Source organism: Amycolatopsis jejuensis (assembly GCF_000717335.1).
In the GTDB taxonomy this organism is placed as follows: Bacteria; Actinomycetota; Actinomycetes; order Mycobacteriales; family Pseudonocardiaceae; genus Amycolatopsis; species Amycolatopsis jejuensis.
Map to the genome: position 1 here is coordinate 1 of NZ_JNYZ01000030.1, position 110514 is coordinate 110514.

The following is a 110514-nucleotide window of genomic DNA, read 5'->3' on the forward strand; positions in this document are numbered from 1 at the left end:
GAGATCCGCGATGACATCCACGAAGCCTTCCTCAGCATCGCCTGCAGCATCATCTGCTGGCGCAGACTCAAGAAATACTCAATCTGTTAGGACCTCTAAGCCCCGACCATGATCAACCGAGCTGTGGTCAGGCATCGCGAGTCGCATCGAGAACCTCATCGCGAGAAGGTCCCGGCTCCACCCCAGACAGCGACCCCTCCACCAGCCGCCAGGCTTCCGCACTGCTCATCCGGGACGTGAGAGCAAGGGCCTGATCACGCAGGTACTCCTGCCCGGCTACCCGAGCCCGCCGCCGAATCGTCGCCATGGCGCCATCCTCCCACCCGCGGGCCAAACGGCGGCACCCCTGGTCAGAGATCAGAAAAACCCGTCCCGAACAGCGCGCGGTGAAGCATCCCGGTACCCCAGCTCCCCCGAAATCGCCGCTGCCGTTTCCAGTACCAGCGGTACCGTCTCCGTCCGCAGGCGTTCCGGTGCCAGCCGCCCGGCCGACGTCGACGACGCCAGCGCCGCCACTACCGCACCCGACCGATCGCGTACCGGGGCCGCGACCGACAGCAGGCCTTCCTCCAGTTCACCGTCCACCATGGACCAACCCTGCTCGCGCACGACCGCCAGCGCCTCGCGCAGCTCGACCGGATCCGTGACCGTGCGTGCGGTGTGCGGCCGCAGCGGCCCTTCCTCCAGGAACCGCGAGACCCGCTCCGGCCCGGCCCACGCCAGCAGCACGCGCCCCATCGACGTCGCGTGTGCGGACACCCGGGTACCCACCGCGACGTTGATGCTCATGATCCGGCGCACCGGCACGCGCGCCACGTACACCACGTCGTGCCCGTCCAGTTCGGCCAGTGACGCCGACTCGCCCGTCTGCTCGGCAAGCCGCAGCAAATGCGGTTGCGCGAGTTCGATCATCGCCTTCGTCGCCGTGTAGTGCTGGCCGATGGTGAGCACCCGCGGGGTGAGCGACCAGCGCGTGCCCTCGTTCGCGACGTACCCCATCCGCTGCAGCGTGAGCAGCAGGCGGCGCACGGCGGGCCGCGACAAACCGGTGGCCGTGGCGAGTTCCGCGAGCGTGGGATTGGTGCGCTCCTCGTCGAACGCGAGCAGCACGGCGAACCCGCGCTCCAGGCTCTGCACGTAATCCCGTTCGTTCCCCGCCGCAGTCACGGACGTCATTCTCCCATTCACCCGCGAGTTCACCCGCGAGCGGGACTTGACCCACGGCCGGGCGTGAGGCACCCTCGTCACCAATGAACGCTAAGCGTGCAAGTTGTACGCATAGCGTACGCCACCCGCACGAGGAGGTGCGAGATGACGGTTCCGGCCAGGGAACTCCGGGACGCATTCGGCCGGTTCGCCACCGGCGTCACCGTGGTGACCTGCAGAAACCACGACGACACCCCGCACGGCGCGACGGTCAACGCGTTCACGGCCGTCTCGCTCGACCCGGCGCTGTGCCAGGTCACGCTCACCCGCAAGTCGAAGGCGTGCGCGTACCTCGACGGGCAGCCGTTCGCGGTCAACGTGCTGAGTGCGGGTCAGCTCGACACCGCGTGGCACTTCGCCGGCCGGCCGGCCGATCCCGGCCCGGTCTGGGCGGAGGGCCCCACCGCGCCGGTCCTCGTCGGCTCGGCCGCGGTGTACTCCTGCCGTCCGTGGCGGACCTACGACGGCGGCGACCACCTGATCGTCGTCGGCGAGGTCGAGCACGTCGACGTCACCGACGAAGCGCCACTGCTCTTCTACGCCGGCGCGTTCCGCGAGATCGGGCCGCGCGAAACCGGTATCCACTGGGGCGGCTCCCTCGACTGCCCGGAGGCGGGCTGGTTCGACGCCTCCACCGTGTTCACCCCCCTGCGCCGTCCCGCGGCCTGACCGTTTTCCCTCAAGCACGAAGGATTTCCGATGACCATCCAGCAAGAGCGCACCGAAGCGGCCACCGCGACCGCGCCGATGACCGGCGACGAGTACATCTCCTCGATCCAGGACGGCCGGGAGGTGTGGGTGTACGGCGAGCGGGTCAAGGACGTCACCACGCATCCGGCGTTCCGCAACCCGGTGCGGATGACCGCGCGGCTGTACGACGCCCTGCACGACCCGGCCACCCGCGACGCGCTCACCGTGCCCACTGACACCGGCAACGGCGGCGTCACGCACCCGTTCTTCCGCAGCCCGCACACGGTCGACGACCTGCTCGCCGACCGCCGCGCGATCGAAACCTGGTCGCGGATGACGTACGGCTGGATGGGCCGCAGCCCGGACTACAAGGCCAGCTTCCTCGGCACCCTCGGCGCGAATGCCGATTTCTACGCGCCTTTCGAGAACAACGCCCGCCGCTGGTACCGCGAATCGCAGGAAAAGGTCCTGTACTGGAACCACGCGATCATCAACCCGCCGGTGGACCGCAACCTGCCGCCGGACGAGGTCGGCGACGTGTTCATGAAGGTGGAGAAGGAAACCGACGCGGGATTGATCGTGTCCGGCGCAAAGGTCGTGGCCACCGGGTCGGCGATCACGAACTACAACTTCATCGCGCACTACGGGTTGCCGATCAAGAAGAAGGAATTCGCGCTCATCTGCACGGTCCCGATGGACGCGCCGGGCGTGAAGCTGATCTGCCGTACTTCATACACGCAGCAGGCCGCCGTGATGGGCAGCCCGTTCGACTACCCGCTTTCGTCGCGAATGGACGAGAACGACACCATTTTTGTTTTCGACAAGGTCCTCGTGCCGTGGGAGAACGTGTTCCTCTACGGCGACATCGAAAAGATCAACGGCTTCTTCCCGGTGTCCGGCTTCATTCCGCGGTTCACCTTCCACGGCTGCATCCGGCTCGCGACGAAGATCGACTTCATTGCCGGATTGTTGCTGAAGGCGCTGGAAATCACCGGCAGCAAGGACTTCCGCGGGGTGCAGACGCGCGTCGGCGAAGTGGTCGGCTGGCGCAACACGTTCTACGCGCTCGCCGACGCAATGGCGCGTAACCCCGACGAATGGGAAGGCGGCGCGCTGCTGCCGAAACTGGACTACGGCCTCACCTACCGGATGCTGATGATCCAGGCGTACCCGCGGATCAAGGAAATCATCGAGTCCGATGTGGCCAGTGGGCTGATCTACCTGAACTCGCATTCGATCGACTTCAAGACCCCGGAAGTGCGCCCGTATCTGGACAAGTACGTCCGCGGCTCGAACGGGTACGAGGCCGTCGACCGGGTGAAGGTGATGAAGGCGCTGTGGGACGCCGTCGGGTCCGAATTCGGCGGACGGCACGAACTGTACGAGCGCAATTACTCGGGCAACCACGAAAACGTGAAGGCCGAATTGCTGTTCGCCGCCGAAGCGCAGGGCACCACGGAAGCCATGAAGGGGCTCGCCGAACAGTGCCTTTCCGAATACGACCTCGACGGCTGGACCGTGCCCGACCTGATCGGCAACGACGACGTCTCCTTCTTCAAGAACCGGAGCTGACATGACCGCCACGCAACCGTCCCCCACCGCCGCGGGTTCGGGCGCGAACGCGTCCGCCGCTTTCCGCGCCAGCACTGCCCGCCGCGGCGCCGCGAGCACCGGCCAGGAACGCGCCGACCGGCTCATCCGGCGCACGCTCGAAGCCGTCCACGAGGTGATCCGCGAGGAGGAGCTGACCTACCCGGAGTTCCAGGCCGTCAAGCGCTGGCTGATGGAGGTCGGCGAGTCCGGCGAGTGGCCGCTGTTCCTCGACGTGTTCGTGGAGCACGAGGTCGAGGCCGTCGCGGCGAAGGCACAGCACGGCACGCTCGGCACCATCGAGGGTCCGTACTACCTGCCGGACCAGCAGCGGCTGCCCGCCGTGGCGACGTTGCCGATGCGCGCCGACGAGAAGGGCGACCGGCTGGTGTTCTCCGGCCAGGTCCGCGATCTCGACGGGAATCCCTTGCCCGGCGCGGAGATCGACTTCTGGCAAGCCGACGCCGACGGCTACTACTCGGGATTCGCGCCGCACCTGCCCGAGGGCAACCTGCGCGGCGTGATCGTGTCCGGCGACGAGGGCCGTTTCGCGATCACCACGATCAAGCCGGCGCCGTACCAGATCCCGACCGACGGGCCCACCGGCAAGATGATCACCGCCGCCGGCTGGCACCCGTGGCGGCCTGCGCATCTGCACCTGATGGTGCGGGCAGGCGGACATCGCCAGGTCACCACGCAGCTGTACTTCGCGGGCGGGGAATGGCTCGACTCCGACGTCGCCTCGGCGACCAAGGACGAGCTCGTCCTCACCCCCGACCGTCAGGACGACGGCAGCTACGCCGCGAAATACGACTTCGTCCTCGAATCCGCCTGACCCGAAGGGCCCCGGCCGCCGCGCCGGGGCCCCTGTGGCCACTCAGAAAGGACCACCGTGAACGACCTGCGGATCGACCGGGTCGAGACGGTCGTGGCGGACATCCCGCTGCGCCGTCCGCACCGGTTCGCGCGTGCAGCCATGGCCGCACAGCCGGTGCTGTACGTCTTCGTCCGCACCGCGGGCGGGGTCACCGGGACCGGCGAGGGCGTGGTACCGGCCGGACCGTGGTGGGGCGGCGAGTCGGTCGAGACCATGCAGGTGATCATCGACCGTTACGTGGCCCCGATTCTGCTCGGCCGCCGGGTCGACGACCTGCACGCGATCCGGCGGGACATCGACGACGTCGTGGCGGCGAACCTGTTCGCCAAGGCGGCCGTGGAGGTCGCCCTGCACGACGCGTGGGCCCGCGCGCTCGGCGTGCCCGTACACACGCTGCTGGGCGGGCTCGCGCGGACATCGGTGCCGGTCACCTGGGCGCTCGGCACCGAACCCGCGCCGGTCGTCGTCGAGGAAGCGCTCGGCAAGCTCGACGCCGGGCTGCACCATTCGTTCAAGCTGAAGATGGGTGCACACGATCCATCCGCCGATGTCGCACGGGTATGCGCGATCGCCGAGAAGCTGTCCGGAGTGGCTGGGGTGCGCGTCGATCTGAACGCGCGCTGGGACCGGCTGACCGCGCTCACCCACCTGCCGAAACTCGCCGACGCCGGGGTCGAGCTGGTCGAGCAGCCGGTGCCGGGCGACGACGTCGAGACGCTGGCCGAGCTCAACGCACGGCTGCCGATCCCGGTGATGGCCGACGAATCCCTGCGCACTCCCGCCGACGCGTTGCGGCTGGCTTCGCGGCGCGCAGCCGACGTTTTCGCGGTGAAGACCACGAAGTGCGGCGGTCTCCAGGCGAGTATGGAGATCGCCGCAATCGGTGCTGCCGCAGGGATTCCGTCACATGGGGCGACGTCGATCGAGTCGCCGATCGGCACCGCCGCGTCACTGCAGTTCGCGTGCGCGGCGCCGGGGGTCACCTGGGGCAGTGAGCTTTTCGGGCCGTTGCTGATGGCCGAGGAAATGCTCGTCGAGCCACTGCATTACGCCGACGGCCACCTGCACGTACCGTCCGGGCCCGGGCTCGGCGTCGAGCTGGATCCGGCGCAGCTGCGTGCGTTCCGGAGGGACTGACATGCCGCGATATTGGCGTGGTACCGGCGAAATCCCGTGGCACTGGGGTCGATCCGTGGTTACCCTGGGCGTATTCGACGGCCTCCACCGCGGGCACCTGCGCGTGTTGCGGCACGCCGTCGCGCTCGGCCGGGAACGCGACCTGCCGGTCGTGCTCACCACCTTCGACCCGCATCCGGCCACGATCGCCGGCCGCCCGCGCGACACCACGCCGGTCGCGACCCTCGACCAGCGCGCCGAACTCGCGCGCGACCACGGCGCGGATGCCGTGCTGGTGCTGCCGTTCTGCCCGGAGCTGGCCCGGACCCCGGCCGTCGACTTCGTCCAGGACGTCCTGGTCCGCGGCCTGCGCGCGACGGAAGTGGTGGTAGGCGGGAACTTCCGCTTCGGCCACCGCGGCGCGGGCGACGTCGAGCTGTTGCGAAAACTGGGTCCACGACACGGTTTTCGCGCGCACGGGGTGCCGTTGCTGCCGGGTTGCTCGTCAACGCGGGTACGGGAGCTGGTCGCCGCCGGTGACCTGCGCGGCGCCGCTGCCGTGCTGGGCCGGCCGCATCGGGTACACGGGTTCGCGTCCGCCGGCGTCGTCGACTCCGGTCCGGCTTTGCTCCCGCCGCCAGGCCGTTACCCGGTGCTGGCGGCCGGTCGCCGGACGGTCGCCGAAATGACCGACCGGCTGCGAGTCCGGGATCTGCCGGAGGGCCCGGTGGAGCTGGACTTCGTCTGATCCGGGACCCCTCCCTGGCGAGAGCGCGGACACTGTCCGCCGACCTCGCGAAGGGACCCCTCATGCGCAACCCGGCCGATCCGCTCGCCGCCGCCATCGGCAACGCGTCACTCCTCGGCGTCGGCTACTTCCTGATCGGACGCCGGGTGCTCGCCGCGGTGAACCTGGTGGTCACCGTGGCATTGGTGGTAGTGCTGACGACGGTCGCGCCGTATCGCTGGTTCGAGCTCGTGGTGCTGGGCTGGTGGGCAGTGGTCGTGATGCACGGCTGGTTCGCCGCCCGCGACCGGGTCGCCAATCGCACCCACCGCATCATCGCGCTCGTGGTAACCGTGCTCGTCTTCGCCGCCGTCGGCGTCCTGCGGTTCGATGCAGCCCGAATCGACAACGCCATCGCCGAGGCCCGGCGCGCCGGCGACTGCCCGGCAGCAACCCGAGCCGTCGACCGATTCTGGCTCGGAGACCGCACCGCGAACGCGCCGTTGGTCGCCAGCGAGAGGCCGACCGTCGAAGCCTGTCGCCGCCTGGAAACCGCGGCCGCCGAGCTCACCGCCGCACTGGACGGCCAGCCCGCGGTACCGGCGGCTTTCGCGCAGCTGCGGTCAGTCCTCCACGACCTCCCCGGTCACGAAACCATGGCCACCACCACTTTGGACGCATTCCTCCGCCGCTTGCCCACCAAGAACGCCTGCACCACCGCGTCCATCACCGACCTGCTCCCGACCAGCCCGCTCCCGGCCCGCCCCACGATCGACCGCATCGGCCCACCCGCCTACCTGGCTTGCGGCGACCGTCACCTGTCCGACCAGGACTGGCCCGGCGCGCGCACGTGGTACCAACGACTGGTCGACCGTTACCCCGCCAATCCCCTTACGCCCAAAGCAAAAGACGGCATCACGCGCGCAACCCAGGCCCAGGAACTGGCGACCGTCCGCGACCTGATCCAGCGAGGCACCTACTGCACCACACCCGCGAAATACAGCGCCGCCCCGCCGTACGGCCCCGGCACGAACCGCGCGCTGTTCCACGGCGAAGACGAGTACACCGCGAAGTTCCCCCCGGAATGGCGCGCGCCGGACGCGGCCCAGGCAGTGCTGGTGGTATGCCTGGGCGCAGCGGAGGACGGCACGCCGGTGCGTACGTGCCCGTACGAGAACAAGACCTTCCCGGAGTTTCCTACCAACGTCACCTTCCACAAGATCGCGATCCCGCTGAAGGCGTACGAACTCCGCACCGGTGCCGCGGTGGTGGACACGAAGGTGGAGATCGGCGGGGCGAGCTGCCCGAAGGTGCTGGAGTACGAGAGTTATATCCGGGACTTCGGCCCACCGGGAGACGTCCGGGTCGCCCCGTCGGACGACGACATCCGGGCCGCGTTCACCGGGGTGGTCCAGAAGTGACCCACCCACGAGAGCGACCTCACACCACCCCCGGGGATGCACGTTCATACATCCTCGTGCATAATTATGCCCATGTCCAAGGTGCTCACTTCCCTTCCCGTCGGCGAGCGGGTCGGCATCGCGTTCTCCGGTGGCCTCGACACGTCCGTGGCGGTCGCGTGGATGCGTGACAAGGGTGCGGTTCCGTGCACCTACACCGCCGACATCGGCCAGTACGACGAACCCGACATCGCGTCCGTCCCCGGCCGCGCGCACGCCTACGGGGCGGAGCTCGCGCGGCTGGTCGACTGCAAGGAAGCACTCGTCGAGGAGGGGCTCGCCGCGCTGACCTGCGGTGCGTTCCACATCCGCAACGGCGGCCGCAGCTACTTCAACACCACCCCGCTCGGCCGCGCGGTCACCGGCACGCTGCTGGTGCGCGCGATGCTCGAGGACGACGTCCAGATCTGGGGCGACGGCTCCACGTACAAGGGCAACGACATCGAGCGGTTCTACCGCTACGGCCTGCTGGCCAACCCGTCGCTGCGCGTCTACAAGCCGTGGCTCGACGCGGCGTTCGTCGGCGAGCTCGGCGGGCGCAAGGAAATGTCCGAATGGCTGCAGGCGCACGACCTGCCCTACCGTGACAGCACCGAAAAGGCGTACTCCACCGACGCCAACATCTGGGGCGCCACGCACGAGGCGAAGTCGCTGGAGCACCTCGACACGAGCATCGAGATCGTCGACCCGATCATGGGCGTCCGATTCTGGGACCCGGCGGTCGAAATCGCGCCCGAGGACGTCACCGTCGGCTTCGAGCAGGGCCGTCCGGTCACGATCAACGGCAAGGAGTTCGCCACCGCGGTCGACCTGGTCCTCGAGGCCAACGCGATCGGCGGACGGCACGGCCTCGGCATGTCCGACCAGATCGAGAACCGGATCATCGAGGCCAAGAGCCGCGGGATCTACGAGGCGCCGGGCATGGCGCTGCTGCACGCGGCGTACGAGCGGCTGGTCAACGCGATCCACAACGAGGACACCCTCGCCAGCTACCACAACGAGGGCCGCCGCCTCGGCCGGCTCATGTACGAAGGCCGGTGGCTCGACCCGCAGGCGATGATGCTGCGCGAGTCATTGCAGCGCTGGGTCGGCACCGCGATCACCGGCGAGGTCACGCTGCGGCTGCGCCGGGGCGAGGACTACTCGATCCTCGACACGACCGGCCCGGCGTTCAGCTACCACCCGGACAAGCTGTCGATGGAACGCACCGAGGACTCGGCGTTCGGCCCGGTCGACCGGATCGGCCAGCTGACCATGCGCAACCTCGACATCGCCGACTCGCGCGCGAAGCTCGAGCAGTACGCGAGCCTCGGCATGGTCGGCGGCACGTCGCACCCGAAGCTGATCGGCGCCGCCCAAGCCGCCGCGACCGGCCTGATCGGCGCAATGCCCGAGGGCGGCGCGCAGGCGATCGCGTCCCGCGGCACCACCGACGACGTCGAACTCCTCGACCGCGCCGCCATGGAGTCCGGCACCGACTGAGGCGGGTCCGTGAAGGGAACCATCACGGAATCTAATTCCGTGATGGTTCCCTTCACGGCCCTCAAGCGCGCGAAAAACTGCCGCGGTAGGCGTGCGGACTCGTGCCGACCACGCGCTTGAACCGCTCCCGGAACGACGTCGGCGACCCGAACCCGACCTCGCCCGCGATCCGGTCCACCGGATGGTCCGTGGCTTCCAGCAAATGTTGCGCCCGCCGGATCCGGGCGCGCAGCAGCCATTGCAACGGCGTCGTCCCGGTCTGCTCGCGGAAGCGGCGGTTGAGCGTGCGGGTGCTCATCCCGGCATACGCGGCGACGTCGTCCAGCGTCAGTTCCTTCACGCAGTTCTCCTCCAGCCACTCCAGCAGCGGCTCCATCTGCGACCCGCGCGGCACCGGCGGCAGGTCGTGCACGATGAACTGCGCCTGTCCGCCCTCCCGTTCCAGCGGCATCACCGACAGCCGCGCGGCGTCCGCGGCGACGGCGGAACCGTAGTCGCGGCGGATGAGGTACAGGCAAAGGTCGAGACCCGCGGCTGCCCCGGCGGACGTGAGAAGCGCGCCGTTGTCCACGTAAAGCACCTCCGGATCGACGTCGACCTGCGGATACCGCGCGGCCAGCTGCGGAGCGGCTGCCCAATGCGTGGTCGCGCGAAGACCGTCGAGCAACCCGGTGGCGGCCAGCACGAACGCGCCGGAGCAGATCGACGCCAGCCGCGCACCCCTCGCCGCAGCGGCGCGGAGGGCGTCGAGGACCTCGTCCGGGATGTCGTCGGCCACCGCCCGGCCGGGGATGATCACGGTGTCCGCTTCGGCCAGCGCCGCGAGCCCGTACGGCGGCTGCAAGATGAACGCTCCAGCGTCGATTTCCCTTGCCGGGCCACAGATCTGCACGCGGTACCCGGCGCTCCCGTCAGGCAGCCGCGTACGGCTGAAGACCTCGATCGGAGTCGCCAGATCGAACGGCACGACCTGGGGCAACGCGAGAACGGCCACCGTGTGCATGGCGGAATCTTAACGTCGGCGGGTGTTCTGGCCACGCACTGGTCAGCCGCGTTCGCACTCCTCGCACATGCCCCACCACGTGACCTCCGCCTGGTCCACCCGGAATCCGGGCACCGGGCCGGTCTCGAGGCACGGGGCCGTGCCGACCGCGCACGGCACGTCCTGGATCCGCCCGCAGCCGCGGCAGACCAGGTGGTGGTGGTTGTCGTGCTTTTCGAGCTCGAACCGCGCGGGCGAACCGGCCGGCTCGAGCGGGCGGAGCAGGTGCGCGCCGACGAGATCGTCGAGGACGTTGTACAGCCCCTGCCGCGACAACGCCCCGACCGCACCCTCGGCGTCGAGCGCCGTCGCGATCTCCGCGGCCGTGACGTGCGGGGTGCGCGCGACCGCGGCCAGCACCGCACGCCGCTGCGGCGTGTTGCGCAACCCCTTGTCACGCAAGCGCGCCCCGAACTCGTCCATGGCCGTGAGGGTACCCGTAGAATTGACCGAGTCAATTCTGACGTGCAGTGGCTCACACTCCCAGACTTGACCCGATCTTACATTTGACTGAATCAACTGTGCCGGTTACAAAGGACAGGTGCTCACGACCTCCGCACCACCCCCGCCCGCCGGCGCCCCGCTCGACGCGGGAGCCCGGCTCCGCCGTGCCGGTCTGCGTGTGACGACCGCCCGGCAGGTCGTCCTGGAGGTACTGGCCGACCATCCGCACGTCACGGTCGCCGAACTCCTGCCGCCGGTCCGCGCCCGGCTGCGGATGGCGTCCACGCGGGCGATCCACGACGTGCTCACCACCGGCGTCACGGCCGGTCTCGTCCACCGCTTCGACCACGTCGGCGTCGCCCAGCGCTACGAACTCGCCGGTTTCGACCACCGCCACCTGCTGTGCCGCCAATGCGGACGGCTGGAGGCGATCCCGGGCACGCCGACGTCGCCCGACGAGGCCGTGGCAGGCCTGTGCTCGCAGTGCTCCCCGGCCTAGCTTGACCCGTTCCACCAGGGCATTACCTCAGAGGTAATTTACATACAGACTGCATGTATGTATCTTCGGCTCATGCACCCACTCGGCACCGCCCACCACGTCAACCTCCCGCAAGGCGAGGTCCGGTACTTCGAGCGCGGACGCGGCCGTCCGGTCGTCTTCGTCCACGGCGTGCTCACCAACGCACACCTGTGGCGGAAGGTCGTGCCGGCCGTCGCCGACGCCGGATTCCGTTGTCTCGCCCCGGATCTGCCGCTCGGCAGCCATTCGGTCCCGATGCGCTCGGACGCCGACCTCAGCGCCCCCGGCCTCGCCACCCTCCTCGGCGACTTCCTCACCGCACTCGACCTCGAGGACGTCATCCTCGTCGCCAACGACACCGGCGGCGCCATCACGCAACTGCTGCTCGCGCGGTATCCGGAGCGCGTCGGACGCGTGGTACTGACGCCGTCGGACAGCTTCGAGTACTTCTTCCCACCCATTTTCAAACCGCTGCCGCAGCTCGCGCGCGTACCGGGGTCGATGGCCGTACTCGGACAGCTGCTGCGGATCAAGGCGCTTTACCCGCTGCCGATGCTGTTCGGCTGGGTCGTGAAGCGTCCACTGCCGGACGACATCGCACAGGAGTACCTGGCAAAACTGCGGAAATCCCCTGGCGTACAACGGGATCTGCGGAAGTTCCTGCGTACCGTGCACCCGCGGCACACCCTCGCCGCAGCGGAGAAGCTACGACAGTTCAAGCGTCCGGTACTGCTGGTCTGGGCAGCGGAGGACAAGCTGTTCCCGATCGACCTCGCGCACCGCCTGGCGGCCTTGCTGCCCGACGCGGAGGTCGTCGAGTTCCCGGATTCGTACACCTTCGTCTCGGAGGATCAACCGGCCGCGCTGGCCGGGCACATCACGCGCTTCGCCGCCGCCATGGCAGATTAGGTGCGTGCGACGTACCCAGCAGGAACGCTCCGACTCGACGCGAGCCGCACTGATCACAGCCGCGCGAGCCCTCTTCGGCGCGCGGGGCTACCACGACGTGCCGGCCGAAGAAATCACCCGCACCGCCGGCGTCACGAGGGGCGCGCTGTACCACCATTTCGGCGACAAAAAGGCTTTGTTCCGCGCGGTGGTGGAAGAAGTGGAACGTGAGCTGACCACCGAGGTGGACGGCGTGATCACCACCGCCCCCGATCCGCTCACCGGTCTTTCGGCCGCGCTCGGAGTGTTCCTGGACGCCTGCCTCCGCGACGACGTCCGCCGCATTTCCCTGACCGACGCCCCGGTAGTCCTCGGCTGGGACGCCTGGCGGGAAATGGAAGGCGAGTACGGCCTCGGCCTGGTCGCGGAAAACCTCCGGAAAGCCCGGGACGCGGGCCTGCTGGTGGACACCCCGGTGGACGTCCTGGCGCAATTGGTACTGAGCGCGGTCATGGAAGCCGCCCGGATGATCGCAAACGCCCCCGACCCGGACCGCATCCGAGCCGACGTACTCGAGGTATTCGGTGGATGGCTGGGCGCTTTGATCCGCCCTTCGTAGCCCAGCGTCTCCGGCGGGCACCCGGTCGGGCACCGTCGGGCGCTTTGGTTCACCCCTCGCCGCTCGGCGTCTCCGGCGGGCGCCCGGTCCGACGCTTGACCCACCCCCCGTAGCCCCGCGTTCCGACCAGCACCCAGCCGCGCACGGTCAAGCGCCTGAGCCCGCCCTCGCAGGGTTCAAGGCTTACCCGGTCAGCCTACGGTCCGCCCGTAGTCAAGATCCGCCAAACAGGTCACGGTGAGTGGTCAACCCTTGACCGAAAGGGACAAATCGAAGTATGGTCTAGACCACAATCTCCCCCTCCCCGCCCGCGTACCTCCCCGTCGCGGGCCGGTCGGCCGTACCCCGGTGCGGCCTTCGCCCCGCCGGCGCGGGAGCGGGCCCAGCTGTCGAAGGAGCCAGCTATGTCCCGCAATCGCACGCTTCTCGCCGCCTTCTCCGGCGCGATACTCGCCCCCGTGCTCGTGCTCGTCGGGCCCGCCGGAACGGCAAGCGCGCACGGCTACGTCAATTCCCCGGCAAGCAGGCAATCGCAGTGCGCGCAGAGAACCGTTCCGTGCGGCGACGTCAAATACGAACCGCAAAGCGTCGAAGGCCCGAAAGGGCTGCGCAGCTGCAACGGCGGCGTCGCCCGGTTCGCCGAACTGAACAACGACAACAAAGGCTGGCGGGCCACGTCGACCGGCCGCACCGCCAGCTTCACTTGGACGTTCACCGTCCGCCACCGCACCAGCAGCTACGAGTACTACATCGGCAACACGCGCATCGCGAGCTTCAGCGGGAACAACCAGGTCCCGCCGGAGACCGTCAAGCATTCCGTCAACCTCGGCAACCACACCGGACGCCAGAAAGTGCTCGCGGTATGGAACATCGCGGACACCGGCAACGCGTTCTACGCCTGCGTCGACCTGCAGGTGAGCTGATCCGGGCGGCCCGTCCGTCCACTGTGGAGGGACGGGCCCCCGTCACGCACCGAACAGCTCGAGAAGACCCCGCGGCGCGTCGGGGCTGAAGCACGTGTCGAGGCTGAGCGCGGAATCGGCGGCAGCTTTGGCGCTGCGCGGGAACATTGCCGCCTCGTACTCCGCCAGCGCCTTCTCGACGTCACCCGGATTCCGCACCAGCGCGAGACCCAGCTCGGCCCCGTCGATCATGGCCAGGTTCGCCCCCTCCCCCGCAAACGGCGACATGACATGCGCAGCGTCGCCGACGAGCGTGACCCCGGGCACCCGCGGCCACGAATGCCCGACCGGCAGCGCATGGATCAGCCGCGGCACCATCTCGCCGTCGGCGTCCTCGATCAGCGCGCGCAACCGGTCGGACCACCCCTCGAAATGGCTCAGCACAGCGGCTTTCGCGGCCTTGTGGTCGGTGAAGTCGATCGTGCCGACCCAGGTTTCGGGCACCCGCAAGGCGACGTAGAGGTGCAAGCTGCCGTCCGACTCGCGGTGGGTCAGAAAGCCCTTGTCCTCCCCGAGCGCGAACGCCATGCCGCCACCGAGCAGCGCCAGCGCATCCGGATGCCGGTTCTCCGGGTCGAGGAGATCGAGCTCGACGAACGAAATCCCGGTATAGGCCGGTTTTTCGGCCGAGACGAGCTCACGGACCCGCGACCAGGCCCCATCCGCGCCGACGAGCAGGTCCGTCGCAATGGACGTGCCATCGGCAAGCGTGACCCGGTGCTTGCCCCCGGCCTGCGGGTGTACGGCGGTGACCTTGGCACCCCAGCGAATGGTGCCTTCGGGAAGGGAACCGAGCAGAAGGTTGCGCAGGTCCCCCCGCTCGACCTCCGGCCGGTCCCCGGCGCCGTCGTCCTCGTCGGAATGGAGGAGAACGGCGTCCCGGCCGTAGACGCGGCCTTCCTGCCCGCCGGGATGGACCAGGGCGCGAAACTCGGAATACAGCCCGGCGGCGGTAAGCGCGACCTGACCGGAATCCTCGTGGATGTCGAGCATCCCGCCCTGCGCCCGAGCAGCGGGCGAGGCATCGAGATCGAGGACAGTGGCCTCGATCCCGTTCACCTGAAGGACGCGAGCAAGGCTGAGCCCGCCAAGCCCGGCGCCGACGATGGTGATGTTCATGATCTTTCTCCTTCTTCTCGGGTGGGTACGGGAGGAGTGTAACGAACATGTTCGTTACGAACAAGTTCGCCACCGTTGTGTCACGGCGCCACCCACGTCTTCGCCGACCCGCTCGGCTGACCTCCTCGCGGACCTCTCGGCTGACCTCTCGTCCGACATTGACCACGCCGAGCAGCCCGGCAACCGTTCGGCACCCACCAGCGACCCTTTCACCCGCCCGCCATGACCGGTCCGGGATTCACTCGAACGGTCGCGATCCAGATCACCGCGGGGACGCGGAACATCGCGGCGGTTCGTGCGTTGTACAGGGTGTCGGTACGGAGGAGCCCCCGGGCCTCACCCACTGCCTTCCAGGACCACCGGCCCCGTCCGGAGCCTGGTAGCGCCCCCCGCCGCGAGGCGGCCCCCGTACCGGCACCGAAACCACCCGTCCCGCACCACGACTCCCCCCTCAGGTGCGGTACGGGATCCGGTGCTCCTGCTCGCACCGGCCGGCAACCCCCAGCCGGCCAGGCAAGCGAGCGGGAGCACACCCCCTCTTGCATTTACTTGGGGGAAAGGCGTCCCGGGTGAGGTACGTGCGCCCACGGAGACAGTCCGCGCGGCTCGCTGCGTCCCTGCCGAGGGCTATCCGACAGGTCGCAACTCCCGCCCCACCGCGCGGAAATCCCGGTTGCACGCAACGGAACGGGGTCATCCCGGCCCACCTCCCACGGACCCCACGGACGGGATCGTCCTGACCCGCGCCCCACTAGCCCCACAGCACGGGCTGATCCCGGCCCACCACCCACTAGCTCCACAGCACGGACTGATCCCGACCCGCCACCCCGCCAGCTCCACAACACGGGCTGATCCCGGCCCACCACCCACTAGCTCCACAGCACTGAAACATCCCGACCCACCGACCAGACCCCCGCAACAGGCCGATCCCGGCCCCGGCCATCAGCCCCGGCCACGGGAACATCCCGTCCGACACCGACCAGCCCCCAGGCACGAGAACACCCCGCCCCACACCAAGCATCCCCCAGCCGCGGGAACACCCCGCCCCACCCCGACCAACCCCGCAGCCCCGGACCATTCCGCCCCACACCGACCACCCCGGTCACGGGAATTTTCCCGCCCCCCACACGTTGTACACAGTGCCGGTGCGGTGATGTCCCCGGGCCTCACCCACTGCCTTCCAGGAATACCGGCCCGCCCGGAGCCTGGTAGCGCCACCCGCCGCGAGGCGACCACCGCACCGGCCCCCAACCACCCCGTCCGCAGCGGCAACCTCCCCCAGTGCCCCGCGCGGACGGGGACATGTGCCCCCGCTCCGGCCACCGGACCCGCACCCGGCCGGACGCGGGGTGCACCCCTGCCATCCCGCCCGCAGCGCCACCCTCCCCCACGGCCGCGCGGACGGGGACATGTGTCACGCCCGGCCCCCGGATCCCGACCGGACCGGCCGGGCGCGGCACCCCGGCAAATCCGCACAACCGACCGCGGAATCACCACCGGCCCACGCCGAAACCGGTCACCCCGTCCACTCGCGGGCATCTCCGAGCAGCCCCAGCATTCCCGACACCAGGCGCATCTGCTCGACAGTCCTGATGTCCGCCTCCAGCAGCCTCGGCGAGCACACCAGCACCGCCACCGACTGCGCCCTCGACAACGCCACGTTCAACCGGTTGCGGGACAACAGAAAATCCAGCCCGCGAGGCAGATCCGTCGCCGACGACGACGTCATCGTCGTGATCACCACCGGCGCTTCCTGCCCCTGGAACCGGTCCACCGTGCCCACGCGCACGTCCGCGAAACCGGCGTCGGACAGCGCTCGCGTCACCACCCGGGCCTGCAGGTTGTACGGCGCCACCACCAGGAAGTCGGCATCCGTGAGGGGACGCCCCTCCCACGTCCGCCCGTGCAGCGTCTTGATCACCTCGACCACCTGCGCCGCTTCCTCGACCGACCGCGTCGTGTTCCCGCGATGGTCCACAGCGGACACATACAACCCGGACGGGAAGCCCTCGACCGACCGTTCGGCGCTCGGGTGGGAATGCAGAAGTCCGGCATACGACAGCCGCGAGACCGGGGCGCACACTGCCGGATGCATGCGCCGCGTGAGGTCGAGGAAGTACCCCAGGTCCGGCGGGATGATGTCGGCCGCGCCGATCAGGTGCCCGAGCGCCGACGCCTCCGCGCCCGCCGGATGCGTGCCCTGCACCACCTGCGGCAACTGCTGCGGATCTCCCAGCAATACCAGGTTTTTCGCGCACATCGACACCGCCAGCGCGTCCGCGAGAGCGAACTGACCGGCCTCGTCGATCACCAGGACGTCAAAGGGTTCCTCGCGCACCGCAGCATTCGCAAAGGTCCAGGCTGTGCCACCGACGAGATGTCCCGCATTGTTCTCTTCCCGCCATCGTACCAGAGCGGTGTTGCTTTTCGGTTGCTCCCAAGGCAATTCCGGGTCCGGCGTACGCTTCGCGCGTTTGGCGCAAGCCAGCGTCGGAGCATTCTCCAAGGCCGCCGCGAGCACGTTCTCGACCGCCTTGTGACTGTTCGACGTCACCCCGACCGTCCGGCCCGACCGCACCAGATGCGCGATCAATTTCCCGGCCAGGTAAGTCTTTCCGGCGCCCGGCGGGCCTTGCACGGCCAGCACCGAGCCGTCCAGATCGTCGACGGCGGAGATGACCGTCGCGACCAGATCCTCGCCCGCCGCAGGCAACCCGGCGCGCAGCCGGGGAGAACGACGCAGCAGGTCGACCCCCGGGTGGGACGGCAGCGCGGGCAGCGTTTCCCCCACCAGACGGGCAAGATCGGCGACCGCTTCGTCTTTCGGCGACGGGCGCACGGGGCTGCCGGGCAGGACAGCGGCCGGACGGTCGTCCGACGTCCGGTCCGGAGCGCTGCTTTCCTCCAACGTTACCTCGACGGCCGTCGTGGACACCACTTTCGCGTCACGAGCCTCTGCGCCGTAACGCAATCGCACATTGTCGCCCGACGCGAACGGATGCGGCCGGTCCGGATCACACGCGACGACGAGCGTGCGCTTGGCCGTGCGCAACCGTCCCGACGGCGGCACCCATTCGCCCGCCTTCACCGAAACCGGTACCGCACACGTCGTATCGACCTCGAGGTCGCCGAGCGGGGCGGCCAGCTGCCGGAAGAACTCCCACCACGCCGGATTCGTCTCCCGGCGGTGATACCCGACGGACGCGGCAAGCAGCGCGCGAGCGTGGTCGTCGGAGGTGAAGTCGGCCGGATCGTCGGGCAGGCCGTCGAGCAGCGGGTCGACGAGCGCCGCCATCGCCTCGGCCCGCTCGGCCCGCCGCAGCGCGGCTTCCTCCTCCTCGGTGCGCCGCAACAAAGCGTCCACTTCGGACTCCGGCGCCGGCTCCGCGAGGGCGATCCCGGCATCGGTGCGCACGCGGTGGAGGAATTCGTGCAGCCGCAAAGTGGATACGCAGTCGTACTCATTGTAGTCCGCAATCCCTTGCAGCACCTCGTCCGCGCGATCGGAGTCGCCTGCCGACGAAAGCGTCAAGTAATCCTCGTACGCCTCGATGCTCGAAGCCGCCGTTTTCACCTCGCCGTCGCGGGCCTCCGGCATGTACAGTGGTTCCAGATACTTGATCGAATATGACCTCTGGCCTACCCGTAATGCCTTTCGTACCACCGCATACAGGTCAACCATCGCGCCGCTGCGCACCAGGTCGTCCACGGCTTCCTCGCGCGTACCGTGCACCGCGGCGAGCCGCTTGATCGCGGTGACCTCGTACGGCGCGTAGTGATACACGTGCGCGCCCGGATGTTCCGCGAGCCGTGCGGTCGCGAAGTCGATGAACTCTTCGAACGCCAGCTTTTCCTGCGCACGCGAGTGCGCCCAGAAAGGAGTGAACTGAGAATCCGGTGTCACCGCGCCGAAAAGGTACTCCAGGCCGGTTCCGGCGAGCGCGTACGGATCGCCCTCCATGTCGAAGAAGACGTCCCCCGGGTCGGCTTCGGGTAGCTCGGCGAGGGCGTCCGGATCGATGATCTCGTAAGCGAGCTCTCCGGTTTCGTCCTGGCGTACCTGGATCGCCGCCTGCGCGCGCAAGGAGGCGAACGTGCCTTCCGACATGTCGCGAGGCCGGTCATGCGGTTCGGCGGCGGCGAGCGCGTCGATCGTGCCGAGCCCGGCGACCGACAGCTTGCGCCGCTGCTCGCTGCGCATCCCGGCAACCAGTGACAGGTCCCGGTCGTCCTCACGCGCGGACGAGCAGTGGTCGGCGAACGCGCACCCGGTGCACGCCGGACGCTCGTCGGCCCACAGCCGGTCGGGCAGCTGCGGCGGACGGTCCAGCAGCCGGTCGCGAAGCCGGTCCACGAGGGGCAGGAAATCGTCCACGCGGAGGCTGTGCGTGCTGCCGTCGCCGAGCAGCAGGTGCATCTCCGGCCCGCTCGGCCAGCCGGCGCGACGGAGAGCGTCGGCGTACGCGGTGAGCTGCACAACCGCCGACGGCTTGGCATGCCGGGCGAGCTTGGTGTCGTACACCTCGTAGCGGCCGTCGTCGCGAAGAAGGAAGTCGGCGCGGCCGGAGAAGTCGCCGTCGTGGAACACCGCCTGGTACACCACCGGGGCGCCCGCACGCAGCGCCTCCTCGGTGGCCTTCGCAGCAGCGACCGGGTCATGCTCGTCGATCTGCACGACGTGGCGGCGCTCACTGCGCAACCGTCCGAGCGTGGCAACCTCATGCGCGCGCCCGTGCTTCACGGCCAGCTTGTCCGGCCCGGACCCGGGCCGCGGCGCGCCGGGCACACCCGCCGCCAACGCTTGCTTCAGGACGCTCCGGTGCTCGCATTCGAGCAGGTCGGCAAGATCGGACGGCGTGTACATCGCCCGGCAGTCTGTCACGCCCAGGCCCACCTCCCGGCAACACCACGTCCGACACGCCGCCCGGAAACTGTCGGTGGTGGGTGCGATGCTGCGGGGAGCGAAGAACGGAGGGAATCCGATGGCCACCCAGCACGCCGCCGAACCGGAGGAGTTGAGCAGACTCATCGTGGAACGCCTCAACGCAGGCGACGCCGACGGGCTGGCAGCACTGTACGAACCGGACGCAGTCCTGGCCCTGCCGAACGGCGGGCTGGCCACCGGCACCGCCGAAATCCGGGAGACCTACCGGCAGTTGGTCGCCGACCACCCAGTCTTCACCCGAGGCCACCAACTGCCGACGATCCGCAACGGCAACCTGGCTTTGATGTCGACCCGACTGACCGACGGGACGGTGACAGCGGAAGTAGCACGCCAACAACCGGACGGGACGTGGTTGTGGGTGATAGATCAGCCCAGCCTGCTCGGCTGAGTCGGCCCCCAGGGAGCGGGATGGACCGCTGGAGCCTCAGCACCAGCCGCACGACAGACACTCCCCGACCGGGCCGTCGTGGCCGAACGAGGCTACTCGGCACACCGACGACCGCCCACTGCGCGCAACAATCTCCCAGCCGATCGCACCAACCCCGGAGACCCACCCGCTGGTCCCTTAGCCGACCGTGCCAACCCACCAATCTCCGTCCAGCCACACCGGATCCGTAGCCACCCACAGATCCCCCATGCGACCACGCCAGGTCGGCAAGGCAACCCACCAAACCCCGGGACGACGACACGAGCCCCCCGCGCCGACCCACCACTCCCACGGGCAACGGCACCAGCCCCGCACGCCAATCCGCCGATCCCTCAGCCCACCACGCCAGGCTTACAGAGCAAACCCACCAAGCCCCGGAACGACGGCACCAGCCCCACAGGCCAACCCACCGACCTCCTGCCCCCTCACGCCAGGCCACCGATCCCCCGGGCAACCACACCCCCAGGGCAAGCCCACCGACCCCTTAAGCGACCACACCAGCCTCGCGCCAACCCACCGGCTTCCCGGCCTATCACGCCACCCCACCGACCCCCCGGGGCAACCAGCCCAGCCCACCGGCCAACCACCCCAGCCCCGCCGACCCCGCCGCAAGCCACCCCACCGACCCCCGGGCAACCAGACCAGACCAGCCCACCGGCCTCCCGGCCAACCACACCAGCCCCGGGGCGACGGCACCAGCTCGTCAGACCAACCCACCGACCTCGCGGCCCATCACGACAGCCCCACCGACCCCCACCACCCAAACCACAAGCCACCCCACCGATCCCCCGGGCAGGTACACCGCCCCGCCCGGGAGACCGATGGATCACCTGCAGTTATGCGAAGCGCTGCCAACCGCCCCCACCGTGACGTCCACCAGATTCCCCGTCAACCCCGGCACCACGACATGCAGGGCCCGTTCCGTCACCCCGAAATCGGCGCCGGACACAGGTGTCTGTTCGTTCACCACGATCCGGCCCCCGCCCGGCAGCGGGATGACGCTGTTCGGCGCGGTAGGGACCTCGATCGGAGTGCCCGCGACGGTCAGCTTCATCGTCGCGGACGCGCTCGCCGACGTGCAGCTGCTGGTCGACGTCGCGGTCAGCGCCGAAACATCGATCACCGGCACGCCCGGCAGGCCGATGTGGACGTCCCCGACCCGCACGGTCGACGTCATCTCGCCCGGGTTCAGCTTCGTGCTCACCGACGGGCAAAGCGCGTCGGCATGCAGTACCAACAGCCCGGTCGAAGCGGTACACGGCGTATCCGTCCGGGTGGCGGTCGCGGTGCGGATCGGGCCGGTGTCCGGCGACGGCTCCAGCTCGATCGGCAGCAACGGCAGGTTCACCTTCGCCGCCAGTCCGCTCGCCTGTCCGGTGTAGTACTGCAACCGGGCCTGCGCACGGTCCGCCGACGGCAGGTAGAACGCGTCACCGTCGAATGTGGCCGTCACCGGAACCGTCGCCGTGTCGTTCAACGGCTGGTCTGCCGACGGAATCGTGCACTTCGCCGCCCCGGAAGCGTCGGTTTTCGCGTCGCACGCCTGCCGCGTACCGCCTTCCCCGAGAGCAAGATGCACCACCCGGTCCGCGATCGGGCCACTGGTCTGCCCGTTCTCGGTCAGCACAGCCGACAGCTGCGCCGGTTCACCATTGGCAATGTGCGAGGTACCGGTGTACGCGAGTTTCGTCGCTTCCCGCGTGATCGTGAACGCCGCGCTCGTCGAACTCGGCAGGAAATCGCCCGCACCGCCGTAGCGGACCTGCACCTGCGTCGCGCCCGGCGAATCCGTGATCGTGAGCCGGCACGATGCACCGCCATCCGGTCCGACGCCCGACACACAGCTGCTCCGGCCGAGATCGAACGTGACCAGACCATCCCCGACCGGTTTGCCACCGCTGCCGACTTTCGCTGACACCACAACAGAATCGTGATACGCCGCCGTCCTCGGACCAGTGTACGCGACACTCGTCTCCTTCTTCACCGGCGGATCCGGCGGAGTCGGCCCCGTACCCGGCTTGAGCAACGCGTAGAACGGATAGAAGTCCTCGGCGAGCACCCGCGCGGTGACGCTGCTGTTCGCTGCGCGGATCGCCTGCTCGCAGTTCGCGTCCAGCCGGGTGTCGCAGTTCCAGTAAAACCCTTGCGCAAAAGGAACTTCCAGCGAATACTGGCCACTATTCAGGTCAGTACAGTCCTTCGCCAAACGATGCCAGTGGAAGATCACGTTGTGATGATGCGCGCCGTAATTCGCGTACATCACCTCACCCTTGGGCACATTGGCGTGAAACGGCGTCGTGACGCTGTACGTCATATCCGCGGTGACACCCTTGGTCATCGTCTCGGACGCGGACGCCTTGAACCCCTCCACCGTGAACTCCGCACCCAGCGTCGAACTCGTCTGCGCCGTCACGTGGGTACCGTTTCCCTGGGTCACCGACCATTCCCACTTCCCGGCGATCCCCTCGGTGCTCTGCTGCGTGGGACCGATCGGCTTCCACGTGTCCGGCAGCACCTGGTCGATCACCATCGACAACGGCTCCGGATCGCATACGCCGTCCTGCAGCTGCTGATCCCAATGCTGCGCGTCGAAATCAAGGTACGCGCCGGTGCGTACGCTATGCGGATCCATTGCCGTGACGACCATCTTGGTCTGCACGTTCCCGATCACGTCGAGGCCGCCGCCGCCCCAGTTCTGGTACGGGCTCCCGTCGCAGATTCGCGTGTAGATGTCACCCTTGTCGTTGCTGTCCAAGCACAGTCCCGTGTGGACGTTCACCAACGTGCGCGCAACCGCTTGCCATTGCTGGAAATAGTTGTCCTTGCCGCACGGGTTCAGGTATACGTGCCCATTGTAGTCACTGTCCAGGCAATTGTGGTACTCCCGATCGGCCAGCGTGGCCACGGTCGCGCCACCCAGCGCCGCACCGGCACTCGGGTCCGCCGTAGCCGCGGCCGCACCAGGCAGCAACCCCGCCAGCATCGCAGGTACCGCCAGCAGGGCCAGCAGCCTGCGGCGATGATTCCCCCATCTCATTGCATGTGCCCCCTCAGGACGTGGTGCGGAGGCCTCCGCACCACCAACGCAGGAGCGGCCCGTCCGCCACCGGATACGTCCGGTCCGGCGAACGCCCCCGAACGGAGTAGCATGATCGGGCCAGCACCTGCCGGGAGGAATCGATGGCGCGCACCCGCCTCGGGCTCGCCGTGCTCGCTGCAGTCGTGTTGCTCGGCGCAGCTTGTGCTGCCGGGTACCGATTGTGGGGCGACGACGAGCCGGAAGCCGTTGCCCTGCCCGGTTCCTGTCCCGCGCTACCCGGTCTGCCACCTGCCCGGTCCTCCGCTCCGACGCCGTTCACCGCCCCGTCCGCCACGGGCGCCACCGTCCACGGCAGCCTCTGCGAATGGGGCCGGCAGGACCACGGATTCCCTCCCCTGCAAGCAAAATACCAGCTCTACGGCAAGGGCCGCACCCAGGAAGCCCACGAGAGCGCGGCCGCACAGGTCACCAGACAGCAGGGCGGCGGCAGCTCGCTGGGCGCGGACACGCCGCTGCCCGGACTCGGCGACGAGGCCCGGATTTCCGCGCACGACATCCTGGTCATCCTCGTCACCCGCAAGGCAAACGTGGTGCTCACGCTGCAGTACCGCGCTCCGGACGACGAGCCGCGCACCCTCTCCGAAACCACCGTCGAGCAGTCCGCGCAGACCCTGCTCGACTTGGTCCAGACCGCCTGAAGTTCACCGGCGAGACGGCAACGGCACCACATCCAGGTCACGTGCCACATGGATCTCGCCGTCGAACACCTTCGCCGCCTCGTCGCGGAAACGGTCGGCTTCCTCGAAGGGGTAGCGTTGCGAGAAGTGCGTCAGCAACAGTTCGCGCGCACCCGATTCGGCGGCGAGGCGACCGGCGTCGGCGCTGGTCAGATGCCCGTAGCGGAACGCGAGATCGGCGTCTTCCGCGCGAAATGTCGATTCGGCGACCACCAGATCCGCCTCACGCGCACAGGCGAAGGCACCCGCGCACAACCGCGTGTCCATCACGAACGCGACCACCTGACCCCGCCGCGGCACGCTCACGTCGGCCAGCCGGACGGTGCCCAGCACACCGTCGGCCTGCAGTTTCCGCACGTCCGGACCGCGGATACCGGCCGCTTCGAGCGCGTCCGGAAGCATCCGCACGCCGTCGGGCTCGGCATAGCGGTACCCGAAACAGTCGATGCGATGGTCGAGCGGGAACGCCGACAGCGCACCTCCGAGCGGACCCGCCGCCGACACCGGCAGTTCGACCAGCTCGGCGCGCTCGTGGAAGGACGTCGAGTGCCGCAGCCGGTCGAAATACTCCTGACCGGACGCCGGATAATGGCAGCGCACAGGATGGGTGACGCCATCGAGCGACAGCCGCTGGATCACCCCGGCGAGACCGAGGCTGTGGTCACCATGAAAGTGCGTGACACACAAATGGGTGAGTTCGCCCGCCGACGCGCCCGCGTGGATCATCTGCCGCTGTGTGCCTTCGCCCGGGTCGAAGAGCACGCCGTCGGCGTCGAAGCGCAGGAGGTAGCCGTTGTGGTTGCGGTGCCGGGTCGGCGTCTGGCTGGCCGAGCCGAGCACCACCAGCTCGCGTCGGGACATGCCGATCATCTTCAGGCCTGCGGTGCCTTGTGCGCTACCGAAAATAGCGTCAGCCGGCGTCGACGCCGGTATAGAAAGTGCGGAGCGCGGCAGCTAACCGGTCGGGGGCTTCCATCGCCACGTAGTGGCCGATCCCGTCGATGTGCACCGCGGTCACGTCAGTGGCGACCTGCCGTAGTGTCGCTGGGGTGAAGTCGGCGGAGAAGCCGCCGACGGCCAGTACGGGCAGGTCCAGCTTCCGCTCCGCGAGCTTCCGGAGCTCGTCGCCCTCGGAAAGCAGGGAGCGGTACAACCCGGTGGCGCCGCGGAACGCATCGGGCCGCGAGTAGGTACGGACGAGTTCGTCGATGTCGGCGTCGGCGAATGCGTCGGAGCTCCCGGCGAGGGACGGGATCGCGTAGTCGGTGAGGAATGCGCGTTCGCGTCCGGCCAGGAGCATTTCCGGGATTCCGGGGGCGGCGAGGACGCCGATGTGCCATGCGCCGCCGTTGGTGACGTCGGCGAGCGCCTCGGCGCCGAATCCCGGCAGCCCGGTCTCGATCCCGGTGTAGCTGCGGACGAGTTCCGAGCGGGTGGCGGCGACCCGGAAAGTCGTGGCGCCACTGATGTCCTGGCCGGCGAGGTGAACAGGTCCGACGTCCAGCCGGGTGATCAGCTCGCCGAGGTCTCCGGCCGCGGTCGCGCTGTCGTGTTCCGGGGCGGCGGTGGCGGAATCGCCGAATCCGCGCAGGTCGACCGCGAACACCCGATGGTGTTCGCTCAGCAGCGGAATCAGCTTGCGGAACACCCACCAGGTCTCCGGGAAGCCGTGCACCAGCAGCACGGGAGACCCGCTGGTCCCGGCGGCGACGTAGTGCAGCTCGGTGCCGTTGAGGCGGACCCGGTGGTGGTCGACCCGGTTCATGACATTACCTCCGAACAGTTAGACAAGCGGCTTGTCTAACTGTAGCCAGTAGACAAGCTGATTGTCTATCTCGTCTCGTATGATCGGCACATGGCGGAGTCCAGCGGCGCCGAGCTCGCACGTCTGCTGCTCGGCGGGTTTCACACCATGGTCGACGAGGTGACCGCTGAGCTCACCAAACGCGGCCACCACGGCGTCCGCCCAGTGCACGAGTTCGCCTTGCGCGCAGTGGACGCGGGCGCGGACACCGCCTCCGAACTCGGCAGGCGGCTGTCGGTCACCAAGCAGGCGGCCGCGCAAACCATTGCCGCACTGGAGGAATTCGGCTACGTCAACCGGGAGCCCGACCCCGGCGATGCCCGCCGCAAACGGGTGCGAGTCACCCCACGCGGCCACGAGCTGATGAGGGTCGGCGGCGCGCTTTTTGACGACGTGCGCCGCCGATGGGAGGTCCGAATCGGACCCGAGCAGCTCGAAATCCTGGAAACCTGCCTGGCCCAGCTTGCTGAGCATCAGTCGTTCAGCGCCGAGGACCTACAGGGCTGATCCCATCCTTGCTTCACTCGATCGATACCGTGCAGATGTTCGAAGTCCGCGGGTAGATTCGAGGTATGGATCTTGCCCCCGCACCCGTGTCGTCCATTGTGGACGATGTCTTGTTTCTCTTGTGGCGTAACAGCTCTCGCCACCGATCGCGTCTGGTTGCGCTCTCGTGCTGGTTGTCGGTGATGATGGCTTCGGTACGCCGAAGATCACGGTTCCGAAGACCCTGGTCGATGCGCCGTCGCGGATCCGCACCTCTCCGGGACATCCGGCTGCGCAACGCACATCGTGCTGTGCCCGATGAGTGGCGGGTACCCCACAGCCTTGCTCTCGCATCGGGCGAGCGGCACGGATTCGCGGTGTCGTTGCCCTTCGGTCGCCGGGTAACTCCTTCTCCCCAAGGCCGAGCAACGGCGCCAGCGCACGGTGAGCACCCCCGGGTTCATTGCCGGTCCGCGATGGAGAATCACCTCATGCACCCCACGTTCGTCCTCGTGCCCGGTTCCAACGCCACCAGCCGCTGCTTCAGCGGACTGCAACGCGAACTCGCGTTGCGGGGACACCGCTCGCTGGCCATCGATCTGCCCGGACACGGCACCGCCGGGTTCTCCACCGCCTACCACACCCAAGACCTGGCAACGTTCGCCGAAGAACCGTCGCCGATGGCCGGTATCACGCATGCCGACACCGTCGCGCACGTCACCGGCGTCGTCCGCCGCGCGCGCGAGCACGGGCCAGTAGTGCTGGTCGGGCACAGCCGAGGCGGATTCACGGTCACGAGCGTCGCGAACGCAGTCCCCGACTTGCTGGCGCGCACCGTGTACGTATCAGCGTGGTGCTGCGTCACCGGCACCGCCGCCGACTACCTCGCCGAGCCTGCTTTCGCCTCGCCGGCACTGACGGAAGCGGCTGCTGTCCAAGTCGGCGATCCGGAACGTCTGGGTGCAATGCGGATGAACTGGCGCACCACCGATCCGGCGCAACTCGCCGCGCTGAAACGAGCCTTGCTCGCCGAGGGCTCCGACGCAGACCTGCTGGCCTTCCTGTCCGCCATGGACCTCGACGAGTCCCTCGATGCCGGAACCGACCGCGCCGACGCTGCCGCCTGGGGCCGGGTCCCGCACACGTACGTGCGGCTCACGGCAGACGCGAGTCTTCCGGTCGCGCTCCAGGACCGCTTCATCGAGGAGGCCGACGCACTGACGCCGGACAACCCCTTCGACGTGCACTCCCTGCCCACCGGCCACATCGACCCGCTGATCCGCCCGGCGCGACTGGCCGAAATCCTCGCGGGCACCGTCATACCCCGGTCGTCGACCCTGGACGCACGATCATGATCACCGTCACCGCCACCCAGAGCAGGTTGAACATCCCGGTCGTCATCCCGAGGCGCGACACCGGCCGCCGATCAGCGACCACGCCGACCGATTCGCCTCCTTCGGACGGAGCTGCGCCGGATACGGGTTGTGCCGTCACGGCTTCCGCATCCAGGAAGCCGCGCTGTCCCGGCAAGACGAACACCACGAGTACCACGGCGGCAAGCGCAGTTAACGCAATCGACACGAGTACCCAAGCCTGAGAGGTCACCCCCATGCTGCCTGCAACGGCGAACCCGAACACCGGCACCGCAATCGACACCAGCGCGTACACCCGGCAAATCCGGTACAGCAACCGCAATACGACCGGATCGCCCCACCGCACCGCGGGCGGGAACATGCTCGCCGCCACTGCCACCGGCCCCACCGCAAGGATTGCCGCCACCACATGAATCACCAGAAACACTGCACTCACCCGGCGAAGCTAACGCGTCCCGGCCACGAGCCGGAACCGGCCGGACGGCCAACATCCGCAAGATTCCTGCCATCCGGGGCCGGGAAGCCGGTCCGGCTGGGAGTCAGCGGCCGGGAGTCCGGTAGATCCCGAACGTCATCGCCCGGCTCAAGCGGAATCCGAGCTTTTCGTACAACCGGATCGCGCCGGTGTTGGTCGCCGCCGCGTGCAGGAACGGGCGATCCCCTCGTTCGAGGATCCCGGCCGCCACCGCGAGGACGAGACGGGCGGCGAGGCCGTGTCCGCGGAATGCCGGATCCGTGCACACGGCGCTGATCTCCGTCCAGCCCGGCGGCCGGATCCGCTCGCCTGCCATCGCCACCAGCGCGCCGTTGCGGCGGATGCCCAGGTAGGTGCCCAGCGTCACCGTCTTCTGCAGAAAGGGGCCAGGTTCGGTGCGGGCGACGAGGTCGAGCATCTCGGGGACGTCTGCTGCGGTCAGGCGCACGGCCTCGGGGTCGGGCACGGCCGCGATGCCGGTGCCGTCCATCTGGACGCCCGCGATTTCGCCGGTCACCGTCCAGCCGTCCGGCGGCGGCGTTCCGACGCTGCCCACCACCACCGCAGTCGCGCCAGGACCGACGAGGTCGGCGATGTCGTGCCACACGTGCTCGTCCGGGTGGTCCGGCACGGCGAGGAACGGCGACACGTCCACCGGATACCGGAGTACCTGGCCCTTCTGCTCCGCGAACGACGCTTGGGGCCCGCTCAATGCGGCCCACACGGGATTGCCGAGCGGGGACGTGCTCATGGGGCCTGCCCTTCCGATCCGGGGTCGACGATCAAGCATGCGTGCGCCGAGCCAAGCCGGGCCACCGGCTCCCACATCATGAACTTCGGAATGCGGACCGGATCTGTCCGCAATGCGGTTTAACGTTCCCGGCAACGACAACGAAAGGACCCCTCTCATGAGCGCCGTCGACAGCAACCAGCCCCTCGGTACGCCGACCTGGATCAACCTCACCGTGCCCGACCTCGACCGGGCACAAGCCTTCTACCGCGCCGTACTCGGCTGGGACTTCGACGGCGACCATTGCAGATATCACGACGTCCCGGTCGCCGGGCTGCGCCAGTCAGCCGATCCGCGGCCCGGCTGGACCGTCCACCTGGCCACCGACGACTGCGACGCCACCGCCAAGGCCATCGTCGCCACCGGCGGCAAGCTGCTCGACCAGCCGCACGACGACGGCGACCGAGCCCGCATCGCCGTCGCCGAAGACCCCACCGGCGCGCGGTTCGGGCTCTGGCAGGGTCGTTCGCTCCCCGGCTGCCGCCTGGTCAACGAGCCGAACACGCTCATGCGCAACGACCTGGTCACCCCAGTCCCGGCACCCGCACGAGAGTTCTACTGCGCAGTCTTCGGCTTCAGCCTCGACGGCAACGACAACCTGCCAGGCGTCGACTTCACCTTCCTGCGCCGCCCCGACGGCCACGAAATCGGCGGCATCCTCGGCAACCCGTCCGCCACCGCCCCGACCTGGGGAACCCTGTTCCTCTCCGACGACGCCGACGCAGCAGCCGAACGAGCCACCACCAAGGGCGGCGAAGTGATCTCAGCCGAAGACAGCCCGTACGGACGCATGGTGACCATCCGAGACCCATTCGGCACGGAGCTGGTCCTGGGCTCCTAGGCCCCGGAATCAGCCGCTAGCCGCCGATGTCTGCACTCCGCCCGAGACCCGCCCGCGCACCCCGTCTCAGGCTGGCCGCACCCCTCCGAAACAAGCAGCCGCACACCCGCCCGAAGCAGGCGGCGCCCCCGACAACAGGCCGCGCACACCCGTCCCAGGCAGGCGATGCCCCTCCGAAACAAGCAGCGCACGCCCACCCCGGGCAGGCGACACCCGTCCGAGGTCAAGCAGCGCACGCCCACCCAGGCAGGCGACACCCTGTCCAAAAAAAGCAGCGCCCGCCCGAGACAGGTGACGCGCCCTCCGATTCGGGCCGCGCACGCCCGCCCGAGACGAGCGGCGCGCCCCCTTCGAGAGGGCCGCTTACCCCAGCCGAGACGTGCGGCGCTCCCTCCGAGACAGACAACGCACCCGTCCGCGACGGATGGCGCGCGGCCGTCCGCACCCCTGTCGGAGACGGATGGGCGCGGCCATCCGGCCAGGTCCACCCGTACAACCCCGCCACATCCATCCGACGCCGGCCCCGTCACCATCCCATGCTGGAGGTCTCCTGCCCCTCGACATCGGCTTCTGCCCGGGCCAGTACCGTCCATTTCGGAACCGGGTACGAATCCCATTGCCTGGGTACGCGATCCTGGATAGACAGGAAGCGTGGAACTCGAGATCCTCCCCGGCGCCCGCCTGCACCCAGCAACACCCGACGACGCCGCCGAGCTCATGGTGCTCCAACGGTGTTGCTGGGTGCAGGAAGCACTGCTCAACAACACCCTGGAGCACCCGGCGCTGCGGGAAGATCTCGCCGAGGTCCGCGAGTCGATCGCGACCTGGCACAGCTGGGTGGTGCGGCTGGGGCACCGTCTGGTCGCCGCAGTACGCGCCCGCGCCGACGGGCGTGCCTGGGAAATCGGCCGCCTGATGGTCGCGCCGGATCTCGCAGGCCGCGGCCTCGGACGGTTCCTCCTGGCACACGCCGAGCGTGAAGCGCCACCGGAGACGAAGGAGTACGTCCTGTTCACCGGCGCGGCAAGCACCCGCAACATCGCCCTCTACGAAGGCGCCGGATACCGCCGATCCCCACTCCCATTCCCGGCCACCGACCACTTCCGGCGTGCGGTCTACCTGGTCAAACCCCGCAACCCCGACCCCGAACCAGCCTGAGCACTCCGGACGCCGCCATCGACGAGCCGCCACCGGCACTGCTCACTCCGAGCTCACCCGCCTCTGGCACGCCGGTGGCAGCACCCACGCAGAAAACCGCCACCACCGCCCACATAGACATGCTTCCGGCAGGGCCCGCAGAGGCACGCGACCAGCAAAGGCCACACCGACACGCCACAACAGGGTCGCGCAAGCCCGCCACCAGCGGGTTCACGCAAGCAGGTCACCAGCCGAACCAACTGAAACCCCACCAGCAAGGCCGCGCAGGCAACCCACCAGCCGCGCCCACCGGAACCCCACCAGCAAGGCCACGCAAACAGGTCACCAACAGCGCCGACACATGCCCGCCACCACTCAATGCCCACACCGCCAACCGCCCCGTCAGCCCGCGACATCGCGGCCGAGCCACCCCCGCGTCACCACGCCCCGCAGCCCTCACCGCAGCCAGAACACCCCCGCCCCACATCACACCAGCACCCCTCATCGCAGCTCGTCGAACACCAGTACCGTGTGGGTCGACAGGACGTCCGGCATTGCCTGCAGGCGTTCGAACACCAAGTCGCGCAAACTGTCCGCATCCCGGGTGCGCACGAAAAGAATCAGGTCGTTGTCCCCGGATACCAGGCCGCCGTGTTCGATTTCCGGGATGTGTTTCAGGTCTGCGCTCACCGTGCGCCACGTGTTCTGCGTGACCTTCAGGTAGACGTACGCCGCCAGGCCCTGGCCCAGCCGTCGAGGGTCGGTGACTGCTGCATAACCCGTGATCACTCCCTCCCGATGCAAGCGCTCCACGCGGGTGTAGCAACCGGCCCGCGAGATGTGCGCTCGTTCGGCCAGGGCGCGCATCGACGCGCGGCCGTCCTTCTTCAGCTCTGCAATCAGCTTCAGGTCGACCTCGTCGAGGGCCGCTGCCATTTGTCCACCTGACTGGGGCATCCGAGCTTCCCTCCGCGCCAATCGTCCATCACCAACTGAAAACTACAGCCATCATTCCACACTTCACCCACAAGTCTGGATACCTGATCGCCGGAGAGCGAGGATCTGGGTCTACTCGTCTTCGTCGAGGGGAGCTGTCGGTGACCACTACGGAACGCACTGCTGCGTCGTACTTCCTGCCCAGCGACGAGCCGCTCGGCCTCGTCGCGCCCGACGGCACGCCGGTCCCGGACCCGGCGCTCTCGATGCCCGCGGACGACGTCCTGCTGCGCCTCTACCGTGGCATGGTCTCCGGCCGTCGCTTCGACACCCAGGCCACCGCGCTCACGAAACAGGGGCGCCTCGCGGTCTACCCGTCCGCGCGCGGGCAGGAGGCCGGCGAGATCGGCGCAATCCTGGCGCTGCGCCCGCAAGACTGGCTGTTCCCCACCTACCGCGACTCGATGGCTGTGGTCGCGCGCGGCGTCGACCCGGTTGAAGTGCTGACGCTGCTTCGCGGTGACTGGCACTGTGGCTACGACCCGTACCGCGCCAATGTTGCACCGCAGTGCACGCCGCTCGCGACGAACACGCTGCACGCTGTCGGCTTCGCGCACGCCGCGCGCACGAAGGGCGAAGACACTGTCGCGCTCGTGCTTCTCGGCGACGGTGCCACCAGCGAAGGCGACACGCACGAAGCGTTGAACTTCGCGGCTGTCTGGAAAGCACCGGTGGTGTTCCTGGTACAGAACAACGGCTATGCGATCAGCGTCCCGCTCGAGAAGCAGACAGCTGCGCCTTCGCTGGCGCACAAGGGTGTCGGGTACGGCATGCCGTCCGTACTGGTCGACGGCAACGACGCGGCCGCCGTACACGCTGTCGTCGAGCAGGCTGTCGCGCGCGCGACTGCAGGCGAAGGTCCAACGCTCATTGAAGCGCTCACCTACCGCATCGAGTCGCACACCAACGCCGACGACGCGACGCGCTACCGCGATCGGGACGAAGTAGAGCAGTGGCTCACGCGCGACCCGGTAAGTCGGCTGAAGCAGTATCTGACCGACCGCGGGCTCCTCGACGATCAGGTGCAGCAGGAGATCGACGCGCGCGCCGAAGAGGAAGCAGCGTCACTTCGCGAGCGCATGAACGTCGACACCGAACTCGACCCGGCAGACCTCTTCAAGCACGTGTACGCCGAACCCACCGCCGCCCTAAAGCAACAGGCCGCCGAACTGGCCGCAGAAACCACCCAGGACCAGGCATGACCGCGACGCTCGACACCGACACGACGCTGCCCCTCGCCGGAGCGCTCAACCGCGCGCTCGCCGACGCGCTGGAGGAGGACGAGCGCGTACTCATCTTCGGCGAGGACGTCGGCACCCTCGGCGGCGTCTTCCGCGTCACCGACGGGCTGGCCGCGCGCTTCGGCGACGCCCGCGTATTCGACACGCCGCTCGCGGAGTCGGGCATCGTCGGCACTGCGATCGGCATGGCGATGAACGGCCTGCGCCCGGTGGTCGAGATGCAGTTCGACGCCTTCGCCTACCCGGCGTTCGAGCAGATCACCAGCCACCTCGCGAAACTGCGCAACCGCACCAAGGGCAATGTCGAGCTGCCCGTGGTGATCCGGGTGCCGTACGGCGGCGGCATCGGCGGCGTCGAGCACCACTGCGACTCGTCCGAGGTCTACTACACGCACACCGCCGGCCTGCGCGTGGTCACGCCCGCCACGCCAGACGACGCCTACGCGCTCCTGCGCGACGCGATCGACAGCCCCGACCCGGTCATCTTCCTGGAGCCCAAACGTCGCTACTGGGAAAAGGGAACCGTTGACCTGCAACGACGTTCACCCGGCCTGGACAAGGCCGTCGTCCGCCGCGAAGGCAGCGACGTCACCCTCATCTCCTACGGCGGCGCGCTCGGCACCACGCTCGAAGCGGCCGAAGCCGCTGAGGAAGATGGCTACCACGCCGAAGTGATCGACCTGCGCAGCCTCGCCCCGTTCGACCTGGAGACGGTCTCGGCGTCGGTGCGACGTACCGGCCGTGCGGTCGTAGTGCACGAGGCGAGCCGGTTCTGCGGCTACGGCGCGGAGGTCGCCGCGCAGCTGTCCGAAAGCTGCTTCCACTACCTCGAAGCGCCGGTACTGCGCGTCGGCGGGCTCGACATCCCTTACCCCGCACCGAATCTGGAACAGCACCACCTGCCGAGCGTCGACCGGATCCTGGACGCCATCGAGCGCCTCCAGTGGGACGACGCGGCACCGCTCGACGGGGAGAAGTGATGGCCGTCTTCAAACTTCCCGACCTCGGCGAAGGTCTCACCGAGGCGGAGATCGTCGCGTGGCACGTCGCGGTCGGCGACACCGTGACGGTGGACCAGACGGTGGTGGAGGTCGAGACCGCGAAAGCCAGCGTCGAGGTCCCGGTGCCGTTCGCCGGCCGGGTCGCGACGTTGCACGGCGCGGCGGGCGAGGTACTCACCGTCGGCAGCCCACTGATCACAGTGGACAGTGCCGCCGAGTTCACCGAACCCGGCGTCGTGACACCGGAAGGCAGCGGGAACGTCCTCATCGGATACGGGACCAGCAACACCAGCACCCGGCGGAACCGACGGCCGCGAGGGACCAAAGCCCCGAGCAAGGCCGTAGCCCCGGCACCGGCAGTCCCCGCGCCGAGGTCCACTTCGGACCGCATCCGCGTGGTCTCCCCGCTGGTCCGACGGCTCGCCCGCGAGTCCGGAGTGGACCTGCACGCCCTCGACGGAACCGGCACCGACGGCATCGTCAGCCGAGCCGACGTGGAACGCGCAATCGCCGCCGTGCCGGAAACGACCGTACCGGCAACAACCGATGAACGCCGAATCCCCTTGCGCGGACTGAGAAAAACCGTCGCCGACAAACTCACCCGCTCCCGCCGGGAAATTCCCGAAGCGACGGTGTGGGTGGACGTCGATGCCACCGAACTGCTGCAGCTGCGGACCGCGCTCAACGCCGACCCCGCCGCCCCGAAGATCAGCCTGCTCGCGCTGATCGCCCGGTTCGCCGTGGCGGGCCTGCGCCGGTTCCCCGAGCTCAACGCGCACCTCGACGGCGACGAGATCGTGATCCCGTCCACCGTCCACTTGGGATTCGCCGCACAGACCGACCGCGGGCTGGTCGTGCCGGTCGTCCGGAACGCGCACGAGCGCACGGTGGAAGAGCTGTCGGCCGCGCTGGGCGAACGCACCGAGCAGGCCCGCGCCGGAAAACTCGCCCCGGCCGACCTGACCGGCGGCACGTTCACGGTGAACAACTACGGCGTGTTCGGAGTGGACGGTTCGGCGGCCATCATCAACCACCCGGAGGTGGCGATCCTCGGCGTCGGCCGGATCATCGACCGGCCCTGGATCGTCGACGGCCAGGTCACCGCACGCAAGATCACCGAGCTGACGCTGGCGTTCGACCACCGCGTGTGCGACGGCGGCACCGCAGGCGGGTTCCTCCGCTTCGTCGCCGATTGCGTGGAGAACCCGGTGCGGCTGCTGCGAAGTCTCTGACGGTCAGCCGGGCTGGTACTCGCCCGCCACCATCCGGGTGGTCACGCCGAAGCGGTTCCATGCGTTGATCACGGTGATGGCGGCGATGAGGTGGGCCAGCTCGGTGTCGTCGAACTCCTTGGCGGCGCGCGCGTAGACCTCGTCCGGCACGAAACCGTCGGTGAGCACGGTCACTGCCTCGGTGAGTTCCAGCGCGGCGGCTTCCTTGGCCGTGTAGAAGTGCTTCGACTCCTCCCACGCCGAGAGCTGCACGACGCGTTCGGTCGTTTCGCCTGCCGCAAGCGCATCTTTCGTGTGCATGTCAAGGCAGAACGCGCAGTGGTTGATCTGCGACGCGCGGATCTTCACCAGGTGCAAGATGGTCGGGTCGATGCCGTGGCGGACCGACGCGTCGAGCCGGATCATCGCCTTATACACCTCGGGCGCCAGCGCGGCCATGTTGAGCCGGGGCGAATGGACGGGGAGACGGTCTGCTGTCATGGCATCGAGCTTACAGACAATTGGCTCCCTGCTATGGTCCATTTCCGTGCACGAAGAGTGGGCCAGTTCGCCGAGCGAGGACCTCCACCTCGACCTCCGCGGACCACGGCTGCGGGACGGCCTGATGGAGGCCCTGCGGGACGCGATCCGCAGCGGCCGCCTTGCCCCGGGCGCGAAACTGCCCTCCAGCCGAACGCTCGGCGCGGATCTCGGAATCGCACGGAACACCGTGGCGCAAGCGTATGCGGAGCTCGTCGCCGAGGGCTGGCTCACCGCGCGGCAGGGCGCGGCGACCCGCGTGGCGTCGCGAGCCGAATCCGTACCCGCCACGGCGGTGCCGAAACCGGCGCAAAACCGTCGGCAGGTCCACGATTTGCGACCTGGTCAGCCGGATCTGTCTTCGTTTCCACGCGCTGACTGGCTGAAGGCGGCCCGGCGCGCCTTGACCGACGCGCCCGGCGACGCGTTCGGCTACGGCGGCCCGTTCGGACGTCCCGAATTGCGCACCGCGCTGGCCGCGTACCTCGCGCGCACGAGAGGCGTCCGCGCACATCCCGACCAGATCATGGTCTGCGCGGGCACCTCACACAGCCTCGAAATCCTCGCCGAAGTGCTGAAGCAGCGGGGAATGCCGGAAGTCGCCGTGGAGTCCTACGGCCTCTATGTCCACCGCGAATACCTTGCCGGCGCAGGCCTCCGTACCCCGCGGCTGCCCGTGGACGCCGACGGCGCAGTAGTCGACCACCTCGACGACCTGCCTGGCGCCGGGGCGGCTTTGCTTACCCCGTCGCATCAATTCCCCACCGGCGTCGCACTGCATCCGGACCGCCGCGCGGCCGTCGTCGACTGGGCTCGCCGAACCGGCGGCCTGGTGCTGGAGGACGACTACGACGGCGAATTCCGCTACGACCGCAGCCCGGTCGGCGCGGTACAGGGTCTCGATCCGGAGCACGTCGCGTACCTCGGGACCACCAGCAAAGCGCTCGCGCCGGGGTTGCGGCTCGGCTGGCTCGTGCTGCCGCCGCGAATCGCCCGCGCCGCAGCGGAAGTCAAAGGCGAGCACGACTCGTACACCGGCGTCCTCGACCAGCTCACCATGGCCACGTTCATCACGTCCGGCGCCTACGACCGGCACATCCGCGCGATGCGGTTGCACTACCGGCGCCGGCGCGACCAGCTGGTCGCAGCACTCGCCGAACACGCCCCGAACACGCGGGTGACCGGGTTGTCCGCGGGCCTGCAGGTACTCGTCGACGTTCCGCCGGGCGAGGAAAGCGCGGTGGTACAAGGGTCGGCGTGGCAAGGACTCGCGGTGCACGGGCTCGGGATGTTCCGCCATCCGGACGCACCGGCCGACCGCGACGCGCTGGTGATCGGCTACGGCACTCCGTCGGCGAGCGCATGGTCCGGCGCGCTGGAAGCCCTCTGCCGCGTGTTGCCCTGATGTTTGCCGCGCGATCTCCCGGGTAGCCGGAACGGAGAAAGGGAGGAGCACATCGTGAACGACAAGTTCCAGAACAAGGCCGACGAACTCAAGGGCCGCGCCAAGGAAGCCGTCGGGAACGCCACTGACAACGAGCAGTGGCAGGCCGAGGGCAAGGCCGAGCAGGGCAAGAGCAACCTCAAGCAGGCTGCCGAGAAGGTGAAAGACGCGTTCAAGAAGGACTGACAGTCACTTCAAGCGCGTGACCGCCACGTTGACCCTGACCCCCGCCGGAAGGATACCGTCGGGGGCCAGCAACGGGCGGGTGGCCACCTTGAACGCCGTCTGCAGGCCCGCGAGCTGGGTCTCGTCGAGGGCGTCCATCTGGTAGTACGTGTCCTGGCAGGTCTGCCACACGCGGTCCAGCGGACCGGACAGGTCCACCACCGCTTCGTGCCATTCGACCGGGGCGAATCCGGCCGGGGCGAGCAGTTCGTCGAGGCCTTCGCGGGTGCGCGTGCGCGGGTCGCCGGACGTCGGCACGCGACGTTCCGGCGGTACCACAGCGAAAAGCGGCCGCGCAACCTTCAAGAACACTTCGAGGGCATCGATTCCGCCGCCCCCGACGGCGATCGCGAAGGTCCCGCCCGGGCCGAGCACGCGGGCCGTCTCCGCGACGACCTGTTTGACGTCCGCCATCAGCATCAACGCCATGTGCGACACGACCGCGTCGAACGCGCCGTCCGCGAACGGCAGCTCCTGGGCGCGGCCGGGCCGCAGGTCGGCTTTCTTCAGCCCGGGACGACGGCGCGCGACGTCGAGCTGCCGCGCCGACAAGTCGATCCCGGCCAGCTTCTCGGCCCCGCGAGCAGCAAGAACGGCGAGCAGCGCACCGTCACCGCAACCGAGGTCGAGCAGGCGGCGCACCGGTCCGACCCGATCGGCGAATGCCTCGTACACCGTCCGCCCGCCGACCCGGCCCCGCTCGGCAAGCTCGGACGCCGCCGCCGGATTCCGGTCGTGATAGTCGCGCAGGAACACTTCGGCGGGCGTCGTCATGCCCGCGACGGTAGCGCGAACGGGCACCGGAGCAGACCGGTTTTCCCCGAGCGCAGGAAGGGCACGCAAGTGTGCCCGAATGGCTGACGCGTCGATGATCTAATGGCAGGTATGGAAACCCTCCGCTACGGCGCCGAGCCCAGCCAGTTCGTCGAGCTCCACGGAACCCCCGGCGGACGCGGTACCGCGATCCTCCTGCACGGCGGCTGGTGGCGTGCCCGGCACGACCTGCACCAGCTCGACCCGATGGCGGCCGACCTCGTCGCCGCGGGCTGGTTCGTCGCGAACCTCGAGTACCGGCGCATCGACGGCGACGGCGGCGGCTGGCCGCAGACCCTCGACGACGTCCTCGCCGCGATTGCCGCCGTGGATCGCCCGGACTCGCTGCCGACTGTCGCGATCGGACACTCCGCAGGCGGGCATCTGGCTCTGCTGGCCGGAAAACCGGCAAGCCTGTCCGGTGTCGTGGCGCTGGCGCCGATCACCGACGTCCCGCGCGCGGCGGCCGAGGAGCTCGGCGAGGGCGCGGCCCGGCAGTTCCTGACCGGCGACGACCCGGCGGCGTCCCCCATCCGGCAGCTGCCCATCGGCTGCCCGCAGGTGGTGGTGCAAGGCGAGGCCGACGTGCGCGTCCCGGTGGCGCACAGCCGCGACTACGTGACCGCAGCGCAGGCAGCCGGCGACGACGTCGAGTACGTCGAACTGCCCGGCGTGGACCACTTCCGCCTCATCGACCCGGCCGACGAACCGTGGCAGCCCGCGCGCGAATGGCTCGACCGCCGGTTCGGCTGACCGGAGGCGCGGCTGCCGATGGTGCTCGGCCACGAGGGCGCGGGCATCATCGAGGAGGTCACACGGCGGCCTCGACGAACCGGTGCCCGTCGGTGTTCTCGATGACCACCGCCGCCACCTGAGCCGGGTCGACGACTGCCGTGCCGTAAAGGTTCGCGCCTTCCCGCGCGGCCTTCTCCGACACCAGCCACCCGCCCGCGACCTGGCGTTCGCCGTTCTTGCCGACCACCACGAGCAGGCATTTCTGCCCGGCCGGAATGCCCGTCACGGCTGCTTCCACGCGCACCCAGCCGTTGGCGGGCAGGATGCTCGCGGTCAGCTGGGCCCCACCGGAACTGCCGCGTACGACCTTCGTGCCGGGAACCGCGCTGGACGTCGTCGGCGGCGGCGCTGCGACTTCGGATCCGGACCCGCTGCGCCCCACGACCACCCCGACGCCCAGCGCGGCCGCGACGACCACCACCGCCGCGGCAGCCACCATCGAACGGCCCCGCCCGGTCCGCGTACGCGATTCCGTACGCACCCGGTCGACGGTCCGCTGCAGCATGAGGTCCGCACCCACCGGCGGACCGTCCAGCAACGCCTCCGGCGGCAGCTCGCCCAGGAAGCTCTGCACCTCACGCAGCGACGCGGCTTCGGCGCGGCACTGCTCGCACTCCGCGAGATGCGCCTCGACCGCACGCTGGTCACCCGGCTCGAGCAGGCCGGAGAGATAACCCGCCAGGTCGACGTGTTCGTCGGCTGTGTTCATCCGGCCACTCCCTCCGCTCGCCGGAACTGTTCCCGCAACGCACGCAAGCCGTAATACGAGCGTGACTTGACGGTCCCCGGGGGAATCCCCAGATGCTCCGCAGCCTCGGCGACGCTGCGGCCGTGCAGGTACATCTGCTCCAGCACCGCCCGATGCTCAGGCGAAAGCCCATCGAGCGCAGCGAGCACGACCATCGAGTCGACGACCTGGTCCGCATGATCCCGCTCGACCGGCCCGGAAGCAGGCGATTCGGCCACCTCCAGCGGCCGCGCATCCCTCGCCCGGACGCGGTCGATCACCAGGTTGCGCACCACCGTGAGCAGCCATCCCCGCACCGACCCGCGACCGTTGACCAGGCTGTCCGGATTCCGCCACGCCCGGACGAGCGCCTCCTGCACGACGTCCTCCGCCGCAGCGCGGTCCCCCAGCAGCCGGGTCGCATACGCGAGCATCGCGCGCCCGTGCTCCTGGAAGAGCGCGCGGACGAGCGCCTCGTCCGCAACCTCCCGCCGATGACGGGCCCTGAACCCGGCCATGCCCCGGATGATCCTCCCGCCCGGATGTGAGGTGTGGCAGTGCCCCCACTAAACCCGACGACTCCGTTTCCCGGCACCCCCATCTGCCGTCCTGGCCGCTGTTTTGCGGGACTCCCCGAGCCGGGGTCGCCGGTGTTCGCGATACCCGCGCCCCCCAGTTCGGCCCGTTCCCGACGCCCTCGCCGCCCGCTTTCCTCGACGCGCCTGGTCCGACGCCACCTCCATTCCCGGCGCTCGCGGCACGCCCAGTCGGGCCCGCCATGCGCAATGCCCGCACCGCCCGCGACACGTCCGGCCGACGCCGCTGTTCGAGACGCCCCGGTCCGCCCTATCGCGATTCCGGTACCACCACCTGCCACTCGCACCCTTTGTCCACAGCGTCCCCAGCGCCGCTCGCACTGCCCGCCCAGCCGCGTGGTTCCGCGACACGATCGGGGAACACCCCTGCCTGCGGGCCCCAGACCTGGGCTAAGTTCGGAACCGATCCAGCCGGAAGGCTTGTTCACCAGGTCGGCGCACGCCGGTGCCGTGCACTGGGATCACCGCCCCGGCCGCCCGACCGCCCTGAAGCCGCCGGGAGCGCAGCGCACAACGCCCTCCCGGCGGCTTCGGGGCACCTGGGCCCGCCCTCAGGTAACCGTGGCACCCCGATGCCATACTTCGCGCGACTGAGCTGTTTCCAATGCCACGCGTCACGGCACGAAGCGACCAGCTGTCCGTAGCCGGGCGACAGAGCCGGACTCCGCTATCGCACGCGGCGTCGACGATTGCCGCATCGCGAAACGACCCACCGCCAACGGGAATCCCGGCCCGGTTCCCCGCGCCCAATCGGAACATCTGGCCGGTTCCCCTCGCGCAGCAGGGAAATCCCAGCCCACCTCTACGGGCCCAGCCGGAGAATCCGGCCCATTCCCCGCACCCAACCGGGACATCCCGGCCCACTTCCACGCACCCCAAACAGGAAATCCCGACCCATGCGCCCAACCGGAATCCCGCCCGCCTCCCTGCAACCAACCGGCAACCCCCGCCACGCCTCCCCTGACCCGCCGTTCCACGGCGTCACTCCCCGCGCGCACCAGCACACCACCCGACCTGCCGGACCCCACCGACAACGCACCGCCACCCCGCCGCACCCCGAAGTGTCCACAAAGGACTCCCTCAAGCCGCACCCAGGTCCGTCAGCACCACCGGGCTCGCCGCCGCACCCCTCCGGCGCGCCACCCGCACCAATCCCCGGTGGCGCAAGCGGTCCACCGCCTCCGTTTCCCACCGTGGTACCCGCCCGCCTGCCGACCACAGGTAGCACTCCGCCGCTCCGACGAATCCGTTGTGGACCACCACCAGCCCGCGCCGGACGTCGTCCAGTGCGTGCGCGTCCTCCTCGACGAACATGCCGGCTCCCTTCGTCCCCCACATGGTGAGCTTGCCGGGGCTTCGGGCACATCCGGGAAAACACCTCAGGGTGTCCCCGAAATGCGGTCGCCCCGGCCGTGCGGTTCTGGCAGGATCGGACACCGTGGCGCCGTCGACGATCTCGTGCGACGAATCCGGCGCGGAGGGCGTCAACCTGGTCGGCGCGAACACTGCGGTGTTCGCGCATGCGGCCGTACGGCTGGAGCCCGCGGCGGCCGCGGAAATCGTCGCGCGGCTTCGGGAACTCATCGCTTCGCCCGCCCTCGAGTACAAGGCCAACCACCTGCTCCGCCCCAAGAACCGCGCCGCCCTCGAATGGCTCCTCACCGGGCCGCTCACCGGCGCCGCGAGCGTGCTGCTCGTCGACAAATCGCTGTTCCTCGCCGGAAAAATCGTCGACCTGCTCGTGGACCAGACCCCTTATCCCGAGTGCCTGCATCGCCGCCCCGACGCGCGCGCCATAGCCCTGCACCACAACGGCCCGCTCCGGCACGGCACTCCCCGGTGGGCAGAATTCCTGCGCTCGTTCACCGGGCTGCTACGCACGTCGCACCGCCGTGGCCCGGCCATCACTCCAGCCGAATTCTTCGCCCAGACCGACCTTCTCGGCGACCTCGCCGAGGCCCGCCCGCACCTGATCACGCTGCGCGACCAGCTACTCGCCGACCCGGGCCTGATCCCGCCACTCGACCCGCTGATGCCCGCTCTCGCCGACACGATTGCCTTCTGGCGCCCCGAAAATGTCGTACACGACGAGCAACCGTCGCTCACCCCGCCACGGCTCGCGCAGCTGCTCGGCCCAGCCCCACGGCTGCGTTTCGTGGACTCCAAGTCCGAACCACGTGTGCAAGTGGCCGACTTCCTGGCCGGCGTCGCGCGGCGGCTCGCCGAAGATGCCCTTCACGGCCAAGGCGACGCCGAGCTGGTCACGTTGCTGGCGCCGTACGTGCTGCCGGCGTCGGTGCGGGTCAGAGATCCCGCGGGCTGATGACGTGTACGGCGGCTTCCTCCGCGGACGCCGCGCCGCCGTCGATGCCGACGTCGGACGCGTGCAGCTCTTCGTCGGTGTCGGGGCCGAAGCCCGCGTTGGTGGCCACCAGACGGCCCGCGCGAGCGTCGCCGACCTCGTCGTCGACCAGCTCGCCATCAGTGTCGTCAGCGTCGCCCAGACCGTCGCCGTCTTCCGCCCGGACATCCGGGAGTTCCCGCGCCAGCCGCCCGGCCCAGCTTTCCCCGGCGGCTTCCTCGGCCGCTGTGGTACCCCAATCCCGAGTCGCAAGTGGACGTTCCGGCGGCGAGTAGCCCTCGTCGTAGGGGTCGACGTCCTCGAGCGTGTCCTCGGGGTCCAGTACGCCGGTGTCGGCGTTGTCCTCGATGTCGTCGTCCACCACGCCTCCTTTCCACCTGCCAGGTTACCGCCGGTCGCCGGCTTCGACGCAAGCTGCCGAGCGGCACGCGCTGTTGCATCCGCCGCACCTCTCCGGCAGCAGATGGCCGTCCGCTCGCCACATTTCCATCCAGGCAAAGAAACGGGGAGCACAGCCAGGAACCTTGTCCGCAAGGCAGCCCACGGTTACCACTGCGAACAAAGACCTCCGCAGGTGGCTCTGGTACGACTGCAGCGGGAGTCCCAGGACCCGATGGACGGCTTACCTGGATCGGGCCACCAGGAAGCCGCCGAGCCCGGCCTGATCCGCACTCGTCAGGGTGATGTCGTTTTTTCGCGAGGTTTGACCGCGGCGGCACGGCAGACTGGTCGGCGTGTACGAGGAAACCGAACGCTGCGTGCGCGCTGTGCAGTCGAAAGACGACCGGTTCGACGGCTGGTTTTTCACCGCGGTGGTGACCACGCGGATCTACTGCCGGCCGAGTTGTCCGGTGGTGCCGCCGAAAGTCGAGAACATGCGCTTCTACCCGAGTGCGGCCGCCGCGCAGGCGGCCGGCTTCCGCGCATGCAAAAGGTGCCGGCCTGACGCTTCTCCCGGTTCGCCGCTCTGGAACGAACGGGCGGACGTCGTCGCCCGCGCGATGCGGTTGATCGGTGACGGCGTGGTGGATCGGGAAGGCGTGCAGGGGCTGGCCGCGCGGCTCGGGTACAGCGTGCGGCAGGTTGAGCGTCAGGTGCAGGCCGAACTGGGCGCCGGTCCGCTCGCGCTCGCCCGTGCCCAGCGTGCCGAAACGGCCCGGCTGCTGATCGAGACGACCACGATGCCGATGAGCGACGTCGCGCATGCCGCAGGCTTTTCGAGCATCCGGACGTTCAACGAGACCGTCCGTGCCGTCTTCGCCCTGACGCCGAGTGAGCTGCGCTCCCACGTGCGCGGCGGGAAGCGGACGAAGTCGCCGGGCGTGCTGTCCCTGCGCCTCCCGTTCCGTCGCCCGCTGTGCCCGGACAACCTGTTCGGGCACCTCATCGCCACCGCGGTACCGGGCGTGGAGGAATGGCACGACGGCGCGTACCGCCGCACCCTCCGTCTCCCGCACGGCCACGGCGTGGTGGCGCTCCGCCCGGAAGCCGACCACGTCGCGTGCCGCCTCAGCCTCACCGACCTGCGCGACCTGGCAGCCGCGATCAGCCGGTGCCGATGGCTCCTCGACCTCGACGCCGACCCAGTCGCCGTCGACGAGCAACTCGCCGCAGACCCCACCCTCACGCCCCTCGTGGCGGCGGCTCCGGGCAGGCGCGTACCGCGAACCACGGACGCGGACGAGTTCGCCGTGCGAGCCGTCCTCGGCCAGCAGGTGTCGACCGCCGCCGCGCGCACCCACGCAGCACGCCTCGTCCTCGCACACGGCACCCCGATCGACGACCGAGAGGGCGGCTTGACCCACCTCTTCCCCCGCCCCGAGGACCTCGCCGGCCTCGACCCGGAAACGCTCGCGATGCCGAAGTCCCGCCGCGCGACCCTGCTCGGCCTCGTGACCGCACTCGGGTCAGGCGAAGTGGACCTGACCGTCGGCGGCGACTGGGTCCACGCACGGGCGCAGCTCGCCGCGTTACCGGGCTTCGGACCGTGGACGGTCGAGAGCGTCGCCATGCGCGCCCTGGGCGACCCGGACGCCTTCGTCGCGACCGACCTGGGCGTGAAGCTCGCCGCCGAAGCACTCGGCCTGCCCACCAGCCCGGCCGCGCTGGTCGCGCATGCCACCCGCTGGCAACCGTGGCGCGCCTACGCCGTCCAGCACCTGTGGGCGACCGGCGACCATCCGATCAACCGAATCCCCGCCGTGGAGGAACCGGCATGACCACCGTGCACACCGTCGTCGACAGCCCCGAAGGCGAACTCACCCTCGTCTCCCGCGACGGCGGCCTGGCCGGCCTGTACCTCGCGAACGAGCAGTACCGCCCGGCCCAGCCAACGTTCGGCCACCGCGACGACCGCCCCTTCACCGAAGCGAAACGCCAGCTGGACGAGTACTTCACCGGCACCCGGACAGCGTTCGACCTCCCTCTTGCGTTACGCGGCACCCCCTTCCAAGTGACCGTGTGGCGAGCGTTGCTGGAAATCCCCTACGGCGAAACGACGACCTACCGCGAACTGGCCGAGTCCATCGGCCGCCCGACGGCCTTCCGCGCAGTCGGCCTGGCGAACGGCAAGAACCCGATCAGCATCGTGGTGCCCTGCCACCGAGTCCTGGGCAGCGACGGCACCCTGACGGGCTACGCCGCCGGTCTCGACTGCAAGCGCCGCCTGCTGGACCTGGAGCAGTCCGGCCGCCCGGCGAAGCTTTGACCTCGGCTCCGCCCGGTGGCGGGCGCTATTGAGTCGCGACCGGACGACCAGGCCGAGCGGAAAGCGGACGGTTCAATTGGCGTTGATGACGGACGGGTCGGGCCACGTAGCGACAAGACGACCGGCCGAACGGACAAGTTGGCCGGTGCGCGGACAGGCCGGGCCAAGTCGCGACGCCACAACTCGGCCTGGCCAGACCGAATAGAGCTGCAACTCAGTGGCACCGCCAGTGGGCAAGCCAGTCCGGCCGAAGGTATGCCTCGCACCCGCAGCGGCTTGAACTGCCCGAAACGGCACCGCCGAAACCGAAACCAACCCCGGCCGGTCCAGGCGCGGCGCAGCCCGTCCAGGCCCTGCCCTGCCCGGCCCGGCCCTGCACGACCCTGCCCTGCCCTGCGCGACCCGGCCCGGCGCGGCCCTGCCCGGCCGACCTACGCCCAGCCTCAGCCGAACCAGCCGTTCACCGAGCCGAAGTCCAGCGCACCACTCACCTCCCCATACGTCCCCTGGTTCAATACCTCCGCTGCTGCGTGGTGGGCCAGTGAATATGCCGCCTGGGCGATCGACGTTCCCACGCTCACGCGGCGTACTCCGGCTGCTGCCAGGTCCGCTATCGGGGGTGCGCCTGGGCCCGCCATGGCGCTGACTGGGATCGGTGACGCCTTCGCCAGCTCCGCGAGCACTGTCACGTCCACCAAACCCGGGACGAAGATGCTGTCCGCTCCGGCGGCGGCGTATTCGCGGGCACGGGCAATGACCTCGGCCTGCCGTCCGCCGGGGTCACCGATGCCGAACAGGTACACGTCTGTGCGTGCGTTCACCCATAGGTCCGGCAGTTCTGCCGAGTCCGCGGCCGTGCGTGCCGCGCGGAGGCGTTCTGCCTGTTCAGAACGGGTAAACAGGCTGAGCGTGCCCGCTCGGGAGTCCTCCAGGTTCACGCCGACTGCGCCTGCCGCCACCACTCCGGACACGGTCTCCGCGACGGCGGCGGGCTCCGGACCGTAGCCGCCTTCGACGTCTGCGCTCACCGGGACTGCGACCGCTGCCGCGATCCGCTCGACAGCGGTGAGCATCTCCTCGCGCGTGAGCCGTTGGCCGTCACCGCGGCCCAATGCCCACGAGACCCCGCCGCTGGTGGTCGCGACCGCGGGTGCGCCCGCGCGTTCGATGGCCACCGCACTGCCCGCGTCCCACGCGTTCGGCAGCACCAGTACGCCGCTCGCGTGCTGTTCGCGGAAGAGCTTTGCCTTGTCTCGCAACGATTCCATGAGGTTCCTCCCCGGACGTCACCCCGGGTGGGGCGACTGCGGAGCAACGTATCAGCGACCACCGACAAAAACCGGCGGCCGAGAATTCGATCAGGGCAGAACTCGTCAGAAAAGTTCGAACCCCAGCGCTCGCGCGGCTTCCGCCGGGGTCGGTTGCGACCATCGGCGCGCGACGGCCTCGTGCGTGGACAGCGAGCGCAACTCGGCCCGGTCGAGGTACAGGATTCCGTGCAGATGGTCCGTCTCGTGCTGGACGATTCGCGCCGGCCATCCCGACAGCTCCTCGTCCACCTCCGCACCCGTTTCGTCGTGCGCGCGCAGCCGGACCCGCAGCGCTCGCGACACCACTGCCTGCCAGCCCTGCACGCTGAGGCAACCCTCGAAGAACGCAGCGCGCTCCTCGCCAACCCGCGTGTACGACGGGTTCACGAGCACGCGAAACGGCAACGGCGCGATCCCTCGAGTGGCGAGCGTGGCTTCCGGGACACCGGGCCGCTCACGCGCGCCGTCCTCGACCACCGCGATCCGCACCGGCAGGCCGATCTGCGGCGCGGCGAGCCCGACGCCCGACGCGGCTCGCATGGTCGCCTTCATACCCTCGACCAGCCCGCTCAGCGCCGTGTCGCTCAGCTCGCTGTCGTATGGTCGCGCGGCGGTACGCAGTACCGGATCCCCGGCTTGCACGATCGGCCACGGCAATGGCGTGGCGAGCAGTTCGTCGACCTGTTCGGCGAGCACCGGCAGTCCCCTCTCCAACCCGGGGCCACCCAGCCGATGCCCCGCCCGCATGATCGCACCCGCGCAGACCACGACACCCGGCCGGGGATCAGGCAAGCTGGCAGCCGTGGCCTACGACGTGAACGCAATCCGCAAGCATTTTCCCGCTCTCGAGGGCGGCGCCGCCCACTTCGACGGACCCGGTGGTACCCAGGTACCGGACGCGGTCGCCGAAGCAGTGTCCTCGACACTGTGCGCCGCAATCGCCAACCGCGGCACCGTCACAGCGGCCGAACGCCGCGCGGACGGCGTAGTGCGCGAAGCGCGGCAAGCCGCCGCCGACCTGCTCGGTGCTCGTCCTGAGGGCGTCGTATTCGGGCGCAGCATGACGCAGCTGACGTACGACTTTTCGCGCGCGCTCGCGAAGGACTGGCGCGAGGGTGACGAGGTCGTGGTCACTCGTCTCGACCATGACGCCAACATCCGTCCCTGGATGCAGGCTGCCGAGTCCAGGGGCGTGACCGTGCGCTGGGCGGACTTCGACCCAGCGACAGGCGAACTGTCGACGTCCTCGATCTCTTCGCTGCTCACTGACCGGACGCGGCTGGTGGCAGTCACGGCTGCCGCGAACCTGCTCGGTACGCGTCCCGACATCCCCGCGATCACCGCAGCGGTCCGCGAAGCAGGTGCGCTCAGCTACGTCGACGGCGTGCACCTCACGCCGCACACGCCGGTCGACGTCGTGGCTCTCGGTGCCGATTTCTACGCCTGCTCGCCGTACAAGTTCCTCGGTCCGCACCACGGTCTCCTGGTAGCAGCGCCTGAGCTCCTGGAGACACTGCGTCCGGACAAGCTGTTGCCGTCGAGCAACGCCGTACCTGAGCGCTTCGAACTGGGCACGCTGCCGTACGAGCTCCTCGCCGGGACTACCGCTGCTGTTGACTTCCTCGCCGACCTCGTGCCAGGTGAAGGCGACCGTCGCGAACGCCTGCGTACGTCGCTCGAAGCGCTGGAGGCGCACGAAGACGCGCTGCTGCAGCGTATGGACAACGGGCTCGCCCAGCTGTCGCGCGTAGTGCGTTACGGCTCGCCGACGCGCCGTCGTACACCGACTGTGCTCTTTTCTGTCACCGACAGCACGCCGCAAGCCGTGTACGAGCACCTCGCGACGCGTGGGGTCAACGCCCCCGCGTCGACGTTCTACGCCATCGAATGCTCACGGCATCTCGGCCTGGGCGACACAGGTGCCGTACGCGCAGGCATTGCGCCGTACACGACCGCAGCGGAGGTCGACTTACTGCTGAACGCCGTCGCGGAGCTGTGATGAGCATCGAGACGACGGTCGACGGGCAAGTCACCACCATCACGATCAACCGGCCCGAGAAGCGGAACGCCCTCACGAAGGCGATGTACACGGCCCTGGCAAAGGGCTTCGATGCCGTACGAACACCTGTCGTCGTGCTGACCGGCGCTGGCGGCACATTCACCGCAGGCAACGACCTCGGCGACTTCCTTGCGCACGAAGCCGGTGACCCGACGAAGACCCCCGTACGCGCCTTTCAGGAAGCACTGCTCGCGACGGAGGCCGTAGTCGTCGCGTCGGTCGACGGTCCGGCTGTCGGCATCGGCGCGACGTTGCTGTTGCACTGCGACCTCGTCTACGTCACAGAGCGCAGCTACCTCCAGTACCCGTTCGCGCGGCTGGGACTGGTGCCGGAATTCGGCAGCAGCTACGCCCTGCCACGCCGTGTGGGACCACAGCGTGCGGCAGAGCTACTCCTGTTCGGCGAGCGGCTACCTGCGCGCGAAGCAGCGCAGCTCGGGTTGGTCAACGAAGTGCTGTCAGACACCGCAGCGCTCAGCAAGCGGGTGTCGGAACGCACAGCGACGCTCGCCGAACGGTCAGTGCGCGCCCTAAAGTCAACACGCGCACTGCTGCGCGACCGCACGGATACGAGCGTCGAAGCGCGAATGGACACGGAAACGGCGTACTTCGCCGAACTGCTGCACGACCCCGACACTGTCGCATCCTTACGCGCGAAGCTCGGCTAGCGACGACGCCGCTTCTCGACTGCAGCATCGAGAAGCGGACCTAGCTCGACCACCACCGTGTCGAGTGGTGAGATGTCCCGCTGCGCACGCGCCAGCACAACAGCGCCTTCCAGAGTGCTGATCATCAACACTGCCAGCGAAGCAGCGCGCGGCGCCGAGACGCCCATCTGCTCGAGCGCGGACACGATGGGCCTCCGCCATTGCGCGAAGGCGTCGTTCGCGCGTTCCCGCAACGGTTCGCTCGCCGCAGCCGTGTCGGTGACCGTCGCAACTAGCGGACAGCCACCGTCGTAGCCGATCTCGAGGAACTCTCGCCGCCACTGTTCGATAATTGCCGCGAAGAGCGCCGACGGCCTCGGGTCAGCGAGGGAATCGAGCGCACGTGTTACGCGGCGCGCGGCGTAACGGCCCGCCCAGTCGACCGCTTCGGAGAACAGCTGCTCCTTACCCCCGGGGAAGTAGTGCTGAAGCGAACCCCGCGGGGCCTCGGCATGCGCCACCACTTCGCGCAGTCCGGTGCCGCTCAAGCCTTGCGTACGCAGCAGTTGCGCAGCGCTGTACACCATCCGGTCGCGCGCCGGCCGTTGCGTCATGGAGCACCTCCTCCGTCACCGTGAGTTCGAACTCGTTCTCGCCGGCGAAGGCCGGTGCGAAGCCGAACCCACACGCACGCAGCAATCCTTCCGCAGCGACGTTGCCCTGCTGCACGGTGGCGTGCAGCGTCCAGCCGCGCCACTGTGCACCCTCGGTGACCAGCGCGACCAGACCGCGGCCGATCCCGCGCCGCTGCCACCCATCGGCGACGAGCAGGCCAAGCTCGGCACGGCGCTCGCCGTCCGGGACCGCGTTCAGCAGGCCCGCCGGGGTGCCCGCCACCTCGGCGACAAGCGCGGTGCCGGCAAGGAGGAACCGCTCGTACCGGGCCAGGACCGACCCGGGTTCGAGCGTGCGGGGCAGGGTGAACCGGCGGCGCAGCGACTCCGGGGAACACGCGTGCACGAGGTCGGCGACGGAACCGGCGGTGGCCGGACGAACGCTCGTCATGACAGTCGTCATAACGTCAGAGTGACACGTGACAGCCGCTATGACAAGCGTCATGGAAAATGTCACGCTGCCGACACGGCTCGTGCCGCCCGCAACCCCCGGACCCGGCGACCAGCCACCGGTTTCGGGTAAGGCAAATTCACGTTTCGTATCCGCAGTACCCCATCGGCGGTAATTCCACCGATTAATCGGGCGATGACCACGATGCGTGTCCGGCGAGCCTCTTCGGGTGAAAACGGTTCCCGATACCTTCCGCGGACGTGATTTTTCCCTATCTTTGTCTTCGACGTTCCGGTAGGCGAAAGGGACACGGTCATGACCCAGTCACTCGAGGTCCCGACCAAGGAATTCTGTCTCGACTGGACGATGGACGGCACCGAAGGCGGCCGGGTCCACTTCACGCTGTCCGGTCAGGTGAGCCTGCTCGACGACAAGCGGTTCTACAAGGTCGACGGCGTCTTGTACATCGCCGACGGCAGCGCGTACTGCCGGGAGATCGGGAACCCGCGGCTGCACGTCCGGCGCAACGGTGTCGAGGTGACCGGGCGGCAATGGGGCTGGGAACCGGTCAGCTCCCGCAAGAGCGCGAACCGGCTGTGCACCATGGACGGCTATTTCGTGCGCACCGGTTACTGGGCGCCCGCCGATCGCTCCATCCAGCTCGGAATCGTCGCCGAACAGGGGATCACGCGGCGCCGTTCACACAGTGCGACCGCGACCATCCGATTGGTCGAATGACCATTTCCCGAACGACGGGAAAATCCGGTTATTTGTTCGGAAATACGCGCTGGAAACGCCTGCCGTAAAAGGTTCCAGGACCAGGGCGCGGGGAAACACTGGATCAACATTCCGTGTCCGGCCGGGGAATCGCATTTCACCCAGTGAAACACACAGGCGGAGACGGTCCATGCATTGTTGGTACCGCCCCGCAATCACGGCTGCGCCGTATTGCCCGGATTGGCCTGGACCACCTCCGGTCGATGTCACCCACACGTGTGGTCGACCGGGCGGGAAGTAAGGAGAAACACACCGAATCCCCAGGAAAAACGTGAAAAACGTTGTCCGGGACACAGCGCTCGCGCGCGCAGCGGAGGACCATGGAGGTATGCGGAACAACTCTCGGGCAGGCAGACCACCACATCTCTGTAAACGATTGCTCCGGCGGCTCGGGGCAGCGCGCAATCCGCTCGTCCGCCGGTCGGACCGGGTCGAGGGCTTGCTCGCCGGAATTGCCGTGCTGATTGCTTTGCTGGCGGTTCCGTTCGCGATGGCGATCGGCAGCGCGGACATCGCGGCCGAAACCGCCGCATCGGACGCGCAGCTGCAGTCGCGGCACCAGGTCACCGCCACCGTGCTCACCACGGCCGCGCAACCGGTGGCCTCGGTCGGCGACACCGCGCCGATCGCCAACAACGCACGCGTGAACGCAGTCTGGCAGCCGATGAACGGCGCGACGCGCACCGGGATGATCACGGTCCCGAACGGCTCGGCGACCGAAGGCACCACCACGCCGATCTGGCTCGACCAGGCAGGCAAGCAGACCACCGCCCCGCTGACCCACGCGGACGCGGTCACGAACGGAATCCTGGTCGGCGCGTTCACGTGGCTGTGCGTGGTCGCCGTGCTGGCAGGCGCGTTCTGGGTGGCGCGCCGGGTGCTGGACCATCGGCGGGCAGCCCGCTGGGCGGACGAATGGGCGCAGTTCGCCGGTCCGGAAGCCGTTCGCTGAGGTAGGCGGGCTTTTCAGGGGGACGTTCGCGCGGTTGCCCGCGCTCGGGGCCTCGGCTTCTCGCGGAGGGTTGAGTTGCCGGGGGTTAGGCGGGGTGGGGTCGTTCGCCGGGGGCGGGCTGGGGTTTCCGTGCCGTGCATCGGCGCACGGGCGGTCGGCAGAACGCATCCGGTGTCCGGGACGCTCGTCGGCGGACAAGCCATTCGTGGGGTGCACGGGCAGTCGGTGCAGTTCGCGGGCGCGCGGACGGTTAAAGCAGCTCGCTAGGGCACGGGCAGCGGATGCAGCCCGCCGACGCCCGAACGGACGGGGTCGGCCGGAGCAGCGCGGGTGGTCTGCGCAGCTCACCGACGGGCTCGGAGTGGCTCCCGACCGGCGACCGCGAGGGCAGTCCGTGCCACTCACCAACGCGCTGGCAACTGCACACAACCCGCTGCCGCGCGGGCGGTCTGCGCAGCTCACCCACAGGCTCGAAGTTGGTCCCGGCCCGCGACCGCGAGGGCAGTCCGTGCCACTCACCAACGCGCTGGCACTGCACACAACCCGCAGCCAAGCGGATGGTCCACGGCTCACCAACGCCCTGGCAACTGCGCACAACCCGCAACGGCGCGAATGTGTCCGCACAGCTCACCGACACGCACGCACGCCGCACAAAGCGCCAACTCGACCCCGCCCCACCCAGCCGCGACGAACCACCACCGGTGACCCATCAGCAACCCCCATTGACCCAGAGAAACCGCTATTCGCCGGCCCGGAGGCAGCCGTCGTCCCCCTGCTGCCTCCGGGCCCGGCTGCGGCGGACCGGCGGGGCGACACCCCCAGCGTCGCCCCGGGCGGTGCTACGCCTGCTGCATTGTCCGGGTCGGGCGAGTTAGCCACCAGCTAACCGGCCCGGGCACAGTCTTGTGGAGCGGCCGGGCGATTGTCAACTCTCCGCTAATCTGAGATAGTTGCGTTAGCTGAGAGCAATTAGTGAACAGGGGAGGGGCGGAGCAGCATGTCCGAAGACACCGAGGCCGCAGATGCCCGGCCCACCCTGGCCGCCAGACTCGACGACCTCTTCCGCACCGTGCGTCCGCAGGGGCGGCATTGGACGAACGCCGAGGTTGCGGCCGAGTTGAAGCGGGTGTCTCCGGAGCTGAAGGTCGGCGGGGTGTACCTCTCGCAGCTGCGCACCGGCAAGCGCACCAACCCGTCGCAGGAACTCCTCGCCGCGCTGGCGAAGTTCTTCGGGGTCTCGGTCGCCTACTTCTTCGACGACGAGGTCGCCGGGTCCGTGTTGTCCGAGCTGGCCGCCGTGGAGGCGATGCGGCAGGCCGGGGTGCGCGCGGTCGCGATGCGTGCCGCCGGGATGCGCGAGGAGAACCTGCAGGCCATCACCACGATCATGGACCAGTACCGCAAGATGCAGGGCCTTCCGCCGGTCACCGACGAAGCGGCCCAGTGAGCGGCACCCCGCCCGAAGCCCCGCAGCGGCGCGAGCAGCTGCGGCGGATGCGCGACGAGGGGGCCCGCCGGATCGCCGACCTCGGCCTCCCCGCGAAGTACGACCTGGCCACACTGTGCGAGCGCCTCGGCGAGATCCGCGAACGGCCGATCACCCTCGTCCCGCTGCCCATGCCGGCGTCGCACCCGTGCGGCATGTGGGTGGCCGCACGGGGCGAAGACCTGATCTTCTTCGACGCCAACACCACCGGGGCGCACCAGGAGCACATCATCTTGCACGAGCTCGGTCACATCATCTGCTGTCATCGCGGCTCGGGCGTCCTGGACGACGAGAGCGCCCGCTCGCTCTTCCCCAACCTCGACCCGGACATCGTCCGCGACATGCTGATGCGTGCCACCTACGACGACGTCCAGGAACAGGAAGCGGAAATCATCGCCTTCCTGCTGTCGGAACGCATGGGCACCCCGGCCGAGCCGATCGCCGACAAGCCCGCCGCCGGGGAGAAGCCCCTCGACCGGATCGAGCGCACCCTCCTCTGACCGAGCCGGTTGAGGCCTGGCGTACTTGCAGCCGCTCCCGCGCCGGGCACGTCGAGCTGAGGACTCGGTGACGATCCCCGCCGTCCGCTACCGCAGCGCCGCCAGTTCGGCCGCCAGCGTTGACACCGCGTACTGCAGCTGGTCCTCGCGGTGTTCGCTGGTCAGGAAGAACCGCAAGCGGGTCTGCTCCTCGTCCACCGCCGGGTAAAGGATGGGGTCGACCACGATGCCGCGTTCGTACAGCGCCGTCGCCAGCCGCAGCGTCGTGGTGGAGTCGCCGACCACGCACGGGACGATCGGGGTGCCGCCGGACGAGCCCGTGGGGAGCTCGGCTTCGCGAGCCAGCTTCAAGAACAGGTCCGAGTTTTCCCGCAGCCGGACCAACCGCTGTGGCTCCGCACGCAAAATTTCCAATGCAGAAAGAGAAGCAGCCGCGTTTGCCGGGGTGATTCCCACACTGTACACGAAACCTGGCAGCGAGTACCGAAGCCAGCGCACAGTCCGCGCCGACCCCGCGAGGTAGCCACCGCATCCGGCGAGCGACTTCGACAACGTACCCATCCACAGGTCGACCCCCGAGCGGTCGACGCCGAAGTGGTCCCCGATTCCGGCGCCACGCGGGCCGATCGTGCCGATGCTGTGTGCCTCGTCGACCATCAGCAGCGCGCCGTACCGCCGTTTGAGCTCGATCAGCTGCGGCAGGTCGGCGAGGTCACCGTCCATGCTGTACACGCCTTCGACCACGATCAGCACCCGGCGGAACCGCGACCGCGTGCGGCGAAGCACGTCCTCCAGCCGCGTCATGTCGTTGTGCGGGAACGGTTGCCGCGTCGCGCCGGACAGCGCGCAGCCTTGCAGGATACTGTCGTGCGCCAGTGAGTCGTGCAGGATGAGGTCGTCCGGACCGACCAGGTGGCCGATCGCCCCGACGTTCGTCGCGTGCCCGCTCACCAGCACCAAACTGTCTTCGGTACCCAGGAATCCGGCGATCTCCGTCTCCAGCTCGCGGGAAAGATCGCGGTCGCCGGCGAGCAGGCGGCTGCCGGAAACCGAAGTGCCGTAACGGTCGACAGCCTCGTGCACCGCCGCCGTCACCGCCGGATGCCCGGCCAGGCCGAGGTAGTTATAGCTGGAGAAGGAAAGGTACTGCCGTCCGGCGACCGACGTGGTGGCGTCGAGCCGTCCCTGGTGCTTGCGGAAGTACGGGTTCGGCACGCCGAGCCGGTCGAACTCGCTCAGCCGGGATTCGATCGCGGCTGCCTCCGGGAACTCCTCGATCGCGACCGTTGCAGAGTCCCAGGTCGGCGCAGCGGCAAGCGCTTGCGCCGGCACCGGTACCGGGCCGAGCAGCCCGGCCACCGCGCCGACGGTGAGCGCGTCCTCCTGCTCGATCGTCAGCGGCAAGCCCGGAAGACGTTTGCGCAGACGGGCTTCCAGTTCGGTGAGCATCAGCGAATCGAAACCGAGGTCGTCCACGAGCAGGTGCCCGGGCTGTAGCTCGTCGACCGGGAACGCCGTGGTGCGGGCGATCTCCTCCAGGACGACGGCCAGCGCGTCACCAGCAGGCGTCGGCTCGGCGGCCGGAGCAAGCTTCGCGTCGTCGACCACCCAGTGGCGGCGCGGGCTGAGCGGGCTCGGCGGCAGCGTGCAGCGGGGCAGCCCGTCCGCAACCGGCCGCAGCCCGGCACCGGTCACCGCACGCGGGGCCAGCTCGGCCGGGACCCCGTCCGCGACCTGCTCTTCCCCAGGCGCGACAACCCCCGCGTACGCACCAGGTACCAGCTCACCGATCTGCCCGGACTCCAGCGCGACCGAAGCGGCGACGAGCTTGCTCACGGCGTCGGCAATGTCGTCCGCGGCCACCGCGAGCCGCTCCGGGAACAGCGTGCGCCGGGCGAGAGTGCCGGCAACGGCGGCGAGCGGTGGATTCTCCCGGACGAGCGTCTCGGCGACCTCGCGAGCGTGCCGCGCCAGCCCGGCTCGATCCCGCGCGGTGAGCACGAGCAGCCGCGGCTCTTCCCCGCCAGCCAGCTCGCTCGCTGCCTCTTCCAGGACCACATGGACATTCGAGCCACCGAATCCGAACGCGCTCACCCCGGCGCGGCGCGGACCTTCGCTCTCCCACGGCGTGACCGTACCCGCCACCCGCAGCCCCGCGTCGCCGAGCGCAAGGTGTGCTGCCTGCTCGAAATCCGGCTGCGGCAGGATCTGTCCCTTGTGGACGGCCAAAATGGACTTGATCAGCCCGGCCATTCCCGCGGTACCCAGCGAATGCCCGACCACCGCCTTGGCCGCCCCCAGGTACGCGGGCTCGGCGGCGTCGCGGCGCAGCTCGCCAAGCGCGTTGATCTCGACGTCGTCGCCGACCGACGTGGCCGTGCCGTGTGCCTCCAGGTAACCGACCGATCCTGGCTCCACCCCGGCATCCGCGTACGCGCGGCGCAGCGCCATCAGCTGTCCGGCTTCCTGCGGCATCATGCCGCCTTTCACCGTGCCGTCATTGGACAATCCGACGCCGCGGATCACCGCATACACCCGATCGCCCGCGGCCACGGCGTCCGCAAGCGGGCGCAGCACCAGTACGCCGGCGCCCTCGCCGAGCACGAAACCGTCGGCGCGGCGGTCGAACGGGCGGCATTCTCCGGCCCGGGAAATCGCGCCGATCCGGCACAATCCCACGAAAAGATCGGGTGTGAGAATCAGTTGCGCACCACCGGCAACCGCGATTTTGCACCGCCCCGCGCGCAACGCGAAGACTGCATTGGCCACCGCGGTGAGACCGCCGGAGCACGCCGAATCCAGCGCGTAACTCTCGCCGTGCAAATCGAAAACATTGCTGATCGAACTCGGTCCCATGTTGAGCAGCAACCCGGCCATTGCGGTCGCGTGCAACCCGCTGACCGCCGACGCCGTTTCGGCGAGCGCCGGGTCACCCGAGCGCCCGAACTCGCCGCCGGCCAGCTGCCGCAGCCGGATGTGCAGGGTGCTCATCTCGCGGTAGCCGCTGTCGCTGAGCGACATGATCACCGACGTGTCGTCGCGGTCGAATCCGGTGGATTCCCAGCCTGCGTCCTGCAAGGCCTCCCGGGTGAGGTCGACCAACAGGCGATGCTGCGGGTCGAGCGATTTCGCCCGCCGCGGCGGGATCCCGTAGTGCGTCGCGTCGAAGTCGCCGACGTCGTCCAGCAACGCCATCCGGTCGGAGTACGCCGCCGAACCGTCCCGGAAGTCCTCGCTGAAGAACGCGTCCCGGCGCCACCGGGAGTCAGGGACGCGGCGAAACTGCGGTTTCGGTTCGCTCAGCAGATCCCAGTACTCGTTGACGTTGCGGGCGCCCGGAAAACGGCACCCCATTCCGACGACCGCGATGTCCTGGCCATTTCCGGATTTCCCCCACGCAGATCCTGCAGACGCCATCGCATGACTTCCTCGCGCCGATCCCCACTTCGGTCGGCACCGAGATTGCCGGGTCGCGCCGGGATTTTCAAGCGGATTCGGAAAATTGCCGGAAAATGGGACCGGAAATCAACGCTCGGTAGCCGCACGCTCACGCCACCACGTCACCGTTTCGGCGGCCTGGTCCTTCTCCGGTGTCGGCCGCAAGCCCAGAAGATGTTGTGCGGCTTGGGAATCGACCACGAACGGGCGGTCGAACTGGTACCGGACCTCGGCCAGCTCCCGCAGCAACGGCGAAACGACTGCACCCACGCGCAGTAACACCGGAGAAAGGCGTTGCACACCCACTGGTGCCACTCCAGCCGCTTCACACAACAACGCCACCATCACGCGCGCGGACCGCGGTTCCCCGGTCGGCACATGCCACGCTTTGCCCCACGCCTTTTCTTCTTTCGCGACCGCGACGAGCGTGCGCGCGACATCCGGCAGGTACGTCCAGCTGTGCGGCGCATCCGGATCACCCATCACCTGGACCTTGCGTCCCTTCAGCACCAGCGGCACCACGCGGGAAGCGAGGTGCCCGCCATCGGTCACCCCGGGTCCGAAGAAGTCGGACGCCCGCACTTCCACCGCGCGGATCCGGCCCTCGGCGTGCAGCGTGTGCAGCTGATCCCACAGCCGCGCGCGCATCCGGCCCTTCGGACCGGTGGCTGCCAGCGGCAGGTTCTCGGTGAGCGGACCGTCGACCGGACCGTAGCCGTACAGGTTCCCGAGCGACACGAGCAGCGCGCCGGTGGCCTCGGCGGTGGTACAGATCGAGTCCGCGAGCGGGGGCCAGTCGTCGGCCCATTGGTGGTACGGCGGGCTCGCGCAGCTGTAGATCGCCGTCGCGCCCTTGGCCGCCGAGGTGAGCGCAGCATGGTCGGCGGCGTCGAGCACCACGTGCTCCAGGCCCGGCTCGCTCTCGCGCGGCGAGCGGCCGATCACCCGCACCCGCTCCCCTTGCCGGGCGAGCAGCCGCGCGGTCGCCGCCCCCGCCGGTCCGAACCCGATGACCACGTGAAGACTCATGGCCGACACCCTAGCGAGCATCCGGATTCGTGACTTCCGGTTCACCGTCCGGCCTGCCGGACCGCGGTCGGGGCGGGCCCCCGACACCCTCGGTCGACCCGGTGTTAACCCAGGCCAGGACCCGTTTTCCGGCTCTAGTTCCGCCGCCTGCGGTCGTGTAGGGTCGCCGATCATGGACCGTTCCGCCGAGGAGGCCTATGCGCTCGCCTGACCTCGCCTGGCATACCCGGGGACCGGAGTGAACGCACTGAAGATCGCGCTCTTCGCGCTGTCGGCGATCTCGTCGTACGCCGCGTTGCTGTACAAGCTGTTCTCGATGCGGCGGTCGTGGCGCGACCCGGCGTACATCGCGCTGATGACCACATTGATCCTGCAGTGCATCACGTTCACGCTCGGCGCGCTCTCGCTCAGCATCACCTCGGTCCTGGGGGTGCCGAACCTCGCGATCCTGATCCTGCACCTCGCGGCCGTCGCGTACTGCATCAGCGCGCAGATCCTGTTGCTGCTGTGGGCGAATGCACTCGACGAAATCCGCTCGACCGTGCGCGCGTGGATCATGTCCGGCGCAGCGCTGTACGCGGTGCTCATCGTGCTTTTCTTCATCGGCAACCGTCCGGGCACCCCGGCGACCGCGTTCGGGACCGGCAGCAGCAACCCGGTGATCCTCGCGTACCTGCTGCTGTTCATCGTTTCGCAGGCGGTGCCATGCGTCACGATCTACCTGCAGTGCCTGCCGTACGCGCGCAGCACGTCGAAACCATGGCTGCGCCGTACGTTGCGTACGCTCGCCGTCGGCGCAGTAGTGCTCTTTCTGTACTGCGCCGCGCGCACAGTGAACATTCTCAGCCCACTGTTGGGCTTCCGGATGGGCTCGTGGGCGATCGCGGCGTCGTTGTTCAGCGCGCTGGGCATCGTGATCGTGTCGTTCGGGCTCACCATGCCGTCGTGGGGCGAGCACGTTTCGAGTGTCGCGAGGTGGTTCCGCAACTACAGCTCCTACCGCGCGCTGTACCCGCTGTGGCATTCGCTGTACGAGTCTTCGCCGGGCATCGCGCTCGAACCGCCGACTGCCGGTGAGCGACGCTTGTCAGACCTGCACTACCGCCTGCACCGCCGCGTGATCGAGATCCGCGACGGCTGGCGCGCGTTGCGGCCGTACATGGATCGCGCCGAGACGAACGGCGCCGACCAGGCGGTGGCGGAGGCCACGAAGATCAAACAGGCGCTGCAGGCGAAGAACTCCGGCCTGACCCCGGCGCAGAACCACGATCCCGGCGCCTTCGACGACTACGACGCCAAGACGTTCGCCGCCGAAGTCGCCTGGCTGACGCAGGTTTCGGCCGCCTACGAGAGGCTCGGCTGAGACTCGAGCAGCTCGTCCAATCCGGCCAGCAGCTTCGCCTTCGGCCGGGCGCCCACGAAGGAAGCGACCGGCTTCCCGTCGCGGAAGAGCATCAACGTGGGCAACGACATCACCTCGTACGCGCGAGCAGTTTCGGGGTTCTCGTCGGTGTCGACCACGCGCACGGTGAGGCCGGGTCGTTCCGCCGCGATCTCGGCCAGCACCGGCGCGATCATCCGGCACGGCGGGCACCAATCGGCGGTGAAGTCGACCAGTACGGGCTGGTGGTGCTGCAGAACGTCGGCGGCGAAGGTGGCGTCGGTGGTCATCGGGGCTCCTCGGTGCAGGGGTCGGCAGGGTGCGTGGCGGCGGCGAGCTTGTCCAGCAGCGCGGAGCGCACGGCGGCGAGGTCCCGCATGCAGGCCTCGACCTCGTCGAGCTTGCGCCGGTACACCTCGACCGACGCCGGGCACGCGTCGCCGCTGGGATGCCCGGTGCGCAGGCAGTCGACGAACGGACGCGTGTCGTCGAGGCTGAAGCCGACCGTGCGCAGCGTCTGGATCTCGGTGACCAGGCGCAGGTCGTCCTCGTCGTATTCGCGATAGCCGTTCGCCGCCCGTTCCGCGGGGAGCAGGCCTTGCGCCTCGTAGAAGCGCAAGGCCCGCGTGGTGGTCCCGGTCCGCCGGGCGAGTTCGCCGATCCGCATGTCATCGACCGTAAACCTTTCCGCTGGCGTCAAGGCAAGACGTTCACCCGCGACCGGGGATACTCGCGGAACTTGACGCTGTTGGCCGCGCGGTTGCCCAGGTACTGCCACACGCGGCGGCCGATCGGACCGGTCAACCTGCGGTACATCCGGTTGCGCTTGCGCAGCGTCTCGGCAGTGGCGGGGACGAGGAAGTCGGCAGACCCGGCTCCGTTGCGCTGTCCGACGCGGGCGGGCTTGCGCAGCCGCTGCTCGTAACGGGCGAACGCCGTGACGTGGTCACCACCGGCTGCGGCCAGCTCACCGGCCAGCACCTGCGCACCCATCATGGCGAGCCCGGTCCCGGAACCGCCCGGTCCGGCGCACCAGGCAGCGTCGCCGAGCAGCACCACCCGGCCGCGCGACCAGCTGTCGAGCTTGATCTGGCTGACAGTGTCGAAGTACAGGTCAGGCGCGTCGGCGACGGCGGTCATCAGCCGCGGGACCGCCCAGCCCGCCCCGGCGAAGACGTCGGTGAGGATGTCCTTCTGCCGGTCCAGGTCCGGACGTCCGTAGCCGTCGGGGTCACCGCGGAAGAAGAGGCCGACGGTGACCGTCGCCGGGTCGCGGTGGCTGGCGATCATCAGGCCGCGGCCGGGTTCGTTGTACAGCAGGCCGGAGTGGTCGAGGCCGAGGTGGTTGGGCGCGGTGAAACCGGCGACGTGGAACCCGAGACCGGTGCGGAACCGCGACTCCGGGCCGAACGCCGCGGTGCGCACGCCGGAGTGCACGCCGTCCGCGCCGACGACCAGGTCGAACCGCCGGGGCGCGCCGTGGCGGAAGGTGACGTCGACGCCATCGGCCGTCTCGGTGAGCGAGGTGACGCGGTCACCGAAGACGTACTCGGTGTAGTCCTTCGTGTGGTCGTAGAGGATGCGGGCGAGGTCGCCGCGCAGGACCTCGAGCTCGCCATTGGTGAACCCGCTCGGCAACGTGAACGCGGGCTGGCCCGCCGGGTCGAGCTGCACCTGGTCGCCCAGTGCGGTTTCGTGCGCCCGCAGGTCGTCGAGCAGGCCCATCGCGGCGGCGAGCTTGACCTGCTCGCCACGGAAGTCGACAGCCTGTCCGCCCGGCCGCAGCGCAGGCGCGGCCTCGACGACGGTGACGGAGTAGCCGTAGTGGTGCAGCCAGTAAGCGGCGGACGGACCTGCCACGCTGGCGCCGGACACGAGAACGGTTTTGGTGGTCATTTCTGCTCCCCTTGGATCGGATGACCCCAGGTTGCGGCGGACCGCTTACCGTTCCCGCACGAAGCGCTGACGGCGCCGGTCAGCGGTTGCAGGGACCCTCGTGATCGTCCTCGGTGAGCTGGGTGAGCATGCGGGTGAAGACGCGGCCGAGCACGTCGAGCTCGGCTGGGCTGACCTGGTCGAAGAAGTAGCGGCGCACGGTTTCGCGGTGCTGCCCTTGCGCGGCCTCGACGGCTTCGCGACCGGCGTCGGTGAGCCGGACGTTCGCACCCCGCGCGTCCTCGCTGCAGTTCTCGCGGACGACCAGCCCGCGCTTGACCATCCGGCTGACGTGGTGCGACAGGCGGCTGCGGTCCCATTCGACGAGAAGGCCGAGCTCGCGCATCCGGAGCACGCCACCGGGCGTCCTGGCGAGCGGGACGAGGAGCGCGTAGTCGGCCCCGGAGATCCCGGCATCCCGCTCCAGCTGCCGGTCGAGCGCACCGCCGAGCGCGCGGTGCAGCCGCTGGTAGGTGCACCAGACCTCCGCCTCGCGCCGATCGAACGTCTCGTCCGCCATCCGGTGATTCTACAAAAGTCCTGGTCAGTCCACAAAGGACAGTCAACCCCGGGTGGGTGGCGGACGTCACCTGCTGGCAGGATCCACGCCACTGACGTCACGGGTTCACGCCGAAAGGGCACGCATGGGTTTGGGCAGGAAGCTGGCGATCGCCGGGATCATCGCGCTGACCGCAGGAGTGACCGCGACACCGGCGACCGCAGCCGCCCCGATCGGCTGGAAACCGTGCCCCACCGCCCCCGGCGTCGAATGCGGCACGCTCACCGTGCCGCTCGACTGGGATCATCCGGACCGCGGGACCACGGGAATTGCGCTCGCGCGGCACAAAGCCACCGACCCCGCGCACCGGATCGGCTCGATCCTCATGGACCCCGGCGGCCCGGGCGGCGCGGGCGCCGGCGAGGTACAGGACGGCTGGTCCCTTTCACCCCGCATCACTGCCCGGTTCGACACCGTCGGATTCGATCCGCGCGGGGTCGGGCAGAGCACGCCGGTGCGCTGCGGTCTCGACGAAATCACCGCGGACCACCCACAGCTGCCCAAGAATTCCGCCGAATTCCAGCAGCTGGTCTCCTACAATCGGGCGCTTGGACGGAGTTGCCGGCGGATCACCGGGCCGCTCGCCGAGCACGTCGACACCCGCAGCGTCGTCCGGGACATGGACGCGATCCGCGCCGCGCTCGGCGACGAGAAGCTGACGTACTACGGCGTCTCCTACGGCACGTTGATGGGCCAGCAGTACGCCGAGGCGTACCCGGATCGCGTGCGCGCCCTTGTGCTCGACAGCAACATGGACCATTCGGTGGGGTCGACGTGGGACTTCCTGCGCACGGAAACCGTGGCGGCGCAAGAGTCGTTCGACGAATTCGCCGCTTGGTGTGATCGGTCGAAGTCTTGCGCGTTGCACGGACAGGACGTGCGCGCCGTGATGGCCGACCTGTACTCCCGCGCGGAACGCGGCGACCTCGGTACCCCCGACGACCGGCTCGACCCGGTCGCGCTCGTCGGGCTGGTCAGCTCGAACTTCTACGGCCCGACCTGGGAAAAGCTGGCGAAAAACATGGTCGGCCTGCGAGCCGGGAAGCCCGCCGAATCCGGTTTCGCGATCAGCGTCCCGAGCGCGTTCGGCAGCATTTTCTGTTCCGACTGGAGGTTGCCGATCACCAGCTACCCTCAGCTGGACGGCTACCGGCGCGCACTCGCCCACGTGTCCCCCGACCTGCGGTTTTCCCAGCTGGGCTGGACCTCGGCGGTCGGCTGCGCCGGCTGGCCGGGCCAGGTCCGCAACCCGCAGCACCCGCTGTCGATCCGGCCCGGAACGCCGCTGCTGCTGCTGAACAGCCGCTTCGACCCGGTGACGCCGTACGCGTGGGCCGCCCGTGCCGCGCAACAGGCCGGAGCCCCGCTGCTCACGTACGACGGCTGGGGCCACGCCGCGTACTTCAAGAAGAGCCACTGCGTCACCGACACGGCCGACGACTTCCTGCTGGACGGCACGAAACCCGGCGGGAGCAAGCATTGCCCGGCCGTCTCACCGGATGGGCAGTCCAGGATGGACGGTCCGAAGCCGCCGTCCACGGTGCTGTTCTGAGCCCGGGGGCTCCCGTTGCCGGGAGCCCCCGTTGCGTTTTCAGTAGTCGTCTTTCAGTAGTCGTCGCGCCCGGTGAACTGCTGCTCCAGCAACTCGGCCGACCCGGCGACCAGCTCGAGCGGATCGGTGAACTCGTTGAGATCGAGGTTCACGAGCGGAAGCGAATGCCGCAACACAACGTGCTCCCCCATCACCACAATCCCGCCGACCACGAGCGTCCGGCCGACCTCGGTGAGCACATGCAGCAGGTCGACCTCATCGACGCGCGCGAACGGGGTCGCAATCTGCACCCAGTCCTCCCGCCGGTCGAAAACCTCCCGCGCAATCACCACGACCTGCGCCCGCCCCTCGGTCTCGGGGTCCTCCCCGAACGAGACCCGAATGCGAATCTCGTCCGGATCGTCCCGGATCACCTTGTACTCGTGCCTGATGAACCCGACCAGATCGGTCCACTGCGCCACGCGCTTTCCTCCCGTTGGTAGCAACCGAAGATCAGCGTAATGCCGCGGCCCATTCCGTGAAGGGAACCATCACGGAATCAGATTCCCTCATGGTTCCCTTCACGGACTTCCCTGGCACCCAAGCCGCACCCGCGCGCCCACCTGGCCCGGGCACCCAGCCCTGGCCCCGCCCACCCACGCCGTCACAGCAACTTCCAAGCCCCCATCAGCGCTTCCCGCAAAATCCCCTCCATCTCGTCGAACTCCCCCTGATCACACACCAGCGGCGGCGACAACTGCACCACCGGCTCAGCCCGATCATCAGCCCGGCAATACAACCCGCCCTCGAACAGCGCACTGGACAAATACCCGCGCAGAATCCGCTCCGACTCCTCCGCCGTGAACGTCTCCTTACTGGCCTTGTCCTTCACCAGCTCGATACCGTAAAAGAACCCGGTCCCCCGCACATCACCGACAATGGGAAGATCGGTCAGCCGGTCGAGGGTCGCCCGGAAGGCGGATTCCTTCTCCAGCACGTGCCCGTAAAGATCCTCCCGTTCGATGAGATCGAGATTGGCCAGCGCAACCGCACACGAAACCGGATGACCGCCATACGTCGAGCCGTGCATAAACGTCGCCGCGCCACCGGCGAACGGCTCCATCAGCCGATCGCTCACCAGCGCCGCACCCAACGGCGCATACCCCGAGGTCAGCCCCTTGGCTGTGGTGATGATGTCCGGCTGGTAACCGTACCGCTTGGCCGCAAAGTCATATCCGACCCTCCCGAAAGCACAAATCACCTCGTCGGACACCAGCAGCACGTCATGCTTGTCGCAGATCTCCCGGACCCGCTCGAAATACCCCGGCGGCGGAACAAAGCAACCGCCGGTGTTCTGCACCGGTTCAAGGAAAACGGCCGCAACAGTATCGGCGCCCTCGAATTCGATAGCCTGCTCGATCTGATCAGCAGCCCACCGCCCGTAAGCCGCATAATCGTCCGCGTGTTCAGTGGCACGGTAGAAGTTCGTGTTCGGCACCCGCAGAGTACTCGGCACGAGCGGCTCGAAAGCAGCCTTGGCGCCCGGAATTCCGGTAATGGAAAGTGCCCCTTGCGACGTGCCGTGGTAGGCCAGCGCACGGCTGATCACCTTGTGCTTGGCAGGTTTCCCGACGAGCTTGAAATACTGCTTGGCGAGTTTCCACGCGGTCTCAACGGATTCCCCGCCGCTCACGGTGAAGAAGATCCGGTTCAGGTCCCCCGGCGAGGTGGCAGCAAGCCGCTCGGCCAACTCGATCGCAGGCGGATGCGCGTGCCCCCACAACGGGAAGTACGCGAGCTGTTTCGTCTGCCGCGCAGCAGCTTCGGCCAATTCCTCACGGCCGTGGCCGACCTGCACCGCGAACAGCCCGGCAAGACCGTCGAGGTAACGCTTGCCGGTGTCGTCCCAGATGTAGGCGCCTTCGCCACGCACGATCACCGGGATGTCGTCGGCACCGCGATGGGGGGTGAAGTGCAGCCAGAGGTGGTCTTCGGCGGTCGTGGTCATGGCTCCTCGAAACGGGCCTCGAAGCTGCCGGTGCGCCCCGTGGCACACCGGCCGGACTTCTCGGTTATCGCACGAGTCGCCGCCTCCACGCAAGCGAATCAGTCGACGGCGTCACCCAAGACGACTAATTTCATCTACGTTTCGCGAGTTGATCTTCGGATTTCGTCGTCACGCTCGGCGCATCCCCCACTGGTACGCCTGTTTCCGCAGCTTGAGGTACACGAGCGTCTCCGCGGTGCGGACGCCGGGCAGCGTGCGGATGCGGTTGGAGATCACGTTGAGCAGGGCTTCGTCGTCGGCGCAGAGGACTTCACAGAGCACGTCGAAGCGACCGGCACACAGGACGACGTACTCGATCTCGTCCATTTCGGCGAGCGCGTCGGCGACCGGCTCGAGCGGGCCGTCCACCGTGATCGCGACCATCGCCTGCCGTAAAAGCCCGACCTGCAAGGGATCCGAGACCGCGACGATCTGGATCACGCCCGAATCGGACAGCCGCTGCACGCGCTGGCGCACCGCCGCCTCGGACAGCCCGACGGCCTTGCCGATCGTGGCGTAGGCCCGTCGCCCGTCCTCCTGCAACTGCGCGATGATCTGCTTCGAAATGTCGTCGACGACCGGCGGCGCGGGCCGGCCCGGTTCCTGGCTCTGCACCCCGGGATCATCCCCGACCGGCCCCTCCGCAGGCAACGGGGATGGTCGCTCCGAGTGACCGGGGGGCCGCCGACCAGGGCAAGCGGCAACGGATTTCGTCGTCTTCGGCGCGTTGACAAGGGTGCCCGGGTCCTGTTCCATCCGTCGGATTCCAGCGCCGACGGAGGGATAGCCTGCCCATGCCACCCCATCCGGTCCCCGTTCGGACAGTCGACGGCCCGCCCCGCTCGCTGACCCGCTCCATCGGCGTCGGCGGCGGCACCCTGCTGACGCTCAGCTGCGTGACCCCCGCGTCGTCGTTGTTCGTCCTCGTCCCGCCGCTGTTCGCCTCGCTGGGCACCGGGACTGCGCTGGCGATCGCGCTCGCGGTGCTGTTGTGCGTGGGTATTGCGTTCTGCTACTCCGAGCTCGGCACCCTGGTACCGAGCTCGGGCGGTGAGTACGCCATGGTCACGACGGTGCTCAACCGGTTCGCCGGATGGATCACGTTCATGGTGTCGTTCATCGTGATCCTGGTGGTACCGCCGATCATCGCGATCGGGGTCGCCGAGTACCTGTCGGTGATCGTGCACGTCGACCCGTCGGTGGCGGGTGCGCTGGTGATGCTGGCGTCGACCGGGATCGGGCTGGTGAACCTGCGCTCGAACGCCTGGCTGACCGGGATCTTCCTGGTCATCGAGGTCCTCGCGATCATCGTGGTGTCAGTGCTCGGGTTCGCCCACACCGACCGTGCCGCGGTGGTCCTCGTCCGGCCCAGCCTGGACGGCGTTCACCCGATCGCGCTCGTCTCGGTGATCGCCGGACTGGCCGTCGCCCTGTTTGTGGTACAAGGGTTTTCCACTGCGGTCTACCTCGCGGAAGAGATGCGGGAGCCGCACAAAACGGTGTCGCGCACGGTATTGTGGACGCTGGGCATCAGTGCGGTGGTGATCCTGGTCCCGGTCGTCGCCATCACGCTCAGCGCACCGGACCTCGCCACGCTTGACCTCACCGCGCTGGTGGTGAGCTGGAGCAGTTCCACGTTCGGCACGATCATCAGCCTGTGCATTGCAGCGGCGATCGTGAACGCGGTGATCGTGATGGTGATCCAGAACTCGCGCGTGCTGTACGCGTCCGGCCGCGATCGCGCGTGGCCGTCGCCGGTCAATCGCGCGTTGAGTGTGGTGAGCGAACGGTTCGGTGCGCCGTGGGTGGCGACGCTGGTGGTCGGGATTTCCGAGGCAGTGCTGTGTTTTGTGCCGGTGGAGACCCTGAGCGGGGTCACCGGAGTCGCCGTGGTGGCGCTGTATCTGGCGATCTCGGTGACCGTCCTGTGGGCGCGCCGCCCGCGCGTGTGGCGGCCTGAGGTCTGGCGAATGCCGGGGTGGCCGGTGATCCCGGTCGTGGCGGTACTCGTTCTGGCGTACGTGCTGGTCTCGCAGAATCTGCTGGATCTCGGCATCACAGCTGGGGTTTTGCTGGTGGCGGCGGGGTATTGGTGGACCTATCTGCGCCGTCGCGGCGATCGGTGGGTAGTGACCGTTCCGGAGCAGTGAGCGTTTTTTGTCGGTGCTGGGTGACACACTGCGCTTCCCAAGGTGACCGGTAAGGAGTCACCTGTTCGCTCGGGAGGAGCGTCCGCAGTGATTGCCGCCAAACCCCGGCTGCCACGGCACTTTCTCGGATGGTTGAGCGGCGCGCTCGCCTCGCAACTCGGGGACGTCGTCTTAGCCTTCGCTTTGGGATGGGCAGCTTCGGCTCATGGCGGCGTGGTGGCCGGTGTCGTCGTCTCCGCCGTGTCGTTGCCGCAGATGGTGCTGCTGCTGCTCGGCGGCGCCGTCGGTGACCGGCTCGGCGCACGCCAGGTGATGATCGTGGGCGACGCGGTCATGCTGGTCGTGGCGGTGGCTGTCGCGGTGAACTGGATGGGAACCCCACCGGTGCTGCTGGTCGTCGTGGCCCTGATCATCGGTACGAACAATGCGTTTTACCTACCGTCCGAAGGATCGATGCCCCGGCTGCTGGTCGGCGGCGATCAACTCGCCCGAGCCCTGGCGCTGCGGCAGAGCGGAAGCCAGCTTGTGTCGATGATCGGTGCACCGCTCGGCGGTCTGCTGACCGCCTTCGCCGGGCTGCGTACCGCCGCGGGCGCCGACGCGTTGACGTTCGCGATCGTGCTGATCGTCCTCATCCGCATTCGCCCGCGATACACCCGAGGCCCGCCCGGCCAACGCGCCCACCTGCTGCGAGAAGCTGCCGAGGGCGTGCGGCTGGCCTTGACGACTGCCGCGGTGCGCTCTCCGCTTCTCCTCGTCGCAGGAGCTGCCGGGTTGATCCTGCCGTTCGCCAGCATTCTCATCCCGTTGGTGGCCCGGGAACACTCGTGGAACTCGAGTTTCGCCGGTGTGCTGGTCGGTGCGCAGAGCCTTGGCACCATTGTCGCCACGCTGGTCATCAGCAGGCGCGGTGCTGGAGCCCGTCCCGGCTTGGCCGCGCTGGGTGCACTGGTGGTCGTCGGCGCAGGTCAGCTATGCGTTGCGCTGAGCACCCTTTTCGGGCTCATCATCGCGGGCGCATTCCTCGCCGGTGCCGGAACGGGGGTGTTCGTCAGCAACCTCAGCCCGATCATGCTCGGCGCTGCGCCGGTCGCGTACGTCGCTCGCGTACAGGCATTGCTGGGTTTGGTGCAAAGCGCAGCGCTGCTGTTCGCGACCAATGCGCTGGGGTCTCTCGCACACGCGGCGGGGCCCGAGACAGCGATTGTGGTGAGCGCCGGTGCGCTCGGATGCTGCGCGATCGCCGGGTTCGTGAGCGCGCCTGTTCGCCGCCTCACCTCGGCAGGAAGGGAGGTCGTCCGGCTGCCTGCCCGTTGACCCTCATCATGCCGTCAGCACCGCCTTGGCGGGCTTCGGAGCAGGTCGCCTGATGGGCTAGACTTGCCAAGATGGGGCGGGAAAAGCACCAGATTGCGTTGTTCGCCGAGCTGTGCAGTGCGGTCAGCCGCGTGGCTCCGCTCGCCGACGCGCACATCGGCATCGCGCTGGCCGCATGTGATCAGATCGAGAACAAACATCGCTGGCATGCGCAAGCCACCGAAATGTGGGCGTTGTCGATGCCCAGCCCGCGAGATCGCTCCCTGATCGCTGCACTGGTGGCCTTCTATTACGCCCCATTGCTGTCCGATGTGCACGTGCTGCTCGCCGACGACGAAGAGGCGGAGCGGGACGTCGAGATGTACCGGGACATCGGTGAGGAACTGGGGTTCGGTGAGGTCGGGCTGATCACTCCTCGGCAGAGCACGACGGCCCGGCGGTCTGCCTACGCCGCCTCGGTCACCCTTGGCTCGGTGGATGCCGTCAGCCTCGATCCACCTCGAATGTCCACCGGATTGGGTATCTTCCGGGTCAAGTCCGCCCCGGAATCCTTGCAGCGCCGATACCGGCTGGCGAGCCGATTACCCGAACCCACGAGACTTTCGCTGTTCCCCGAGGAGGAACGCCGGACCGCTGACTCCGTGCCGTGCCCCGAATTCGCCGAGCGGCGGGTGAAAGCCATCCGCGACCGGTGCGCGGGTTCCGGCGCGGAACTCGGTCAACGGGTGACCCAGGTCTTGTTCTCCCTGCAGTTCACGGATCGCAAGAACGGAAAACGAGTGGCCGCCGACGCAGGTTTGCTCGAGGCGCTGCTCGCAAAGCATGGCCGGTTGGATCTGCTCGACGCGCCGTATCACGCCGGATCGACGCCGGACGGCGGGTACGAGATCAAGTTCATCGCCGAGTAGGTCAAGCGGCTACTGTGGACGGTGCGCCGAGGGAAGCGCTGACCCGGGCGACGAATTCCGCATTGGACCTCGTGGTACGCACCTGGTCGAGAAACTGCTCGACGGCGCGCTTCGGATCCTGACCGGACAGCGCCCGCCGGACCTCGGCCATCACCGTGAGCTCGGCAGCGGGAACGATCAGCTCGTCGCGGCGAGTGCCGGAGCCGAACAGGTCGACCGCGGGGAACACACGGTGGTCGGCGAGGGTGCGGTCGAGGCGGAGTTCGGAGTTTCCGGTGCTCTTGAGCTCTTCGAAGAACACGGTGTCGGCAAGCGATCCGGTACCGACCAGCGCAGTAGCGATGATGGTGAGCGACCCACCGCCCTCGATATTCCTTGCCGCACCGAGGATTTTCTTCATCGGATGCAACGCACCGGCGTCGACCCCACCCGAGAGCACCCGCCCGGACGGCCGCGCCGCGAGATTGTACGCACGGCCGAGACGCGTGAGAGAATCGAGCAGCAGCACCACGTCACGACCAGTTTCCACCAGCCGTTTCGCGCGCTCCACCGCAAGCTCGGCCACGGCGGTGTGCTCAGCAGGTTTACGGTCGAAAGTGGACGCGACGACTTCGCCCCGCACCGACCGCTGCATGTCCGTGACCTCCTCCGGCCGCTCGTCGGCGAGCAGCACCATGAGGTGCGCCTCGGGATGATTGACCGCGACCGCCTGCGCAATTTCCTGCAACACAACGGTTTTCCCAGTCCGAGGCGGCGCGACGATCAACGCCCGCTGCCCCTTCCCGAGCGGCGCGACAAGGTCGAGCACGCGATTGGTCAGCTGGTGGCGTGTGGTTTCGAGAACCAGCCGCTCGTCCGGGTGAAGAGGAGTGAGCTTTTCGAATTCGGGCCGCTTTTGTGCCGGCGCAGCCCCATTGACGGACACCACCACCCCGTCCTCGAGGACGACTTCATCGCCCCGTCGCAGCCCGTTCGCACGAACCACGGTCATCGGCACGACAGGACCGCCAGGCCCGTAACCGAGGCTGGCGTTCTTGCCGTGGATGTCAAGAATTCCTTGCTGTTTCATAGTTGTGACTCCTGAAGAGAAGGCGGTCGACGCACTCTTATCGGCGGACCGCGAAAGACGAAGCAAGCCGGACGGCAAGCTTCGAAGATGTGCCCCCATGCGCGAGCTTCCAACGAAACCGTCGCGCAGCTCCCGCAACATCTATGCGAGGGTTCGAAGCGATGAACTCCCCCAGGGCGGCGGGGCCGACATCCTGGGCTTGAGGAGAGCGTAGCGCATGCCAGAACGGATGCACAACAGGTTTGTGATCCACGCCTGTCTGCGCTGGCGTGTTCTCCCCTACGTCAGTTTCCGGCCCTCAGCCATCGACGCCTTTCCCCGCGGTGGCGCGTTCCTTCCGGCGGCAGTCTCCAGCTCTAAGCCATCCACACCCGTCCCGCAGCGGCGCTTCCTTTCCGGCGGCGGTCTCAGCCCCCAGCCATCCACACCAATCCCGCAGCGGCACGTCCTATCCTGCGGCGGTCTCCAGCTCCCAGCCATCCACACCTATCCCGCAGCGGCGCGTCCTTTCCGACGGCAGTCTCCAGCCCCCAGGCATCCACACCCGTCCCGCAGCGGCGCTTCCTTTCCGACGTCAGCCCCCTGACCGTCGTGCGCCTTTCGCGCATACTGGATGGCGACCGTGAACCCAGCCGAATCATCCAGAAGGAGGCGAACCGTGCACCTGCTGCCACACTTCGTCCTCCTCATGCTGCCATTCTCGGTAGCATCATGGTCCGGATCGGCGGCGGTGGTCACGCTAGTTGCTGCAGCGCTGGTCATCGTTCTCATGACCGCACCCACAAACCGCGGCGAGCCTGCGCACTGGACAGTCCCGGTGCAGGCCCACCGCACAGCGCTCCATGAACGTTCCCGCCGAGCCGCATACCTGCGTCTCCGCGATCCCGCCGCACCCGGCCGCCCCCAGCCACGCGCTCCCGGCGCGAATTCCCTGACTGCCTAGCCCCGCCTGCGAGCGGTCGCGCAAATCCCCAGCGCCACAACGGCAACCCTTCCGCCGGATAGTCCCGACGCCAGACCGGCCACGGGAGTTGCACCAGACGGCGTCTGGTGACACAACAGCAAGCCGCAGTTGTACCGGACGACGCCTGCCTGAAAACGGCAAGCCGCGACTGCGCCGGACCACGCGTGCCGACCGGACGGCAAGGGCTGGCCACACCGGACCACGCCTACCCACACCGCCGCAAACCGCGACTGTGTCAGACCACGCCTGCCAACAGGACGGCAGGGGCTGGCCATACCGGGTAGCACCTACCCACACAGCCGCAAACCTCGACCGCGCCAGACCACACCTGCCCGCACAGCCGCAAACCGCGACTGCGCCAGACCACGCCCACAGGACGCCAAGCGCAGGCTGCACTGGACAGCGCCTGACAACACAATCGCAAGTCGCGACTGCGCCGGACTAACACGACGGTAAGCCGTGGCCCTGCGGGACCGCACCTGTCAGCACAACGCCAAGGGATGGCTGCGCCGGATCACGCTCCGGTACCACGGCAAACGGATGGTTGCTCCTGACACCACAAACACAACCGTCGATTCCGTAGGCCGAGACGGAAGCGAGCGAGCTGTGGCCGGTAACCCCGACGGGTCAACGGAATCTCGCAACGCCGAACCGTCAACTCCCGCTTCCCGACGCACCCTCCACACAATGGCGGCTCTCACGCTTGCCGCACAACGCCAGTTGGGAGAGGTCCGGCCAAGCAAGGTCCACCGTGCGCGATCGGGCCGCGCGCCGATGATTCAACCCCGAAGGATCAGGCTCCGTTCGTGCGACGCACGCCGCGAGGCGTCTCCAGTCTTGAAACCAGCATGCCACCAGTACCGACGACACCCAGTCTTCCGCGACAGCCCAAGAGGGACCGTCCTTTCAGACCATGTCAACGAAAAGCCTTTCACCCAAGGAGTTCCACGATGCCCACACTCCTGGAAGCACCGATCGACGGCGCATATCACGTCGTCCGCTGGCTCGTGGCCAGTACTGAGCCGGTCGCCGGGTCATTCGCGACTGCGCTCGCGATCATCCTGTTCACCGTCGCCATCCGGCTGCTGCAGGTGCCGTTCGCCCGGGCTGCGGCTCGTGGTGCTCGACGGCGGGAGGCGCTCCTGCCGGAGATTCGTGCGCTGCAAGACAAGCACCGCAACGACCCTCGGAGGCTTGCCGCCGAAATGGCCGAGCTTCAGCCCGGATCGTCCTTCTTGGCCGGATGCCTGCCGATGCTCGCCCAGTTACCGTTTTTCTGGGTGATGTACCACCTGTTCAGCTCGGCCGTGGTGGCCGGCGCGCCGAACGCACTGCTGAGCAGCAGCTTGCTCGGCGTGTCGATGGGCGCTTCTGGGCTGGCTGCCACACCGGTGGTCATTGCCGTGGCGGGCCTGCTCGCTGTGGTCGCCTGGTGCTCGATTCACTGGCAGGACCGAACGCGCGACTTCTCGGCCCCCGCAGCCCGGCTGATCCGCCTCCTTCCCTACTCAACGATCGTGGTCACCGCTTTTGTTCCCCTGGCCGCGTCGCTGTATCTGCTGACCACCACGACGTGGACGGTGGTGGAGCGCACGATCCTGTACCGCTGAACCCAGGTTCCGGCGCGCGGCCTACCCATAGCGGACCTACCGGTCGATCATCGTCACCAAGGCGGAGACGAGTCCGTCCGCCGGGACACGCCATCTCTCCGCGGAAAAGTGCCCGCTGACCTCCATGCCCGTGATCCTGTACGCGCTGGTCAACAGCAGCGCCGTGAACCGCTTGACATGCCGCGCGCCCACGACGTCGCCGACGATCGCGAAGAACTCGTCCTGTGCCCGGTCTGCCGCCCCGACCGCCGCCACGACGGCGGCCGGGGCGCAGCCATGCTCGCCTGCCTCTCGCGCGTACTCACCGACCGAATGCTCGACCGCCTGTTCTCCTCCCTCCGCCGCCATTACCCGAAAACAGCCCACCGCATGGCGCCCCACCGACCTTGGTTCACCAAGCCCTACAACGCCATCCACTTCCGACGGCGACCTCCGATCACGGCATCTCCCACGGGTTCTCCGGCAGCGGATGCCCGGTCTCCAGCAACGACTTCAAGTTCGACAGCACCGCCGCCCACCCACCGGACACGTCTTCGTGCGCCTTTTCATCGGCGAGGTCCTCATGGGTCACCGTGAGACGGACAATGCCCTCGTGCTGCTCGATGTCAAAAGTCGCGCGGGATGATTGCTGATCTTTCGGCCCGTCCGGATCGAGCCAGGTCGTGACCAGGCGCTTGGGCGGAACGGACTCGATGACCTCACCCACGACGTCGGCGACTCCCGAACCGTCCGTGCGCACGTGGGCCCACTGCGAGCCCTCGTTCCAGTCGGACTCGTTGCGATGCCCCCAATATGCCGCGGTCAGGTCCGGGTCGGTGAGCGCATGCCACACCTTCTCCGGAGTACTCTCGATGTAGGTCACGTATACGAAACTCGGCTTCATGGCTTCCTCTGCTCGACATTTGACCGCATTCAGCACCTGCAGCCGGGGGCGTTCGAAACGGTCCACCCACCGTTCCTGCATGTCGTGCAACGGCACCGGATTCAGGTAGTGCAACTTCTCCCGGCCACGGCGCACAGTGCTCACCAGGTTCGCCCCCTCCAGCACGGCCAGGTGCTGAGTGGCCGACTGGCGCGTCATCTCCAGTCGCTCACACAGCTCACCCAGCGTCTGCCCGTTGTCCCTGCGCAGCTGGTCGAGCAGGTACCGGCGAGTCGGGTCGGACAGCGCCTTGAACACTTTGTCCAGGTCGTATTGCACACATACAGTAAGGCAGGTGATGGACTGCATGTCAACCCTTGTAAGCGGGAGATCCGCAAAAGACCTGTTCAGAGCTTGGATATTCGCCGGATCGGGCGGTGGCGCACCCTCGACTCTTTACGCGATGGTCACTCATCGTGATATGCTTGAGGCAACGAGGGCGGCGGGCGCACTCCTCCCCGGTGGGCGGCCGGGCGTGGCGCGAGGGGTGTTCGCGCACGCAGTGGTGTCCGCTGGGTGGACCGTGGTTCTCAGCCTGCTCGACCTGAAACGGCCGATCCGGGACGGGATCATCGCGGGTGTGGCCATCGCGGCGCTCGACCTCGAGGTGATCGGGCGGCACTACCCGGCGATCCGGGCGCTGCCGCGTGGTGCGCAATGGGCGGACCACGTGGCGTTCGGGATCTTGGTGGCAGTGTCACTCGGAAGGCGGCCGGTGGCAGGAAGGAGGTGAGGTGTCGGAATGTGAGGCGGTGGCATGGTTCTGGAGTGAGGATGGGGTTTAGCGGCGAGGTGGGATGGAGAATCAGTTGGGCAGGTAGAGGTTCCGGACAACGTCCGGAGAAGGACGGCGCGTTGGGTGGACCAGGTCGAGCGTGACAGGTTTCCGGCTCCGCAAACGGGAGCAGGCAGCCACCGAGGCCTCCTTCGCCGTGGTCATCGGGTCGACGCAGGCGCATACGCAGGAAGGATCTATCCTGTCCACAGTGGACACAACAGGGGAGGGCTCGGCACGGAGCATGAGATACTGACCTCGGGTGAGGTTGCCAGCGAGCGGAGTTGCCGCTGGAACGGGCACGGATCGGCCAGGCTGGGTGGCGATGGGGCTCGCGGAAGGTCTGTGCGTGAGCGGCGGCATGCGCGTCGCCATGAGCCGCGGCTGCGCCAGGGAATCCATGCCCACATTGGTGACACCGACGACGGAGAGCTGGCCGTTCGGCATCACGATTCCGGGAACACCTCATCGGTCGGACGATCCGTACTGCGAGGTGGGCGGCCAGGCATTGTCCGGTGGACAATGACGGGTTAGGCCGCGCTGAGGCGAACGGGCTACCTGCGAGATCTGCCAGAACGCGGATCCATCGGCAGGCAGGTCGGTCGACACCCGGGGTCGGACGGCACCCGGATTCGTCGGACACGCAGCGGCACCCGAGTCGGCCAGCACCCGGATCCGTCGGGCACGCAGCGACACCCGGATCAGGCGGTACTCGGATTCGTCAGAGGCGCCCGGGTCGGGCAGCACCCGGATCCGTCAGACACACAGCGACACCCGGATCGGCCGAGTGGGGATCACCGGCGGTATCCGTTGATCACCTGCGGTGATCGGTACGGTGGAGTCCTCTGTGGACCGTCGAGGTCGGGTGTCTCCTGGGTATACCCTGTGGCGACCGGATGGAGCCGGGGGGCACAGGATGCGGGCGGAGCTGGACAAGCGGGCTGACCAGGTGTCGGCCATGTTCGACGAGGTTGCGGACGGCTATGACCGCACGCGATCGGTCCTGTGGTTCGGGCAGATGGGCCGGTGGGGCCGTGCGGTGGCGCGGGCGCTGGAGCTGACGCCGGGGCAGCGGGTGCTGGACGTGGCGGCCGGTACCGGTACCTCGTCGCGGGTGCTGGCCGGGCCGGGGGTCGAGGTCGTCGGCTGTGACTTCTCCGCGGGGATGCTGCGGGTCGCCCGGCGGCGGGTGCCCGAGATCGCGTTCGTGCCGGGCGATGCGATGAGTCTGCCGTTCGCCGAGGCGGCCTTCGATGCTGCGACGATTTCCTTCGGGCTTCGGAACGTCGCGGACCGGGTGCGTGCGCTCGCCGAGATGCGGCGCGTGGTGCGGCCGGGCGGACGGGTGGTCGTCGCGGAATACAGTCATCCTGCCTCTGCGCTCACGAACGCCGCTTTTCAGACCTACCTGCGCAAGGCCGCCCCGCGCATTGCCCGTGCGCTCAGCACCAACGCACCCGCCTACGACTACCTCGCCGACTCCATTCTCGCCTGGCCCACCCAGCTCGAACTCGCCGCGGACCTGCAGCGTGCCGGATGGGAACGGGTCGCCTGGCGCGACCTGTCCGGGGGCGTCGTCGCGCTGCACCGCGGGTTCAGGCCACAGTGACCAGGCGCGCCGCCGCACCGGAACCGGTGCGTGAGCGTAGTCTCCTCCCAGCTGACACGAGGTGATTTGGTCTATACCATTCTCATGATCAACCACCCGGCGACCCGCGGTCCACGAGGGGATCCCATGCCCGTCATCAGGCGTAACATCGTCCCGCTCCGGTACTCCGACCCGAGCGTGGTCGCGTACGTACGCAGCCCGAGCGACTGGATGGTATCCAACTGCGGGTGGATCCGCGGCCGCGACGGGGTGCTGCTCGTCGACACCTGCGGCACCGAACGCGACACTCTCGACCTGGTCAGCGACGTCCGCAAGTACTCGACCGTCGAAATGCCGCTCACCCTCGTGGTCACGCACGCGCACGGCACGCACCACAACGGCGCCGGGGTCGCGCTGCGCAACGGTGGCCGGATCCTGGCCGCGCCGTCCGCGGTGCCGATCGTGCGCGCCGGACCGCAACGCAACGACGAGGCCTTCCGTTGTACGCATTGGGGCAGGCTGGAACCGCCGCGTCCGGAGTCCGTGCACGCGGTCATCGAGCCGGTCGAAGTGGATCTCGGTGGCGTGGTCGTGGAGGTCGTGCCGTTCCCGGGGACTGCGCACACCGACGGCGACCTCGTGCTTTTCGAACCCCGCACCGGCACGCTGTTCACCGGTGACCTCCTGTCCGTCGGGTCCACGCCGATGGCCGTGCACGGTTCGGTGCCCGGCTGGCTGACCGCGCTCGATTGGCTCGACAAAATGTTCCCCGACGTCCGCACCTTCGTGCCCGGCCACGGCGGGCTGAGCCATCCGGGAAGTTTCCCGGTGGCCGTGCTGCGGACCTACCTGCATTGGCTGCTCGACGCGACCGCAGGCACCGGCACCCCGGATTTCCCCGGCCTCGCCGCAATCGCCCGCCGCCGCTGGCCGACGTGGACCATTCCGGAACGGCACATCGGCAACCTGATGCGCGCACACGCCGATCAGCACGGGGAACGCCTCCCGCCGGGCGCGGCAATGCGTGCCATCCTGGACGCCGTCGGCGGCAAAATCGATCTTGACGCGCGCCTCGGCCTCGGTAAGCCGTAGCGGGAAATCGATTCCCCGAACGGATCGGGGCTTGGGGCGGAGCATCGTCGGCGGGTGGCGGAGTCAGCCCGTGAGGACCGGCCTGGGCCAATTCGGTGGCGCGATCGCTGCGGACGGCCAGTGCCGTTCCGGCGGGAGCGGGAGAGCGGAGTCAGCCCGCGAGGACCGGCCTGGGCCAATTCGGTGGCGCGATCGCCGTGGACGGGCAGTGCCGTTCCGGCGGGAGCGGGAGAGCGGAGTCAGCCCGCGAGGACCGGCCTGGGCCAATTCGGTGGCGCGATCGCTGCGGACGGCCAGTGCCGTTCCGGCGGGAGCGGGAGAGCGGAGTCAGCCCGCGAGGGCCGGTCTGGGCCAATTCGGTGGGGCGATCGCTGTGGACGGGCAGTGCTGTTCCGGCGGGAGCGGGAGACCCGGGGTGCGGTCAGGACGGCTTCGGCGGGCGAGATGCCTCGCGGTGGCCAATGGAGACGAGCCTGGGGAACGGACTGACTCAGCCCGGTGGGTAAGCAGATTGGGCTCCGTAGGCAAGCCGTGCCAATATGACAAGGTGGTGTGGCGGTTTCGAGAGCGGGAACAGCGAATTAGGCAGGCGGCAGACACGCCCTACATGGCGAACACTGCCAACTAGCGCAAGACAGAAACGATCTTCATCGAGCAGAACCAATCAGACAAGCAGCAGACACGCCCCTACGCGGCGAACACGGCAGTTCGTTGCGGAGACGGCCGATCAAGCGACAGAGGGGTTTTCGCCAGCAGATGCGGCTCATCAGGTGGGCGGCGGAATGCGTATTGGCAGGCGGGGATGGTCAGGCAGGTGGAGCGATGCAGCAGGTTCGCTGACAGGTGAGGTCAATCGGGCGGACAGCAGCAGTCTTCGGCCGATGGCAGAGTCTCGGCAGCTAAAAGCAACGGCGGTTTCCGCGGGCGGATATCGCCAATCGGCGACCAGCGACGGCATCTGCGCGTGGAGGCGCTGCTGACGCAGACAGTGCTGAATCGGCAGGCAGCGCCCAATCTGCCGAACAGCACTGAAACGGCAAGGAGACGAGAGGTGATCTTGCGCAGATAAGTGTCTGCGTCGCACGCAAGCAGTAGCGCGAATTCGTGCGGGAAATTTGTAATTATTCGCAGGATGGTCAACCCGGAGGTCAGATGGAGAGAATCCGATTGGTGAGCAGAACCTTTGTGCAGCAACGGAATACCGCGGCGAATCAGGACCGACGATGAGCAGAAAAGGGCATCGCAGGTAAAGGAGCGCCGCGGGAAAAGGATGCAACGAGAAGAAGGAAAACCATCAGAAAAGCCCCGCAAGAAGGAAAGGCGCCTCCAGAAGAAAGGGGGCGCCCCACCACCTGTTCCCGTGGCTAAACCCGCACTCCGGAAATCAGGCCTTCTTCCGGCCTCCGCGTTTGCGGACCGGCTTCGCAGGTTCCTCGGTTCCCCGTTCCTCATACGCCTTTACGATTTCCGCGGGGAGGCGGCCTCGGTCGGAGACCTGGAAGCCGTTGGCTTCGGCCCATTCGCGCATCTGTTTGTTGCGTTCCCGGTCGGCGGTGGTTGCCGTTGGGCGCGGGGGCTGGCCGGGGGCCAGCTTGACCTTGCGGCCGCCTACTCGGCGGGACACCGAGACGTAGCGGGCCAGCTCGTCTCGCAGTACTGTGGCGTGTTCTTCGGACAGGTCGATCTCGTAGCTCACGCCGTCGAGGCTGAAGGGGACAGTCTGGTCGGCGATGCTGCCGTCGATGTCGTCCACCATCTCGACATGGACTTTCTGCGCCATGATTCGCGTTCCTTCACGTTCTACAGGATGTTCCTTCGATTACCCTATCGTGTCGAGTGAACCCGTCGGAACGATACCGGAAACACCGAAGGCCACCGGGGACGAACCCGGTGGCCTTCAACGCAGCAGGGAGAGTCTAGCGGCGCGCACCCGTGACCGGGTCCAGCGGGAGTTTGTCCGCCTGTGGCCACCAGAAGCCGAACATATTCCACAGCCCGCCGGCGCGGGTGTCGAATGAACCATCGCCTACGTGGCCGGCAAACCAGTTGTCCTCGATGAACTTGAGTACCGAGGTCTGGTCCGTGCGGGTGTGGTCGACGTAGTTCACCTTGCTGTACGGCGAGATGACCAGCAGCGGCAGCCGCGGGCCGTAGCCGCAGCGGTCGGCGTATCCGCCCAGTCCGGCTGCCTTTCCGGTGCACACTGCCTGGTCCTGCGACGCGTCCTGCGAACCGTTGACGATCGCCGGGTTGACGTGGTCGTACCAGCCGTCGGAATCGTCGTAGGCGAGCACGATCGCCGTCGAGCGCCATTCCGGCGACTGCTGGATCTTGTTGATCTCGTTCACCACGAAGTGCTGTTCGTCGAGCGGGTCGGAATAGCCGGCGTGGCCGTCCTGGTACTCCGGCGCCTTCAGGAAGCTCACCGCGGGCATCGAGCCTGCCTTGAGCGAATCGTCGAAGTCGCTGATGTCGTACTGGTGGTTGGCCTGGTCGGTCTGCCCGATCGCCTGCGCCGACGACGGCGGCAGGTGGTGCGGGTTCGAGGTGGACCGGTAGTACTGGAACGGCTGGTGGTGCGGGCTGTAGTCGACGGAAGCCTGGTTGCCGATGTTCGCGTGCTTCTGCCCGCAGACCGCGTACCCGTTCGCGGTGCCGGTGGGCCGGAAGCCGCCCTGGAACCAGCCCCACGTGACGTGCCGGTCGTTCAGCAGGTCACCGACATTGCGGCCGGACATCGCGCCGAGATTGTCCTTGGCGGTGTGGTTCTTGTCCGAACAATCGTCCCACGCCGGGTCCGGGTCGTTGATCACGGTGCCGACGCCCTGCGCATTCGGCGACGCGACGACGTACGAGTCGCTCTTCGGCTCGTGCGTGACCGGGTCGACCGCCTGGATCCCGTGCGTCTGCCCGGAGATCAGGTTGATCGCGCCCGGGGTGGACGGGCCGAACACGGTGTTGAAGGAATTGTCACTCATTGCGTAGTGCTGGGCGTAATTCCACATTCCGGTGACCGTGTTGCCGTCGTAATAGTCCATGACCAGACCCGGTTCGCCGAAGAGAATCGGCTGGCCGGTGCACTTGTCGGTCTCGGTCTTTTCGACGAACTTGTCCATCTTGCCGCCGTTGAACGCGGCCTGTTCGGCGCCGTAGTTGTGGTTCTGGTCGCAGGTCAGCGCCTGGTCAGGGCCGAGCCGCTTCGGGTTGTACGCGTTCGGGTTGCCAGTCAGGAGCTGGTGGTCCAGACCGTTGACCTTCGGCGTGTGCCGCGCGGCCTGGAACGGCGTGCCGTTCTCGTTGGTCGCATTCGGGTAGGTGCCGAAGTAGTGGTCGAACGAAATGTTCTCGCCGAAAATGACCACGACGTGCTTGATCGGAGTGAGAGTGGGCAGCCACGCCGCGGGCAGCGGGTGCAGCGGCCGGGCGTCCGCGGTCGAGGCCGCGGAGCCGGTGACGATGGCGAGCGCCGCCGCTGAGGCGAGCGCGCCCGCCCCGAGCAGGCGACGGCGCCGTCTGCCGAATGCTTTGACCACTGGGGAATCCTCCTGGGGGTGGTTGGGGCACTGCTGGGGCGCACCTCAGGCGAGGAGCGTCCGGCCGAGGTGGTCGCCGGGACCGGTGACGCCCGGCAGCGCGAAGAAATAGCCGCCGCCGAACGGGGAGAGGTAATCGACGAGCGGCTCGTCGACGAGCCGTTTCTGTACCGCCTCGAACTGCCGCTCGAGATCCTGCTGATAACAGGTGAAAACGAGACCCATATCGAGGTTGCCATTCGCGTCGACGCCGCGGTCGTAATTGACGGCGCGACGCAGAATGCGGCTGGCGTCGGTTTCCGGGGTCCGCGGGTTTGCTTTGCGGATGTGGCTGGTGAGCGGGATGACAGTACCGATCGGGTCGTCGCCGTAGCGCGGTTCGTCCTGCTCGGCGGCACCGTCGAGCGGAGCGCCGGTGTCGCGGCGGCGGCCGAACATGTTCTCCTGTTCGGTGAGCGAAACCCGGTCCCAGAATTCGACGAGCATCCGGATCAAGCGGACGACCTGGTAGCTGCCGCCGGTGGTCCACGCGGGCTCGCCGCCGCCGGACACCCACACCAGCCGGTCCAGTTCGGACTCCCCCGGGTTCGCGATGCCGTCTTTGAAGCCCATCAGGTTCCGCGGGGTTCCCGATGGGCGGGACGGCGAGCTGAAACCGTTGATCTTCCAGCGCAATTGCATTCCGCCGCGGGTTGCGCGGGTGAGGTCACGCAGGGCGTGCAGCACGGTGTCGGTGGATCCGGCGGACAGCGTCAGCGACAGGTCCCCGTGACATTGCGCGGCGTCGAGCGCGTCGTTGGGGAACATGGTCATCGGCTTGAGCTTCCGCGGCTTGCGGTCGGCGAGCCCGTACCGGCTGTCGAAAAGGGACGATCCGACGCCGACGATCACCCCGAGGTCGCTGTGTGGGACCACGGGACCGAGTACGCCGGAATCGGCGGGCGGAGCGGTGATCCCGAGTGCAGCCGGGGCGCCACCGGAAGTGAGGAAACGTGCGCGATCGGTGATTTCGCGGAACAACTGGGTCAGCTCGGCGCGATTCTCGGCAATGACGTCGAATGTGGCGACAATGCTTTGTGCCGGTGGTTGACGCAGAATTGCCGCTTGCCGAGGACCGTGGAACGGGACCGTACCTGGGTCTTCCGCAGCGCTCGCGGTAGCCCCGGCTCCGGCGACCGCAGCAATTCCGGCGCCGGCCACGGTGCGGCGCAGGAAGGTCCGGCGGGAGGATTCTGTGGTCACGAAATCCTCCGAGGTTCGGCAATGGCGGCAATCGGGGCGAGCTGTTCGGTCAATTCGCTGACGTCGCCATTGAGTTTCTGCCGTTGCTGCGTCGACAGCTGACTCACCGGAGTCCACGAGCCGGCCCCGTCGAGTGCCGTGGCGGTCCGTTTCAACCAAGACTCCACAGTGGACAGTGCCGGGTAACGTGGCGTGAGGACGGGTCGCAAGACATCGAGCACCGCCTGGACCCCGTCGAGGTTGGCGCGAGCAGTGGCAAGATTGGTGCCACTGCCGTAATCGGTGCGTGCGGTGAGTTCGAATTGCAGGGTGTTCTCCACGATCTCGTGTGCCCTCAGGCCAAGGTCATTCGGGTCGACCTGACTGTCCGCAAAGGACCTCCGCAAAGCTTGGACACCGTTGTCCAGTTGGTCGGCTACGGCACCCACAGACGAGAGATCCTCGTTGTGCCACAGGCCGTATTCGATGCGATGGAAGCCGGTGAAGCCGGAATCCCCTACCCCATCAGGTAGACCGGCAGTGGTGCCGTTGATTGCGTGATCGGAATCGCCGAAGGCGTTGTACGCCGCGCCGAGGCGTTCGTAATCGAGATGCGCGACCAGCCAGGCGGACTCACTCGCGCCACGGTCACCGCTGCGCAAAGCATTCTTCAGCGTTCCCACGTCGGCCGACAGCTGGTCCAAACCTTGCGTGACATGCGCTTGGTACGCCTTGAGCGGGCCGAGCAGGTCGTTCTGCGTCACCGGCGCGACTCCCGGGCCACGTTCGGCGCCGCCGGTCACCGTGACGGCCGGTCCGACGATCGCCGCGGAATCCTCGGGCAGGCAACGGAACGCGTAGGTCCCGTTGCCGAGCGTGACCTGCAGGGGGCGGCTCGTTCCGGTGCCGAGCCCTTCGACCTCGCCGTAGATCACGCCGGACGCCGGGTCGATCAGGTCGGCCTCGGCGGTGACCGACCCGGTGTTGCGCAGGTGGAAGGTCTGGACCCCCGGCTGCGGATCGGACCAGCCCTGTCCGCAGGACGACCGCGAGATCTGGATCTCGGGATCCTGCGCCGGCGCGCCATCGGGCCAGACCGCGACCGCGATGCCCACCGCCACGGCGACAGCCCCGGCGGCACCCGCCATCCAGCGGGTGCGTACTGACCCCGGCACACTGCCCCCTGCCACTCGTTCGGACTACCGGAACGGAATTATGCGGGCGGCAGGCGAAGAAAACGGGGCGGTCCACCCGGGAATTCACCAGGACTTCAGCCGGAAATCGAAGGAATGGGATATAGCCCGCCAAAACACCTGGTAGCGGCACGTCCGGTTCGCCGCGTATGGTGTGTTCGCTGGAGGTACGCCGGGGAGGGCGCATGGGGGCAAACCGGACGTCGGTTGCGGTGGTGGGAGCGGGCCCGGCCGGGCTCACGGTGGCGAACCTGCTGCAGTCGGCCGGGATCGGCACTGTCGTGGTGGAAACGGAAACGCGGGAGTTCATCGAACAGCGGCCGCGCGCGGGATTCATCGAGGAATGGGTGGTCCGTGCGCTCGAAGAAAACGGGCTCGCAAACCGGCTGCTCGATTCGGCACAACGGCACGATTCGTTCGAATTCCGCTACCGCGGGCAGCGGCATCTCGTGCCGTTCACCGATCTCGTCGGACAGCACCATTTCGTCTATCCGCAGCAGGAACTCGTCACGGACCTGGCGGCTGCCTATGCCGGTGACGCCCGGTTCGGCGCGACCGACGTGCGGCTGCACGACCTCGAATCGGACCATCCGTCGGTCACCTACCGGTCGGCCGAGGGTACGGCGGAACGCATCGACTGCGATTTCGTCGCCGGGTGCGACGGCGCCCGCGGGGTCACGCGCGGTTACCTGCCACCGGAGTCGACGCTGGTCGCGCAGCATGACTACGGCTTCGGCTGGCTCGCGTTGCTGGCGCAGGCGCCGCCGTCGGCCGAGCGGGTGGTGTTCGGCATCCACCCGCGCGGGTTCGCCGCGCACATGGCGCGCACGCCGACGGTCACCCGGTACTACCTGCAGACCGACCTCGCCGACACCGCGGAAGACTGGCCCGACGAGCGTGTGTGGCGGGAGCTGCACACCCGGCTCGCGGTGCCGGACAGCCCGGTCGCCGAGGGTCCGCTGATCGAGAAACGCGTGCTGGACATGCACAATTACGTGACCGAGCCGATGTCGCACGGCCGGCTGTACCTGGCGGGCGAATCGGCGCATCTGGTGGCCCCGATCGCGGCGAAGGGGATGAACCTGGCGATCCACGACGCGCTGCTGCTCGTCCGCGGCCTGCGTGACTGGTACGCCGGCGCGCCCGAAACGCTGGCCCGCTACAGCGCGGACTGCCTGCCGCGGGTGTGGCAGTACCAGGAGTTTTCGCTGTGGCTGTCGGAAGTCTTCCACCACACCCCCGCGTCGACCGACCCGTTCCTGGCCCGCGTGGCGGAAGCACGCCTCCGCCGGCTGCTGGGTTCGCCGACCGTGGCGACAGCGTTCGCGGACATGTTCACCGGGAAGGACGCGGATTTCTGACCCGGCGTTTGCGCGCGGCCCCGGAAGCGGGTTGGCTCACGGGATGAGCATGTCCCACGTCATCGTCCGGATGGTGGTCCCGGACACCGCCGCAGCGGTGGCCTTCCTGCGCGACGTTTTCGGTGCGATCGGCGACGTTCCCGCAGACCGCCCCGCCGACGTCCGGCTCGGCGATTCGCATCTGCTGATCTCGTCCGCTTCGGCCGAGCGCGAGGTGTTCCCGGCGTTCCTGTACGTCTACGTGGACGACGTCGAAGACACCCACACGCGCGCGCTGGCCGCCGGTGCGTCGGAGATCGAAGAACCCTGGCGCACCCCGTACGGTGATTTCCGTTCGATGGTGCGCGATCCGTCCGGTAACGTGTTCCAGCTGGCACGAAAGGCGGGCGAATGGACAACAACGAGCTGACGCGCCGGTTCGAGGCGCTCACCACCGCGCACCTCGCGGACGGCTGTCTGCGGGCGCGGTTGAAGGTGCGGTGTGCGCCGGCCGGGACGCGAGCCGTCGTACCCGGGCAGCGCGTTTCCGGGCGGGTCCTGCCGGCGCGGCATGCGGGTAGCGTCGACGTGTTCCTCGAAGCAATCGCGTCCGCGCAGCCGGGTGACGTGCTCGTCGTCGACAACCGCGGACGGCACGACGAAAGCTGTGTCGGCGACCTCGTCACGGCGGAGGTCGCGGCGGCCGGGCTGGGCGGCATCGTGATCTGGGGGTTGCACCGCGACACGGCGGAGCTGCGCGAGATCGGGCTGCCGGTGTTCAGCCTCGGGTCGATTTCCACCGGACCGCTGCATCTGGCCGACCGCCCCTCCAACGCGCTGGAATCCGCCACCGTCGGCCGCTGGACCCTGATCACCGAGGACCTGGTCTTCGGCGACGACGACGGCGTGCTTTTCGTTCCCGCCGCGGAGGCCGAGGACGTGTTCCGGCTGGCCGAGTCCATTCGCGACACTGAACGCAGGCAAGCGGACCGCATCCGCGCGGGGGTTTCGCTGCGGGAGCAGGTCGGGTTCGACGAGTTCCTGGCGCGCCGGGAAAGCGATGGGTCGTACACGTTCCGGCAGCATCTGCGGACGGTGGGCGGCGCGGTCGAGGAATGACGCTCAGCTGAAGTCGCGGGCCAGTTGCTTTGCGCGGACCTGCAGGAGCGCGCGGGCGTCGGCGACGCAGCGGTGTTCGTCCGGCTCCAGATCGGTCAGCGCGTACACCCCGGCGAACCCGGCAGCCTGCCATTCCGGCGGGGTCAGCAGGCATCGGCCGGCCAGCGCGACCACCGGAGTACCGCCAGCCGCGCGGAGGACGCCGACCGGGGCTTTTCCGTGCAGGGACTGGGTATCCAGCGAACCTTCGCCGGTGATCACGAGCCGGGCGTCGCGCGCGGCGGCCGGGAAGCCGAGGAGGTCCAGGAGCAGTTCGATCCCCGGCCGGATACGGGCGCCGAGTCCGGTCAGGACCCCGAATCCGACGCCGCCTGCCGCGCCTGCGCCCGGTACCTCGGCCTCAGATGGGCCCATGACCTCGGCCCACCGGTGCAGGCCACGTTCCAAAAGGGCAACGTCTTCCCGGCCAGCGCCCTTTTGTGGTCCATAGACCGCGGCTGCTCCGTCCGCACCGAGCAACGGATTGTCCACATCGGACGCGAGGACGATGTCCACTTCGGGCAGTCCACTGCGATCCACTGTGGACAACTCGGCCAGCGCCGCGCCACCCGGGGGCAACGGGGCGCCGGAGGCGTCTAGAAGACGTGCGCCCAAAGCGGTCAGCAATCCGGCGCCGCCGTCGGTGCACGCGCTCCCGCCGACGCCCAGGACGATCTGCGTGGCACCGGCGGCACGAGCGGCAGCGATCAGCTCGCCCGTGCCGTAGCTCGACGCGGTCAGGGGTTCCGGGAGTCCGCCAGGCAGCCGGTGAAGACCCGATGCCTCCGCCAGTTCGACCACGGCGACCCGGCCGCGCAAGGCGAAATACGCGGTGATGCGACGTCCGGTCGGGCCGGACACGCGCACCGGCACCCGGCGGAATCCGGCAGCGACGGCGGCGGCGACTGTGCCGTCGCCGCCGTCCGCCACCGGCAGCTGCCGCACCGGCTCGCCCGGCGCGACCTCGGCGAATGCCGTGGCCACCACCTCCGCGACCTCGGCCGCGGTGAGCGAGCCCTTGAACTTGTCCGGCGCGACCAGCACAGTCACGCCGGGGTCCCGGCCCGGAACGTCCGCCAGTCGCCGATTTCCGTGATGTCGCGCAGCTGCACGTGCGACGTCTGCGGCCGCCGGAGCAGCATGGCGAACGCGGAGCTGCCGTCGGCCAGTTCGATCACGCCCAGCTCCAGCTCCGGCGGTTCCGCGGGCAACACCCGGTCGCGCAGCTGGTCCAGCGTCAGGTCGTACACCTCACCGGCGATTTCCGCCCCGCCGTGCGCGACCGGGACCAGCGCAGGGCACTGGCCGCCGACCGAGTAGAACCGGTACTTCGCCGCCGTGGTCGTCTCGGCGACCAGCGGGGCGCCGTCGAGCAGGTGGTGCAGCGGTTCGCCGCGCATGGCGCCGCCGTTCAGGAACATCAAGGGCATTTCGAGAAGTCCTTTCCGCTCGGAAGCGCTCAGAGGATCGCCTTCACCACGTCGATTCCGAAGTAGACAGTGAACACCAGCGCGAGCACGGTGAGAATCCAGCCCGCCTCGCGCCATTTGCCGCGGAACGTCTTGATCAGCACGAACGCGATCAGGCCCGCGCCCACTCCGTTGGTGATGGAATAGGTGAACGGGATCAGCGCGACGGTGAGGAACACCGGAATCGTGTAATCCGGGTCGTTCCACGGGATATTGCGGCACTGCGCCACCATCATCCCGCCGATCACGACCAGCGCTGGTGCGGCGGCTTGCGCCGGGACAATTCCCGCAATCGGCGTGAACAACAGGGTCGCGGCGAAAAGCAGCCCGGTCACCACACTGGCCAGCCCGGTTCGCGCGCCCTCCCCCACACCCGCCGCGGATTCCAGGAAAACCGTATTCGGCGACGACCCGGTCATTCCACCGGCAATCGCCCCGGCACCGTCCACGAACAGGATCCGGCCCATTCGCGGGACCCGGCCGTTCTTCGACAGCCCGGCCTCGTCCGAGACGCTGGTGATCGTGCCCATGGCGTCGAAGAATCCGGAAAGCACCAGCGTGAACAGGAAGATCGTTGCGGTGAGGGCACCGGCCGAGGCGAACCCGCCGAAGAGGTCGACGTGCCCGAACAAGCCGAAATCAGGGGCGGCCACCACGGAATTCGGCAGGGTCGGAGTGGTCAATCCCCATTCCCCGACGCCGAATCCGTCGTGCAATACCACCGCCAGTACGGTCGCGGCGGCAATGCTGATCAGTACCGCGCCCGGTACTTTCCGCGACATCAGCACCGTCATCAGCAGCAAACCGAAGCAGAACACCGCAATCGGCCAGCCATTGAGGTGCCCGTCGAGGCCGAGCCGCACCGGGACCGTCGAATGCGCGGCATCCGGGGTCCGCGTCACAAATCCCGCGCTCACGAGTCCGACGAGCGCGATGTAAAGCCCGATCCCGACGGTGATCGCGGTTTTGAGCGGACCCGGGATCGCATTCATGATGCGTTCCCGCACGCCGCTCACGGCCATCAAGACAATACAAACACCTTCGAGGACAACGAGTCCGAAGGCCTGCGCCCACGTCATCGACGGCGCCATCTGGAACGCCACGATGCCGTTGATCCCGAGGCCCGCGGCCAGCGCAAGCGGTGCGTTCCCGATGAGTCCCATGAGGACAGTCATCACCGCGGCGGCGAGCGCGGTCGCCGTGGTGACCTGGGCGGCGCTGAGTTTGGCGCCGGTGATGTCGGCGGAAGCACCGAGGATGAGCGGGTTGAGCAGGACGATATAGGCCATCGCGACGAACGTGGTCACCCCGCCGCGTACTTCACGGCCGACGGTGGTGTTCCGCGTCCGCAGCTCGAAGACTCGCTCTGCAACGGACTTCCGCCGCGGTCCGGGAGCCGAGGTCACCGCTTCGTCGAGGCGTACCTGGGTCATGCGTCCTCTCCTTGCCGGTGGGGGTGGGGACTCAGTACTCGATCCGGTCGGCCCGGCCGAGCCACGCGGCGAACGGGGCGAAGTTGTCCTTTGTGGACACCTGGGAAACCGGGACCTGCCACGTTTCGCGCGGGTGTTCGAAAAGCTCGTAGAAGGCCCGGTCGTCGAACCCGGCCCGGGCGGCGTCGTTGCGGTCGGCCGCGTACAGGACCCGGTCGAGGCGCGCCCAGAGCGACGACGCCAGGCACATCGGGCACGGCTCGCACGACGACACGAGCACGCATCCGGCCAGGCTGAACGTGCCGAGTGCCTGGCAGGCGGCGCGGATCGCGACCACCTCGGCGTGTGCGGTCGGGTCGAGTGACGGGGTGACGCGGTTGACCCCGGTCGAGACGATTTTTCCGTCCTTCGCGACGAGCGCGCCGAACGGGCCGCCGCCGTCGGCGACATTCTGCTCCGCGATCCGCACGCTTTCGGCGAGCCAGGTGCGTTCGAGATCGGCGTCGGTGGAAACGGTCATCGGAATGCTCCTCCCTGCAAGTCGTCGGGGTCAGGACCAGGCCGGACCGGCAGATGGGGCGTCGTCGCGCAGGACGGTGCCCTCGATCAGGCCGTATGGCCGGTCGGCGGCGTAGAACACCTCGCCGGGGTTGTCGAGGCCGAACGGCTCGAGGTCGACGAGGAAGTGGTGTTTGTTCGGCAGCGAAAGGCGGACCTCGACGATCTCCGGTACCGCTTCGAGCACCGCCTGGCCCATCGCGTACAGCGTCTGCTGCAGCGACTGGCTGTGCGTGCCGCCGAACGCGTCGAGCAGAGCGGCGAGGGCGGTTTCGTGCGCGCGGGTCCAGTCGGCTTCCTCGACGGAGAACCGCCAGGTCGCGGACACCGCGGTGGCCAGAATCCGGTCCTTCGTCTCGGCCAGCGTCGTGTACCTCTCGCGGGGGAAGCCCCAGAATTCGGACCCGGTGGAGTTGAGCACGGTCAGGTCGTCGACGCCGCCGAGCACCCACGCGCGCTGCCCGTCGTAGGTGACCCGCGTGGTGCGCGTGCCGGCCCCGGAACGGGCGAACGAATGATGCGCCGGCTGTCCGCCGACCTGCAGCCGCTGCCACGGATGGGCGACGACGGAGACCCGCGCGGTGTCGATGCTCGGCTGCGTCGTGACGAAGTGCCGGGCCAGCCGCAGCGCGAAGTCCTCGATCTCGCCGATCCCGTCGCGGGCGAAGGCGAACACCGTGTTCTTCTGCGTGTCGGTGGCGAGGACCTTGTCGTTGGCCCCGGTCAGGTGGGTGTCGCTCATGTCGCCGGACAGCGACACGCTCACGGTGAGATCGGTGATCCGGTGCTCGTCACCGTCGCGGTCGACGCGCACCAGCCGGTTCTCGGCCTTCCCGTAGCGGTTGTCACCCAGCACGATCGCCATTGGTCATCCCTTCCTTCGCTCGCCGAGTGAGTACACACGCCGCGACGTGGCGCGGACCACGGCAGATCCGCCGAAAGCAACCACCGCCGGGTACCCGATTTTCGTAGTTTCCTCCAAACCGCTCCGATGTGAGGTACTGATGGGACGGAAGGAGGCGCGCATGCGGCTGGGTGCACTGCTGGACACCCCTGACCTGGGGCTGCGGCTGCTGGTGGGCGCGGGCGCCCGCGACCGCGAGTTCGGGCGCGTCTTCCAAGCGACCCTGAAGGACCCGACGCGCTACCTCGACGGCGGCGAGATCGTGCTGTGCGGCCTGCGCTGGCTGCCCGGGCCGGACGACGCGGACGAGTTCGTCGCCAAGCTCGCCGCCGCGGAAGTGGCTGCGCTCGGCGCCGGGACGGCCGAGGTCGGCGGCCCGGTGCCGGACTACCTGGTGGCGGCCTGCGAGCGCGCCGGGCTGCCGCTTTTCGAGGTGCCGATCTCGGTGTCGTTCGCGACCGTGGCCGAGCGGGTGATCCTGGGTCTCGCGGCGGAACGTTCGGCGCCGGCCCGCGATTCGCACCGGCGGCTGGTGGCCGCGGTGACGTCCGGACGCGGGCTGTCCGCGCTGGTCGAAGCAGGGGCGGAGGAGCTGGGTACCGGCTGCGTGGTGCTGAGTGCGACCGGACGGCCGCTGGCCGGTGGACCCGAAATACCCGCAGCGAGGCGTACCGCGCTGGCCCGCCGGTTCCTGCGCGCGGAACGGCTGCCGTGCCAGGACGGTCCGGTGACGCTGCTCGGCGCGGCGGGGCGGTCCGGGCATCGGGTGGCAAGCTGGTTTCTCGTGGTGGACGGCGATCCGAGCGGATGGTCGGCCGAGCTGGCGCAGGAGCTCGCGGCCCTGATCGGGCTGGAGCGCTCGCGGCTGGAGGAGGCCCGGCTGATCGAGAACCGGGCCGCCGAACCGCTGCTGCGCCTGGCCCTGTCCGACGACGCGGCGCCGGGCGAGCTGGGCTCCCGGCTGGCCGCCTCCGGGTTCGCGCCGCAGGACCCGGTGAGCACGCTTGCGGCGGAGGTCCGCGGCGGCGGGCCGGGGCTGGCGCAGGTGCTGGTGGAGGAACTGCTCGCGGCGGCCGGGGCGCCGGTGCTGGTGGCGACTGTCGGGAGCGAGACGTTCGGCCTGTTCCCCGCGCCGTACGACGCCGAAGCGCTGCGAGAGGCCGTGCACACCATCGAACCCGCGCTCGGTTCGGCCCGGCTGGCGCTCGGGCTCAGCCGCGCCCCGGACGCCGCCGGCCTGCGCTCCGGCGTGCAGGAAGCCCGGCACGCGCGCGCTCTCGCGGCGATGAGCCCGGGCCGCGCGACCGTGGTGTCCGGCGACGAGGTGGCGTCGCACCTGCTGCTGCTCGCCGCGGTTCCCGAGGAGCTGCGGCGGTCGTTCGGCGAGAAGGTGCTCGGCCCGGTGCTCGCCTACGACGCCGCGCACGGGTCCGAGCTGATGACCACGCTCAAAGCCTTCCTGGAGCATTCCGGCTCCTGGACCCAGACGTCGGCCGCGCTGCACCTGCACGTCAACACCCTGCGGTACCGGATCACCCGGATCGGCGAGCTGACCGGGCGCGACCTCGGCCGCTTCGCCGACCGCGTCGACCTCTACCTCGCCGGATGCTTCACCCGCAACTGGGGCTGGTCCTGACCGAGCCGGGACACCGCCACCAGGCCCGTTCCGGCCAGCACCGCGAGCGACACCGCCGACAGGACCAGGTACGGCACCGGCGCGGCGAACGGCGGAATCCCGGCGAACGCCTCCACCCCGATCACCGCGGTGAACACCGCGTCCGCGGCAATCGCGATGCGTACCAATAGCATCCGGCGTGCTTCGGGCAGGTCGGTGAACCGCAGCAGCCACGCCAGACCGGGTAGCACGAGGATCGCGTGCATGGCCACGGCGTGCAGCGGTTTGAGCGAACCCGCTGTGGTGTAAGCCAATTGCGGATCACCGCTGCGCGTGGCCGTGACCCCGCGGGCGATCATCACCGCGCCGGTGGCGAGTGCGACCATCAGCACCACCAATCCGGCGCGCACGGCCAGCCGCAAACTCGGCGATTCCGTGCCGGGAGAACGGAATGCGGCCACGGTGAAACCGAGCGCAGTCACGACCAGAACTGCGCCGCCGATGGCCAAGGTCATCGAAACCGTGGTGTCGAAGGAAGTCGCGAAGTTGAAGTGCGATGGAACTCCGCGCCAGGCTTGCATCGTCACCAGGATCACTTCGATCACCGAAGCGCCCAAGAATGCGCCGAGCAGTGTCTTGCGGGCACGAGAACCGAGTACGAGAAAACTGCTCACGCACGCGACTGTTGCCAGAGTGAGACCGAATGACAAACCGAACGTGACCGCCTTGCGCAGCGAAAGCGGACCGAGCCAGGTACCGCCGGAAGCCAGCAGTACCACGGCGTTCACCATGCCGCTCGTGAAGAGCACCGCACCGGTGCCGTAGGCCAGCCGCTCGACCGGTCTGCCTTCGTGCCAAAACCGGCGGACTGCCGCCGCATACAGGGAAGTCATGGTCCTCAGTGTCACGCCGCGGCCACCCGGTGTCGTCCGTCCGGTGTCGACACCTCCATACGCAAATTTGCGTACGCCGGACCGGAATTCAAACAGTACGCTTATCCGTAAAGAATTATTGGGATTACTTGACCAACGGATGACACTCGCCCGACACTCGGGAGGAGGATGCAACTTCCGGCACGGAGTTCTACCCTGACCTCATGTACATCGCATTGCTGTCATACACAGCACCTCGAAACGAAGTCGACTACGCGCTGGCCGAACATGCCGACTGGCTGCGCACCCAGTTCGCGCACGGATTGTTCCTCGTTTCCGGAAAAGGGAACGAGGACGCCGACCAGGTGATCATCTCCCGCCCGTGCCTGCGCGGCAAGCTCGACGCCGTGCTCGCCACCGACCCGCTCGTGCTGCAACGCCTCGCGCATTACCGCGTGATCGAATTCTCCGCCACCCGCACCGCCGTCGAGTTCCACACCGTCAACGAGGCGCTCGCCTCCTGATCTCCCCGCTCCGCCTGATCAGTTCGAACGCCCGGACGCAGGTGGCCTCCGGATCGCTCCGCCCGCCACCTGCCGGCGCTGCTCCCGCCGTGAACTCGCCTATGATCGCGGGAGATCGACGTTCCGGCCCGGGAGACCTCATGTACACGCCCGACCTCGTTTTCCGAGGCCGTCGCCTCACCAGTGACCGCGCCCTGGTGATGGCCATCGTGAATCGCACGCCCGATTCCTTCTATGACAACGGCGCCACCTTCGAAGAAGCACCCGCGCAGACCGCGATCCGCCGCGCCTGCGCCGAGGGTGCCGACCTCATCGACATCGGCGGCGTACCCGCGGGCAAGGGCCCCGAGGTCACCGCCGCGGAAGAGATCCGCCGGGTCGTGCCCACCGTCGCGTGGGCCCGCGAAACCTTCCCCGACCTGGTGATCAGCGTCGACACGTACCGCGCGGAGGTCGCCGACGCGGTGTGTCGCGCGGGTGCCGACCTGGTCAACGACAACTGGGCCGCGGTCGAGCCCGAGATCCTCGACGTCGCCGCCGAGCACGGCGCGGGCTACATCTGCGCGCACACCAACGGCCTGGTCCCGCGCACCGAGGCGGTGCGGCCGGTGTACGACGACGTGGTGGCCGCGGTCATCGACGGCACCACCTCGCTGGCCGAACGCGCAGTGGCCGCGGGCGTGCCGCGCGAGGGGATCATGATCGACCCCTGCATCGACTTCGGGAAGAACTCGTACCAGTCGCTGGAACTGCTGCGGCACGTCGACGCGCTGGTCGCCACCGGCTGGCCGGTGCTGATGGCGCTGTCGAACAAGGACGTGGTCGGCGAGACGCTCGACGCCCCGGTGGGCGAGCGGGTCATCGGCACGCTGGCCGCCACCGCGGTGTCGGCGCTGCACGGCGCGGCGATGTTCCGCGCGCACCAGGTCCGCGAGACGCGGCAGGTGGCGGAGATGGTGGCGAGCATCGTGGGCACCCGGCCGCCCGCGAACGTGGTGCGGTCGGTCTGATGCGTGAGATCTTCCCCGGCACCCGCGACCTCACCGACGCCGAGGTCGAGCAGCGCTACGTCTACCCGGACGGGCCGAGGTGGCTCGCGGTGAACTTCGTGTCCAGCGCGGACGGCGGAATCACCATCGACGGCCGCTCGGGCGGGCTGTCCACGCCTGCCGACCGCGTGGTGTACCGGCTGGGCAACGACCTGGCCGACGTCGTCCTGGTCGGCTCGGGCACCGCGATGGCCGAGGGCTTCGAGGGCATGCGGCCGAACGAACGGACCGCTGAACGCCGTCGCCGGCACGGCTTGGCCCCGATCGCGCCGGTCGCGGTGGTCAGCACCGGCCGGTCGCTGCCGCCGGACGCGCCGGTGATCACGAAGGCCGCGGTACCGACGATCGTCATCACGAGCGCGGCGACGGACCCGGCGCTGCGGGCGGCCTGGGCGAGGTCCGGGGCAGACGTCCTGCTCGCCGGGACGGGCGACCCAGCCCTGCACGAGGCCACCGGCGATCCGGCCCTGCACGCGCGCCCGGACGAACCCCGTCCCCACGCCCGGCACGGCGACGTGGACCTCCGCGGGGCGATCGACGAGCTGGCCCGCCGAGGCCTCCGCCGGATCGACTGCGAAGGCGGGCCGCACCTGTTCGCGTCCCTGCTGGCCGCCGGAGTGGTGGACGAGCTGCGGCTGACCATCGCGCCGATGCTGGTCGCCGGGGATGCGCCAAGGGTCGCGATGGGGGCGGGGATTGATCCGCAGCAATTGGAGCTGCTGTCGATCATTGAGGACGACGGGTCTCTGCTGCTGCGTTACCGGGTTCAGGCGCGCTGAACCGCGTCGTCCGCTTCCTCGAACGTCACCTGCGCCTTCGCCAGATCCGTGGCCGCCCGAGCAGCCCGTTCCTCCGCTTCCGCCAGCCGATCCCGCAGCTCCGTCACCCGCGCGTCAGCCTGTTCTGCCGTCCGTTCCGCCCGCTGGAGGTTGCGCTCAGCCTCCGCACGAGCCCGGACCGCCTGGCGTCGCTCCAAGGCCCGGATGCGCGCCTCCTCCTCCGCCCGCAGCCGCTCTTCCTCGGCCTTCCGGTCCTTTTCGGACTGTCGCTTCTTCTTGATCGGCACGGGATTCTGCGGCAGCGACAGCCATTGGTCGGCATCCTGGCGGGCCTTGGACGTCAGCCGTCCGGCGAGGGCGAGCCGGGCCACATCCGCGTCGGCGACGACGGCCTCCAGCGTCTCCTCCACCTCGCGCGCCACGGACTCACTCAGCCCGGACGCGTCCCGCACGATCCGCTGTACCAGCTCCGCCCGCTGCTGTGCCAGTTCGCGTAAGCGGGACCCGTCGAGCTGCTCGTGCGCCGTCCGCAGCTGCTCGCCCAAGGCGGCCAGCTCGGACAATGGCGTGGAGCCGTCGCGGGCCAGCCGGTTGACGTACGCCGCGGCGGCGGTCGGTTTGCGCAGCGCGCGGATGCGGCTGGCCAGGTCGGCGTCGCCGGCGTCCTTGGCTGCGCGGGCGGCAGCGGTGCGCTCCGCGACGAAATCCGCCGGCTGCCCTGCGTACAGGCGGTCGGCGACGGTGTCGAAATCCGAGGTGGCCACGTGTGTCACAGAACCACACGAGTAGTCCGAACGCGACGCAACGCGTACCGTGGACGCTCACCACACAAGGTCGAGTGAAGCAGGACGGTGCCCATGACGCCTCCGGGCCGGCTCGCGCTGACGGCCAGCCCCCTGGTCACCGGCGCGCTGAAAGCACTGCAGGTCGCGACTGCGCTGCCGGTCGCAATGGGCGGTCCGGTGTCGGCGGCGTCGCGATCGCTCGTGATCGACCAGCTTCGCGGCACCGCGACGCGGTCGATGCAGCACCTGCACGTGGACACCGGCGCCGGGCTCGGCGGCAAGGCGGTGGCGCTGGCCAGGCCGTCCACTGTGGTCGACTACCTCAACGCGCAAGGCATCACCCACAAGTACGACCATGCGGTCGCTCCTGAGCAGCTGCGCGCGATGGTCGCGCTGCCGGTGCGCGTCAGCGAAACCACGCGCGCGGTGCTGTACGCAGCTTCGCGCGAATCGATCACCTTCGGCGACCGCGTGCTCCGGGCAGCGGCGGCGGTGGTGGCGCGGCTGGAGCGGGACATCGAGGTGGAGGAAGAGGTACGGCGGCGGCTCACCGAGCCCGAAGTGGTCCCCGCGGCCGAACGCGGCGACCTGCATGCCGAGCTCACCGCGATCGCCGGGTCGATCCACGACGAAAGCGCGCGGCAGCGGCTGCTGGCGGTGTGCGAACGGCTGCGTCCGGAGCTCGACCTGCCGGGGGTCACCCTCACGCCGCGCGAAGTCGACGTGCTGCGGCTGGTGGGCGAAGGCTGTACCAATGACGAGATCTCCGATCGGCTGGGGCTGCTGCCGAACACCGTCAAGTCGTACCTGAAGCACGCGATGCGGAAACTGGCCGTGTCGAACCGGGTACAGGCGGTGAACCGCGCTCGCGCCGCCGGATTGCTGCGCTGACCACCCACTTAGTGGGGTGGCACACTCGCTGAAGCGGGGACAAAATCGCCGCACGGGCAGTGCGGCCCGCTGACGCGAAGGGATCGGCACGTGTTCTACGACCTCGGTGTCCGCGATTTCCTCGACCGCGCGGAGACGGTGTACCCGGACCGCATCGCGGTGGTGGACGAACCCGCTCAGCCTGCCGAATCGTGGGGTTCGGTGACCTACCGCGAGCTCGCCCGGCGGGCCCGCGCGCAGGCGGCGAACCTCGACGCGCTCGGTGTCCCGGCCGGTGGCCGCGTGGCGATCGTGTCGCACAACTCGGCCCGGCTGCTCACGTCGTTCTTCGGCGTTTCGGGCTGGGGCAGGATTCTGGTGCCGGTGAACTTCCGCCTCGCGCCCGCCGAGGTGAACTACATCGTCGAGCACTCGGGGTCCGAGGTGCTGATGATCGACCCCGAGCTGAAACCGTTGCTGGACACGGTAACCGCGAAGCACGTCTTCATCCTCGGCGAGGACGACGACAAGATCTGGGGCGGTGACGGCGAACCGCAGCCGTGGGCGGCCGACGAATCGGCCACCGCCACGATCAACTACACGTCCGGCACCACGGCGCGCCCCAAGGGCGTCCAGCTCACGCACCGCAACCTTTGGCTCAACGCAGCCACTTTCGGCTTGCACACCACGCTCAGCGACAACGACGTCCTGCTGCACACGCTCCCGATGTTCCACGCGAACGGCTGGGGAATGCCGTACGCGGTCACCGGTCTCGGCGGGCGGCACATCGTGCTGCGCAAGGTCGACGGCACGGAAATCCTGCGGCGCATACAGGAGCACGGCGTCACGATCATGTGTGCCGCACCCGCGGTCGTCACCGCTGCGCTGGACGGCGCGGCAACGTGGGAAGGCGAAATCCCGGGCCGCGACCGCGTCCGGATCGTGGTGGCCGGTGCGCCGCCGCCGACCCGCACGATCGAGCGCGTGCGCGCGGAACTGGGCTGGGAGTTCATCCAGATTTACGGCCTCACCGAGACGTCGCCGCTGGTCACCGTGAACCGCTTCCGCAGCGAATGGGCCGACCTCGAACCGTACGAGCAGGCCAAGCTGCTCGGCCGGGCAGGCGCGCCGGCGCTCGGCGTGCGGGTGGCGATCGACACCGACGGCGAGGTGCTGACCCAGAGCAACCACAACCTCGACGGCTACTGGGAAAACCCGGAGGAGACCGCGCGGGTCCAGGAGGGCGGCTGGTTCCACACCGGCGACGGCGGCAGCTTCACCGACGGGTACCTCACGATCGCCGACCGCAAGAAGGACGTGATCATCACCGGCGGCGAGAACGTGTCGTCCATCGAGGTGGAGGACGCGCTGAACTCGCATCCGGCCGTCCGCGAGGTCGCCGTGATCGGCATCCCGGACGAGAAGTGGGGCGAACTCGTCACGGCGCTCGTGGTGACCGACGGCACCGAGGTGACCGGCGACGAGCTGATCACCCACTGCCGCGGCCATCTCGCCGGGTACAAATGCCCGAAGCGCGTGGAGTTCCTGGCCGAGCTCCCGCGGACGGCAACCGGGAAGGTCCAGAAGTTCAAGCTGCGCCAGCCGTTCTGGGAGAACCAGGAGCGCCAGGTCAACTAGATCTCGTGAGGGTGCGCGAGTACTGGTCCGATTGCGGGTATTCCCCGAGCTGGGGCCGGAAGTCGATCTTCCGGCGCTACGCTGGGTGGACAGTCCGGTGATCGACGAGGGGCAGCGTGCGGCGCGAAGACGACCGACGGCAGGTCCCGTTCCTGCAGCGGCTGCCCGGACCGGATCGGGCGGCACTGCTGAAACTGGGAACCGGGCACCGGCTCCAGGTGACCCAGCCGGTGCTGCGGCTCGGCTCTCCCGGCACCGAGGTCGTGCTGCTGGAAGCCGGGTACGTCAAAGTGGCCTCGACCGACCCGGAAGCCCACTACGTCATCCTCGACATCGGCGGCCCGGGCGAGCTCTACGGCGAGGCGGCAGTGATCTCCGGGCGGCCGAGGATGGCCGACGTCGTCGCGCTCAGTGCGCTTTCGCTGCGCCGGATCGACGCGGACAGCTTCCGGCTGTACCTCCGCACGCACCCGGCCGCCATGTACGAGCTGCTGCGCCAGCTGGCCGACCGGCTGTCGGCCGCCCAGCAGCAGCGCACGCACACGCGCACGCCCGACACGATCACCCGGGTCGCGCGGCGGCTGGTCTATCTGGTGGACATCTGCGCCACCGAGACCGCGACCGGCTGGCGGCTCGACGCGCCGCTGAGCCAGGACGAGCTGGCGGCGTTCATCCCGCTCGGCCGCACCGCGTTCGCCACCACGCTGGAGCGGCTGCGGGAGATGGGCGTGATCAGCACCCGGCGGCGGGCCTTGTCGGTACTCGACCTGGAACGGCTGCACTGCCTTGCCCATATGTGATGTAGATCACACTGCCGAAGATGATCTACGGTCAGTTCTGTTCGGCGGCGGATGGAACTGCGTGCGGCCAGTCGCGAGACTCCCCCTTACTCACCGAGAAAGTCCGCGGGAGGACCACGAATGACCTCGCTCACGTCCAGTCACTACTGCGCTCAGACGAGGGCGGTGATCGCAGTGGACATCGTCGGCTCGTCGCAAGCCAGCGACGATCTGCTCGATCCGATGAAGACGGAGATGGAAACGCTGCTCGAACAGTCCCTCGCCACGGTCGGCCTGTCGTGGGCGCAGGCCGAACACGTGCGGGAGACCGGCGACGGGGCCATGCTGGCCTTCCCCGACCACCGCGCGGGGCAGGTGGCCGAGGTGGTGTTCTACCTCGATCACCTGCTGCGGGCCCGCAACCGGGACCGGCGCGTGCCGATGCGGGCGCGGGTGGCTGTCCACTTGGGACCGATGACCGACCACCACCGGTACCACCGCACCTACATCACGCTGACCCGGCTGCTTTCCTCGGCGGTTTTCGGTGACGTGGTCCGGCACTGGTGCCGCGCCGATCCGTCCGGGGAACGCTTCGGTGCCGGGCTGGTGATGTCGGAGGCGGTCTGGCAGTCGGTCGTCGAACCGTTCTCGGTCGCGCTCGTCCCGCCTGCCCGGTGCTCCCCCATCGACGTGGTCACCGCGGACTTCACCGGGAACGCCTGGATCCACCTGCCCGGCCTCGACAGCGACGACACGCTCGAGCGCATCCGGTACCCGGTGCCTGCCATGCCGCAGTTCTCCGGTCCGTTCATCCCGGGCCAGTCCCGCCCCGCCGCGTCCCCGGGGGTGCCGGATCTCGACGGGGACGGGCTGGGGGTCGGGGCCTGAGCCCCGCCGGTCCGACCAGGTATCCGGAGGTTCATCCGTGCGGATCCACGGGAAAATCGTCATGCGTCGGCCGCCCCCGCGTCGCCGGGGGCTTTCCGACGAGATTCTCGCCATCCTTTCCGCGGACGGCGATCCGAAGGCGTTCGAACTGCTGGTCCGCCGGTACTGCTCGGCCGTGTACCGGCTGGTGTCCGGGCATGTCCACTGCAGTGACGAAGCCGAGAAGATCGTCATCGACGTTTTCGCGGTGCTGCGGTGGGAACTGCGTACCGCCCGGGAGGCGCGTCCGGTGTGCACGGTGCTCAGCCGGATAATCGCGGATCGGCTGCCCGGAGCGCGGTGAGCTGCGGGCCGTCGTTCGCCGTTCGGCTGGCGGCGGCCCGCGTTCAGCCGGGTATTTGCCGTATTGCATCAAGCGCGCGGCCCAGGGTGGTGAGCCGCGCGTCGAGCGTGTCGCCTGCCGGATAGAGCCGGACCGTGTCGACCCCTTTGGCGTGCCACACACGTAGCCGCTCGCGGACCATGTCCTCGGTGCCGATGAGGGTGGTGGCGAGCACCATCTCGTCGGTGACAAATGCGGCGGCCCCGTCGCGATCTCCTGCCTGCCAGCGTTCCCACACCTGCGCGGCGACGTCGGCCCAGCCTTGGCGGCGGTACGCGTCGTGGTAGAAGTTCGTGCTGGCCGATCCCATGCCGCCCAAGGAAAACGCGAGCTCCTTCTTCCGCCCACCGACCATCGTCCGCAGCTCGTCCTCGTCGGCCGCGAACGCGACTTCGGCGCCTTGGCACACCACGAGGTCGCTGCGACGGCGACCGGCTTTCGCGAGCCCGGCGTCGAGGTACCGGAAGTAGGCGTCGGCGCCCTCGGGGACGAAACTGGTCCCGAGCCAGCCGTCGGCGATCTCGCCGGTGAGCTCGAGCATCCGCGGCGACAGCGAAGCCAGGTAGATCGGGATGTCCTCGTTCGGCAGGCTCGACAGCCGCATCGGCCGGGACTCGCCGGGGAGCGGGATCTGGAAAGCCTTGCCGGAGAAGGAAATCTTCTCCCCCGCGAAGGCACTGCGGATGATCTCCACGGTCTCGCGCATGCGGGTGAACGGCTTCGCGAACGGGACCCCGTGCAGGCCTTCGACGACCTGCGGACCGGACGGTCCGAGCCCGAGCGAGAACCGGCCGTCCGACATTTCGGCGAGCGTGAGCGCGGTTTGCGCGACCGCGACCGGCGTGCGGACGCCGAGCTGCATGATGCCGGATCCGAGCCGCAGCCGGTCCGTGCGCGCGGCGAGGTAGCCGAGCACCGACGGCGCGTCCGAACCCCACGCTTCGGCCACCCAGCATTCGTCGAGCCCGAGTTTTTCGGCCTCCAGCACGAAATCCCGCGTACCGGACCAATCGGCGGAGACTTCGACGGTGGTGGCCGTGCGCATCATCCCGCTTCCTGGACGTGATCTGTCTGGACGCCGTCTGTCTGGACGCGGTCTGGCTCGATGCCGTCTGCCTCGACGCGACTCGCCTCAACGCCGTCTGGCTCGATGCCGTCTGCCTCGACGCGATTCGCCTCGACGCCGTCTGCCTCAACGTGATCTGTCTCGACGCGGTCCTTGATCGCGCCGACGGTGGCGGTCATCGCGTCCTCGAACTCGCGCAGCCGGACGTGCACGATTTTCTGTTCCTTGTCCGGCATCCGCTCGATCACCTGCGAAATCCCGGACGGCCCCGGCCCCATCTGCGCCCACTGGGTGAGCCGCGTCCCGCCCTCCTCCGGGGTGAGCGTGAAGCGCCAGACCGCGGTCGGATTCGCCGGGTCGGTGACCGCCCAGGCGAACACGCGGGGCTCCTCGCACTCGACGATGTACGACGTGGTCTCCCATTCGCCGCGCGCCCGATGCCGGTTGCGCCCGATGAACGCGCGGCCGAGCGCAGGCGTGGCCCCCTCGTCGCACCACCGGATTTCCTGCAGCTCACCGCTGAGCTGCGGCATGAGCGCGACGTCCGAGGCGAACCGCCAGACGGCCTCGGGCGGGCCGTCGATCCACGCGTCCACCTGCACGGTGGGGGCGTCCGCGTACCGCGCGCCGGTCCACTCCATCGGGTGCCTCCTCCGCACTGCGCCTGGGTCAGGATAGTTGCGTAGATAGACCCAGCATGTCAAACGGCTTCCGGCTGCTACTTGTAAGATGCATCAATGCATCTTAGAGTGGGAGTTGATCAACTCGGGAACCGGAAGGGAGCCTCCGATGAGCACCACCGCCGACGGCCAAGCCGCCACCGTGGACGTGCACACCCTTGGCGGCACGTTCGACGAAGCGGCGGTCGACCAGTGGGAACTGGCCGCCGCCCAGCGCGCATTGAAGAATTTGAAGGCGGTGGCCAGCGGACAGGTGATGGTCGACCTGCTCGCCGACCAGATCGAGGCCGGGGACCAGCACGTCAAGGAGCTGCTCGCTGCTTCGGATGGGACATATCGGGAGTCGCGCACTGAATTCACCGTGCGCGGGCTCACCGGAACCGGACTGGCCGAATGGTTCCAGTCCCAATGGCGTAAATCGCAGGCCGACGCCGATTTCGACAACAAGACGCTGTTCTTCAACGCCCACCCCGAGCATTATGGTGCCCCGCCGCATTACCGCGGTGGAAATGTCGAAATGATCGGCGGCCACCTCATCAGATTCAAAGCAGTCGCCTTGTCCGAACTGCCCGTCGAGGTGAGGTCCTTCTATGCCCCGGAATATCCGGTACCCTTGATGAATGCCCTCCTGACTCTCGACGACGACACCCCGTTCGCGTATTGCGTCCATCAAGCGCGGGACACTGAAACCGGGTCGGACGTCGTGGTCCGCGTCCTTTACCCGTCCGCGGCCCCGGACTCGCTGATCGAGGGCCATTGCCGGCATTTGGCCATCGAATTCCGCACGTGGATCCGCAGCGCAGCGGCGGGACGGTGACATGGACTTCGCCGGAAAGAGGGCACTGATCACCGGTTCCGGATCTCTCGGCGGACTCGGTCACGCCGTGGCGAAACTCCTCGTCACCGGCGGCGCGGACGTCGTAATCACCGGCCGCGATCCGGAACGGGGCGCGCAGGTGGTCGACGATCTCGGGGACCACGCCGGTTTCATTCAAGCCGACCTGGCCGACCGGGAAGATGCGCAGGAGCTTGCCGAAAAAGCCGGTCCGGTCGATATCCTGATCAACAATGCCGCGCTGTCTTTTGGCACCGCAAAAGATCTGGAAAGCTACGACGCTACTTTTGCCGTCAATGTTCGGCTGCCGTTCATTCTCACTCAAGCTTTGGCGCCGAAAATGGCTTCAAACGGCGGTGGCAGTATCGTGAATGTCTCGTCCACTGCCGCCGGAATCGGAATGCCCGAGCTGACGGTCTACGGCGCAAGCAAAGCCGCACTGGAATCCCTGACGCGGGCTTGGGCTACGGAATTCGCTGATGGGAAAGTGCGAGTCAACGCGGTTTCGCCGGGCCCGATGCGGACGTCGAAGGTAGTCGCCGCATTGGGCGAGGACATGGGCGGCTGGGGCGAAACCGTGCCACTTTCCCGCGCGGCCGACCCAGCGGAGGTCGCGGAGGTGATCGCCTTCGTCGCCAGCGAACGAGCAAGCTTCATGACCGGCGCGATCGTAGCCGCAGACGGCGGGAGGTCGGCTATTTGAGTGGGCTTGGTTCCGGCTGCTTGCCCGGCGCAATCGTCCGCCAGTCTGTTCTTTGAGGTGGTCTCCCCATCCGCCTACTGGACCCGGCAGCTGCCCGGAACTCCCCGTCCGACAACTTGACCGGAGCGATCGTCGGCGACAGATGCTGGCCGGTCGGCAATTTGACGCGGGCTTCCCATCTGACTGCCCGATCGGCGCGATCGTCCGCGGCAGATGCTGGCCGGTCGGCTATGTGACGCGGCCTCCCGGTCCGGCTGCTTCACCGGGCAACCGCCCGCCGCAACGGCACCCGACCAGCCATCTGACTCGAGCTCCCCGCCCGGCCACTTCACTGGGCAGCCGTCCGCCGCAAACAGCACCCGACCAGCCATCTGATCGGCGCGTCCGGTTCGGCTATTTGACCGGAGCTTCCTGCTCAGCGAACCCAGCCTCGGCCGCTTCCTGCTCGGCGAACCTGGCCTCGACGTCCGGGCGGTGCGCCAGCCGTTCCGGGAAACCCGGGCCACGCCGCATCCGGGTGTCCTCCGCCGACAGCGGCTCGCCGCACTCCGCGCACACCACTTTTGCCTGAGTGTCGTGCCCGCAAGCCTCGTGGTGCAGGGTGATCGGCGGACCCGCTTCGGCCGACAGCCAGCGGTCGCCCCACGCGGTCATTGCCGCCAGGACGCTCCAGAAGTCGCGCCCCTTCTCGGTGAGGACGTAGTCGTATCGGACGGGCTCGGCCTGGTAAGCACGTTTCTCCAGCAAACCCTCGTCGACCAGCCTGCGCAGCCGGTCGGCGAGGGTGTTGCGGGCGATGCCCAGCGCCTGCTGGAACTCGTCGAAGCGGCGGACGCCGTAGAACGCGTCGCGCAGCACCAGCGGGGTCCACCAGTCCCCCAGCAGGTCCATGGTCCGGGCGATCGAGCACGGCCACTGCGCGAAGGAGGTGCGTTTCATGGCCTCGAGGATACGCCGTCCCAGTGTGCAACCCAGCAGGTCAGACGCGATGGCTCGGCGGTGACAACGTGCCGGTCGGTCCGATCCCCGTCCTTCGACGACGTCGTGGTCGCTTGTCGTGCCGGACACCTCACTCCATCCGATACCGGCAGGCACCTCCATCCCGCCACTGGCCGTCGCAATCTCGCCACGACCTCATACAGCCAGACCGGGCGGCGCCGGAAGCGTCTCGGCACTGTCCACAGTGGACTCCCGAGATTGGACTACTCCATTCGGCCCAATCAGGGAACGCGCCGGTTAAGTCCCGATGACCGGAATCCCACCAAGGTTTTATGCCAGACGAACGAAAGTTGGCCGGAACGGACAGAATTCGCGGCAACCCTGACCGGAGGGGGTGAAGATCCGCTAGCTTGACGACAGATCGGCCGAGCAGAACGGGGAGTCGCACATGGCCAGACGCAGGCCACGCCGCGCCGGGAAGCAGTCCACCCGGAGCGAGACGGACCGCGTCCCACTGCAGGCGGCTTCGAACGAGGTCGACCCGACGCAGGCTGACCAGGTAGTAACACCGGCCGCCCCGACCGCAGAGCGACCGGCGACCCGGGCCGAAGAGGACCGCTCCGAAATGCAGGCGACCGAGCGCGGGCGAGGCGACGAGCAGTTCGCCGACAACCAGGACGACCGCGCCGAACCGCACGAGACCGAAGCCGCCTGCGCCGCAATGCAGACCACCCAACCCGGCCGAGGCGACGAGCAGTTCACCGGTAACCACGACGACCGCTCCGAAATGCAGGCGACCGAGCGCGGGCGAGGCGACGAGCAATACCCCGCCAGCCAGGTCGACCGCGCCGCAGCGCACGGGTCCGAAACCGCCAGTGCCGGAACGCACACGACCGAGCCTGACCGGAACCGCGAGCAATACCCCACCAGCCAGAACGACCCTGCCGAAAACCAGTCGGCCCTCCGCCACGACGTTGCCGGGAACGAGTCGGGACCGGGCGAATCCGAGGTCGTCGAAGGTCGGATGGCTCGGCGGCTCACTCACCGAGCCGGGAATCGGGCTGTGCGTCGGCGGGCGGAGCGGGCCGGGCGGCAGTCCGCGCGGACGCGGGCGGTTGCGGCGCTTGCCGGGGGTGCGTTGGTGGTGCTGCCGACCGTCACGTCGTCCGGGCTGCCGATTTCCCTGCATTCGCCGAGCACGGTTCCGGTCGCGCAGCCTGCGCCGTCGTCGCCGTGGCTGCCGCCGGGGGTCACGCTGCCGCCGATCGGGGTTGACGGCAGTCTGCCGCAACCGCCCGTACCGCAGGCACTCGCCGTGCCGGGTTATCCGAACGGGCCTGGTTCGGCCACGCCGTCCGGACCGCTGGGTATTCCCGGCAGCATGCTCAAGGCCTACCACAATGCGGCCGACATCCTGGCCCGCGAACAGCCCGGCTGCCACGTCGACTGGGCACTGATCGCGGCCATCGGGCGGGTCGAGTCGAACCACGCGCGCGGCGGGTACGTCGATGCGCACGGCACCACCCTCGAACGCATCCTCGGCCCGGTCCTCGACGGCTCCGGCGGTTTCGCCGCAATCCGCGACACCGACGGCGGCCGCTACGACGGCGACCGGGTGTGGGACCGCGCCGTCGGCCCGACCCAGTTCATCCCGTCGACGTGGGCGTCCTACGCGTCCGACGGCAACGGCGACGGCGTGTCCGACCCGAACAACATCTACGACGAGACCCTCGCCAGCGGCCGCTACCTGTGCTCCGGAGGTCTGGACCTCTCCAGCGACGCCATGCAGCGAGTCGCGGTGCGCCGGTACAACAACTCACAGTCCTATGTGGACACAGTGATGGGATACGCGGCGGGCTACCGCGGCGGCGTGTCGCAGCTGCCGGACAGCCCGGTCCCGATCGGCGCCCCACCCGGACCGGGCGCAGTCGAGGCAGCGGCAGGCAGCCCGGCCGGGGACACCGCCCCTCCGGCACCACCACCCGCCACCCCACCCGCGACGCCCCAGCAACCGGGCAAGCCGACGCAGCTGCCGGGCAGCAGCACAGCCCCGAGCACACCGACCAGCCCCCCGGCGACGACGCCGAGCGCGCCTTCGTCCACACCTGCACCCACGTCGACGCCGAGCAGTACCACCCCGCCGCCGACCACTAGCACTACGACCACCACGACGACCACGTCGAGCTCCACTACCGAGGCTGCGCCGACGCACTGACCTGGGGCTGTGTCCCGCGGTGTTGGCAGCGGGTACGTGCCGGTGTGGCGGGGCTGGTCGATACGCGGGCTGCGTCGGCTGGGTCGCGACCGCGGGGTACGTAGCGGCGTGGCGGGACCGGTCGAAGCGCAGGCTGCGTTGGTGAAGTGGGCCGGGTAGGTGCGGCTGAAGCTACGTGCGCAGGTGTGGCAGGGCCAATCGACGCGCAGGCTGCGTCGGCGGAGTCGGCCGGGTGAGCCGACCGAAGCTACGTGCCTGCATGGGATTCTTCGATGCGCGGGCTGCGTTCACGGGGTCAGCTGATGACTGTGACTGCAGCGGTCCGTGCAGGAGTGGCAGGACTGGTCGAAGCGCGGGCTGCGTTGACGAGGTCGGTCGGGTGAGTGTGACCGCAGGGGTACATGCCGGTGTGGTGCAAGCGGTCGATGCGCGGGCTGCGTTGGTGGAATGGGCCGGGGCGGTCGAAGCGGTGCGTCGGGCGAGGCGGGTGTGTTGGCGTTCATGGGGGCGTTCTGGCGTTCGTGAGGGATGTGGTCAAGTGCGTCGGTGACTCCGTTCCTTGCCATGGGTTGCAGGGGCAGGCCGACGTAAGGTCGCTGCCGCTTGGTTGGGCCTGTTCATCGCGGGTTGTGTGGCATCCGCGCCGGTGGGGCGCTGCTTCAGCTTGGCCGAACGCCGGTTTCGTATAGTCCGGGCTGAACTGGCGGCGGACTGTGGGGAGCGAACGTGGTGTGGAATCCCCGGGTGCTGCCTGATCTGTCTGGTCGGGTGTATGCCGTCACTGGGGGTACTGCTGGGATCGGCTACTTCATCACCGAGCAGTTGGCCGCGGCCGGGGCGCGGGTGGTTGTGCTTGGGCGCGATCCGGGGCGGTTGCGGGCTGCCGTCGCCATGGTGCGGAGCCGGACCGGGAACACTGGGGTCAGCACGGTTCTGCTCGATCTTGCCGATCTGGATTCCGTCGCGGGGGCTGCCGAGGAGCTCAGCCGGCTCGGGCACGTTGACGCGCTGATCGAGAACGCTGGTATCACCGGTCCGGGGCCAGCGCGGCGAACGACCAAGCAAGGCCTGGAGTTGGCCGTCGGGACCAACCACTTCGGGCATTTCGCCCTCACTGCGCTCTCGATGCCCTTGCTGACCGCCTCGGCCGCGCGCGTGGTGCTGGCGGGGAGCCTGATCACTCGGATGTACCCGTTCGACCTCGACGATCTTCAAAGCGAGCGCAAATACTCCGATTTCCGCGCGTATTCGCTGTCAAAGCACGCCGTGCAGTCGTTCGCGATCGAACTCGACCGCCGGTTACGGGCGGTGAATTCGCCGGTACAGGCGATTCTTGCGCATCCGGGGTTCAGCCTGGAACGTACCAGTCCAGAACGGCGGGGAATCACCGAACCGGTTCCGGCGATGCGTTTTCTCGCACCGTTTACCCACGGCAAAGACCACGGCGCGTGGTCCGCGGTCCGAGCCGCGATCGACCCGACGGCTACTGGCGGTACCAGTTACGGTCCGGCTTTCGGCGGGGTCGGCCGCCCTCGCGCGGGACGGGCGATGGCAGCTTCGCGGGACCCTGAACGCGGGCGTCGGTTGTGGACGTTGTCGGAGGAGGTGACCGGGGTCCGCTTTTCGCTGGGCAGGAACTGAGGGTGCGTTTCATGTGGTGCTGCGCAATGGGGTGTCCTGCTTTGCGTTCGTGGTGCGTGGTCGGCGGGTGATCCGGATCGGTCTTGCGGTGCGCAAGGTCGATGAGACTGGGAGACGCATTCGGTGGGTGCGGCGCCGTTCCGCTTCCGTTGCGGGAGCGTGCGGCTCGTCAGTGGGGCCGGGCGGTGCGGTCCGGGGTGGGTTGTGGGCGGTGTTGCGGAGGGGTTTTTGTTCGGGGTCGAGGATTGTGGGTGGGATCCAGTGGACGATGTCGTCGGTGATGGTGATGTCCCAGGATGCGGGGTGGTCCATTTCGGGCCGCGGTCACAGCCCGGGAAGGTGCAGCCTCGGTCCCGGATCGCCAACGCACGGCGTTGAGTGGGGGTGGCGGTGCGGGCGGAACGACCCAAGTCCAGGACCTGGCTGTCGGTGCCCAGGACGGCGGGGTAGATCTTGGCATCGCAGAGCAGACGGCGCAGGTCGGCGATGGGGAGGGGGGTGTGGTCGTCCAGGAACACCGTTTTCGCCGCGGCCTGCAGATCGCTCAAGGCCACGGTGACGGTGGCGACGGCGCGTTCTCCTGCTTTCACCGGGAGGTCGGGGGCGCGGGCGGCCAGGTCGGCGATCGCGGCGATCGCGTCTCCGTGACGTTCGGCGGTCGTGCGGGGGTCCGGAGCGCCGGACCGGTCCGCGGGATCCGGGGCAGCGAGCGGGACCAGTAACTGTTCCAGGACAGTGCCGGTCTCGGGGTCGACATTGCCGGTGAAGTGGAACCGGCCGCCCCGGGTCCAGTGGTAGCGGAACTCCCGCCACGGGCGGGCCGAGGCGTCCGCGTGGTCGGCCGGTGGGGTGCCTTCGTGGTCCCAGTAGGCGCGTAAC

General features: G+C 68.6%; 105 protein-coding genes and 2 pseudogenes. 58 read left to right on the plus strand and 49 right to left on the minus strand.

The annotated features are described in order from the left end of the window. Window positions 1–127: 127 nt before the first annotated feature. Together OO71_RS50540 and OO71_RS34525 are read right to left on the minus strand one after the other, a co-directional pair. Window positions 128–307 (minus strand): hypothetical protein, encoded by a 180-nt coding sequence (locus tag OO71_RS50540; RefSeq protein WP_156096704.1) that lies wholly within the window; start codon window positions 305–307, stop codon window positions 128–130. A 50-nt stretch (window positions 308–357) separates the two neighbouring features. Beyond that, window positions 358–1176, minus strand: coding sequence for an IclR family transcriptional regulator domain-containing protein (locus tag OO71_RS34525; protein ID WP_033294202.1), 819 nt, complete (start codon window positions 1174–1176; stop codon window positions 358–360). A gap of 135 nt (window positions 1177–1311) precedes the next feature. Here OO71_RS34525 and OO71_RS34530 point away from each other — a divergent pair, with 135 nt between their 5' ends. From OO71_RS34530 to argG, 7 genes are all read left to right on the plus strand, one after another. Beyond that, window positions 1312–1875: a flavin reductase family protein gene (locus OO71_RS34530; protein ID WP_033294203.1), complete on the plus strand. Its 564-nt coding sequence runs from the start codon at window positions 1312–1314 to the stop codon at window positions 1873–1875. A 30-nt stretch (window positions 1876–1905) separates the two neighbouring features. Further along, complete coding sequence (locus OO71_RS34535) at window positions 1906–3468, plus strand: 4-hydroxyphenylacetate 3-hydroxylase family protein (protein ID WP_033294204.1); 1563 nt, start codon at window positions 1906–1908, stop codon at window positions 3466–3468. Between the two features lies 1 nt (window position 3469). Continuing rightward, window positions 3470–4321, plus strand: coding sequence for a catechol 1,2-dioxygenase (gene catA, locus OO71_RS34540; protein WP_033294205.1), 852 nt, complete (start codon window positions 3470–3472; stop codon window positions 4319–4321). A 57-nt stretch (window positions 4322–4378) separates the two neighbouring features. Continuing rightward, window positions 4379–5500 (plus strand): muconate/chloromuconate family cycloisomerase, encoded by a 1122-nt coding sequence (locus OO71_RS34545; RefSeq protein WP_033294206.1) that lies wholly within the window; start codon window positions 4379–4381, stop codon window positions 5498–5500. A 55-nt stretch (window positions 5501–5555) separates the two neighbouring features. Next, window positions 5556–6227, plus strand: a complete 672-nt coding sequence (locus OO71_RS34550; protein WP_162186156.1) for an adenylyltransferase/cytidyltransferase family protein — start codon at window positions 5556–5558, stop codon at window positions 6225–6227. A 62-nt stretch (window positions 6228–6289) separates the two neighbouring features. Further along, on the plus strand, window positions 6290–7627 hold the full coding sequence (locus OO71_RS34555) for a hypothetical protein (protein WP_033294208.1): 1338 nt from the start codon (window positions 6290–6292) through the stop codon (window positions 7625–7627). Between the two features lie 72 nt (window positions 7628–7699). Continuing rightward, the gene (gene argG, locus OO71_RS34560; protein ID WP_033294209.1) at window positions 7700–9148 is read left to right on the plus strand and encodes an argininosuccinate synthase; all 1449 of its coding nucleotides are present in this window, start codon (window positions 7700–7702) and stop codon (window positions 9146–9148) included. A gap of 61 nt (window positions 9149–9209) precedes the next feature. Here argG and OO71_RS34565 read toward each other — a convergent pair whose 3' ends face one another. Together OO71_RS34565 and OO71_RS34570 are read right to left on the minus strand one after the other, a co-directional pair. After that, on the minus strand, window positions 9210–10151 hold the full coding sequence (locus OO71_RS34565) for a GlxA family transcriptional regulator (protein ID WP_033294210.1): 942 nt from the start codon (window positions 10149–10151) through the stop codon (window positions 9210–9212). Between the two features lie 42 nt (window positions 10152–10193). Next, window positions 10194–10613 carry a Fur family transcriptional regulator gene (locus OO71_RS34570; RefSeq protein ID WP_033294211.1) on the minus strand — a complete coding sequence of 140 codons (420 nt, stop codon included), beginning with the start codon at window positions 10611–10613 and terminating at the stop codon, window positions 10194–10196. A gap of 118 nt (window positions 10614–10731) precedes the next feature. Between OO71_RS34570 and OO71_RS34575 the strand changes: the two genes are divergently transcribed. The 4 genes from OO71_RS34575 (at window position 10732) to OO71_RS34590 (ending at window position 13584) form a co-directional block, all read left to right on the plus strand. Next, complete coding sequence (locus OO71_RS34575; RefSeq protein ID WP_033294212.1) at window positions 10732–11133, plus strand: Fur family transcriptional regulator; 402 nt, start codon at window positions 10732–10734, stop codon at window positions 11131–11133. A 72-nt stretch (window positions 11134–11205) separates the two neighbouring features. Then, window positions 11206–12063, plus strand: coding sequence for an alpha/beta fold hydrolase (locus OO71_RS34580; protein WP_033294286.1), 858 nt, complete (start codon window positions 11206–11208; stop codon window positions 12061–12063). A gap of 4 nt (window positions 12064–12067) precedes the next feature. Next, window positions 12068–12661 (plus strand): TetR/AcrR family transcriptional regulator, encoded by a 594-nt coding sequence (locus OO71_RS34585; RefSeq protein WP_033294213.1) that lies wholly within the window; start codon window positions 12068–12070, stop codon window positions 12659–12661. Window positions 12662–13065: 404 nt separating this feature from the next. Continuing rightward, a complete protein-coding gene (locus OO71_RS34590; RefSeq protein ID WP_033294214.1) occupies window positions 13066–13584 on the plus strand; it encodes a lytic polysaccharide monooxygenase auxiliary activity family 9 protein in 519 nt (172 codons plus the stop codon). 42 nt (window positions 13585–13626) lie between these two features. Here OO71_RS34590 and OO71_RS34595 read toward each other — a convergent pair whose 3' ends face one another. After that, the gene (locus tag OO71_RS34595) at window positions 13627–14742 is read right to left on the minus strand and encodes an FAD-dependent oxidoreductase (RefSeq protein ID WP_033294215.1); all 1116 of its coding nucleotides are present in this window, start codon (window positions 14740–14742) and stop codon (window positions 13627–13629) included. Window positions 14743–16258: 1516 nt separating this feature from the next. Then, window positions 16259–19606 (minus strand): TM0106 family RecB-like putative nuclease, encoded by a 3348-nt coding sequence (locus OO71_RS34600; RefSeq protein ID WP_033294216.1) that lies wholly within the window; start codon window positions 19604–19606, stop codon window positions 16259–16261. 118 nt (window positions 19607–19724) lie between these two features. On the opposite strand from OO71_RS34600, the gene OO71_RS34605 reads away from it, so the two are divergent. Then, window positions 19725–20075: a YybH family protein gene (locus tag OO71_RS34605; protein WP_033294287.1), complete on the plus strand. Its 351-nt coding sequence runs from the start codon at window positions 19725–19727 to the stop codon at window positions 20073–20075. Between the two features lie 865 nt (window positions 20076–20940). Here the strand turns inward: OO71_RS34605 and OO71_RS47885 are convergent. Next, on the minus strand, window positions 20941–23151 hold the full coding sequence (locus tag OO71_RS47885; RefSeq protein WP_156096705.1) for a choice-of-anchor P family protein: 2211 nt from the start codon (window positions 23149–23151) through the stop codon (window positions 20941–20943). Window positions 23152–23294: 143 nt separating this feature from the next. Between OO71_RS47885 and OO71_RS34615 the strand changes: the two genes are divergently transcribed. After that, window positions 23295–23852: a hypothetical protein gene (locus OO71_RS34615; RefSeq protein WP_033294217.1), complete on the plus strand. Its 558-nt coding sequence runs from the start codon at window positions 23295–23297 to the stop codon at window positions 23850–23852. A 3-nt stretch (window positions 23853–23855) separates the two neighbouring features. Here OO71_RS34615 and OO71_RS34620 read toward each other — a convergent pair whose 3' ends face one another. Next, window positions 23856–24752 (minus strand): ribonuclease Z, encoded by an 897-nt coding sequence (locus OO71_RS34620; RefSeq protein WP_033294289.1) that lies wholly within the window; start codon window positions 24750–24752, stop codon window positions 23856–23858. A 49-nt stretch (window positions 24753–24801) separates the two neighbouring features. Continuing rightward, on the minus strand, window positions 24802–25656 hold the full coding sequence (locus OO71_RS34625) for an alpha/beta fold hydrolase (protein ID WP_033294218.1): 855 nt from the start codon (window positions 25654–25656) through the stop codon (window positions 24802–24804). 90 nt (window positions 25657–25746) lie between these two features. Between OO71_RS34625 and OO71_RS34630 the strand changes: the two genes are divergently transcribed. Both OO71_RS34630 and OO71_RS34635 read left to right on the plus strand, forming a co-directional pair. Beyond that, window positions 25747–26202: a MarR family winged helix-turn-helix transcriptional regulator gene (locus tag OO71_RS34630; protein WP_033294219.1), complete on the plus strand. Its 456-nt coding sequence runs from the start codon at window positions 25747–25749 to the stop codon at window positions 26200–26202. Window positions 26203–26672: 470 nt separating this feature from the next. Next, the gene (locus OO71_RS34635; protein ID WP_033294290.1) at window positions 26673–27536 is read left to right on the plus strand and encodes an alpha/beta hydrolase; all 864 of its coding nucleotides are present in this window, start codon (window positions 26673–26675) and stop codon (window positions 27534–27536) included. Here OO71_RS34635 and OO71_RS34640 read toward each other — a convergent pair. Together OO71_RS34640 and OO71_RS34645 are read right to left on the minus strand one after the other, a co-directional pair. Beyond that, complete coding sequence (locus OO71_RS34640; RefSeq protein WP_033294220.1) at window positions 27499–27990, minus strand: hypothetical protein; 492 nt, start codon at window positions 27988–27990, stop codon at window positions 27499–27501. The genes OO71_RS34635 and OO71_RS34640 overlap by 38 nt on opposite strands. A 103-nt stretch (window positions 27991–28093) precedes the next feature. Further along, window positions 28094–28780, minus strand: a complete 687-nt coding sequence (locus OO71_RS34645; protein ID WP_033294221.1) for a GNAT family N-acetyltransferase — start codon at window positions 28778–28780, stop codon at window positions 28094–28096. A gap of 157 nt (window positions 28781–28937) precedes the next feature. Here OO71_RS34645 and OO71_RS34650 point away from each other — a divergent pair, with 157 nt between their 5' ends. After that, a complete protein-coding gene (locus OO71_RS34650) occupies window positions 28938–29660 on the plus strand; it encodes a VOC family protein (protein WP_033294222.1) in 723 nt (240 codons plus the stop codon). Between the two features lie 651 nt (window positions 29661–30311). Then, complete coding sequence (locus tag OO71_RS34655; RefSeq protein WP_425388729.1) at window positions 30312–30818, plus strand: GNAT family N-acetyltransferase; 507 nt, start codon at window positions 30312–30314, stop codon at window positions 30816–30818. Window positions 30819–31298: 480 nt separating this feature from the next. Here the strand turns inward: OO71_RS34655 and OO71_RS34660 are convergent, their stop codons facing one another. Continuing rightward, window positions 31299–31733, minus strand: a complete 435-nt coding sequence (locus OO71_RS34660; protein WP_033294223.1) for an Lrp/AsnC family transcriptional regulator — start codon at window positions 31731–31733, stop codon at window positions 31299–31301. Between the two features lie 161 nt (window positions 31734–31894). On the opposite strand from OO71_RS34660, the gene pdhA reads away from it, so the two are divergent. The 3 genes from pdhA to OO71_RS34675 are packed head-to-tail and all read left to right on the plus strand — an operon-like array spanning window position 31895 to window position 35267. Then, window positions 31895–32995, plus strand: coding sequence for a pyruvate dehydrogenase (acetyl-transferring) E1 component subunit alpha (gene pdhA, locus OO71_RS34665; RefSeq protein WP_033294224.1), 1101 nt, complete (start codon window positions 31895–31897; stop codon window positions 32993–32995). Beyond that, a complete protein-coding gene (locus OO71_RS34670; RefSeq protein ID WP_051792603.1) occupies window positions 32992–34014 on the plus strand; it encodes an alpha-ketoacid dehydrogenase subunit beta in 1023 nt (340 codons plus the stop codon). The genes pdhA and OO71_RS34670 overlap by 4 nt, the downstream gene beginning before the upstream one ends. After that, the gene (locus tag OO71_RS34675; protein ID WP_033294225.1) at window positions 34014–35267 is read left to right on the plus strand and encodes a dihydrolipoamide acetyltransferase family protein; all 1254 of its coding nucleotides are present in this window, start codon (window positions 34014–34016) and stop codon (window positions 35265–35267) included. The genes OO71_RS34670 and OO71_RS34675 overlap by 1 nt, the downstream gene beginning before the upstream one ends. Window positions 35268–35270: 3 nt before the next feature. Here OO71_RS34675 and OO71_RS34680 read toward each other — a convergent pair whose 3' ends face one another. Then, the gene (locus tag OO71_RS34680; protein WP_033294226.1) at window positions 35271–35747 is read right to left on the minus strand and encodes a carboxymuconolactone decarboxylase family protein; all 477 of its coding nucleotides are present in this window, start codon (window positions 35745–35747) and stop codon (window positions 35271–35273) included. Window positions 35748–35793: 46 nt separating this feature from the next. On the opposite strand from OO71_RS34680, the gene pdxR reads away from it, so the two are divergent. Then, window positions 35794–37191: a MocR-like pyridoxine biosynthesis transcription factor PdxR gene (pdxR, locus tag OO71_RS34685; protein ID WP_033294227.1), complete on the plus strand. Its 1398-nt coding sequence runs from the start codon at window positions 35794–35796 to the stop codon at window positions 37189–37191. Between the two features lie 54 nt (window positions 37192–37245). Beyond that, the gene (locus OO71_RS34690) at window positions 37246–37416 is read left to right on the plus strand and encodes a CsbD family protein (protein ID WP_033294228.1); all 171 of its coding nucleotides are present in this window, start codon (window positions 37246–37248) and stop codon (window positions 37414–37416) included. A 3-nt stretch (window positions 37417–37419) separates the two neighbouring features. On the opposite strand, the gene OO71_RS34695 is transcribed toward OO71_RS34690, so the two are convergent. After that, window positions 37420–38229, minus strand: a complete 810-nt coding sequence (locus OO71_RS34695; protein WP_033294229.1) for a class I SAM-dependent methyltransferase — start codon at window positions 38227–38229, stop codon at window positions 37420–37422. 111 nt (window positions 38230–38340) lie between these two features. On the opposite strand from OO71_RS34695, the gene OO71_RS34700 reads away from it, so the two are divergent. Then, the gene (locus OO71_RS34700) at window positions 38341–39021 is read left to right on the plus strand and encodes an alpha/beta hydrolase family protein (protein ID WP_051792605.1); all 681 of its coding nucleotides are present in this window, start codon (window positions 38341–38343) and stop codon (window positions 39019–39021) included. A gap of 58 nt (window positions 39022–39079) precedes the next feature. Here the strand turns inward: OO71_RS34700 and OO71_RS34705 are convergent, their stop codons facing one another. The 3 genes from OO71_RS34705 to OO71_RS34715 form a co-directional block, all read right to left on the minus strand. Next, on the minus strand, window positions 39080–39772 hold the full coding sequence (locus OO71_RS34705; protein WP_033294231.1) for an anti-sigma factor family protein: 693 nt from the start codon (window positions 39770–39772) through the stop codon (window positions 39080–39082). Beyond that, a complete protein-coding gene (locus tag OO71_RS34710) occupies window positions 39769–40308 on the minus strand; it encodes a sigma-70 family RNA polymerase sigma factor (protein WP_033294232.1) in 540 nt (179 codons plus the stop codon). The genes OO71_RS34705 and OO71_RS34710 overlap by 4 nt, the downstream gene beginning before the upstream one ends. 1158 nt (window positions 40309–41466) lie before the next feature. Further along, entirely contained in the window at window positions 41467–41700 is a 234-nt protein-coding gene (locus OO71_RS34715; RefSeq protein ID WP_033294233.1) for a hypothetical protein, read from the minus strand. A gap of 124 nt (window positions 41701–41824) precedes the next feature. On the opposite strand from OO71_RS34715, the gene OO71_RS34720 reads away from it, so the two are divergent. Continuing rightward, window positions 41825–42709, plus strand: coding sequence for a DUF3800 domain-containing protein (locus OO71_RS34720; protein ID WP_033294234.1), 885 nt, complete (start codon window positions 41825–41827; stop codon window positions 42707–42709). On the opposite strand, the gene OO71_RS34725 is transcribed toward OO71_RS34720, so the two are convergent. Next, a complete protein-coding gene (locus OO71_RS34725) occupies window positions 42690–43109 on the minus strand; it encodes a DUF5709 domain-containing protein (RefSeq protein ID WP_033294235.1) in 420 nt (139 codons plus the stop codon). The genes OO71_RS34720 and OO71_RS34725 overlap by 20 nt on opposite strands. Window positions 43110–43482: 373 nt before the next feature. Here OO71_RS34725 and OO71_RS34730 point away from each other — a divergent pair, with 373 nt between their 5' ends. Next, window positions 43483–44967 (plus strand): AlkA N-terminal domain-containing protein, encoded by a 1485-nt coding sequence (locus OO71_RS34730; RefSeq protein WP_033294236.1) that lies wholly within the window; start codon window positions 43483–43485, stop codon window positions 44965–44967. Next, window positions 44964–45455: a methylated-DNA--[protein]-cysteine S-methyltransferase gene (locus OO71_RS34735; RefSeq protein ID WP_033294237.1), complete on the plus strand. Its 492-nt coding sequence runs from the start codon at window positions 44964–44966 to the stop codon at window positions 45453–45455. Before OO71_RS34730 ends, OO71_RS34735 begins: the two co-directional genes overlap by 4 nt. 443 nt (window positions 45456–45898) lie before the next feature. On the opposite strand, the gene OO71_RS34740 is transcribed toward OO71_RS34735, so the two are convergent. Further along, the gene (locus OO71_RS34740; RefSeq protein ID WP_033294238.1) at window positions 45899–46723 is read right to left on the minus strand and encodes an isocitrate lyase/PEP mutase family protein; all 825 of its coding nucleotides are present in this window, start codon (window positions 46721–46723) and stop codon (window positions 45899–45901) included. Window positions 46724–46828: 105 nt separating this feature from the next. Continuing rightward, on the minus strand, window positions 46829–47557 hold the full coding sequence (locus OO71_RS34745; RefSeq protein WP_245633877.1) for a peptide deformylase: 729 nt from the start codon (window positions 47555–47557) through the stop codon (window positions 46829–46831). Between the two features lie 10 nt (window positions 47558–47567). Here OO71_RS34745 and OO71_RS34750 point away from each other — a divergent pair, with 10 nt between their 5' ends. Then, entirely contained in the window at window positions 47568–48764 is a 1197-nt protein-coding gene (locus OO71_RS34750; RefSeq protein ID WP_033294294.1) for a cysteine desulfurase-like protein, read from the plus strand. Then, window positions 48764–49492: an enoyl-CoA hydratase-related protein gene (locus tag OO71_RS34755; protein WP_033294239.1), complete on the plus strand. Its 729-nt coding sequence runs from the start codon at window positions 48764–48766 to the stop codon at window positions 49490–49492. Before OO71_RS34750 ends, OO71_RS34755 begins: the two co-directional genes overlap by 1 nt. Here the strand turns inward: OO71_RS34755 and OO71_RS34760 are convergent. Both OO71_RS34760 and OO71_RS52590 read right to left on the minus strand, forming a co-directional pair. Further along, window positions 49489–50055 (minus strand): LmrA/YxaF family transcription factor, encoded by a 567-nt coding sequence (locus OO71_RS34760; RefSeq protein WP_342669967.1) that lies wholly within the window; start codon window positions 50053–50055, stop codon window positions 49489–49491. The two genes, OO71_RS34755 and OO71_RS34760, sit on opposite strands and share 4 nt — an antisense overlap. Then, on the minus strand, window positions 49937–50590 hold the full coding sequence (locus OO71_RS52590; protein ID WP_084145491.1) for a GNAT family N-acetyltransferase: 654 nt from the start codon (window positions 50588–50590) through the stop codon (window positions 49937–49939). Before OO71_RS52590 ends, OO71_RS34760 begins: the two co-directional genes overlap by 119 nt. Before the next feature lie 261 nt (window positions 50591–50851). Here OO71_RS52590 and OO71_RS34770 point away from each other — a divergent pair, with 261 nt between their 5' ends. The 4 genes from OO71_RS34770 to OO71_RS34785 all read left to right on the plus strand — a co-directional run bounded on the left by OO71_RS34770 (window position 50852) and on the right by OO71_RS34785 (window position 54251). Beyond that, the gene (locus OO71_RS34770) at window positions 50852–51274 is read left to right on the plus strand and encodes a hypothetical protein (RefSeq protein ID WP_033294241.1); all 423 of its coding nucleotides are present in this window, start codon (window positions 50852–50854) and stop codon (window positions 51272–51274) included. 367 nt (window positions 51275–51641) lie between these two features. Beyond that, window positions 51642–52265, plus strand: coding sequence for an Rv1733c family protein (locus OO71_RS34775; protein ID WP_063740158.1), 624 nt, complete (start codon window positions 51642–51644; stop codon window positions 52263–52265). A gap of 997 nt (window positions 52266–53262) precedes the next feature. After that, window positions 53263–53712, plus strand: a complete 450-nt coding sequence (locus OO71_RS34780) for a helix-turn-helix domain-containing protein (RefSeq protein WP_033294243.1) — start codon at window positions 53263–53265, stop codon at window positions 53710–53712. After that, window positions 53709–54251 carry a toxin gene (locus OO71_RS34785; protein ID WP_033294244.1) on the plus strand — a complete coding sequence of 181 codons (543 nt, stop codon included), beginning with the start codon at window positions 53709–53711 and terminating at the stop codon, window positions 54249–54251. Before OO71_RS34780 ends, OO71_RS34785 begins: the two co-directional genes overlap by 4 nt. Before the next feature lie 87 nt (window positions 54252–54338). Here OO71_RS34785 and OO71_RS34790 read toward each other — a convergent pair whose 3' ends face one another. Together OO71_RS34790 and OO71_RS34795 are read right to left on the minus strand one after the other, a co-directional pair. Beyond that, window positions 54339–57668, minus strand: a complete 3330-nt coding sequence (locus OO71_RS34790) for an aminotransferase class I/II-fold pyridoxal phosphate-dependent enzyme (protein ID WP_084145492.1) — start codon at window positions 57666–57668, stop codon at window positions 54339–54341. A gap of 108 nt (window positions 57669–57776) precedes the next feature. After that, entirely contained in the window at window positions 57777–58718 is a 942-nt protein-coding gene (locus tag OO71_RS34795; RefSeq protein WP_033294246.1) for an NAD-dependent epimerase/dehydratase family protein, read from the minus strand. A gap of 238 nt (window positions 58719–58956) precedes the next feature. On the opposite strand from OO71_RS34795, the gene OO71_RS34800 reads away from it, so the two are divergent. Continuing rightward, on the plus strand, window positions 58957–60081 hold the full coding sequence (locus tag OO71_RS34800; protein WP_033294247.1) for an MAB_1171c family putative transporter: 1125 nt from the start codon (window positions 58957–58959) through the stop codon (window positions 60079–60081). Here OO71_RS34800 and trxA read toward each other — a convergent pair. The 4 genes from trxA to OO71_RS34820 form a co-directional block, all read right to left on the minus strand. Further along, window positions 60063–60389, minus strand: a complete 327-nt coding sequence (gene trxA, locus OO71_RS34805; protein ID WP_033294248.1) for a thioredoxin — start codon at window positions 60387–60389, stop codon at window positions 60063–60065. The two genes, OO71_RS34800 and trxA, sit on opposite strands and share 19 nt — an antisense overlap. Beyond that, window positions 60386–60766 (minus strand): MerR family transcriptional regulator, encoded by a 381-nt coding sequence (locus OO71_RS34810; protein ID WP_033294249.1) that lies wholly within the window; start codon window positions 60764–60766, stop codon window positions 60386–60388. Before OO71_RS34810 ends, trxA begins: the two co-directional genes overlap by 4 nt. A gap of 29 nt (window positions 60767–60795) precedes the next feature. Next, complete coding sequence (locus OO71_RS34815) at window positions 60796–61995, minus strand: FAD-dependent monooxygenase (protein ID WP_033294250.1); 1200 nt, start codon at window positions 61993–61995, stop codon at window positions 60796–60798. A 79-nt stretch (window positions 61996–62074) separates the two neighbouring features. Next, the gene (locus tag OO71_RS34820; protein WP_033294251.1) at window positions 62075–62554 is read right to left on the minus strand and encodes a MarR family winged helix-turn-helix transcriptional regulator; all 480 of its coding nucleotides are present in this window, start codon (window positions 62552–62554) and stop codon (window positions 62075–62077) included. 124 nt (window positions 62555–62678) lie between these two features. On the opposite strand from OO71_RS34820, the gene OO71_RS34825 reads away from it, so the two are divergent. Next, window positions 62679–64145, plus strand: a complete 1467-nt coding sequence (locus tag OO71_RS34825; protein ID WP_033294252.1) for an alpha/beta fold hydrolase — start codon at window positions 62679–62681, stop codon at window positions 64143–64145. Window positions 64146–64198: 53 nt separating this feature from the next. Here the strand turns inward: OO71_RS34825 and OO71_RS34830 are convergent, their stop codons facing one another. From OO71_RS34830 to OO71_RS34840, 3 genes are all read right to left on the minus strand, one after another. Then, entirely contained in the window at window positions 64199–64606 is a 408-nt protein-coding gene (locus OO71_RS34830; protein WP_033294253.1) for a hypothetical protein, read from the minus strand. A gap of 182 nt (window positions 64607–64788) precedes the next feature. Continuing rightward, complete coding sequence (locus OO71_RS34835) at window positions 64789–66132, minus strand: aspartate aminotransferase family protein (protein WP_033294254.1); 1344 nt, start codon at window positions 66130–66132, stop codon at window positions 64789–64791. A gap of 168 nt (window positions 66133–66300) precedes the next feature. Next, window positions 66301–66786 carry an Lrp/AsnC family transcriptional regulator gene (locus OO71_RS34840; protein ID WP_033294255.1) on the minus strand — a complete coding sequence of 162 codons (486 nt, stop codon included), beginning with the start codon at window positions 66784–66786 and terminating at the stop codon, window positions 66301–66303. 179 nt (window positions 66787–66965) lie between these two features. On the opposite strand from OO71_RS34840, the gene OO71_RS34845 reads away from it, so the two are divergent. The 3 genes from OO71_RS34845 to OO71_RS34855 all read left to right on the plus strand — a co-directional run bounded on the left by OO71_RS34845 (window position 66966) and on the right by OO71_RS34855 (window position 70546). After that, window positions 66966–68321, plus strand: coding sequence for an APC family permease (locus OO71_RS34845; RefSeq protein WP_033294256.1), 1356 nt, complete (start codon window positions 66966–66968; stop codon window positions 68319–68321). A gap of 87 nt (window positions 68322–68408) precedes the next feature. Next, window positions 68409–69638: an MFS transporter gene (locus OO71_RS34850; protein WP_051792609.1), complete on the plus strand. Its 1230-nt coding sequence runs from the start codon at window positions 68409–68411 to the stop codon at window positions 69636–69638. A 71-nt stretch (window positions 69639–69709) separates the two neighbouring features. After that, window positions 69710–70546, plus strand: coding sequence for a hypothetical protein (locus tag OO71_RS34855; RefSeq protein WP_033294257.1), 837 nt, complete (start codon window positions 69710–69712; stop codon window positions 70544–70546). Window position 70547: 1 nt separating this feature from the next. Here OO71_RS34855 and rho read toward each other — a convergent pair whose 3' ends face one another. Further along, the gene (gene rho, locus OO71_RS34860; RefSeq protein WP_033294258.1) at window positions 70548–71615 is read right to left on the minus strand and encodes a transcription termination factor Rho; all 1068 of its coding nucleotides are present in this window, start codon (window positions 71613–71615) and stop codon (window positions 70548–70550) included. Between the two features lie 769 nt (window positions 71616–72384). Here rho and OO71_RS52595 point away from each other — a divergent pair. Continuing rightward, window positions 72385–72558: a DUF6412 domain-containing protein gene (locus OO71_RS52595; RefSeq protein WP_245633879.1), complete on the plus strand. Its 174-nt coding sequence runs from the start codon at window positions 72385–72387 to the stop codon at window positions 72556–72558. Window positions 72559–73529: 971 nt separating this feature from the next. Next, entirely contained in the window at window positions 73530–74189 is a 660-nt protein-coding gene (gene yidC / locus OO71_RS34865; protein WP_033294259.1) for a membrane protein insertase YidC, read from the plus strand. A gap of 36 nt (window positions 74190–74225) precedes the next feature. Here the strand turns inward: yidC and OO71_RS34870 are convergent, their stop codons facing one another. Together OO71_RS34870 and OO71_RS34875 are read right to left on the minus strand one after the other, a co-directional pair. After that, entirely contained in the window at window positions 74226–74537 is a 312-nt protein-coding gene (locus OO71_RS34870; RefSeq protein ID WP_051792610.1) for a hypothetical protein, read from the minus strand. A gap of 88 nt (window positions 74538–74625) precedes the next feature. Continuing rightward, window positions 74626–75420 (minus strand): ArsR/SmtB family transcription factor, encoded by a 795-nt coding sequence (locus OO71_RS34875; protein WP_051792611.1) that lies wholly within the window; start codon window positions 75418–75420, stop codon window positions 74626–74628. Window positions 75421–75532: 112 nt separating this feature from the next. On the opposite strand from OO71_RS34875, the gene OO71_RS34880 reads away from it, so the two are divergent. From OO71_RS34880 to OO71_RS34890, 3 genes are all read left to right on the plus strand, one after another. After that, window positions 75533–75844: a hypothetical protein gene (locus OO71_RS34880; protein WP_245633880.1), complete on the plus strand. Its 312-nt coding sequence runs from the start codon at window positions 75533–75535 to the stop codon at window positions 75842–75844. A 958-nt stretch (window positions 75845–76802) separates the two neighbouring features. Next, window positions 76803–77495 (plus strand): ubiquinone/menaquinone biosynthesis methyltransferase, encoded by a 693-nt coding sequence (locus OO71_RS34885; protein WP_033294260.1) that lies wholly within the window; start codon window positions 76803–76805, stop codon window positions 77493–77495. Window positions 77496–77621: 126 nt separating this feature from the next. After that, window positions 77622–78566, plus strand: coding sequence for an MBL fold metallo-hydrolase (locus tag OO71_RS34890; RefSeq protein ID WP_033294261.1), 945 nt, complete (start codon window positions 77622–77624; stop codon window positions 78564–78566). Between the two features lie 1384 nt (window positions 78567–79950). Here OO71_RS34890 and OO71_RS34895 read toward each other — a convergent pair. The 4 genes from OO71_RS34895 to OO71_RS34910 all read right to left on the minus strand — a co-directional run bounded on the left by OO71_RS34895 (window position 79951) and on the right by OO71_RS34910 (window position 84495). Beyond that, window positions 79951–80346 carry a histone-like nucleoid-structuring protein Lsr2 gene (locus OO71_RS34895; protein ID WP_033294262.1) on the minus strand — a complete coding sequence of 132 codons (396 nt, stop codon included), beginning with the start codon at window positions 80344–80346 and terminating at the stop codon, window positions 79951–79953. A gap of 136 nt (window positions 80347–80482) precedes the next feature. Then, the gene (locus OO71_RS34900) at window positions 80483–82099 is read right to left on the minus strand and encodes a phospholipase C (RefSeq protein ID WP_033294263.1); all 1617 of its coding nucleotides are present in this window, start codon (window positions 82097–82099) and stop codon (window positions 80483–80485) included. A gap of 45 nt (window positions 82100–82144) precedes the next feature. Continuing rightward, the gene (locus tag OO71_RS34905; protein WP_033294264.1) at window positions 82145–83341 is read right to left on the minus strand and encodes a Dyp-type peroxidase; all 1197 of its coding nucleotides are present in this window, start codon (window positions 83339–83341) and stop codon (window positions 82145–82147) included. Next, on the minus strand, window positions 83338–84495 hold the full coding sequence (locus OO71_RS34910; RefSeq protein ID WP_245633881.1) for an EfeM/EfeO family lipoprotein: 1158 nt from the start codon (window positions 84493–84495) through the stop codon (window positions 83338–83340). Before OO71_RS34910 ends, OO71_RS34905 begins: the two co-directional genes overlap by 4 nt. A gap of 203 nt (window positions 84496–84698) precedes the next feature. Here OO71_RS34910 and OO71_RS34915 point away from each other — a divergent pair, with 203 nt between their 5' ends. The 3 genes from OO71_RS34915 to OO71_RS34925 are packed head-to-tail and all read left to right on the plus strand — an operon-like array spanning window position 84699 to window position 86972. Next, complete coding sequence (locus tag OO71_RS34915) at window positions 84699–85874, plus strand: 4-hydroxybenzoate 3-monooxygenase (RefSeq protein WP_033294266.1); 1176 nt, start codon at window positions 84699–84701, stop codon at window positions 85872–85874. A gap of 43 nt (window positions 85875–85917) precedes the next feature. After that, a complete protein-coding gene (locus OO71_RS34920) occupies window positions 85918–86283 on the plus strand; it encodes a VOC family protein (protein WP_211260762.1) in 366 nt (121 codons plus the stop codon). Then, on the plus strand, window positions 86265–86972 hold the full coding sequence (locus OO71_RS34925) for an RraA family protein (RefSeq protein WP_033294267.1): 708 nt from the start codon (window positions 86265–86267) through the stop codon (window positions 86970–86972). The genes OO71_RS34920 and OO71_RS34925 overlap by 19 nt, the downstream gene beginning before the upstream one ends. Window positions 86973–86975: 3 nt before the next feature. On the opposite strand, the gene OO71_RS34930 is transcribed toward OO71_RS34925, so the two are convergent. The 5 genes from OO71_RS34930 to pucL are packed head-to-tail and all read right to left on the minus strand — an operon-like array spanning window position 86976 to window position 91336. Further along, window positions 86976–88061 carry a glycerate kinase gene (locus OO71_RS34930; protein WP_033294268.1) on the minus strand — a complete coding sequence of 362 codons (1086 nt, stop codon included), beginning with the start codon at window positions 88059–88061 and terminating at the stop codon, window positions 86976–86978. Next, entirely contained in the window at window positions 88058–88441 is a 384-nt protein-coding gene (locus OO71_RS34935; protein WP_033294269.1) for an allophanate hydrolase-related protein, read from the minus strand. The genes OO71_RS34930 and OO71_RS34935 overlap by 4 nt, the downstream gene beginning before the upstream one ends. Before the next feature lie 29 nt (window positions 88442–88470). Further along, window positions 88471–89913, minus strand: a complete 1443-nt coding sequence (locus tag OO71_RS34940; RefSeq protein ID WP_033294270.1) for an NCS2 family permease — start codon at window positions 89911–89913, stop codon at window positions 88471–88473. Between the two features lie 31 nt (window positions 89914–89944). Further along, window positions 89945–90433: a nucleoside deaminase gene (locus tag OO71_RS34945; RefSeq protein ID WP_033294271.1), complete on the minus strand. Its 489-nt coding sequence runs from the start codon at window positions 90431–90433 to the stop codon at window positions 89945–89947. 30 nt (window positions 90434–90463) lie between these two features. Beyond that, window positions 90464–91336 carry a factor-independent urate hydroxylase gene (gene pucL / locus OO71_RS34950; protein ID WP_033294272.1) on the minus strand — a complete coding sequence of 291 codons (873 nt, stop codon included), beginning with the start codon at window positions 91334–91336 and terminating at the stop codon, window positions 90464–90466. A 160-nt stretch (window positions 91337–91496) separates the two neighbouring features. Here pucL and OO71_RS34955 point away from each other — a divergent pair, with 160 nt between their 5' ends. Further along, window positions 91497–93011: a helix-turn-helix domain-containing protein gene (locus OO71_RS34955; protein ID WP_033294273.1), complete on the plus strand. Its 1515-nt coding sequence runs from the start codon at window positions 91497–91499 to the stop codon at window positions 93009–93011. On the opposite strand, the gene OO71_RS34960 is transcribed toward OO71_RS34955, so the two are convergent. Further along, the gene (locus tag OO71_RS34960; RefSeq protein ID WP_033294274.1) at window positions 92969–93883 is read right to left on the minus strand and encodes a hypothetical protein; all 915 of its coding nucleotides are present in this window, start codon (window positions 93881–93883) and stop codon (window positions 92969–92971) included. The two genes, OO71_RS34955 and OO71_RS34960, sit on opposite strands and share 43 nt — an antisense overlap. Before the next feature lie 203 nt (window positions 93884–94086). Between OO71_RS34960 and OO71_RS34965 the strand changes: the two genes are divergently transcribed. From OO71_RS34965 to OO71_RS34975, 3 genes are all read left to right on the plus strand, one after another. Continuing rightward, window positions 94087–94386 (plus strand): YciI family protein, encoded by a 300-nt coding sequence (locus tag OO71_RS34965; protein ID WP_033294275.1) that lies wholly within the window; start codon window positions 94087–94089, stop codon window positions 94384–94386. 140 nt (window positions 94387–94526) lie between these two features. Then, entirely contained in the window at window positions 94527–95396 is an 870-nt protein-coding gene (folP, locus tag OO71_RS34970; RefSeq protein WP_033294276.1) for a dihydropteroate synthase, read from the plus strand. Then, window positions 95396–96214: a pyrimidine reductase family protein gene (locus tag OO71_RS34975; RefSeq protein ID WP_156096706.1), complete on the plus strand. Its 819-nt coding sequence runs from the start codon at window positions 95396–95398 to the stop codon at window positions 96212–96214. The genes folP and OO71_RS34975 overlap by 1 nt, the downstream gene beginning before the upstream one ends. Here OO71_RS34975 and OO71_RS34980 read toward each other — a convergent pair. Next, on the minus strand, window positions 96202–96978 hold the full coding sequence (locus OO71_RS34980; protein WP_033294277.1) for a hypothetical protein: 777 nt from the start codon (window positions 96976–96978) through the stop codon (window positions 96202–96204). The two genes, OO71_RS34975 and OO71_RS34980, sit on opposite strands and share 13 nt — an antisense overlap. A gap of 93 nt (window positions 96979–97071) precedes the next feature. Between OO71_RS34980 and OO71_RS34985 the strand changes: the two genes are divergently transcribed. The 5 genes from OO71_RS34985 to OO71_RS35005 all read left to right on the plus strand — a co-directional run bounded on the left by OO71_RS34985 (window position 97072) and on the right by OO71_RS35005 (window position 101517). Then, a complete protein-coding gene (locus OO71_RS34985) occupies window positions 97072–97890 on the plus strand; it encodes a helix-turn-helix transcriptional regulator (protein WP_033294278.1) in 819 nt (272 codons plus the stop codon). Window positions 97891–97980: 90 nt separating this feature from the next. Continuing rightward, complete coding sequence (locus OO71_RS34990; protein ID WP_033294279.1) at window positions 97981–99507, plus strand: AMP-binding protein; 1527 nt, start codon at window positions 97981–97983, stop codon at window positions 99505–99507. 116 nt (window positions 99508–99623) lie between these two features. After that, window positions 99624–100307: a Crp/Fnr family transcriptional regulator gene (locus OO71_RS34995; protein WP_033294280.1), complete on the plus strand. Its 684-nt coding sequence runs from the start codon at window positions 99624–99626 to the stop codon at window positions 100305–100307. Between the two features lie 120 nt (window positions 100308–100427). Then, window positions 100428–101174 carry an adenylate/guanylate cyclase domain-containing protein gene (locus OO71_RS35000; RefSeq protein WP_156096707.1) on the plus strand — a complete coding sequence of 249 codons (747 nt, stop codon included), beginning with the start codon at window positions 100428–100430 and terminating at the stop codon, window positions 101172–101174. A gap of 61 nt (window positions 101175–101235) precedes the next feature. Next, the gene (locus OO71_RS35005) at window positions 101236–101517 is read left to right on the plus strand and encodes an RNA polymerase sigma factor (RefSeq protein WP_156096708.1); all 282 of its coding nucleotides are present in this window, start codon (window positions 101236–101238) and stop codon (window positions 101515–101517) included. A 43-nt stretch (window positions 101518–101560) separates the two neighbouring features. Here the strand turns inward: OO71_RS35005 and OO71_RS35010 are convergent, their stop codons facing one another. Together OO71_RS35010 and OO71_RS35015 are read right to left on the minus strand one after the other, a co-directional pair. Next, window positions 101561–102601 carry an LLM class flavin-dependent oxidoreductase gene (locus OO71_RS35010; RefSeq protein ID WP_033294303.1) on the minus strand — a complete coding sequence of 347 codons (1041 nt, stop codon included), beginning with the start codon at window positions 102599–102601 and terminating at the stop codon, window positions 101561–101563. A gap of 161 nt (window positions 102602–102762) precedes the next feature. Continuing rightward, window positions 102763–103263: pseudogene (locus OO71_RS35015) on the minus strand (SRPBCC family protein); the annotation flags it as partial. Window positions 103264–103411: 148 nt separating this feature from the next. On the opposite strand from OO71_RS35015, the gene OO71_RS35020 reads away from it, so the two are divergent. Continuing rightward, window positions 103412–104119, plus strand: a complete 708-nt coding sequence (locus OO71_RS35020; RefSeq protein WP_033294282.1) for a hypothetical protein — start codon at window positions 103412–103414, stop codon at window positions 104117–104119. Between the two features lies 1 nt (window position 104120). Next, window positions 104121–104840 (plus strand): SDR family NAD(P)-dependent oxidoreductase, encoded by a 720-nt coding sequence (locus tag OO71_RS35025; protein ID WP_033294283.1) that lies wholly within the window; start codon window positions 104121–104123, stop codon window positions 104838–104840. 393 nt (window positions 104841–105233) lie between these two features. On the opposite strand, the gene OO71_RS35030 is transcribed toward OO71_RS35025, so the two are convergent. Next, window positions 105234–105779, minus strand: a complete 546-nt coding sequence (locus OO71_RS35030) for a winged helix-turn-helix transcriptional regulator (protein ID WP_051792612.1) — start codon at window positions 105777–105779, stop codon at window positions 105234–105236. Between the two features lie 448 nt (window positions 105780–106227). Here OO71_RS35030 and OO71_RS35035 point away from each other — a divergent pair, with 448 nt between their 5' ends. Together OO71_RS35035 and OO71_RS35040 are read left to right on the plus strand one after the other, a co-directional pair. Beyond that, window positions 106228–107994: a lytic transglycosylase domain-containing protein gene (locus tag OO71_RS35035; protein ID WP_425388730.1), complete on the plus strand. Its 1767-nt coding sequence runs from the start codon at window positions 106228–106230 to the stop codon at window positions 107992–107994. A 726-nt stretch (window positions 107995–108720) separates the two neighbouring features. Further along, window positions 108721–109635, plus strand: a complete 915-nt coding sequence (locus OO71_RS35040) for an SDR family NAD(P)-dependent oxidoreductase (RefSeq protein WP_033294284.1) — start codon at window positions 108721–108723, stop codon at window positions 109633–109635. A gap of 410 nt (window positions 109636–110045) precedes the next feature. On the opposite strand, the pseudogene OO71_RS52600 reads toward OO71_RS35040, so the two are convergent. Next, window positions 110046–110514: pseudogene (locus tag OO71_RS52600) on the minus strand (DUF222 domain-containing protein); the annotation flags it as partial.

Coding starts and splice junctions, on each gene's coding strand:
- OO71_RS50540 (WP_156096704.1), bottom strand. CDS start 307: ATGGCGACGATTCGGCGGCGGGCTCGGGTAGCCGGGCAGGAGTACCTG.
- OO71_RS34525 (WP_033294202.1), bottom strand. CDS start 1,176: ATGACGTCCGTGACTGCGGCGGGGAACGAACGGGATTACGTGCAGAGC.
- OO71_RS34530 (WP_033294203.1), top strand. CDS start 1,312: ATGACGGTTCCGGCCAGGGAACTCCGGGACGCATTCGGCCGGTTCGCC.
- OO71_RS34535 (WP_033294204.1), top strand. CDS start 1,906: ATGACCATCCAGCAAGAGCGCACCGAAGCGGCCACCGCGACCGCGCCG.
- catA (WP_033294205.1), top strand. CDS start 3,470: ATGACCGCCACGCAACCGTCCCCCACCGCCGCGGGTTCGGGCGCGAAC.
- OO71_RS34555 (WP_033294208.1), top strand. CDS start 6,290: ATGCGCAACCCGGCCGATCCGCTCGCCGCCGCCATCGGCAACGCGTCA.
- argG (WP_033294209.1), top strand. CDS start 7,700: ATGTCCAAGGTGCTCACTTCCCTTCCCGTCGGCGAGCGGGTCGGCATC.
- OO71_RS34565 (WP_033294210.1), bottom strand. CDS start 10,151: ATGCACACGGTGGCCGTTCTCGCGTTGCCCCAGGTCGTGCCGTTCGAT.
- OO71_RS34570 (WP_033294211.1), bottom strand. CDS start 10,613: ATGGACGAGTTCGGGGCGCGCTTGCGTGACAAGGGGTTGCGCAACACG.
- OO71_RS34580 (WP_033294286.1), top strand. CDS start 11,206: ATGCACCCACTCGGCACCGCCCACCACGTCAACCTCCCGCAAGGCGAG.
- OO71_RS34590 (WP_033294214.1), top strand. CDS start 13,066: ATGTCCCGCAATCGCACGCTTCTCGCCGCCTTCTCCGGCGCGATACTC.
- OO71_RS34595 (WP_033294215.1), bottom strand. CDS start 14,742: ATGAACATCACCATCGTCGGCGCCGGGCTTGGCGGGCTCAGCCTTGCT.
- OO71_RS34600 (WP_033294216.1), bottom strand. CDS start 19,606: ATGTACACGCCGTCCGATCTTGCCGACCTGCTCGAATGCGAGCACCGG.
- OO71_RS34605 (WP_033294287.1), top strand. CDS start 19,725: ATGGCCACCCAGCACGCCGCCGAACCGGAGGAGTTGAGCAGACTCATC.
- OO71_RS47885 (WP_156096705.1), bottom strand. CDS start 23,151: ATGAGATGGGGGAATCATCGCCGCAGGCTGCTGGCCCTGCTGGCGGTA.
- OO71_RS34615 (WP_033294217.1), top strand. CDS start 23,295: ATGGCGCGCACCCGCCTCGGGCTCGCCGTGCTCGCTGCAGTCGTGTTG.
- OO71_RS34620 (WP_033294289.1), bottom strand. CDS start 24,752: ATGTCCCGACGCGAGCTGGTGGTGCTCGGCTCGGCCAGCCAGACGCCG.
- OO71_RS34625 (WP_033294218.1), bottom strand. CDS start 25,656: ATGAACCGGGTCGACCACCACCGGGTCCGCCTCAACGGCACCGAGCTG.
- OO71_RS34630 (WP_033294219.1), top strand. CDS start 25,747: ATGGCGGAGTCCAGCGGCGCCGAGCTCGCACGTCTGCTGCTCGGCGGG.
- OO71_RS34635 (WP_033294290.1), top strand. CDS start 26,673: ATGCACCCCACGTTCGTCCTCGTGCCCGGTTCCAACGCCACCAGCCGC.
- OO71_RS34645 (WP_033294221.1), bottom strand. CDS start 28,780: ATGAGCACGTCCCCGCTCGGCAATCCCGTGTGGGCCGCATTGAGCGGG.
- OO71_RS34650 (WP_033294222.1), top strand. CDS start 28,938: ATGAGCGCCGTCGACAGCAACCAGCCCCTCGGTACGCCGACCTGGATC.
- OO71_RS34660 (WP_033294223.1), bottom strand. CDS start 31,733: ATGGCAGCGGCCCTCGACGAGGTCGACCTGAAGCTGATTGCAGAGCTG.
- OO71_RS34670 (WP_051792603.1), top strand. CDS start 32,992: ATGACCGCGACGCTCGACACCGACACGACGCTGCCCCTCGCCGGAGCG.
- OO71_RS34675 (WP_033294225.1), top strand. CDS start 34,014: ATGGCCGTCTTCAAACTTCCCGACCTCGGCGAAGGTCTCACCGAGGCG.
- OO71_RS34680 (WP_033294226.1), bottom strand. CDS start 35,747: ATGACAGCAGACCGTCTCCCCGTCCATTCGCCCCGGCTCAACATGGCC.
- OO71_RS34695 (WP_033294229.1), bottom strand. CDS start 38,229: ATGACGACGCCCGCCGAAGTGTTCCTGCGCGACTATCACGACCGGAAT.
- OO71_RS34700 (WP_051792605.1), top strand. CDS start 38,341: ATGGAAACCCTCCGCTACGGCGCCGAGCCCAGCCAGTTCGTCGAGCTC.
- OO71_RS34705 (WP_033294231.1), bottom strand. CDS start 39,772: ATGAACACAGCCGACGAACACGTCGACCTGGCGGGTTATCTCTCCGGC.
- OO71_RS34710 (WP_033294232.1), bottom strand. CDS start 40,308: ATGGCCGGGTTCAGGGCCCGTCATCGGCGGGAGGTTGCGGACGAGGCG.
- OO71_RS34715 (WP_033294233.1), bottom strand. CDS start 41,700: ATGTTCGTCGAGGAGGACGCGCACGCACTGGACGACGTCCGGCGCGGG.
- OO71_RS34735 (WP_033294237.1), top strand. CDS start 44,964: ATGACCACCGTGCACACCGTCGTCGACAGCCCCGAAGGCGAACTCACC.
- OO71_RS34740 (WP_033294238.1), bottom strand. CDS start 46,723: ATGGAATCGTTGCGAGACAAGGCAAAGCTCTTCCGCGAACAGCACGCG.
- OO71_RS34755 (WP_033294239.1), top strand. CDS start 48,764: ATGAGCATCGAGACGACGGTCGACGGGCAAGTCACCACCATCACGATC.
- OO71_RS52590 (WP_084145491.1), bottom strand. CDS start 50,590: ATGACGCTTGTCATAGCGGCTGTCACGTGTCACTCTGACGTTATGACG.
- OO71_RS34770 (WP_033294241.1), top strand. CDS start 50,852: ATGACCCAGTCACTCGAGGTCCCGACCAAGGAATTCTGTCTCGACTGG.
- OO71_RS34775 (WP_063740158.1), top strand. CDS start 51,642: ATGCGGAACAACTCTCGGGCAGGCAGACCACCACATCTCTGTAAACGA.
- OO71_RS34780 (WP_033294243.1), top strand. CDS start 53,263: ATGTCCGAAGACACCGAGGCCGCAGATGCCCGGCCCACCCTGGCCGCC.
- OO71_RS34790 (WP_084145492.1), bottom strand. CDS start 57,668: ATGGCGTCTGCAGGATCTGCGTGGGGGAAATCCGGAAATGGCCAGGAC.
- OO71_RS34795 (WP_033294246.1), bottom strand. CDS start 58,718: ATGAGTCTTCACGTGGTCATCGGGTTCGGACCGGCGGGGGCGGCGACC.
- trxA (WP_033294248.1), bottom strand. CDS start 60,389: ATGACCACCGACGCCACCTTCGCCGCCGACGTTCTGCAGCACCACCAG.
- OO71_RS34810 (WP_033294249.1), bottom strand. CDS start 60,766: ATGCGGATCGGCGAACTCGCCCGGCGGACCGGGACCACCACGCGGGCC.
- OO71_RS34815 (WP_033294250.1), bottom strand. CDS start 61,995: ATGACCACCAAAACCGTTCTCGTGTCCGGCGCCAGCGTGGCAGGTCCG.
- OO71_RS34820 (WP_033294251.1), bottom strand. CDS start 62,554: ATGGCGGACGAGACGTTCGATCGGCGCGAGGCGGAGGTCTGGTGCACC.
- OO71_RS34825 (WP_033294252.1), top strand. CDS start 62,679: ATGGGTTTGGGCAGGAAGCTGGCGATCGCCGGGATCATCGCGCTGACC.
- OO71_RS34835 (WP_033294254.1), bottom strand. CDS start 66,132: ATGACCACGACCGCCGAAGACCACCTCTGGCTGCACTTCACCCCCCAT.
- OO71_RS34845 (WP_033294256.1), top strand. CDS start 66,966: ATGCCACCCCATCCGGTCCCCGTTCGGACAGTCGACGGCCCGCCCCGC.
- OO71_RS34855 (WP_033294257.1), top strand. CDS start 69,710: ATGGGGCGGGAAAAGCACCAGATTGCGTTGTTCGCCGAGCTGTGCAGT.
- rho (WP_033294258.1), bottom strand. CDS start 71,615: ATGAAACAGCAAGGAATTCTTGACATCCACGGCAAGAACGCCAGCCTC.
- OO71_RS52595 (WP_245633879.1), top strand. CDS start 72,385: ATGACCGCACCCACAAACCGCGGCGAGCCTGCGCACTGGACAGTCCCG.
- yidC (WP_033294259.1), top strand. CDS start 73,530: ATGCCCACACTCCTGGAAGCACCGATCGACGGCGCATATCACGTCGTC.
- OO71_RS34870 (WP_051792610.1), bottom strand. CDS start 74,537: ATGGCGGCGGAGGGAGGAGAACAGGCGGTCGAGCATTCGGTCGGTGAG.
- OO71_RS34875 (WP_051792611.1), bottom strand. CDS start 75,420: ATGCAGTCCATCACCTGCCTTACTGTATGTGTGCAATACGACCTGGAC.
- OO71_RS34880 (WP_245633880.1), top strand. CDS start 75,533: ATGCTTGAGGCAACGAGGGCGGCGGGCGCACTCCTCCCCGGTGGGCGG.
- OO71_RS34885 (WP_033294260.1), top strand. CDS start 76,803: ATGCGGGCGGAGCTGGACAAGCGGGCTGACCAGGTGTCGGCCATGTTC.
- OO71_RS34890 (WP_033294261.1), top strand. CDS start 77,622: ATGCCCGTCATCAGGCGTAACATCGTCCCGCTCCGGTACTCCGACCCG.
- OO71_RS34895 (WP_033294262.1), bottom strand. CDS start 80,346: ATGGCGCAGAAAGTCCATGTCGAGATGGTGGACGACATCGACGGCAGC.
- OO71_RS34915 (WP_033294266.1), top strand. CDS start 84,699: ATGGGGGCAAACCGGACGTCGGTTGCGGTGGTGGGAGCGGGCCCGGCC.
- OO71_RS34920 (WP_211260762.1), top strand. CDS start 85,918: ATGAGCATGTCCCACGTCATCGTCCGGATGGTGGTCCCGGACACCGCC.
- OO71_RS34925 (WP_033294267.1), top strand. CDS start 86,265: ATGGACAACAACGAGCTGACGCGCCGGTTCGAGGCGCTCACCACCGCG.
- OO71_RS34935 (WP_033294269.1), bottom strand. CDS start 88,441: ATGCCCTTGATGTTCCTGAACGGCGGCGCCATGCGCGGCGAACCGCTG.
- OO71_RS34940 (WP_033294270.1), bottom strand. CDS start 89,913: ATGACCCAGGTACGCCTCGACGAAGCGGTGACCTCGGCTCCCGGACCG.
- OO71_RS34945 (WP_033294271.1), bottom strand. CDS start 90,433: ATGACCGTTTCCACCGACGCCGATCTCGAACGCACCTGGCTCGCCGAA.
- pucL (WP_033294272.1), bottom strand. CDS start 91,336: ATGGCGATCGTGCTGGGTGACAACCGCTACGGGAAGGCCGAGAACCGG.
- OO71_RS34955 (WP_033294273.1), top strand. CDS start 91,497: ATGCGGCTGGGTGCACTGCTGGACACCCCTGACCTGGGGCTGCGGCTG.
- OO71_RS34960 (WP_033294274.1), bottom strand. CDS start 93,883: ATGACTTCCCTGTATGCGGCGGCAGTCCGCCGGTTTTGGCACGAAGGC.
- OO71_RS34965 (WP_033294275.1), top strand. CDS start 94,087: ATGTACATCGCATTGCTGTCATACACAGCACCTCGAAACGAAGTCGAC.
- folP (WP_033294276.1), top strand. CDS start 94,527: ATGTACACGCCCGACCTCGTTTTCCGAGGCCGTCGCCTCACCAGTGAC.
- OO71_RS34975 (WP_156096706.1), top strand. CDS start 95,396: ATGCGTGAGATCTTCCCCGGCACCCGCGACCTCACCGACGCCGAGGTC.
- OO71_RS34985 (WP_033294278.1), top strand. CDS start 97,072: ATGACGCCTCCGGGCCGGCTCGCGCTGACGGCCAGCCCCCTGGTCACC.
- OO71_RS35000 (WP_156096707.1), top strand. CDS start 100,428: ATGACCTCGCTCACGTCCAGTCACTACTGCGCTCAGACGAGGGCGGTG.
- OO71_RS35005 (WP_156096708.1), top strand. CDS start 101,236: ATGCGTCGGCCGCCCCCGCGTCGCCGGGGGCTTTCCGACGAGATTCTC.
- OO71_RS35010 (WP_033294303.1), bottom strand. CDS start 102,601: ATGCGCACGGCCACCACCGTCGAAGTCTCCGCCGATTGGTCCGGTACG.
- OO71_RS35020 (WP_033294282.1), top strand. CDS start 103,412: ATGAGCACCACCGCCGACGGCCAAGCCGCCACCGTGGACGTGCACACC.
- OO71_RS35025 (WP_033294283.1), top strand. CDS start 104,121: ATGGACTTCGCCGGAAAGAGGGCACTGATCACCGGTTCCGGATCTCTC.
- OO71_RS35030 (WP_051792612.1), bottom strand. CDS start 105,779: ATGAAACGCACCTCCTTCGCGCAGTGGCCGTGCTCGATCGCCCGGACC.
- OO71_RS35035 (WP_425388730.1), top strand. CDS start 106,228: ATGGCCAGACGCAGGCCACGCCGCGCCGGGAAGCAGTCCACCCGGAGC.